80 protein-coding genes and 2 tRNA genes (2 of these 82 only partly in view) are annotated in these 115,343 nt (G+C 70.1%); 43 read left to right on the forward strand and 39 right to left on the reverse strand.

The window, feature by feature from the left end:
• A protein-coding gene (locus OWM54_RS32605) for a DNA/RNA non-specific endonuclease (RefSeq protein WP_267699997.1) crosses the window boundary here: on the forward strand, nucleotides 1–895 show its 3' portion. 476 nt of this gene lie to the left of the window's left edge; 895 of the gene's 1,371 nt are visible here — the last part of the coding sequence; its start codon lies off the left edge, out of view; it ends in the stop codon at nucleotides 893–895.
• Nucleotides 896–910: 15 nt separating this feature from the next.
• Here OWM54_RS32605 and OWM54_RS32610 read toward each other — a convergent pair whose 3' ends face one another.
• Both OWM54_RS32610 and uvrA read right to left on the reverse strand, forming a co-directional pair.
• Nucleotides 911–1,813: a glycoside hydrolase family protein gene (locus OWM54_RS32610; RefSeq protein ID WP_267699998.1), complete on the reverse strand. Its 903-nt coding sequence runs from the start codon at nucleotides 1,811–1,813 to the stop codon at nucleotides 911–913.
• Nucleotides 1,814–1,851: 38 nt separating this feature from the next.
• The gene (gene uvrA, locus OWM54_RS32615) at nucleotides 1,852–4,395 is read right to left on the reverse strand and encodes an excinuclease ABC subunit UvrA (protein ID WP_267699999.1); all 2,544 of its coding nucleotides are present in this window, start codon (nucleotides 4,393–4,395) and stop codon (nucleotides 1,852–1,854) included.
• A gap of 537 nt (nucleotides 4,396–4,932) precedes the next feature.
• Here uvrA and OWM54_RS32620 point away from each other — a divergent pair.
• Entirely contained in the window at nucleotides 4,933–5,829 is an 897-nt protein-coding gene (locus OWM54_RS32620; protein ID WP_267700000.1) for a transcriptional regulator, read from the forward strand.
• Nucleotides 5,826–8,873: a protein kinase domain-containing protein gene (locus tag OWM54_RS32625; RefSeq protein WP_267700001.1), complete on the forward strand. Its 3,048-nt coding sequence runs from the start codon at nucleotides 5,826–5,828 to the stop codon at nucleotides 8,871–8,873. The genes OWM54_RS32620 and OWM54_RS32625 overlap by 4 nt, the downstream gene beginning before the upstream one ends.
• Before the next feature lie 134 nt (nucleotides 8,874–9,007).
• On the opposite strand, the gene OWM54_RS32630 is transcribed toward OWM54_RS32625, so the two are convergent.
• On the reverse strand, nucleotides 9,008–12,076 hold the full coding sequence (locus OWM54_RS32630; protein WP_267700002.1) for a DEAD/DEAH box helicase: 3,069 nt from the start codon (nucleotides 12,074–12,076) through the stop codon (nucleotides 9,008–9,010).
• 74 nt (nucleotides 12,077–12,150) lie between these two features.
• On the reverse strand, nucleotides 12,151–13,986 hold the full coding sequence (locus OWM54_RS32635) for a fibronectin type III domain-containing protein (protein WP_267700003.1): 1,836 nt from the start codon (nucleotides 13,984–13,986) through the stop codon (nucleotides 12,151–12,153).
• A 306-nt stretch (nucleotides 13,987–14,292) separates the two neighbouring features.
• On the opposite strand from OWM54_RS32635, the gene OWM54_RS32640 reads away from it, so the two are divergent.
• The 4 genes from OWM54_RS32640 (at nucleotide 14,293) to OWM54_RS32655 (ending at nucleotide 24,309) form a co-directional block, all read left to right on the forward strand.
• Entirely contained in the window at nucleotides 14,293–14,715 is a 423-nt protein-coding gene (locus tag OWM54_RS32640; RefSeq protein WP_141322932.1) for a YciI family protein, read from the forward strand.
• A 393-nt stretch (nucleotides 14,716–15,108) separates the two neighbouring features.
• Nucleotides 15,109–16,623, forward strand: a complete 1,515-nt coding sequence (locus tag OWM54_RS32645) for an SDR family oxidoreductase (RefSeq protein ID WP_267700004.1) — start codon at nucleotides 15,109–15,111, stop codon at nucleotides 16,621–16,623.
• 24 nt (nucleotides 16,624–16,647) lie between these two features.
• Entirely contained in the window at nucleotides 16,648–23,202 is a 6,555-nt protein-coding gene (locus OWM54_RS32650) for a type I polyketide synthase (protein ID WP_267700005.1), read from the forward strand.
• A 24-nt stretch (nucleotides 23,203–23,226) separates the two neighbouring features.
• Nucleotides 23,227–24,309 carry a fatty acid desaturase family protein gene (locus OWM54_RS32655; RefSeq protein ID WP_267700006.1) on the forward strand — a complete coding sequence of 361 codons (1,083 nt, stop codon included), beginning with the start codon at nucleotides 23,227–23,229 and terminating at the stop codon, nucleotides 24,307–24,309.
• A 9-nt stretch (nucleotides 24,310–24,318) separates the two neighbouring features.
• On the opposite strand, the gene OWM54_RS32660 is transcribed toward OWM54_RS32655, so the two are convergent.
• Nucleotides 24,319–25,014, reverse strand: a complete 696-nt coding sequence (locus tag OWM54_RS32660) for a DUF6766 family protein (RefSeq protein WP_267700007.1) — start codon at nucleotides 25,012–25,014, stop codon at nucleotides 24,319–24,321.
• A 105-nt stretch (nucleotides 25,015–25,119) separates the two neighbouring features.
• On the opposite strand from OWM54_RS32660, the gene OWM54_RS32665 reads away from it, so the two are divergent.
• Together OWM54_RS32665 and OWM54_RS32670 are read left to right on the forward strand one after the other, a co-directional pair.
• On the forward strand, nucleotides 25,120–26,193 hold the full coding sequence (locus tag OWM54_RS32665; RefSeq protein ID WP_267700008.1) for an NADH:flavin oxidoreductase: 1,074 nt from the start codon (nucleotides 25,120–25,122) through the stop codon (nucleotides 26,191–26,193).
• Between the two features lie 259 nt (nucleotides 26,194–26,452).
• Nucleotides 26,453–27,211: an outer membrane beta-barrel protein gene (locus tag OWM54_RS32670; RefSeq protein WP_267700009.1), complete on the forward strand. Its 759-nt coding sequence runs from the start codon at nucleotides 26,453–26,455 to the stop codon at nucleotides 27,209–27,211.
• A gap of 74 nt (nucleotides 27,212–27,285) precedes the next feature.
• On the opposite strand, the gene OWM54_RS32675 is transcribed toward OWM54_RS32670, so the two are convergent.
• The 3 genes from OWM54_RS32675 to OWM54_RS32685 form a co-directional block, all read right to left on the reverse strand.
• On the reverse strand, nucleotides 27,286–28,632 hold the full coding sequence (locus OWM54_RS32675; protein WP_267700010.1) for an alpha/beta hydrolase family protein: 1,347 nt from the start codon (nucleotides 28,630–28,632) through the stop codon (nucleotides 27,286–27,288).
• A gap of 232 nt (nucleotides 28,633–28,864) precedes the next feature.
• On the reverse strand, nucleotides 28,865–29,278 hold the full coding sequence (locus OWM54_RS32680) for an SDR family oxidoreductase (protein ID WP_267700011.1): 414 nt from the start codon (nucleotides 29,276–29,278) through the stop codon (nucleotides 28,865–28,867).
• 79 nt (nucleotides 29,279–29,357) lie between these two features.
• On the reverse strand, nucleotides 29,358–30,236 hold the full coding sequence (locus tag OWM54_RS32685) for an alpha/beta hydrolase family protein (RefSeq protein WP_267700012.1): 879 nt from the start codon (nucleotides 30,234–30,236) through the stop codon (nucleotides 29,358–29,360).
• Between the two features lie 250 nt (nucleotides 30,237–30,486).
• On the opposite strand from OWM54_RS32685, the gene OWM54_RS32690 reads away from it, so the two are divergent.
• Both OWM54_RS32690 and OWM54_RS32695 read left to right on the forward strand, forming a co-directional pair.
• Nucleotides 30,487–31,875, forward strand: a complete 1,389-nt coding sequence (locus OWM54_RS32690) for a hypothetical protein (RefSeq protein WP_267700013.1) — start codon at nucleotides 30,487–30,489, stop codon at nucleotides 31,873–31,875.
• Between the two features lie 172 nt (nucleotides 31,876–32,047).
• Nucleotides 32,048–32,278, forward strand: a complete 231-nt coding sequence (locus OWM54_RS32695; protein WP_267700014.1) for a hypothetical protein — start codon at nucleotides 32,048–32,050, stop codon at nucleotides 32,276–32,278.
• A 216-nt stretch (nucleotides 32,279–32,494) separates the two neighbouring features.
• On the opposite strand, the gene OWM54_RS32700 is transcribed toward OWM54_RS32695, so the two are convergent.
• From OWM54_RS32700 to OWM54_RS32730, 7 genes are all read right to left on the reverse strand, one after another.
• Entirely contained in the window at nucleotides 32,495–33,046 is a 552-nt protein-coding gene (locus OWM54_RS32700; protein ID WP_267700015.1) for a cell wall protein, read from the reverse strand.
• 673 nt (nucleotides 33,047–33,719) lie between these two features.
• Nucleotides 33,720–33,796 (reverse strand) — tRNA-Asp (locus OWM54_RS32705).
• A 7-nt stretch (nucleotides 33,797–33,803) separates the two neighbouring features.
• Nucleotides 33,804–33,875 (reverse strand) — tRNA-Val (locus tag OWM54_RS32710).
• 141 nt (nucleotides 33,876–34,016) lie between these two features.
• Nucleotides 34,017–37,322: an IPT/TIG domain-containing protein gene (locus OWM54_RS32715; protein ID WP_267700016.1), complete on the reverse strand. Its 3,306-nt coding sequence runs from the start codon at nucleotides 37,320–37,322 to the stop codon at nucleotides 34,017–34,019.
• A gap of 6 nt (nucleotides 37,323–37,328) precedes the next feature.
• Nucleotides 37,329–38,177, reverse strand: coding sequence for a sugar ABC transporter permease (locus tag OWM54_RS32720; RefSeq protein WP_141322919.1), 849 nt, complete (start codon nucleotides 38,175–38,177; stop codon nucleotides 37,329–37,331).
• Nucleotides 38,177–40,351, reverse strand: coding sequence for an extracellular solute-binding protein (locus OWM54_RS32725; RefSeq protein ID WP_267700017.1), 2,175 nt, complete (start codon nucleotides 40,349–40,351; stop codon nucleotides 38,177–38,179). Before OWM54_RS32725 ends, OWM54_RS32720 begins: the two co-directional genes overlap by 1 nt.
• Nucleotides 40,348–41,436: an ABC transporter ATP-binding protein gene (locus OWM54_RS32730; RefSeq protein WP_267700018.1), complete on the reverse strand. Its 1,089-nt coding sequence runs from the start codon at nucleotides 41,434–41,436 to the stop codon at nucleotides 40,348–40,350. Before OWM54_RS32730 ends, OWM54_RS32725 begins: the two co-directional genes overlap by 4 nt.
• Before the next feature lie 268 nt (nucleotides 41,437–41,704).
• Between OWM54_RS32730 and OWM54_RS32735 the strand changes: the two genes are divergently transcribed.
• The 9 genes from OWM54_RS32735 to OWM54_RS32775 all read left to right on the forward strand — a co-directional run bounded on the left by OWM54_RS32735 (nucleotide 41,705) and on the right by OWM54_RS32775 (nucleotide 56,519).
• Complete coding sequence (locus tag OWM54_RS32735; RefSeq protein WP_141322916.1) at nucleotides 41,705–44,113, forward strand: glycogen debranching protein; 2,409 nt, start codon at nucleotides 41,705–41,707, stop codon at nucleotides 44,111–44,113.
• A 39-nt stretch (nucleotides 44,114–44,152) separates the two neighbouring features.
• Nucleotides 44,153–45,652, forward strand: a complete 1,500-nt coding sequence (locus OWM54_RS32740) for a carbohydrate porin (protein ID WP_141322915.1) — start codon at nucleotides 44,153–44,155, stop codon at nucleotides 45,650–45,652.
• Nucleotides 45,643–48,120: an alpha-amylase family glycosyl hydrolase gene (locus OWM54_RS32745; RefSeq protein ID WP_267700019.1), complete on the forward strand. Its 2,478-nt coding sequence runs from the start codon at nucleotides 45,643–45,645 to the stop codon at nucleotides 48,118–48,120. Before OWM54_RS32740 ends, OWM54_RS32745 begins: the two co-directional genes overlap by 10 nt.
• A 13-nt stretch (nucleotides 48,121–48,133) precedes the next feature.
• On the forward strand, nucleotides 48,134–49,180 hold the full coding sequence (gene hemE, locus OWM54_RS32750; RefSeq protein ID WP_267700020.1) for a uroporphyrinogen decarboxylase: 1,047 nt from the start codon (nucleotides 48,134–48,136) through the stop codon (nucleotides 49,178–49,180).
• A 245-nt stretch (nucleotides 49,181–49,425) separates the two neighbouring features.
• Nucleotides 49,426–50,916 (forward strand): hypothetical protein, encoded by a 1,491-nt coding sequence (locus OWM54_RS32755; protein ID WP_223745335.1) that lies wholly within the window; start codon nucleotides 49,426–49,428, stop codon nucleotides 50,914–50,916.
• Nucleotides 50,917–51,119: 203 nt separating this feature from the next.
• Nucleotides 51,120–52,421 (forward strand): acetyl-CoA C-acyltransferase FadI, encoded by a 1,302-nt coding sequence (gene fadI / locus OWM54_RS32760; RefSeq protein ID WP_223781928.1) that lies wholly within the window; start codon nucleotides 51,120–51,122, stop codon nucleotides 52,419–52,421.
• Entirely contained in the window at nucleotides 52,421–54,652 is a 2,232-nt protein-coding gene (gene fadJ, locus OWM54_RS32765; protein ID WP_267700022.1) for a fatty acid oxidation complex subunit alpha FadJ, read from the forward strand. The genes fadI and fadJ overlap by 1 nt, the downstream gene beginning before the upstream one ends.
• Nucleotides 54,653–54,717: 65 nt before the next feature.
• Nucleotides 54,718–55,851: a mannosyltransferase family protein gene (locus OWM54_RS32770; RefSeq protein ID WP_267700023.1), complete on the forward strand. Its 1,134-nt coding sequence runs from the start codon at nucleotides 54,718–54,720 to the stop codon at nucleotides 55,849–55,851.
• On the forward strand, nucleotides 55,848–56,519 hold the full coding sequence (locus OWM54_RS32775; protein WP_223781930.1) for a class I SAM-dependent methyltransferase: 672 nt from the start codon (nucleotides 55,848–55,850) through the stop codon (nucleotides 56,517–56,519). The genes OWM54_RS32770 and OWM54_RS32775 overlap by 4 nt, the downstream gene beginning before the upstream one ends.
• 226 nt (nucleotides 56,520–56,745) lie before the next feature.
• On the opposite strand, the gene OWM54_RS32780 is transcribed toward OWM54_RS32775, so the two are convergent.
• Nucleotides 56,746–57,594, reverse strand: coding sequence for a ChbG/HpnK family deacetylase (locus OWM54_RS32780; RefSeq protein ID WP_267700024.1), 849 nt, complete (start codon nucleotides 57,592–57,594; stop codon nucleotides 56,746–56,748).
• 7 nt (nucleotides 57,595–57,601) lie between these two features.
• Entirely contained in the window at nucleotides 57,602–58,390 is a 789-nt protein-coding gene (locus OWM54_RS32785; protein ID WP_141322906.1) for a glycosyltransferase family 2 protein, read from the reverse strand.
• A 132-nt stretch (nucleotides 58,391–58,522) separates the two neighbouring features.
• On the opposite strand from OWM54_RS32785, the gene OWM54_RS32790 reads away from it, so the two are divergent.
• The 3 genes from OWM54_RS32790 (at nucleotide 58,523) to OWM54_RS32800 (ending at nucleotide 62,670) form a co-directional block, all read left to right on the forward strand.
• Complete coding sequence (locus OWM54_RS32790) at nucleotides 58,523–59,464, forward strand: diguanylate cyclase (RefSeq protein ID WP_223745341.1); 942 nt, start codon at nucleotides 58,523–58,525, stop codon at nucleotides 59,462–59,464.
• A 168-nt stretch (nucleotides 59,465–59,632) separates the two neighbouring features.
• Nucleotides 59,633–61,213, forward strand: coding sequence for an ATP-binding protein (locus OWM54_RS32795; protein ID WP_141322904.1), 1,581 nt, complete (start codon nucleotides 59,633–59,635; stop codon nucleotides 61,211–61,213).
• On the forward strand, nucleotides 61,210–62,670 hold the full coding sequence (locus OWM54_RS32800) for a sigma-54-dependent transcriptional regulator (protein WP_141322903.1): 1,461 nt from the start codon (nucleotides 61,210–61,212) through the stop codon (nucleotides 62,668–62,670). The genes OWM54_RS32795 and OWM54_RS32800 overlap by 4 nt, the downstream gene beginning before the upstream one ends.
• A 78-nt stretch (nucleotides 62,671–62,748) precedes the next feature.
• Here OWM54_RS32800 and OWM54_RS32805 read toward each other — a convergent pair whose 3' ends face one another.
• Nucleotides 62,749–64,083, reverse strand: coding sequence for a replication-associated recombination protein A (locus tag OWM54_RS32805; RefSeq protein WP_267700025.1), 1,335 nt, complete (start codon nucleotides 64,081–64,083; stop codon nucleotides 62,749–62,751).
• A gap of 118 nt (nucleotides 64,084–64,201) precedes the next feature.
• Here OWM54_RS32805 and OWM54_RS32810 point away from each other — a divergent pair, with 118 nt between their 5' ends.
• Nucleotides 64,202–65,047 carry an NAD(+)/NADH kinase gene (locus tag OWM54_RS32810; RefSeq protein WP_223745343.1) on the forward strand — a complete coding sequence of 282 codons (846 nt, stop codon included), beginning with the start codon at nucleotides 64,202–64,204 and terminating at the stop codon, nucleotides 65,045–65,047.
• Between the two features lie 10 nt (nucleotides 65,048–65,057).
• Complete coding sequence (locus OWM54_RS32815) at nucleotides 65,058–65,831, forward strand: YdcF family protein (protein ID WP_267700027.1); 774 nt, start codon at nucleotides 65,058–65,060, stop codon at nucleotides 65,829–65,831.
• Nucleotides 65,832–65,833: 2 nt separating this feature from the next.
• Here OWM54_RS32815 and OWM54_RS32820 read toward each other — a convergent pair whose 3' ends face one another.
• Together OWM54_RS32820 and OWM54_RS32825 are read right to left on the reverse strand one after the other, a co-directional pair.
• On the reverse strand, nucleotides 65,834–66,916 hold the full coding sequence (locus tag OWM54_RS32820) for a 2-oxoglutarate and iron-dependent oxygenase domain-containing protein (protein WP_267700028.1): 1,083 nt from the start codon (nucleotides 66,914–66,916) through the stop codon (nucleotides 65,834–65,836).
• 203 nt (nucleotides 66,917–67,119) lie between these two features.
• On the reverse strand, nucleotides 67,120–68,733 hold the full coding sequence (locus OWM54_RS32825) for a bifunctional metallophosphatase/5'-nucleotidase (protein WP_267700029.1): 1,614 nt from the start codon (nucleotides 68,731–68,733) through the stop codon (nucleotides 67,120–67,122).
• A 244-nt stretch (nucleotides 68,734–68,977) separates the two neighbouring features.
• Here OWM54_RS32825 and OWM54_RS32830 point away from each other — a divergent pair, with 244 nt between their 5' ends.
• Nucleotides 68,978–70,873: an alpha-amylase family glycosyl hydrolase gene (locus OWM54_RS32830; RefSeq protein ID WP_267700030.1), complete on the forward strand. Its 1,896-nt coding sequence runs from the start codon at nucleotides 68,978–68,980 to the stop codon at nucleotides 70,871–70,873.
• A gap of 52 nt (nucleotides 70,874–70,925) precedes the next feature.
• Here OWM54_RS32830 and OWM54_RS32835 read toward each other — a convergent pair whose 3' ends face one another.
• The 7 genes from OWM54_RS32835 to OWM54_RS32865 all read right to left on the reverse strand — a co-directional run bounded on the left by OWM54_RS32835 (nucleotide 70,926) and on the right by OWM54_RS32865 (nucleotide 76,803).
• Complete coding sequence (locus OWM54_RS32835; protein WP_141322894.1) at nucleotides 70,926–71,672, reverse strand: MBL fold metallo-hydrolase; 747 nt, start codon at nucleotides 71,670–71,672, stop codon at nucleotides 70,926–70,928.
• Complete coding sequence (gene coaD / locus OWM54_RS32840) at nucleotides 71,669–72,166, reverse strand: pantetheine-phosphate adenylyltransferase (RefSeq protein WP_223745349.1); 498 nt, start codon at nucleotides 72,164–72,166, stop codon at nucleotides 71,669–71,671. Before coaD ends, OWM54_RS32835 begins: the two co-directional genes overlap by 4 nt.
• Nucleotides 72,163–73,479, reverse strand: a complete 1,317-nt coding sequence (locus tag OWM54_RS32845) for an MFS transporter (RefSeq protein ID WP_267700031.1) — start codon at nucleotides 73,477–73,479, stop codon at nucleotides 72,163–72,165. The genes coaD and OWM54_RS32845 overlap by 4 nt, the downstream gene beginning before the upstream one ends.
• A 166-nt stretch (nucleotides 73,480–73,645) precedes the next feature.
• Nucleotides 73,646–74,242: a TetR/AcrR family transcriptional regulator gene (locus OWM54_RS32850; protein ID WP_223745351.1), complete on the reverse strand. Its 597-nt coding sequence runs from the start codon at nucleotides 74,240–74,242 to the stop codon at nucleotides 73,646–73,648.
• A gap of 82 nt (nucleotides 74,243–74,324) precedes the next feature.
• Entirely contained in the window at nucleotides 74,325–75,161 is an 837-nt protein-coding gene (locus OWM54_RS32855; RefSeq protein WP_267700032.1) for an alpha/beta fold hydrolase, read from the reverse strand.
• 104 nt (nucleotides 75,162–75,265) lie between these two features.
• A complete protein-coding gene (locus tag OWM54_RS32860) occupies nucleotides 75,266–75,820 on the reverse strand; it encodes an adenine phosphoribosyltransferase (RefSeq protein WP_267700033.1) in 555 nt (184 codons plus the stop codon).
• A complete protein-coding gene (locus OWM54_RS32865) occupies nucleotides 75,817–76,803 on the reverse strand; it encodes a 2-hydroxyacid dehydrogenase (protein ID WP_267700034.1) in 987 nt (328 codons plus the stop codon). Before OWM54_RS32865 ends, OWM54_RS32860 begins: the two co-directional genes overlap by 4 nt.
• A 134-nt stretch (nucleotides 76,804–76,937) precedes the next feature.
• Here OWM54_RS32865 and OWM54_RS32870 point away from each other — a divergent pair, with 134 nt between their 5' ends.
• The 4 genes from OWM54_RS32870 (at nucleotide 76,938) to OWM54_RS32885 (ending at nucleotide 84,084) form a co-directional block, all read left to right on the forward strand.
• A complete protein-coding gene (locus tag OWM54_RS32870; RefSeq protein ID WP_267700035.1) occupies nucleotides 76,938–80,210 on the forward strand; it encodes an SNF2-related protein in 3,273 nt (1,090 codons plus the stop codon).
• A 145-nt stretch (nucleotides 80,211–80,355) separates the two neighbouring features.
• Nucleotides 80,356–82,095: a DNA repair protein RecN gene (gene recN, locus OWM54_RS32875; RefSeq protein ID WP_267700036.1), complete on the forward strand. Its 1,740-nt coding sequence runs from the start codon at nucleotides 80,356–80,358 to the stop codon at nucleotides 82,093–82,095.
• Between the two features lie 60 nt (nucleotides 82,096–82,155).
• Nucleotides 82,156–82,953 (forward strand): Stp1/IreP family PP2C-type Ser/Thr phosphatase, encoded by a 798-nt coding sequence (locus OWM54_RS32880; protein ID WP_046715334.1) that lies wholly within the window; start codon nucleotides 82,156–82,158, stop codon nucleotides 82,951–82,953.
• Nucleotides 82,954–83,172: 219 nt separating this feature from the next.
• Nucleotides 83,173–84,084: a M23 family metallopeptidase gene (locus OWM54_RS32885; RefSeq protein WP_141322888.1), complete on the forward strand. Its 912-nt coding sequence runs from the start codon at nucleotides 83,173–83,175 to the stop codon at nucleotides 84,082–84,084.
• A 364-nt stretch (nucleotides 84,085–84,448) separates the two neighbouring features.
• Here OWM54_RS32885 and OWM54_RS32890 read toward each other — a convergent pair whose 3' ends face one another.
• Together OWM54_RS32890 and rlmM are read right to left on the reverse strand one after the other, a co-directional pair.
• Entirely contained in the window at nucleotides 84,449–85,156 is a 708-nt protein-coding gene (locus tag OWM54_RS32890) for a GGDEF domain-containing protein (protein WP_267700037.1), read from the reverse strand.
• 57 nt (nucleotides 85,157–85,213) lie between these two features.
• Nucleotides 85,214–86,236, reverse strand: a complete 1,023-nt coding sequence (rlmM, locus tag OWM54_RS32895; RefSeq protein ID WP_223781944.1) for a 23S rRNA (cytidine(2498)-2'-O)-methyltransferase RlmM — start codon at nucleotides 86,234–86,236, stop codon at nucleotides 85,214–85,216.
• A gap of 343 nt (nucleotides 86,237–86,579) precedes the next feature.
• Here rlmM and secA point away from each other — a divergent pair, with 343 nt between their 5' ends.
• The 6 genes from secA (at nucleotide 86,580) to OWM54_RS32925 (ending at nucleotide 94,125) form a co-directional block, all read left to right on the forward strand.
• Nucleotides 86,580–89,429, forward strand: a complete 2,850-nt coding sequence (gene secA / locus OWM54_RS32900; protein WP_267700038.1) for a preprotein translocase subunit SecA — start codon at nucleotides 86,580–86,582, stop codon at nucleotides 89,427–89,429.
• A gap of 366 nt (nucleotides 89,430–89,795) precedes the next feature.
• Nucleotides 89,796–90,773 carry a 30S ribosomal protein S2 gene (gene rpsB / locus OWM54_RS32905; protein ID WP_370640295.1) on the forward strand — a complete coding sequence of 326 codons (978 nt, stop codon included), beginning with the start codon at nucleotides 89,796–89,798 and terminating at the stop codon, nucleotides 90,771–90,773.
• A 159-nt stretch (nucleotides 90,774–90,932) separates the two neighbouring features.
• Nucleotides 90,933–91,586 carry a translation elongation factor Ts gene (gene tsf, locus OWM54_RS32910; protein ID WP_267700039.1) on the forward strand — a complete coding sequence of 218 codons (654 nt, stop codon included), beginning with the start codon at nucleotides 90,933–90,935 and terminating at the stop codon, nucleotides 91,584–91,586.
• Between the two features lie 215 nt (nucleotides 91,587–91,801).
• Nucleotides 91,802–92,554 carry a UMP kinase gene (gene pyrH, locus OWM54_RS32915; RefSeq protein ID WP_223745362.1) on the forward strand — a complete coding sequence of 251 codons (753 nt, stop codon included), beginning with the start codon at nucleotides 91,802–91,804 and terminating at the stop codon, nucleotides 92,552–92,554.
• 45 nt (nucleotides 92,555–92,599) lie between these two features.
• Nucleotides 92,600–93,157, forward strand: a complete 558-nt coding sequence (gene frr, locus OWM54_RS32920) for a ribosome recycling factor (RefSeq protein ID WP_141328206.1) — start codon at nucleotides 92,600–92,602, stop codon at nucleotides 93,155–93,157.
• Complete coding sequence (locus OWM54_RS32925; RefSeq protein WP_267700040.1) at nucleotides 93,157–94,125, forward strand: diguanylate cyclase; 969 nt, start codon at nucleotides 93,157–93,159, stop codon at nucleotides 94,123–94,125. The genes frr and OWM54_RS32925 overlap by 1 nt, the downstream gene beginning before the upstream one ends.
• On the opposite strand, the gene cyaY is transcribed toward OWM54_RS32925, so the two are convergent.
• Both cyaY and OWM54_RS32935 read right to left on the reverse strand, forming a co-directional pair.
• Nucleotides 94,113–94,445 carry an iron donor protein CyaY gene (gene cyaY, locus OWM54_RS32930; protein WP_223745364.1) on the reverse strand — a complete coding sequence of 111 codons (333 nt, stop codon included), beginning with the start codon at nucleotides 94,443–94,445 and terminating at the stop codon, nucleotides 94,113–94,115. The genes OWM54_RS32925 and cyaY overlap by 13 nt on opposite strands.
• A gap of 16 nt (nucleotides 94,446–94,461) precedes the next feature.
• Entirely contained in the window at nucleotides 94,462–94,956 is a 495-nt protein-coding gene (locus OWM54_RS32935) for a SixA phosphatase family protein (RefSeq protein WP_141328200.1), read from the reverse strand.
• A gap of 195 nt (nucleotides 94,957–95,151) precedes the next feature.
• Between OWM54_RS32935 and OWM54_RS32940 the strand changes: the two genes are divergently transcribed.
• On the forward strand, nucleotides 95,152–95,823 hold the full coding sequence (locus OWM54_RS32940; RefSeq protein ID WP_223745365.1) for a hypothetical protein: 672 nt from the start codon (nucleotides 95,152–95,154) through the stop codon (nucleotides 95,821–95,823).
• A 16-nt stretch (nucleotides 95,824–95,839) separates the two neighbouring features.
• On the opposite strand, the gene OWM54_RS32945 is transcribed toward OWM54_RS32940, so the two are convergent.
• The 4 genes from OWM54_RS32945 to OWM54_RS32960 form a co-directional block, all read right to left on the reverse strand.
• A complete protein-coding gene (locus OWM54_RS32945; RefSeq protein WP_267700041.1) occupies nucleotides 95,840–99,619 on the reverse strand; it encodes an FAD-dependent oxidoreductase in 3,780 nt (1,259 codons plus the stop codon).
• A 406-nt stretch (nucleotides 99,620–100,025) separates the two neighbouring features.
• Nucleotides 100,026–100,856 (reverse strand): glycosyltransferase, encoded by an 831-nt coding sequence (locus OWM54_RS32950; RefSeq protein WP_141328194.1) that lies wholly within the window; start codon nucleotides 100,854–100,856, stop codon nucleotides 100,026–100,028.
• Between the two features lie 410 nt (nucleotides 100,857–101,266).
• Nucleotides 101,267–102,103, reverse strand: a complete 837-nt coding sequence (locus OWM54_RS32955) for a hypothetical protein (protein WP_267700042.1) — start codon at nucleotides 102,101–102,103, stop codon at nucleotides 101,267–101,269.
• The gene (locus OWM54_RS32960) at nucleotides 102,100–104,334 is read right to left on the reverse strand and encodes a glycosyltransferase family 4 protein (protein ID WP_223745369.1); all 2,235 of its coding nucleotides are present in this window, start codon (nucleotides 104,332–104,334) and stop codon (nucleotides 102,100–102,102) included. Before OWM54_RS32960 ends, OWM54_RS32955 begins: the two co-directional genes overlap by 4 nt.
• 29 nt (nucleotides 104,335–104,363) lie before the next feature.
• Between OWM54_RS32960 and OWM54_RS32965 the strand changes: the two genes are divergently transcribed.
• The 3 genes from OWM54_RS32965 (at nucleotide 104,364) to OWM54_RS32975 (ending at nucleotide 106,824) form a co-directional block, all read left to right on the forward strand.
• On the forward strand, nucleotides 104,364–105,467 hold the full coding sequence (locus OWM54_RS32965) for a glycosyltransferase family 4 protein (protein ID WP_267700043.1): 1,104 nt from the start codon (nucleotides 104,364–104,366) through the stop codon (nucleotides 105,465–105,467).
• 69 nt (nucleotides 105,468–105,536) lie between these two features.
• On the forward strand, nucleotides 105,537–106,064 hold the full coding sequence (locus OWM54_RS32970; RefSeq protein ID WP_223745371.1) for a hypothetical protein: 528 nt from the start codon (nucleotides 105,537–105,539) through the stop codon (nucleotides 106,062–106,064).
• 34 nt (nucleotides 106,065–106,098) lie between these two features.
• Nucleotides 106,099–106,824 (forward strand): hypothetical protein, encoded by a 726-nt coding sequence (locus tag OWM54_RS32975; RefSeq protein WP_223745372.1) that lies wholly within the window; start codon nucleotides 106,099–106,101, stop codon nucleotides 106,822–106,824.
• Here the strand turns inward: OWM54_RS32975 and OWM54_RS32980 are convergent.
• The 3 genes from OWM54_RS32980 to gmd all read right to left on the reverse strand — a co-directional run bounded on the left by OWM54_RS32980 (nucleotide 106,821) and on the right by gmd (nucleotide 109,315).
• Nucleotides 106,821–107,330, reverse strand: a complete 510-nt coding sequence (locus tag OWM54_RS32980; protein ID WP_223745373.1) for an NADAR family protein — start codon at nucleotides 107,328–107,330, stop codon at nucleotides 106,821–106,823. The two genes, OWM54_RS32975 and OWM54_RS32980, sit on opposite strands and share 4 nt — an antisense overlap.
• Nucleotides 107,331–107,407: 77 nt before the next feature.
• The gene (locus OWM54_RS32985; protein WP_223745374.1) at nucleotides 107,408–108,340 is read right to left on the reverse strand and encodes a GDP-mannose 4,6-dehydratase; all 933 of its coding nucleotides are present in this window, start codon (nucleotides 108,338–108,340) and stop codon (nucleotides 107,408–107,410) included.
• Nucleotides 108,341–109,315: a GDP-mannose 4,6-dehydratase gene (gene gmd, locus OWM54_RS32990; RefSeq protein WP_223745375.1), complete on the reverse strand. Its 975-nt coding sequence runs from the start codon at nucleotides 109,313–109,315 to the stop codon at nucleotides 108,341–108,343.
• Nucleotides 109,316–109,454: 139 nt separating this feature from the next.
• Here gmd and OWM54_RS32995 point away from each other — a divergent pair, with 139 nt between their 5' ends.
• From OWM54_RS32995 to OWM54_RS33005, 3 genes are all read left to right on the forward strand, one after another.
• On the forward strand, nucleotides 109,455–110,744 hold the full coding sequence (locus tag OWM54_RS32995; protein ID WP_267700044.1) for a myxosortase-dependent phytase-like phosphatase: 1,290 nt from the start codon (nucleotides 109,455–109,457) through the stop codon (nucleotides 110,742–110,744).
• A gap of 46 nt (nucleotides 110,745–110,790) precedes the next feature.
• Complete coding sequence (locus OWM54_RS33000) at nucleotides 110,791–112,584, forward strand: bifunctional metallophosphatase/5'-nucleotidase (RefSeq protein WP_267700045.1); 1,794 nt, start codon at nucleotides 110,791–110,793, stop codon at nucleotides 112,582–112,584.
• Nucleotides 112,585–112,808: 224 nt separating this feature from the next.
• Complete coding sequence (locus tag OWM54_RS33005) at nucleotides 112,809–113,201, forward strand: hypothetical protein (protein ID WP_267700046.1); 393 nt, start codon at nucleotides 112,809–112,811, stop codon at nucleotides 113,199–113,201.
• Nucleotides 113,202–113,316: 115 nt separating this feature from the next.
• Here OWM54_RS33005 and OWM54_RS33010 read toward each other — a convergent pair whose 3' ends face one another.
• Nucleotides 113,317–115,343, reverse strand: partial view of an Hsp70 family protein gene (locus OWM54_RS33010; RefSeq protein ID WP_267700047.1) — the 3' portion only. 751 nt of this gene lie beyond the right edge of the window; the window shows 2,027 of its 2,778 coding nt (coding positions 752–2,778); the start codon falls outside the window, past its right edge; the stop codon is at nucleotides 113,317–113,319.

Genomic DNA, 115,343 nt, shown 5'->3' on the forward strand with positions numbered 1-115,343 from the left:
CCAGAAGTCCAAGGCCAACCAGGTGGACGGCACGAAGTGGGTGCCCGACCAGCAGATGGCCGCCTTCCAGAGCCGCGTCGCGGAGGCCGCCGGTGAGGTGGACCCGCTGCGTCCCAAGGGAGGCGCGGGCAAGGGCCTGGAGATGGTGAAGCAGTACTCGCGGCTGATGCTGGACGAGGGCAAGAACCTGCCCACCTTCGTCAGCCACATGCTCTCCGCCGCGGACATCCACGAGACGCCCGTGGAGGTGAACCGCAACAAGAGCACCTTCGTGCGCGACCCGTCGCTGCCGCTCACCGGCATCACCGACTCGGACTACAACAACACCGGCTTCGACCGTGGGCACATGAAGCCCGCGGAGGATTCGCCCACGCAGGAGGCGATGAACGAAAGCCACCAGATGACCAACATCGCGCCCCAGTACGGCAACCACAACCAGCAGGTGTGGCGCACGCTGGAGAAGGCCATCCACGGCCTGGTGGAAGAGACGGGCGGCAAGGCCTACATCGTGACGGGCAACCTGTTCCTGGACGACAAGGGCAAGCCCCTGCCGAAGGACCAGGTGGAGACCACGGGCGCGAAGGACCGGAAGATCGCCGTCCCCACGCACAACTTCAAGACGGTGCTGCTGGAGCTGCCCAACGGCAACCTGACGATGTTCGCGTACATGGTGCCGAACCTGAAGGACGGCCCCTCGAAGAAGGAAGCCATCGTCCCGCTGCTGGAGGACGCGCGCGTGCCGGTGGACCGCATCGAGCAACTGCTCGGTCAGGACCTGTACGCCCAGCTCCCCAAGGGCATCCAGAACCAGCTGGAGAAGGACTCGAAGGCCCCCGGCGCGTTCCAGCTCGAGGGCAGCCAGTACGAGTCCATGACGCTGCTGACGCAGCGCTGAGCCTCCAGCACCCGCTCACTGCGCGGGCAGCGAGAGGTAGTGCTGGCCCAGCTCGTTGAGCACGCCGTTGGGGCCCAGCAGGCTCGCGAAGCAGGGGTCGTTCGTCCAGCGGCCGGTGAACCAGGCGTAGCGGAACACGTCCGCGCGCCGCTCGCACACGGCGACCATCTCCGTCATCTGCGCCTTCTGCTTCGCCACGGAGTCGATCTGCGCGCCGTCCCGCTGCTGGTGGCAGTTGGCGAACTCGGTGACCCAGAACGGCTTGCCGTACTTCGTCAGCCGGTTGAGCTGCCCGTCGAGCCCGTAGTCGTACCAGTGGAACGCCAGGTAATCGATGCGGGGCTCCCGGTTGCCGTTCTCCGCGCGATACGCGGCGTAGAAGGCATCCAGCCACACCACCGGGTCCGAGTAGCCGGCGAGCGTCCCCCAGTTCATCCCCGGGCCCACCAGCTTCACGCCGGTGTTGGCGGCGACGCTCTCGTAGCGGGGCCACAGCCGCGCCGCGGCCTGCGGCGACATGTTGGCCTGGTCCGTCAGGTTGGGCTCGTTGAGCAGGAGCAGGTACTGGATGTGGGCATTGGCGCGCAGCATCTGCTCGATGCGCGCGGCGTCGAAGTTCCCGTTCCACAGCATGGGGATGAAGTCCATCCCGTAGCGGGTACGGAAGTCGGTGGGGACGTTGGCGTGCGGCTGAGGGCTCCAGTTGTACCACCAGCTCACGCCCGGGGAGACCGCGGCCAGGTCCTCGGGCGTGGCCAGGTCGAAGGCGAGGCCTCGCTTGACGCTCTTGGTGAGCGGCGGCTGCTGTGTGCCCGCGTCCGTCTCCGTGGAGGGCCGGCCCGGCTTGACGGGGTCGGCCGGGTCGCAGCCCAGCAGCAGGACGAACGCGATGCAGAACGGCGCGAGCCAGCGTCTCATGAACCGTCACCTCCGCCCGTCAGGGCGCTTGGGGACGGTCATCCTAGTGTGAGGAACGGCGCCGTGCGGCTCGTCGATGAACGGGCGAGCTTCGTGGGAGGGCCCGCCGCGACGATGCTCCCACCCTCGTCTCCCGCCCCCGGCCCCATGTCGATGACCCAGTCGCTGGCGGAGACGACGCGCATGTCGTGCTCCACCAGGATGACGGTGTTGCCCGCGTCGACCAGGCCCTCCAGCTGCGTCATCAGCTTGTCCACGTCCGCCGGGTGCAGGCCCGTGGTGGGCTCGTCCAGGACGTAGAGCGTGTGCCCTCGCTGCGGCCGCTGCAGCTCGGTGGCCAGCTTGATGCGCTGGGCCTCGCCGCCGGACAGCTCCGTGGCTGGCTGTCCCAGGCGCAGGTACCCCAGGCCCACCTCGCGCAGCACGCCGAGCGCGCGGGCCACGTGGGGCTCCTCGGTGAAGAAGGCGTGCGCCGCGTCCACCGTCATGCCCAGCACCTCGGCGATGTTCTTGCCGCGGTAGCGGATCTCCAAGGTCTTCGCGTTGTAGCGGGCGCCGTGGCAGGTGGGGCAGGGCGCATAGACGCTGGGCAGGAACAACAGCTCCACGCTCACGAAGCCCTCGCCCTCGCACGTCTCGCAGCGGCCCTTGGCCACGTTGAAGGAGAAGCGGCCCGCGTCGTACTTGCGCGAGCGCGCGGCGGGCGTGGCGGCGAAGAGCTTGCGGACGTGGTCGAACAGGCCCGTGTACGTGGCCAGGTTGGAGCGCGGCGTGCGGCCGATGGGCTTCTGGTCCACGCGCACCATCCGGTGCAGCCCCTCCATCCCCTCGACGATGCGGCCGCCCGTGGTCTTCACCTCGGAGCGCTCCAGGGGCTCGCCCTCCTCGTCCTCCTCGGGTGGCGCGTGGCCCAGGTGCGTGGCGACCAGCTCCACCAGCACCTGGCTCACCAGGCTCGACTTGCCGGAGCCGGAGATGCCCGTCACGGTGGTGAAGACGCCCAGCGGGAAGTCGACGTCCAGCCCGTGCAGGTTGTTGCGCGACACGTCCTTCAGCCGCAGCCAGCCCTTGGGGGCGCGGGGCGCGTGCGTGCGCGTGGTCTGCTCGCCGAAGAGGTAGCGCCGCGTCTGGGAGCCCTGCACCTCCTGGAGCCCGTCCAGCGGGCCGCTGTAGAGGATTTCGCCGCCCTGCTCGCCAGCGGCGGGGCCCACGTCCACCACCCAGTCCGCGTGGCGGATGACGTCCACCTCGTGCTCCACCACGAACAGCGAGTTGCCCGAGCCCTTCAGCGAGTCCAATGCGCGCAGCAGGGCCTGGGTGTCCGCCGGATGCAGGCCCGCGGAGGGCTCGTCCAGCACGTAGACCACGCCGAACAGGTTGGAGCGCACCTGGGTGGCCAGCCGCAGCCGCTGGAGCTCACCGGGTGAGAGCGTGGGGGTGGCGCGCTCCAGCGACAGGTAGCCCAGCCCCAGCTCCATCAGGACGTGCAGGCGCTCCACCAGGTCCTTCGCGATGCGCTCGGTGACGAGCGCCTTCTCGGGGTGCTCGCGCGTGAGCTTCTTCAGGCCCTGGGCGGTGCCGTCGGAGAAGGGGCGCAGGAGCGCGTCGACGCGCTTGAGCGGCAGGCGGGACAGCTCGCCGTAGTCCAGGCCCGCGAAGGTGACGGACAGGGACTCGGGACGCAGCCGCTTGCCGTGGCAGACGCGGCACTCGCCGCTCTCCATGTACTGGGACACGCGCTTCTTGATGAGCGGGCTCTGCGTCGTGGCGAAGGCCTGGAGCACGTAGCGCCGCGCGCTGCTGAAGGTCCCCATGTAGCTGGGGGGTGACTTGCGCTTGAGGGCCTGGCGCGTCTCGGCCGGCGTGAAGCCCGCATAGACGGGGACGGTGGGCTGCTCGTCCGTGAAGAGGATCCAGTCGCGGTCCTTCTTGGGGAGCTCGCGCCAGGGGCGGTCCACGTCGTAGCCGAGCGTCACCAGGATGTCGCGCAGGTTCTGCCCGTGCCACGCGGGAGGCCAGCCGGCGATGGCCCGCTCGCGGATGGTGAGTGAGTCGTCGGGGACGAGCGAGCGCTCCGTGACTTCGTACACGCGGCCCAGGCCATGGCAGTTCGGACAGGCGCCCGCGGGCGTGTTGGGGGAGAACGCGTCCGAGTCCAGGTGGGGTTGGCCCGCCGGGTACGTGCCGGCGCGCGAGTACAGGAGGCGCAGTGAGTTCGACAGGGTCGTCACGCTGCCCACGGACGAGCGCGTCGTCGGCGCTCCCCGGTGTTGCTGGAGGGCCACCGCGGGAGGGAGGCCCTCGATGGCGTCCACTTCCGGGATGCCCGCCTGGTCGATGAGCCTGCGGGCGTACGGGGCCACGGACTCGAAGTAGCGTCGCTGGGCTTCCGCGTAGAGCGTGCCGAAGGCGAGCGAGGACTTGCCCGAGCCGGAGACGCCGGTGAAGACCACCAGGGCGTCGCGTGGCATCTCCACGTCCACGTTCTTGAGGTTGTGCTCCCGGGCGCCACGGACGCGGACGAAGCCTGTCGGGCGGTCGCTGGGCGTGCCTGCATGGGAGGGACGGCGGGGTCGGCTCATGAAGTGGGCTCCTGCCGGGGGTCCTACCGAATCTGATGTCGGGAGGGAGCAACGAACAGCGGGGGAGCGACGAAGCCTCGTGAGATGGCCCCGGGTGCGTGAGGCTCACTGGAGACGGGCGGCCCTGCGAGCGGGTTGTCAGACGGGGCGGTCCAGGTGGGCCACACCTCAGGCGGTGCATGAGGCCCGTTGGACGGGTGCCCCCCGAGGGGGCACCAGACGGAGGCGAAGACCCGAGTGGTGGCTCGGAGCGAAGCATCTCCTGAGGTGTTGCTCGTGGGGACTCACGTCTGGGGCCCGGCTCGCCTTCCTGCCGTCTTCGGAGTCGCGAGGCGCTTCTCCTGGAGTGTGGGTCGTTTCGTCCGTGGGACGCGAGCGGGGCTCAGCCCCGCGGAGAAAGACGCCACGTTCGAAGGCCCTGGGCCTCCGTGGTATTTTTCGGTGGCGTGGACCCCGGTTCATCCTTCGTGCGCGAGGTCTGAATGCGCGAGGCCCTGGCTCCGTCGACTTGCGGCTTTGATGACAGGAGTGCTTGGAATGCATGGGGCTGACTCCGAGCCGTTCGATGCGGTGCTGCGGTCCGCTGGCGAGCTGTCCGCCGCACGGCTTCGCGAATCACCAGGAGCCCGGGAGGCCGTGGCGCGCGCTGTCTCCGAGGCCACGGCCCTCGGTGTTGCCGCCCCGGAGTCACGTTCCTTCGCGCGACATCTCGGTGCGCTGCTCGCGCGCGCCGCGGACCCGAGGCTCACGCTGGAGCGACTGCACAGCCGGGACCTCGCGCTCGCGCTCGCGTGCGCGGAGGGCGTGCCCGCGGCCCGTGCGCTGCTGGAGCAGGAGGTCTTCCGCGAGCTGCACGTCCCCTTGTCGCGCATCCATCCCTCGCCCATGTTCGTGGATGAGGTGCTTCAGGTGCTGCGCGCCAACCTCCTGATGCCACGCACGGATGCGCCTTCACGGCTGCTCGGCTACGCGGGCTCGGGACCGTTGCTGCACTGGGTGAGCATCTCCGCGGTGCGCCTCGCGCTGCGGATGCGCAAGGCGCTCGGAGACGAATCGCTGGTCGATGCCGAGGTGCTCGCCGCGCATCCCGCGCCTGGAGGCCTGGAGCTGGGCTTCGTCCGCGAGGAGGCCCGAGGGCACGTGCGCGCGGCCTTCGTCCGGGCGGTGGCGTCGCTGGATGACGAGGACCGCGAGCTGCTGCGCCTGCACTTCGTCGAGCGGTTGTCACTCGAGCGAATGGGCGCGTTGTTCGGCCTGCACAAGTCCACGCTCTCCCGCCGGCTCTCCGCGGTGCAGTCCCTGTTGGAGAAGCGCACGCGACGCGCGCTCACCGAGCGCCTGTCGCTGCCCGAGCCGGAGGTGGACAGCCTGATGCGCGCCATCCAAGGCCGGTTGGATTTGAGCCTCTCGGGCCTGCTGGAGGCGAGGCCGTGAGCTGTCCCGACGAGAACACGCTCTCCGATTACGCGAGGGGTGAGCTGGTCCCCGAGCGCACGACGCGCGTCCGCGAGCATGTCGCGGGGTGCTCGGAGTGTCGGAGCGTGCTCGCCGCGCTGAGTGGCCTGCAGACGCCTGCCCCATGGGTCGGAACGGGCGCGCGCGTGGGGCGCTACGTGGTGCTGGGGCTCCTGGGGGAGGGCGGCATGGGCCGCGTCCATGCGGCCTACGACCCGGAGCTGGACCGCAAGGTCGCACTCAAGCTGCTGAACCTCACGAGGCTCGGGGAGGGCTCTCTCGGGCAGGCACGTCAGCGACTGGAGCGCGAGGCCCGCACGATGGCCCGGCTGTCGCACCCCCACGTGGCCCACCTGCACGACGTCGGTGAGTTCCAGGGGCAGCTCTTCCTGGTGATGGAGCTGGTCGAGGGCGGCACGCTGCGCCAATGGCTCGCGGGGAAGACGCGCACGCGCCGGGAGATTCTCGATCGCTTCGTCCAGGCCGCGGATGGGCTCGCGGCCACGCATGCGCTGGGCATCACCCACCGCGACTTCAAGCCCGACAACGTCCTGCTCACGCGTGACGCGCAGGTGCGCATCACCGACTTCGGTCTGTCCAACGCGGCCGCGCAGGAGTCCTCTCGGGCGGAAGGCCCCGCCGTCACCGGCGGCGAGGCGCTCACCCTCACGGGCGTGTTCCTGGGGACCCCCGGGTATGCCTCGCCGGAGCAGCTCCGCGGCGAGCGCGGGGATGCGCGCTCGGACCAGTTCTCCTTCTGCGTCGCGCTCTATGAGGCGCTCAACGGACAGCGCCCCTTCGAGGGCAACACGCGCGACGAGCTGCTGGCGTCCATGCGGCGCATGGAGGTGCGTCCCGAGAAACGCGGGCTGCCCTCGTGGCTCGTGGCCGTGGTCCGACGAGGGCTCTCGGTGGACCCGGCGCGACGCTTCGAGTCCATGGAGGTCCTCCGCGCACACCTCTCGCGCGAGGTCGGCGCCTGGAAGCGCAGCGCCGCCGTGGCCGTGCTCGCGGGTGGACTGGTGGGCCTGGGGTTCCTCGTGTTGGGGCCGTCCTCGAAGGCCTCCAGCGAGGTCTGTCATGGCAGCGAGCGGCACCTCGTGGGCGTCTGGGACGTGCCCGTGCGCGAGTCGGTGCATCAGGCCTTCCTGCGGACGGGGGACGCCTCGGCGGAGGCCTCGTTCCAGGCCGTGGCCTCTTCGCTGGACCGGTGGACCCGCGACTGGACACACGCGCATCAAACCGCGTGCGAGGCGACGCGGGTCTTCGGCGAGCAGTCGGAGGCGGCGCTGGGATTGCGGATGACGTGTCTGGACCAGCGCCTGGACGAGCTGTCGCGCTTGACGGTGGCGCTCCAGGGCGCGGACGCGCGGACGGTGGAGCGAGGCTTCGGACTCGGGACGTCGCTTGGCGGCGTGGTCCACTGCGCGGACGTGCGCACGTTGCAGGAGGCGGTCTCCCTTCCGCCGGACCCGAAGGCTCGCGCGGAGGTGGACGCGGTACGTGTGGAGCTGGCGCGCGCGAACGCGGAGCTGCTCGCGGGCCACACGCCCGAGGCGCTCAAGATTGCACTGCCTGCGCGGGAGCGCGCGCTCGCGACGCGTCACCGGCCGCTTGAAGCGGAGGCACATCAACTCTGTGCGTTCCTGCAGGAGGACGCGGGGGCGTTCGACGAGGCCCGGAAGTCCCTGGCCCAGGGCTCGCTGGCGGCCGAGGCGGGGCGACACCTGGGCGTGCTCGGGCGGGTGCTCAAGTCCCAGGCGTGGTTGCACGGGTACAGCCTGGGGCGCACGCCAGAGGCCTGGCCCTACTTCCATCGCGCGAGGGCCGTGGCGGAGTCCCTGAGGGACGCCGAACTGGATGCGCTGCTGGACCACGTGCAGGCGGAGCTGCTGGAGCAGGAGGGGCGCTTCGCGGAGGCCGAGCCGCTGCTGCGCGCCTCGCTGGAGGCCGCCAGCGCGAAGGGGCGGACGCATGCGCACGCGGAGCTGAGCGGACGGCTGGGCATGCTCGCCCGGAAACAGGGGCGCTTCATGGAGGCGAGGCACTGGCAACAGGAGTCGGTGCGGCTCCACGAGGCGTACTTCGGACCGACGCACCGGGACACCGGACGCGCCCTGGTGAACCTGGGCGGGACGCTGGCGATGCTGGGGGAGCTGTCCCAGGCGGAGGTCGTCCTCCACCGCGCGCTCGACATCCTTCGTCACACGTTGGGGGATGCGAACCTCTCGGTGGCCCGGGCCTGGTCGAACCTGGCGCTCGTCCATTTCGAATGGGGGCACGGCGCCCAGGCACGCGAGGCCGCGGAGGAGAGCTGGTCGGTGGCGCAGAAGAGCGTGGCCGCCGACAGCCCGGTGTTGATGGGCCTGGCGTCGAACCGGCTCGGGGTCCTGGGCGAGCAGGGCGAGCGCGCGCGGGAGCTCACCCACGCGCGAGGCGTCCTGGCGCACCGGGAGCGGGTCTACGGTGCCGCTCATCCGGAGGTGGCCCTGGACCTCCACGAGGTGGGCCGGCTGCTGCGGCTGTTGGGGCGCCAGGAGGAAGCGCGAGGTGTCCATGCGCGAGGTGTCGCGCTCCAGCAGCCGCTCGTCGCGAAGGGCGAGGTGGACGCAACGGGGCTGCGAGCCCTCGCGGACGCGCTCCTCTTCCTGGGGCAGGTGGACGAGGCGAAGCGTCACGTGGAGCAGGCACTCGTGGGCATGGAGAAGGACCTGGGGCCTTCGTCATCCGAGCGCATCGAGGCGCTGCTCCTCCTGGGAGACGTCCAGCTCGCGCGAGGCCAGCCCGCGGAGGCACTCCCTCCGCTGCGCACGGCGCTGGCCTCGCTCACGCAGCGCCAGGTGGTCTCCGCGCGAGTGCCCAGGGTGCGTCGTCGCCTGGCGCGGGCGCTGCGGCTGACGGGAGCGACTGAGGAGGGCTGCGAGCAGGCGAGGCGCGCGTGGGAGGAGCTGGGCGCCTGGAGCAAGGCCTACGCCCTGGAGACGCGCGAGGCGCGGGCCGAACTGGGACTCTGTCGAGAGTAGCGGTCGCGCTCCCAAGAACCGGTCGCACCGCCAGGTCGAGTCCCAGGGTGCGGTCGACCGCCTTCGTGAGCGACGCGGCAGATTCTTCCGCGCCAGTGCGTCGCGAGCCTCGAGCGGAGCCGAGGCCCACCACCTCAGTCGAGCAGCTGCATCAGGTCCGCGCGGGTGATGGCGGCGCCGCCACCCGAGGCGCCTCCCAGCGCGGACTCGAAGAGCGCGCGCTTCTTGTCCTGGAGCGTGAGGATCTTCTCCTCCACCGTGCCCTGGGACACCAGCCGGTACACCATGACGGGCCGCTGCTGGCCGATGCGATGCGCGCGGTCCGCGGCCTGGTTCTCCACGGAGGGGTTCCACCACGGGTCCACCAGGAACACGTGGTCCGCCGCCGTCAGGTTCAAGCCCGTGGCGCCCGCCTTGAGGGAGATGAGCATCACCGGCGGGCCCTTCGGGTCCTGGAAGGCGTCCGCCACCGCGCCTCGGTTGGACGTGCCGCCGTCCAGGCGGATGAAGCCGATGTCCGCCTCCCGCAGCGCCGGCTCGATGAGGTCCAGCATCGACGTCCACTGCGAGAAGACGAGCGCCTTGTGCCCGTCCTCCACCGCCGTGGCGAGCGCCTCCACCAGCGCCTGGACCTTCGACGACGACTTCGCGTGCTGACCCGGGACGAGCGCCGGATGGCACGCGGCCTGCCGCAAGCGCAGCAGCGCCTCCAGCGCCTTGAGCACGCTGCCGCCGGCCTCCAGCTGCGACACCACCTCTTCCCGAGTGGCCGAGTACACCGCGTCATAGACGGCGCGCTCGTGCTCGCTCAGGGTGACGTGGCGGACGGACTCGGTGCGCGGCGGCAGCTCCGGCGCCACGTCCCGCTTGAGCCTGCGCAGCACGAAGGGCCGGATGCGCGCGCGAAGCCGCTCGGCCGCGCCCTTGAGGTTGTCCGAGACGGGCCGCGCCCAGCGCTCCTCGAAGTCCTTGCGCCCCCCGAGCAGGCCCCGGTTGGTGAAGTGCATCAGGCTCCACAGCTCCTCGAGCCGGTTCTCGATGGGCGTGCCGCTGAGCGCGAGCCGGAAGTTCGACTCCAGCTCGTACGCCGCGCGCGCCACCTGGCTGTCGGGGTTCTTGATGGCCTGCGCCTCGTCGAGCACCACCATGTCCCACGTCTTCGCGCCCAGCACCTCCGCGTCCAGCCGCAGCAGCGCATACGTGGTGAGCGTCACGTCGGCCGTCTCGTCCAGGGAGCGGCCGGGGCCGTGGTACACGGACACCTTCAGCGACGGCCGGAAGCGCCGCACCTCCGCGTGCCAGTTGGGCAGCACGCTGGTGGGCGCCACGACGAGCGTGCCCTTCCCAATCATGCAGAGGGTCTGCAGCGTCTTGCCCAGACCCATGTCGTCCGCGAGCACGCCGCCCAGTCCCGCCTGCCGCAGGAAGGTGAGCCAGCTCACGCCGTGCAATTGGTACGGGCGCAGCTTCGCGGTGAGGTCCTGGGGAAGGTGGGGCTCGGGCAGCTTCTCGAAGCCCTTCACCAGCGGCGCCAGCTTCTCCAGGCCGGGCGGGGGCGGGTGCTCCAGCGCCTCGCACAGGTCCGTGAGCTGGGGGATGGCGTGGTTGGCGATGCGGCCATTCGAGTCGCGCGCCGCCAGCAGGTCCGTCACGCGCTGCCCATGCGACTTCAGCCACTGGGTGGGCAGGGGCGCCCAGCCTCCGCCCTCCAGCGGCACCAGGCCCAGGCCCTCTTCGTAGGCCTTCATCACCGCGGCCGCGTCCACCATGCGCGGCGCGTCCGGGCCCGCGCCCTCCACCTCGAAGTTGAACGAGACGCCGACGCTCGGCGCGCCCACCTCCGTGGTGCCCGTCTGCACGCCGAGCACGGGCTTGAGCTTCACGTCCGGGCTGACGAAGCGCGCCGCGTCGCCGGTGAGCCCGCCGCGCCAGCGCCGCAGCTTGTCGGCGAGCTGCACGGCCTCCTTGCCCTGCACCGCCACGCGCCGGCCGGGGACCATGTTCAACTCGTCGCGCAGGCCGTGGATGAGCTTCTGCTCGGCGCCCTCGTCGCGCACGGGCACCGCGCCGCTCAGGTACACCATGCGCCCGTTGTCGATGCGCACCGTGGGCGGCGAGCCGTACACGAGCGTGGGCAACACGGAGAGCCCGCCCTCGAGCGGGTCCAGCTCCAGGGAGATTCTCGGCTTGAGCGTGCGGTCGATGGCCGGCAGCCGCTTGCTCGTCACGTCCACGGGCAGGCGCCTGGCCAGCTCCGGCAGCACCTTGCCGGTGAGCTCGCCCATCTGGTCCGGCGAGAAGGCGCGCTCCTGCGGCAGCTTCTCCAGCCGCGAACCGGAGAGGGACTGCTCGCCGAGCCGGAACAGCACGCCGCCGCCTACCGCGATGCCGGGGCTGATGACCTCGGTGACGCGCGGGTCCCTGTCCACCTTCATCACGGTCTGCTCGCCCCGGTCCTCCACCGTGACGCGGGGCAGGAGCAGCTCGCTGGAGACGGACATCAACATCCCGTCGAAGAGGATGGTGCGCGCGGGCTCCAGCGCTCGCAGCAGCGCATCCAGTCGCTCCGGCGGGAGCGCGCCGCGCGTGGGCCTGGCGAGCAGCGCGTCCACCACGCGGTCGCACGGCTCCACCTGGATGCGCGCGGCCTCCACGGGGTTCGTCAGCAGCGAGGACAGGCTGCGCGCCAGCAGCCGCGCGGTGTTGTCCGGACGGACCACCAGCCGCTCCAGCTGGAGGCCCCCGTCCACGCGCTTGAAGCGGTACACCAGCCGCTCCGGCTTGGCCGTCGCTCCAGGCCGCGCACCGGGCGCTGGGGCCGTCGTGGGACGAGCGGGCGCGGCGGGCGCCGAGGGCCGCGCGGACGCCATGGGTCGCGCGGGCGCGGCGGGACGTGCGGGAGCCGCGGGACGGGGCGGAGCGCCCTTCTGCGCGGCGTGGTGGAGGAAGAGGGCGGCGGCGACCACGTGCTCGCACGGGTCATGCTTCCCCCGGCAGTCGCACTCCCAGATTTCGTCCTCGGGATAGAGGACCGTCGTCACGGGGGCGGGGCGGCCGGTGGCGCGCACGCGCAGCACCGTCTCCTCCTCGCCGACGGACTGCACCGAGACGGCGCCGGCGCGGGCCAGGCCCATGCCGGCGGACCAGGTCTCCGGGCGCGCTTCCTCCTGGATGGTTTCGAGCAGGTCGGCGGTCGCGGACATACGGGGACCGCCTCCCTAGCGCCGCGGCGGACCCGGCGCAATCCTCGCCTGCGCCGGGTCCGTGGGAGACGGGCCTACGGGTAGGTGTCCAGGTACGCGCGGTGGCTGTTGGAGAACTCGAAGTTGGTGAACTGGTCCCAGTTGATGGACCAGGTCATCAGGCCCTTGAAGCCGGGGTAGCCCGCGGGGTTTCGCAGCACGTAGGTGCCGCCGAAGGACTGGCCCTTGAGCAGGTAGTCGAGCGCCTTGTGCACGTTGGCCGGCGTGGTGTACCCGCCGCCCGCCGCCTGCGGTGACGACGGCAGTCCGATGAGCACCTGGTCCGCGCGCAGTCCCGGGAACATCGCGCTGGTGTTGCCGCCCACGGGGAAGCCCTGAATCATCATCTCCGCCATGGCCACGTGGAAGTCCGGCGTGCTCTGCGCGTAGGCCCGGCCGTCGAGCGCCATGACGGTGCCGGTGTTGTAGTGCTGCACGTGCAGGTACGTCAGCCTGTCCCTCAGCGCGTGGATGACCGGCAGGTACGCGCCCCAGGGGCCGCCGTACGCGGACATGCCGCCCTGCACGTAGGCCGTCTCGGGCGCCATGGTGAGGATGAAGCCCGTGCCGTTCTGGTTGAGCAGCTGGCGCGTGGCCTGGATGATGTTGACGATGCGCGGCGTCGTCGGGTTGCGGAAGTCGGTGTCCCCGCCGTTGAGCGACAGCGAGCTGCCCTCCAGGTCCAGGTCCAACCCGTCGAAGCCGTACGTGGTGATGAGGTTCTGCATCGTGGTGACGAAGTTCTGCCGCGCGGTGGCGTCGTCCAGGTGCACCGTGCCGTTCGCCCCGCCGATGGAGATGAGCACCTTGCGGCCCTGGCTCTTGAGCAGCGCGATGTCCGCCTTGAAGTCCGCGACGCTCGAGTTGTACGGCGTGAAGGCCATGTTGCCGGAGCCCGCGCCGCCCACGGGCTCGGCGAAGGCGACCTGGATGACGTTGAACTTCGCGGAGATGTCGCGAAGGCGGATGTTCGTCGAGCCGTTGTCGAAGTTGTGCCAGTAGCCCACGATGAGCTTGTTGCCCGTGGGCTGCGTGCCCGTCGTCGTCGCGGACACGCTGTTGCTCGCCGCCGAGCGGTTGCCCGCAGCGTCGCGCGCCTTCGCGGTGAAGGTGTAGGTCGTGTTCGCGTTGAGGCCCGTCACCGTGACGCTGGTGGCGCCCGTGGTGGTGGCCGAGGCGCTGCCGCCGCCGTTGACGAAGACCTCGTAGCCGGTGACGGCCACGTTGTCCGTGGACGCGCTCCAGCTCAGCGACACGCTGCTGTTGCTCACGCCCGTGGAGCGCAGGCTGCCGGGCGTGGACGGCGGCACGGTGTCGACCGGCGGGCGAGGAGAGGTCGTCACGCTGTGCGCGCTGCTCGCGGCCGAGCGGTTGCCCGCGGCGTCGCGGGCCTTCACGGTGAAGGTGTACGTGGTGTTCTCCGCGAGGCCCGTCACCGTGACGCTGGTGGCGCCCGACGTGGTGGCCGACGCGGCCGTGCCTCCGTTGGTGAAGACCTCGTAGCCGGTGACGCCCACGTTGTCCGTGGACGTGCCCCAGGACAGCGACACGCTCTCATGGGTCTTCGCCGTGGACGTGAGCGAAGGTGGGGCCGAGGGCGCCTGGGTGTCCGGCGGTGGATTCCCCGTACGCTCCAGCCAGAGGGCGGGAACGTTCGGCGGCTCCCAGCCGACGAGCGACGTGTGGGACTGCCGGCAGTCGTAGCCCTTGCCGGAATAGGAGACGATGTCGCCCACCGTGTACGGCGTGTTGGGCGCCCATGCGCCCCGGTCCGCCGCCAGCACGTGCGCGGGGAGCAGGAGGCACAGCAGGGTGGTGAGGGCCACGAAGGCGGTGAGGCCCGCCCGGTGGAGGAGACCTGGAAGCTGCATGGCATCTGCCTTTCAGCTGGGGGAAGAGGCGCCCGGAGGCACCCCCTGGCAGAGAGAGGTGGCTCCCATTTTTCGGGTCAAACCTCGATTCCGGCTTCCGGCGACCCGCGCGCCGCCCCGCCCGCGCGGACGCCCATTTCCGTCCCTATTTTCGGAAGAAGGTCCTAAGAGGCGAGTCATTCCAGGGGGTTGGCGGCGGTCCTCAAAATAAATCGAGGCCGTGTCGATCTCCCGTGCGCCGGTTCGACGAAGCAATGAAGCCGGAGCGCAACCGGCGCGGAACCTCGGAACGACAAGGAGCACGCAATGCGATTCATGGTGATTGTGAAGGCGGACAAGAACTCGGAAGCCGGAGTGATGCCGGACGAGAAGCTGATGACCGAGATGGGGAAGTACAACGAGGAGCTGGTGAAGGCCGGGGTGCTGCTCGCCGGCGAGGGGCTCCACCCCAGCTCGAAGGGCGTGCGCGTTCGCTTCAACGGCACCTCACGCACGGTGATTGACGGGCCCTTCGCGGAGACGAAGGAGCTGGTGGCCGGCTTCTGGCTCTTCCAGGTGAAGTCCAAGGAGGAGGCCATCGAGTGGGTGAAGCGCTGCCCGAACCCGATGCTGGGCGAGTCCGAGATCGAAATCCGCCAGGTCTTCGAGATGGAGGACTTCGGCGAGGCGATGACGCCGGAGCTGCGGGCCCAGGAAGAGCGGTTGCGTGAGGCGACCGCCAAGAATTGAGCGCCTCGCCCCACCACCACACCCCAAGGCACGGGGCCCCGGGAACCTCGCGGGCCCGTGCAAGTCTTTTTTGTCGCCCGCACGGCCACTTGACGATGGCTGTGTTTCAGTGTGTCTGGATTGTCCATGAGGCCATGTATGGCCATGGACGAGCGAACGCTCGCTTGAGAGCGCATGCGTGGGTTCACCCGCATGCCCCTCGCGGGCGCGGCCCGCATTGCGGGAAGAAACCCGGGTAGCGTCAATTCATTCCCATGCACGGACACCACGAACGTCCGTTCATGGTTGTCATTGTTTCACGCTCCGTGGGTCCGGACACGCAATGTCAGACCCCTCATGCACAACGCACGTGTCTCATTCATCCATGCGTTGTCAGAATCGTGAGGGTTCAGCATGTCTCCGTCATCCCCGCAGGGCATTCCTTCTTCCGCTCAGGTCCTGGAGCGGATTCGTCAGTGCGCGGCGTCCGTCACGCGGTATCCGCTCGACATCCTCACGGCGGAGGCCTCGCTCGAGGACGAGCTGGGCATCGACTCGGTGAAGCTCGCGGAGATCGCCGCCGTCGTGGCGCGCGAGTTCAACCTCTCCGCGGACCGGCTGCCCAGGGGCGCGAAGGCGCGCACGCTCGGGGCCATCGCGGAGGGCGTCGCCTCGTTGCTCGCGGAGTCCGCGCCCGTCGTGGCGCCTCCCGTCGCAGCGGAGGCGACGCCCAGGGCGTCGGTCGCGGCGCGCGTCCAGGCGGCCGCCACGCCGCGGCCCGTGGGGGGCGCGTCGGTGGACCTGGAGTCGAAGGTCCGCGCCGTGTTCGCGCGGGTGACGCGCTATCCGGAGGAGCTGCTGACGCTCGACGCCGACCTGGAGGACGAGCTGGGCATCGACTCCGTCAAGCAGGCGGAGGTGGTGGCCGTGCTCATCAAGGAGCTCGGCTGGGAGGTGGCGCCCAGGCCGTCCCAGCGCCTGCGCACCCTCTCCGCCATCTGCGAGGCCATCCGCTCCCAGCAGGGCGCGGCGGCGGTGACGAGTCCTCCCGTGGAGCAGGCGCCCGGGCGGGTCGCACCGCCGTCCAGGCGTCAGCCGCCGCTGCCGTTCGAGGGCAAGGTCGCGCTCGTCACGGGCTCGGGGAAGGGCATCGGCAAGGTCATCGCCATGCGCCTGGCCGGCGCGGGGGCCACGGTGGTGGTCAACTCGTTCCACTCGCGGGACGACGGGGAGCGGACCGCGCAGGAGATCCTCGCGGCGGGTGGCAAGGCGCTGCACCTGTGGGGCTCCGTCGCGCACGAGGAGCATCTGGAGCGGCTGTTCTCCGCCATCGGCGAGCGGCTCGGCGGGCTGGACTTCCTGGTGTGCAACGCGTCCAACGGGCTCATCGGTCCGTTCGACCGGATTGCGCCCCGGGACTGGGACAAGGCGTTCCGCACCTGCGTCACCGGGACGTACGAGTGCGCCATGCGGGCCCGTCCATTGATGGCGCGGCGCGGGGGCGGGGCCATCGTCACGATGTCGACGTCCATGTCCCAGCGGTACATGCACGACCTGGGGTGCCAGGGCGTGGTGAAGGCCGCGGTCGAGTCGCTCACCCGGTATCTGGCGGCGGAGCTGGCCCCCGAGGGCATCCGCACCAACTGCGTGTCCGCGGGCCCGGTGCACGGCGAGCTGCTGGGGATGTTCCCGGATGCGCCCGGGCGGGTGGCGCGCTGGGAGGCCGCGACGCCGGGAGGACAGCTCTGCACCGCGGACGACGTGGCGGACGTGACGGAGCTCTTGCTGGGCTCCAGGACGCAGCGGGTGAACGGCGCGGTCTGGGTCGTGGACGGTGGGCTCTCCGGAACGGTGGATGGCCTGCTGCCCTCAAGGCCCGCGCGAACCCTCGGACACGATGACCGGGCGCAGCTCGCCCTGGACGCCTGAACCCTTTCGCTCGGGAGACCTGCCATGGGTTACTTCGCCGTCCCGTACGTCATCCACTTCGATGACACGATGGCCTACGGGAGCCATCACTTCCTCACCAACTTCAAGTTCCAGTGCGCGGGCCGTGAGCACCTGCTCTTCAGCCCGCACTTCTTCGAGGTGCCGGAGTTCCGGCGCGACTTCGACCGGGTGCTCCTGCTCACCTACGAGGGGTACTCGCGCAACCTCTCGCCCGCGAACCTGGGGGACAGCCTCGTGGTGCTGACCACGTTCGAGGAGCGGGGCGAGGTCGGCGTGCGCTTCTGCTTCCGGACGCTGAAGCGGGACGGGACGCCCGTGGCGTGCGGCTACCAGACGGTCCTCTGCGCGGACAGGGCCACCGGCGCCCTGTGCGCCTTCCCGGATTCGTTCCGCCCCTGCTTCGAGTCGCTGTCGAACATGTTCGAGCCCGCGTCCGCGCAGAGCTTCCGCGAGCGCGTGCTCAAGGGCGGCTCCGCCATCCAGGAGCTGTTCTCCGAGCCGGTGCGTGCGCTGGCCCGGCGTCTGCTGGAGGACCCGGCCTCGCTGGGGACCTCCAGGCTGGTCGACGTCGATGCCCTGGTGGCGAGCGCTCCGGTCGCGGTGGAGCCGGCGCGGAGCCCCACGCTCCAGTTGCCGACGGGGGCCACCGCGTTCCTCTTCGCGGGGCAGGGGTCCTTCGAGCCGGAGTTGTTCGCGCGGCTCAAGTCCCTGCAGCCCGAGCTCCGCGACGAGCTCATGTCCGTCGTGGACGTGGCCCGAGGACACGGGTTCGACGTGCGCCCGTTGGTGGAGGCGCGGGACGCGGCCGAGGTGCGTCACGCACTGGAGCAGGAGCCGCGGCTCGACCAGCTCGGCATCTTCCTGTCCGGTGTGCTCGGCGCGCGGTGGTTGATGCGCGAGGGCACGGCGCCGGACGTCTTCGTCGGGCACAGCTTCGGGGAGATTGCCGCGATGACGGCGGCGGGGGCGATGGACCTGCGCTCCGGCGCGGAGGTCGTGTGCCTGCGGGTCCTAGCGCTCGAGACGGTGCCGGAGGACCTGGGGACACTCGCCGCCGTGGCACTGGGCGAGGCGGACACGGCGCGTGCGCTGGTCGAGAGTGGCGTCACGGGGGTGACGGTGGCGGGGCGCAACCACGCCAAGCAGACGGTGGTGGCGGGGGCCCGTTGGGAGCTGGAGCGACTCCGAGCCCACCTGGAGCAGCGAGGGCAGGGCTTCACCTTCGTGTCGAGCCGGTACCCCTTCCATCATCCAGGCCTCCGGCCCGCGGCGGAGGCGTTTCGGGTCGCGCTGTCGCGGGTCGAGATGAAGACGCCGCAGGGACTCATCTACTCGCCCATCGAGCGGCGCGTGTACGCGGGAGCTCCGGGCGAGCTGGCGGAGGCGCTGGCGGCGCACCTGCTCAAGCCGTTCGACTTCCTCGGCGCGGTGGAGCGGCTGTCGAGCGCGGGGTGCACGCGCTTCCTGGACTGCGGCACGGACGGACGGCTGGCGCGCATCGTCCAGCGCATCCCGGTTCCGACGGGGCCGCTCGACGTGCGCGCCATCTCCGCGCTGCTGCCGCCTCGCTCCGAGCCGGTGGCGTCGGCTCCCGTGAAGAGCGAGCCGCCGAAGGCGGATGCGACCATTGCCATCGTGTCGCTCGGCTGCATGTTGCCGGGAGGCGCGAAGGACCCCGAATCCTTCTGGCGCAACATCCGGCAGGGCATCAGTGGAATCGTGGACCCTGGGGCCCGCGAGCCGTCGCTGGTGACGGACTTCATCGGGCCGGTGGGCACGCCGGACCGGGCCTACACGTTGCTCACGGGAGCCGTGCGTGACGAGGACCTGGTGGCGCCGGAGGGGGCGGACCCGGAGCGCTTCCGGCGATATGTCCGCGAGCAGAAGCTGCTGGCCATCGCGCTGGCCCAGTCGATGGAGGGCCTCGGGGCGCATGCTCCGGAGCGCATCCAGTGTCTGCTCGGCTCCACGGCGGAGGGCTCCTCCGAGTACGACGCCGCGCTGAGTCTGGAGGCGGGCGAGGCGCTGCTGCGCGCGAAGGGGATGCATGGCGCGGACGTGGCCCTGCTGTCTCGGGCCGCGCGCGAGGTGATGGGCGTCGAGGCCCGCTCGTCGGAGCTGGCACCGCATCCCACGCTCCAGGCGGTGGTGACGGACGTGGTGGGGCGCGGTGTCTCCACGGTGCTTCTGGATGCGGCCTGTGCGTCCTCGCTCTACGCCATCGCGTTGGGGATGAAGACGCTCCAGCGAGGGGAGGCGGACCTGGTGCTGGCGGGAGGAGTCTTCTCTCCGGGGCCTGGCAACAACTGCCTCTTCTCGCAGTTCAACGGGCTGTCGGCGACGGGGAGCAGGCCGTTCGACGCGAGCGCGGATGGCGTCATCTTCGGTGAGGGCGCGGGGGTGGTGGGGCTGATGCGCCTGTCGGATGCGCTCGCGCGGGGCCTGCCTGTTCGCGCTGTCATCCGAGGCACGGGGTTGTCGAGCGATGGCCGCAGCAGCTCCGCGAATGTCCCTCGCGTGGAGGGACAGGTGGCGGCGATGACCGCCTGTTATGCGGCGGCGGAGGTGGACCCGGCTTCCATCCAGTACCTGGAGGCGCACGGCACCGCGACGCCCGCGGGAGACGCCACCGAGCTGAAGTCGATCGGCCGGGTCTTCGCGGGCAAGCGCGCGGGCATCCAACTGGCGAGCGTGAAGGCGCTCATCGGACACGTGGGCTGGGCGGCCGGCGCCGCGTCGGTCATCAAGCTGTGCAAGGCGCTGGAGCACCGGTTGTTCCCGAGGCAGGCGAACTTCGAGCGGCCTGGCGACGCGCTGCGCGCGCTCGGCGCGGACTTCGAGGTGAGTCAGCGTGAGCAGCCCTGGCCGGAGAACGGGGCGAATCCCCGGCGGGCCGCGACGAACGGCTTCGGCTTCGGGGGGACGAACGCGCACCTGGTGCTCGAGGAGTACCGAGGCGATGCGTCGCCCGTGTCGACGCGGTCCGGGTCGATGAGCGAGCTGGTGGTCGTCGCCGCGGAGGGCGTGTACCCGGATGCGCGAGGGACGCCGCGAGTGGGCGTGCCGTCGGAGGTGGGGACGCGCTTCGAGGTCGGAGCGTTCCGTCTGCCCTCCTCGTTGAGGTTGTTGCCGGACATCGCCGAGGACATGGACCTGACGCAGGGGCTCGCGCTCACGGCGGCGAGCGCGCTCGTGGAGAAGCTGGGTGGCTTCGACGGGCTGCGCTCGGGAACGGCCATCGTGCTGGGGCTCGAGGGAAAGACGCGCAGGGGCGTGGAGGCCATCCAGAGGGTGCTGGCCGCGTCGACGCGGCGTGGGCTTCGCGAACTGGTCCTGGGGACTCCGGAGCGCGCGGCGCTGCTTCCGTTGGCGGAGGCGCTGCACGACACGGTGCTGGGGAGTGTGCGGCCGTCGGGGCCCTACACGCTCCAGGGGATGATGGCGAACGTCACGCCGGGGCGGGTGGCGGGGGCGCTGGATACGAAGGGGCCCAACTTCGTCATCGACGCGGGAGCGGCCTCGTTGGCCGAGGCGCTGAAGGCCGCGAGGGACGTGCTGGAGACGGGCTTCGAGCTGGTCCTCGTCGGGAGCGCGAACGTACTCCGACCGGGCGCAGTGGATGCGGCGAGCGCGTCGGAGGGGGTGATGTTGCTGGCGGTCACCACCGCCGAGAAGGCCGCACAGCGAGGGCTGAAGGTGATGTGCGGCTTGCGCCTGTCCTCGTCGGAGCCTGTACGAGAGGACGCCGTGACGCGACTGTCAGCGCATTCGGCGAGCGAGGGGCTCGCGGTGCTGCGCGCGGTGCAGGCGGCGAGTGAGGGACGCGCGGGGACGCTGTGCTTCCACCCGGACGCGGCGAAGGGCACGCGTCTGTCGGTGGAGCTCATCCCTCCGCAGGCACGTGTCACCGGAGCGCGAACTCATGTCATGGAGAACCCGCGCATCGAGGGGGCTCGGAATGAGGCGGCGGCCTCGACAGCGAGGACCGCGCACCCAGCCGCCGCGATGTCGACCTCCAAGGTGGGTGAGACGGTAGCGAGGGCTCAAGCCGTGAGCGCGAGAGTGGATGCGTCCGCGCCCCAGGCAGAGGCGAGTGGCTTCGACCTCCGTGCGTCCATCGGCTACCACGCCCCTGTGCTCGTCGAGCATCCAGCGCGAGTGACGCGGGCCTCGGTGCTCACGGGGCGACGGGTCCTGTTCATCGCGGGAGACGAAACCCTGGCACATGAGCTGGAGGAGCAGGCGCGCCGGCTCGGTGTGTCGGACCACCTCATCCTCTTCGCGGGCCCCGCGACGAGCACGAAGGGCAGGGTGCGCGGCATCGACCTGTCGAGCGAGGAGACCGCCGAGGCGGGACTGGAGGCCCTCGGCTTCGAGCCCCAGCTCATCCTCGCCGTCACGCGTGTCCACGGTGGCAACGCGCCCCAGGTCGTCGAGCAGACCGCCCTGCGCCACGAGGCACTCGAGCTGCTGTTCCTCGCGGCCCGTCGCTCCTACGAGAAGCTCGTCGCCGGAGAAGTCGAGCTGGCGAGTCTCTGCATGGGCGGGCTGGGACCTCGGCGTGTCCTGCATCCCGTGACGGGGCTGTTCGCGGGGATGCTCAAGTCCATCGCGAGGGAAGTCCCGGCCAGGAACGTCCGGGCCATCTCGACCACGAGCACCCTGCTGCCCGAGTCCCTGGACCAGGCGCTCCTCGAGCTGGGCTCGGAGGAGGACGAGGAAGGCCCGTCGGTCGAGGTCTGCTTCGACGGCGAGACGCGCTGCGTGCGCAGGCTGCGCCCCACCTCGTCACCGTCCTCGGGACCGGCCCTGCTCGACTCGAGCTCCGTGGTCCTGCTGACAGGCGGCGGCCGTGGCGTCACGGCGGTGCTTGCGGGCGCGCTGTTGAAGCGCTACGGCTGCACGGTGGTCCTCCTGGGCCGGAGCGACCCGGAGGCGGCGCCCGAGAGAATCCTCGTCGCGACGGACGAGCAACTCCCCGCGCTGGAGCGGGAGTTCTACACCCACGAGCTGGTCACGACGTGGGGCGTCCGGATGCCGGAGTTGCGCGCGCGCTTCGAGCGTCACCTGGCCGCCCGCGAGCTTCGCTCCACGCTCATGGGGCTCGCCCGGCTGCCAGGGCGGACCGTCTACCGCGTCGCGGACGTCACCCGGCCCCAGGACGTGGCGAAGGTCATGGACGAGCTCGTCCGCGAGTTCGGCCGACTGGACCTCGTGGTCCACGGCGCGGGCACGCAGACCTCCAAGAAGCTCAACCGCCGCCGGCTCGCGGAGCTGCGAACGAACCTGGACACCAAGCTGCTCGGGCTGCACCACCTGCACGCGGCCTGCGCCAGTCGCTTCGGACGCACGGTGCCCTTCCACGTGCTCACGTCCGCCTTCAGCTTCATCGGCAATGACGGACAGGCGGACTACGGCGCGGCGAACGAGGCGCTGGACCGGCTCTGCGCCTGGGTGGACGACGTCAACCCCCGCGCACACTGGTGCAGCGTGGGGTGGCTCGCCTGGGATGGCATCGGGATGACCCGGGGCTCCGAGTACCGGGTGCTCGGCGCCAGCCGCAAGCTCCGAGGCATCCGTGCCGAGGAGGGCGAGGCCCTGTTCCTCCAGCTCGTGGACGGCCAGCCGCGCGAGGCCATCAACGTGCAGCTCACCCAGAACGAGCGCGAGTTCTACGGCCTGCAGCTCCTCCCCGAAGGCTCCGCGAGGGCCACCGCGCCGCGCCCCGTCGTCCGCGAGGTGCGGGTCGACGCCGCGAGCGTGCCGTGCCTGGAGGACCACCTGGTGCGCGGCACCCCCACGCTCCCGGGGGCCTGGGCGTTGGACCTGATGCTCCGGGCCGCGGTGGGAGACCGGCTGCCGGAGCTGAACACCGTCACCATCGAGGACGTCCGCTTCTCACGCTTCATCCGCGTGCGGCCCGGCGGCCACCAGGCCCTGCGCGCCGAGTGCACGCCGTGGGTCGATGAACCCGGGGTGCACGGTGTGCGGGTGCGGCTGTTGGGGGACATCGTCCACGCCTCCGGCGTGGTGCTCGAGCGTGACCTCGTCTACGCGGAGGCGCGCTTCACGCTGACCCGGCAGCCACCCCAGGGCGTGCCGGGACTCGACGCGGCGGCGCCCTCGGGGCGAGGCATCCTGGTCGAGGACCCTCATTGCGCCCCGGGAGGTCCCATCGAGCTGCGCAAGATGTTCGACTGCCTGGAGGACATCCGCCTGGAGCCCGCGGCGCGCTTCGCGAAGCTCGGCCTGCCGACGCGGCGGGAGGAGGCGGGGGCCACCGTGCCCGCGCTCGTCCTGGACGCGGCGCTGCGCTTGAGCGCGATGCACGTGCACGGCGTGTCGAACGACGTCTTCGCGCCCATCCAGTTCCAGCGCGCGACGTTCGACCGGGAGCTGGTGGACGGGCGGAGCCGCGCGCCGCTCCAGCTCTCCCTCAAGGCCCTGCGCCCGCGACTGGAAGGCGACGTCCTCCAGTGCGGCACCGTCGCGGCGGTCGATGAAGCGGGGCGCCTGCGGATGCTGCTCGAGGGCGGCCTCGCGCGCCCCATGGCCTGAAACCCTTTCCACGGAATGGACCCCATGAGCTCCTCCACACCGTCGACCGTCGCCCTGCCTTTCGATGACCCCAAGCCGCTCCGCGCGGAGCTGCGCCGGGTGATGCCCGCCGAATCCTTCGAACCTCAACCCCACCGGGGTGTCATCGCGCTGGCCCTGGTGCCGGTGATGCTGGCCTCCATGTGGCTGCTCGCCTGGGGCGGGCTGCCCTGGTGGGCCTGCCTCCCGCTCTCCTTCGTGTTGGGACAGATGGTCACCACCGTGGGGCTCGCGGCCCACGAGGCGCTGCACCACGCCGTCTTCAGGAGCCGGCGCTGGGAGGATGTCATCGGCTGGGTCGGCTTCAGCCCGTTCCTCGTCACGCCGGGCAACTGGCGCGCGTGGCATGTCCAGGCACATCACAGCGCCGCGAACATCCACCAGCGAGACCCGGACATCCTCCCGCGACAGCCGGACCTCGGCACCCAGCGCTTCGCGCGGATGTTCCACGCGATTTCACCGGGCTCCGGCACCTGGCTGAGCTACGTCAGCTTCAGCCTGTTCTTCACCGCGCAGGGGCAGGCCTTCCTGTGGCACCACATCGACCAGCCCCACCTGCGCCACGTGCGCATGAACCGCGCGAAGGAGCGCATCCTCACGGTGCTCCTGGTGCTCGGCTGGGGGGCGCTGGGCTGGGCCATGGGGCCGCACGGAGCCTTCTTCGCGCTCGTGTTCCCCCTCGTCGTCGCCAACATCACGTTGATGGTCTACATCGCCACCAACCACTGGCTGCAGCCGGCGTCCGAGGAGCACGACAACCCCTTCGTGAACACCGCGAGCGTCAAGACGCACCCGGTGATGGACTGGGCCCACCTCAACTTCAGCTATCACCAGGAGCACCACATCTTCCCGGCGATGAGCCCCCGCTTCGCGCCGCTGTTGCGCAAGCGACTGCGGGAGCTGAGCCCGGAGGCCTCCACCGTCTATCCCCACGTCCAGGCGCTGCGCGCGCTGTACGCGCGCCCCGCGCTGTACTCGCCCACCGAGGCGGGGACCTGGGTGGGGCCCCACGGGACACCCACGGTGACGAGCGGCGAGCTGCGAAGCCGCCTCGAATCCTCCGCCTGACGAGGAGCGCTACTTCCCGGTCCGGGCGTGGGGCGCGTTGACGGGCTTGGACTCGGGGCTGCCCTTCTCGCGCAGCCAGATGGACAGCAGGACGAGGGCCGCGACGGAGAGGAACTCGCTCTGCCAGTTCTGGAAGGACTCGAACCAGAACCGGGAGGACACCAGGTACTGGAGCACGGTGACTGCCGCCTCACCGTGCGCCAGGGCCTCTTCGTTGCGGGCCGCGGCGCCGGTGACGGCATGCAGGCCGAAGCACACGATGAACAGCGAGAAGAGGGCGATGGACAGCGAGTGGCTGTAGAGCTTGAGCACCAGCCCTCCGCGATGGAGCGGCGCCGGGGAGCCCTCCTGGGGCTCCAAATCCTTGTCCTCCTCCTTCTTGCCGCCGTTCAGGTCCTTCGACTCACCGGAGCCCTTCTGCTTGAGGAAGGCCGCCAGGATGACGAAGGCGCCCATCTGGAAGAACTCGCTCTCCCAGTTCTCGAACGTGGCCTCCAGGAAGTCGCCCGAGCGCAGGTACTCGCCGAACCGCGCCTCGGGTTGCCCATGCTGGCGCTGCTCCTCGTTGTGATGGAGGAAGCCGGAGACGGCCTGCCCCACCCAGCACAGGAGGAACGCGGCGAGCAGGACCAGCGACAGCCCATTGTTGGACAGGAATGCGCGCGGGCCCCTCTTCGGAGACCCCGATTGAGTGGTATCCGCCATCTCCCGAAGTCTGGACACGAAATGTCGGGGTGCAGCCGCCTCGGGAAGGCGACTGTCCGCCCGCCCGGTCCCCCACCGGCTTGGAACCCTCCGGAGACACGAGACATGGCAGGACTGTTCGACCCCCTGGTGCTGCGAGAAGGCGTCGTCGCGCGCAACCGCGTCTGGCTGGCGCCGCTCACCAACAAGCAGAGCCATGCCGACGGAGCCCTCTCCGACGCGGAGCTCCACTTCCTGGAGCGTCGTGCGCAAGGTGGCTTCGGACTGGTGGAGACCTGCGCGGCGCACGTCCAGCAGGACGGGAAGGCCTGGGCCGGCGAGCTGGGCGTGCACGACGACGCGATGTTGCCGGGCCTGCGCCGGCTCGCCGAGAAGGTCCACCAGGGCGGCGCGCTGTTGTCCGCGCAGCTCTTCCACGGAGGTCTGCGCGCGGACCCCACCGTGAGCGGGCTGCCGCGCTGGAGCGCGAGCGCGCACGGCGGCGCGGACGAGTGCCGTGAGGGCACGGAAGGTGAGATTGAAGCCGTCATCGCCTCCTTCGCGAATGCGGCCCGGCGCTGCGCCCAGGCGGGCTTCGACGCGGTGGAGTTGCACGGCGCGCATGGCTATCTGCTGTCGCAATTCCTGAGCACCACCTACAACCGCCGCGCGGACCGCTGGGGTGGCTCGCTGGAGAACCGCTCGCGCCTCATCCGTCAGACCTTGGCCGCGGTGCGAAAGGCGGCCCCCTCGCTGGTGCTCGCGGTGCGCCTGTCACCCGAGGACTTCGGCCAGGCGCGCGGGTTGGACCTGGATGAGAGCCTGGAGGTCGCGCGGATGCTCACGGACGAGGGCATGGACATCCTCCACCTGTCGCTCTGGCGCGCGGGGCTCAACACCACCAAGCGCCCCCAGGAGCACGCCACGGAGCTGTTCCGCCGGGCCGTGCCCGCGCGCGTGAAGATGGTCGTCGCCGGCGCCATCTGGACGAAGGAGGACGCGGAGGCGCAGCTGTCGCGCGGCGCGGACGCGGTGGCCCTGGGCCGCTCCGCCATCGCCAACCACGACTGGCCCGAGCGCATCCATCGCGGTGCGCCCATCCACCAGCCGCCCCTCTCCGTGGACCTGCTGCGGGCCGAGGGCGTCTCCCCGGGCTTCATCGACTATCTGCGGGGCTGGAAGAACTTCGTCGCGACCTGATGCGTTGAAGCTGCATGGGCCACGACGCGGAAAAAGGGCGGTTCACTCCGGGAGTGTGCCCGCCGCGTCAAGTCTCTTGGCCGTGAAACGAAGTCTCGCGATGTGAGGCGTGTGGACTGGAAAAATGCCTGGGTCTCCTGAAACCCGGCCTTTTATGTCCCGTCCGTTTTAAATAAGTGACGCCTCCGGGCGTCTCTACACGCGTCCGACACCTCGACGGTGTGGGGCAACTCACATCACTTTTCGCGGGACCACCTTCATGACCAGCCGCACCCAGATGATGCTGTGCTCGATGTCCTTCGCTCTCATCGCCGCCCCCGCGTTCGCGCAGGATGACGCCGCGGAGGGCTACTCCGAAGAGGGTTATGTCCGCGAGGACTCGTCCGCGGGTGAGGGCAAGGGCTTCGCGCTCGGCCTGCGCGCGGGCTTCGCCGTTCCGTACGGCGACCTGGCGGGGAACCCGAACGGCGAGGGTGATGGCGCTCCGGTCGGTGACCTGGTCTCGAGCGTGATTCCGCTGGAGCTCAACGCGGGCTACTTCTTCAACAAGAACTTCTACCTGGGCGCCTTCTTCCAGTACGGCCTGGGCTCGCTCAACACCGAGGAGGTGGCTGGTGAGGAGGACCCCTGCAGCGTCGACGGCGTGAGCTGCAGCGCCAGCCAGCTGCGCTTCGGTGTCAACGCGGCCTATCACTTCGACGCGACGCCGCTGGTGGACCCCTGGGTGGGCGTGGGCATCGGCTACGAAATCCTGAACACGAAGATCTCGCTCGAGCTGCTGGGTGAGGAGCTGTCCGTCAAGACGTCCGTGAAGGGCTTCGAGTTCGTCTCCGCGCAGGGCGGCGTCGACTTCCGCATCTCGCCGAAGTTCTCGGTGGGCCCCTACATCACGGCGACGGTTGGCCAGTACTCGTCGGCGTCCCTCTCCGACGGTGAGGACGAGGAGTCGCAGGACATCGAGGAGAAGGCCATCCACGGGTGGATCAACGGCGGCGTGCGCGCGCAGTTCCGGTTCTAATCACCGCTTCGCGCCGTGGCTGTCCATGACGTCGGGCCAGGTTCGCTCCTGGCCCGACGTCGTCGTTCCAGGGCTCAGATGTATTCGTCGAACCAGTCGAACATGCGGTGATTGGCGACGGCCTGCGCGGCCTCCTGGCAGTGCAACAGGCCGGTGTCCTCCTCGGTGAAGAGCAGGTAGTCCTTGGGGCAGGTCAGCGCGTCGAAGAGCAGCTTCCCCTGGCCGCCGGAGTACGCCTCCGCGGTGCCGTCCATGACGAGCGTGCGGCAGCGGATGCGCTCGACGACGGGCCGGTTGGTGAAGGTCCTCAGCTTGAACATCAGGTCCGAGGGGGAGCTGGCGCCGTGCTTGTGCATGGCGTCGCGCATGTACCAGCGGTACAGGAACACCTGGGTCATGAGCTGGTACATGCCCGCGTCGAAGGCGGCCGGGTCGGTGTCGAGCAGCGCCATCAGCTCCGGGAAGTAGCTGTTGAAGTTGTCGAACTGCGACTGGCCCCAGTCGAGCACGCCCGGGTTGGGGATGAGCAGCTTGATGCGCCGCTCGAAGGCGGCCGCGCGCGGCACCAGGGCGCCGCCCATGCTCCAGCCGAGCAGGGCAATCCTGCGGGAGTCCACCCCGGAGATTCGCACCGCGAAGTCCACCACGGGCGTGATGACCTTCTCCCAGTCCGGGCGGAACGGCAGGTTCTGCTCGCGGATGGCCATGCCCTGGCCGGGGGCGTGGACGAGCAGGCAGTGGTAGCCACGCTCCAGCGCGGCGTCCACCACGTACTTGGACTCCTCCGGCCAGGCGTCGCGGCCCTGCTGGAAGATGAGGAGCGGCGCGGGTCCCCGCGTGCCCCGCGCCCGGAAGAGGTAGCCGGGCAGGGTGGTGTTCTCGTAGGGGATGCGCACGGGGGTGCCCGGCAGCTTCAGCAGGACGAGCGCCTTGTTGTACGCGTCCACCGCGCGGCGCCCCGTCTGCAGCACGCTCGGGTGGCTGGGCTCGGGGTGGTGGATGAGCGCGGCGCGGTAGTAGTTGGCCGCGCGCAGGTAGGCGTGGCCGGCGCTCGTCTTGTGGTGTCGGGCGAGGCTGGCCTCGGCCATGCCGCGCAGGCGGTCCGCGGTGCTCACCCACTCGGTGGGCCAGCTCCAGTCATCGCTCACGTCGATGCGCGTCGCGGTGTCCAGCACCTCGCCGATGTCCGCCTGGGCGCTGTAGGTCGCGGCCAGGAAGTGCAGCAGCTGGTTCTGCATGACGGGGTCGTCTTCCAGCAACCGCAGCTCGTACCAGGGCCGCTGGGGCTCCTCGGCCGGGGGCGTCGTGCCCGGCGTGGAGGCCGGCGCCGCCAGGACGGAAGGCGCGCGCAGCAGCGCGAGCCCGCCGGTGAGCCCCAGGCCCACGTGCAGCAGGGAACGTCGATTCAGGGTGAAACCCATGGTGTGCAATCTCCTGTGAGGGATTGCAGGCTCGAACACCGTGGCCCTTTATTTCTGTCATCACCCGGTGGAAATCACAGACATGGTTCCCGCGCGGAGAGGTGAAGACAGACGGAGGGCGGGGCGCGGGCGGCGCGAGGTGACACGTCGGCGTCGACAGGGCCCGGGCGCGCGGCTCTCGAGCACGGGAGGCCAGGGCATGGCTCGCCCGTGCCTCCCGGAGGGGATTCAATCAGCTGATTGAATCGTGCGATTGGAGGTGTCGGTTGTCAAGGTCCGCCGGCGGGCGCACCAGGGTCCACTCCACGCCCGCGCCGCGCACCAGCCGCTCGGCGGCCATCAGGCGCTCGTCCCCCATGACTTCGATGGCCTGGCTCGACAGGAGCACGATGCGGCGCACGCTCCGGGACACGGCGAGCGACACGAACTCCGCGGGGATGGGCTGCTCATGGGGCGCCATGAGGTACAGGCGCGAGGACGCTCCGAGCGCGGCCTCCCAGGTGCTCGAATCCGTCCAATCGAAGCGGGTGTCGGAGTGCCGGGAGGCGGCCCTCACGGTGTGGCCCTGGCCGCGCAGCAGCCGGGTGACTCGTCGTCCGGTGGTGCCGCTCGCGCCCAGGATGAGGATGCTCGGGGAGGAGGTCATGGCGTGAGGCATACACAGCCGCGCCTCGCCTCGGGACGCGCGAGGCGGGCGCGGAGGGATTACTCAACAGAACGCACGCTCAGGGCGTGGTGAACTGGGTCAACCAGTTCAGGTTGGGACGCAGGGACCAGGGCTGGCTGCCCGAGCGCCAGGTGGAGTCGAGCAGGAGCCCCACGCAACTGCCCGTGCGCATGTAGCAGTGGTCGGCGTTGAGGTCGCCCACCTGGCTGTCCTTGATGATGTACCAGCCGCTGCCGTTGCTCTGCAGGCAGGACGTGGCGAACGGGCAGGAGTAGCCCGTCGTGTCCGTGTTCTGCGCGCGCACCTGGGCCTCCGTCGGGCCGACGAAGACGTCCTGCTCGCCGTTGATGATGCGCAGGCGGCTGCTGGGCAGCGCGCGGTTGCCATTGGCGACGCAGGACGACAGGTTGTAGATGGAGTACTGGACGCCGGCGCCCAGGCCATACGCGGCCTGCACGCGCGAGTCGTGGTTCTTGGCGAGGATGGCCATGACGGAGCCCTGGCTGAAGCCCGCCACCACGATTCCCTTCGAGCAGTCCGCCTTGGCGCGCGAGCACAGCGTGCCCACCGCGCTGGTGGACCGGCTGCCGTCGAAGATGCAGCGCGAGCGGGCCGTCAGCGTGGAGCACGAGCCGAACGTGGCGTTGTCGTACTCGACGGTGGCCGCGACATAGCCGCGCTGCGCCATCTCCTCCACCGCCGCCAGCGCAGAGGAGTGGTCATAGTTCTCCGTGGTGCCCACCGTGTAGATGAACACCGGGTACTTGCCCGAGGCCGCGGGCTCCTGGCCGCGCAGGTTGTACGTGGAGCCGCACAGCGACGTGCCACCACCCCGGTACGTCGCCGAGAAACTGCTCAACGTCTGTGCCCCCGCGGCGGAGGACCAGGCCAGGGCCAGCAGCAATCCAAGACGGAAGCTCAGCTCGCTCTTCTTCATGACTTCTCCTCGTGGTTGTCGACAGTCATGGGAGCGCCGCGCAAGCCAGGCGCGGGCGTCCCATCCGGAATCAAAGCGGCGCATCCGGAGTCGTGTCTATCTGATTTTTCTATCTGTTCAGTTATTTCATGATTTGTTCCGCTTTGCGAAACATGGCTGGGATTGTTTCGCGAAGCGAAAGCGCGCGAGCGCGGTGGATTCCGCACCGCGAAAGGACAAGGCCTGTCGCGCGTGATAGAGGCGGCGCGCCATGTCTCCTTCGCTCTTGCTGCTGTCCCTGTTGTCGACCGTGCCCCAGGTGTCCGAGTCAACCCCGGAGGCGTCCTCGTGGCAGGCCCGTCTGTCCTTCCTGGCGAGTGACCCGAACGTGGACCGTTCGGGCTCCACGACCAGCTGGAACGCGGCGCTGGATGCGCGCTCGCCGGAGCTGACGGCGGGGCTGCGCGCGGAGGCGGAGCTGTCGTTCTTCGTGAACGCCAACAACGCGCAGGGCGTGAGCTTCGCGGACAATGGGAGCAACTTCCGGCTGCGCTACCGTCCCGCCGCCTGGGCCGCTGACGAGAGCCTGGCGCTGAGTGTCTTTCCGCTGAGCTCCACGCGGGTGTACCTGGGCTCCGTCTACCCGGTGACGTGGGGGCGGGACGTCTTTCCCTCCGGTGACAGCAGCAGCGAGCCCGCGGTGGAGCTGCGGCTCGTGCGTCAGCGCTGGGCGGCCTTCGTGGCGCTCAAGTCCGCGGAGTTGACGACGTGGGAGCTGGAGCGGGCGCGGCACTACGCGGTGCTCGCGGGCGGACGGGTCGAGCTCGCGCCCGGGCTGGGGGTGGAGCTGGAGGGGATGTACGTCGACCGGGGGGACAGTCCCGGGCTGGCCAACATGGGGCGTGAGCTGTCGGTCATCCTGCGAGGTGGCTCCGCTCGGGTGTTCTGGAGCCGGGGCGAGCCCATCGGCGACAACGTGGACCTGTCGCTCTTCCGGGGGGACCCCACCTTCTTCGAGCGGTTCTTCACGCCCTCGGCGTCCTCGACGGGGGTCTCCGCGTCGCTCTCGCTCGAGGGCAGCCTGATCTCCCAGGACCTGGAGGACGGGGACGGCGGCTTCGGCAAGCTCACCGAGACATCCCAGGCGGCGGCCCTGGATGGACGGCTGCGACTGGGGGCGTGGCGCTTCCATGCCCTGACCTGGTTCCGGACGGCGAGCTTCCTCCAGATGGATGGGCCCGGCTTCCCTCCGTTCATGGCCTTCCCGCGCGACGCGGACCCTCGCGTCGAGGTCTCCGGCTCGCTGGGCGTCGACTACCACCTGTCAGACTGGGGCCTGACGCCCGGCCTGCTGGCGCGTGTCTCCTTGCCGGCGGCGTTCAGCTCCGCCGAGGCGCTGGGGGTGGACCGGGTCTTCATCGTCCAGGGACGCAACCAGTTCCAGGTGCTGCCGGTCGGCGAGGACCGCGCCAGGGTTCTCACCCTGAAGGCCACGGCGAGATGGGACCTGGGACGCGTGGCTGGTGTCGTGGGCGAAATCTCCTACGTGAATGACCCCAACCAGACTGAGTTCCGAGACGACGTGACGGGGGTGGCGCAGCCCGTCTTCATCAAGGCGAGCGCGTGGGGTGCCACGGTGATGCTCCAGGCCCGTTTCTGACAGGCTTTCGAGCCAGGCGTGGCGCTCACGAATTCCTGATGTGCTGTGTTCTCTGAAAACGAGACACAAGAAATGGTTTCGTGGCGCAAGGAGTGGTCAGCCTTCACCCAGGTTCGCTGGCGCTCCGCGCCGTCGACATGGTCCAATGCGAAGCATGCGAAGACTCATTTGCATGCTGTGGGCGGTCCCGCTGCTGGTGCTGGCGGGATGTGGCAGTGACTCGGACTCGTGCGACGACAACACGTCGCCGGAGACCTACAAGGACGCCAGGCGGGTGACGTGTTCTGGCACGGCGGACGCGGACGTCGCCTGTTGTGGCTACCTGGGCGACGCGTGCAACTACACGCTGTGCCGCAAGAGCGTGTGCGGGGAGTGGATCGAAGAGTCCTTCTCCTGTCCCTGAGGCTGGAGCTGGGTTGATGCTCGTTTCCGGGGCCGGGCCCCCGGGGATGGGCGGTCGACCGTGTCTGTCTTGGCTGTGGTTGGGAAGTCGCCGTGGGTGTCCCCCGGGACTGTGCCCGGTGGTGTGAGGCCCCGCGCTTCCTTCGGAGCGTCTCGACTCGCGAAGCGAGGGACGCATTCCTCCGGGTGAGCACGGGGCCTTCGTGCATCCGTGCGATTAATTGCGACGCTTGTTCGCCAGGAACTCCTCGGCCCAGCGCTTCACCGTGTCCGCCGCGTCGCCGTCGGACGCGCGCAGGGCCGCGGCCAGCGTGGCCGGATTGGTGGAATCATCACCCTGGGCGGCCGTCTGGCCCTTCTTGCGAACCCAGACGCGCGGACCCGCGGGAGCGGCGGGAGCGGCCGCGGGAGTGGGCTTCTCCTCACGCGACTCCGAGCGACGGCGGCGCGACAGGATGACATCCGGCAGCGAGTGCGGCGCGGCATGCTCCACCCAGGCGGAGTGCAGCCGGCCCGTCGCGATCATCTGGCGACGCTTCTGGTAGTGCGCGGAGCAGTAGCCGAGCGTGCGGACCGGTTGGCGACAGCCGATGACGGCGCAGGCGACGGGCTGCTCGACGACGGCCTCGACCTTGGGAGGAAGCTGGGGCGCGACGGGGGCCTTGGGGGCCGCGCGCGGCGTGGTGATGGGTGGCCCGCTCATGCGCTCGGACAGGCGGCGCAGCGAGGCCACCAGCGAGGCGAACGACTCCTGCACGGCGCCCTGCACGATGGACTGGAAGGCCTCATCCAGGGACGGCGTCGCCGAGGGAGCGCCGCGCGCGGGCTGAGAGCGGGTGTTTCGGGGGGAGGGGGAAACGCGACGGGCTCTAGGCATGTCGTGGCTGGCGTAGCACGGCTCAGGTGGTTCGACTATACGTGAATGTTCACCGCTCACTGGCGGGCACTCCGGGCGAGCCGTCGAGCTGACTTCACGCTGCTCGAGCGTGCTGAGCACTGCAGTCGAAGCGCCGTCACGGTACACGCGGGTATCGATGTAACGCGGACGCTCGCGTTTCAATGCCTATGCAGTGGCGACGTCGCTGTCCCGATTGACGGCGAACACCGAGGCCACGGCCACTGTCGGCGGCTGCGCGCCACACTCGTCCCGTGGCTGCATGGGCAGCCTCCATGGTGGTCGGGCAGGCCGCGGGCCTCCGGTCGAACGTGGGAACCGTGATGCGCCTGGGGCTGGACTGGGTTGCCGTGAGCGTGCAGCTCGTCGCGGGAGTCCACCAGCCCGCGAGCCATCGTGGAGCCGCTGGGCGGTTCGTCGTCGAGCTGCTCCGCCACCACATCCGAGCCGCGCAGCCATCGACGCGGTTGGAGCGGAGTGCGTCGCGATGTCGGGAGCCCGAAAAGGTGAAGGCCCCCAAGCCACTAGGACTTGGGGGCCTTCTTTTTGGCGAGGAGTACGGGACTTGAACCCGTGGCCTCCGGCGTGACAGGCCGGCGTTCTAACCAACTGAACTAACTCCCCACAACTATGGGCGGAACAGGGATTGAACCTGTGACCCTCGCCTTGTAAGGGCGACGCTCTGCCGCTGAGCTATCCGCCCGAGGGCGTGTTCCGCGTTGCGACGGGGGGGCTTTTATAAAGGGCTCCCTCCACTGTCAAGCATACGTTTCGAAGGCCCTGATCATTCCGTCACCGACCGCGCGGAGCGTGAAATCGCCCGTGCGGTCGGTGAGTCATCCGCCTAGGGGGCGGGCTCGACGTCGACGGTGCCCAGGTCCTCGGGGGCCACGCCGTTGCTCGAGCCGCCTGGGACGCCGTCCGGCTGCCAGTCCCCGTAGCAGTAGGGGCCGGTGGCCACGCGGAAGCGCCACACGTAGCCGTGGTTCAGCGCCGCGTTGGCCGGGAGGTCGGCCTTGTACTCGTCGTCACCGCCTTGGTCGTTGTTCACCGTGCCGGCGACCCAGGTCCAGGCGGTGCTCACGCCCGGGTCCTGGTCCTTGGGGCCATGGCCCAGCTCCGCCGTCAGGGTGGTGGCCGGGGGCGGGGCGTTGGTGACGCCGTCCTCGTAGATGAACCCGTACATGGTCCGGTTGCCCGACAGGTCGCTGAGCTTCCGGGGCCACTGCAGGCGGCAGTAGTCGATGCCGGAGTGGTTGCCCACGGTGAGGGCGTGCTGCTGGCCCTGGCTGTAGCCACCCACGTCGCTGCCGTCCTTGTCGCAGTACGTCCAGGCCGAGCCGTCCGTGCTGTAGCGCAGGCTGACCGCCCGGGCCGTGGTGTAGGCCGGCCGCAGCTCCGCGGTGAATTCGTCCGTGTCGGCCTCGCCCTCGGCCTCCCGCGCGTAGGTTGCGGGCTTCCAGGTGAAGGAGGCGGGGGTGGTGGACGCGTCCAAGTCCGCGTTGCCCAGGCCCACCTGCACCTGGAGCCCCGTGCCCGCCCCCGCGCCGCCGGTAACGCCCGCGAGGCGCACCCGGCCCGTCACGGTGACGGCGTCGCCGCTGCCCACCGTCGTCCCGCTCACGCTCTGCAGCCGGCAGAAGTCCGCCGCCGCCGGCGCCTGCACCGTCAGCGTGCCGGCCTGCTCGAGCGAGAAGCCGTTGCCCAGCCCGTCCGCGTCGCAGTAGCGGTACGCGCCGCCATTCACATTGAAGCGGATGGCGAACTTGTAGCGGCCCACCGTGCCCGGGTTGGGCAGCGCGGCCTTCCACTCGTCGTTGTTTCCGTTCCCGGACTCACGGTTGAAGCTCGTCCCCGTGGTGGTCCACTGCCAGCTCGCCGCCGTCGGCTCGTCCGTCTCCGGGCCGTAGCCGACCTCGCCCTGGATGCCCGCGCCGCCGCCCGTGCCCGGGGTGACGCCCTCCATGTAGACCTGGGCGTAGATGTCGATGGGCGCCTGGCCCACCTGGTACACCTCGTTGGGGGGAGGCTCGTTGGACTCGCCGCCCAGCTTGCACCAGCCCACGGAGATGTCCTGCGCCGCGCTCACGGTGAGCGTGCCCGTCTTCGCCGGGTCGAAGCCCGTGGCCCCGCCGCTGTTGCCGTCCGAGTCGCACAGCAGGTACGCGCCGTCGTTCACCTTGAAGCGGTAGGCGAAGCGATAGCTGCCCTCGGCGCCCGGGTTGGGCAGCGTGGTCTCGAACTGGTCGTTGTTGCCGGACTCGTCCTTGTAGGCGGCCGTCGTCGTCCAGTTCCACTGCGCGGACGTGGCCGGGTTCTCTCCGGCGGGGCCCCAGCCCAGCTGCCCCACGATTCCCGCGCCGGCGCCCGCGCCCTGCGTCACGCCCTGCACGAACACCTGCGCCAGCACCTTGCGGGTGCCCGCGGCGCCCGACGCGTACGTCACCGTCTCCGGGGTCTGATTGTCCGCCGGGCCCAGCTTGCAGAAGCCGATGACCTTGGGCACCACCACCTCGCCGGTGACGGTGAGCTGGCCCAGCTTGTCCAGCTCGAACTCCTGGCCGCCGTCATCCACGCCGTTGCCGTCGCACACGCGCACCGGGCCGCCGTTGCCGCTGAAGCGCACCGCGTAGCGGTACTCGCCGTTGGTGCCCGGGTTGGGCAGCGTGGCCTTCCACTCGTCGTTGACCTGGAAGTTGTCCTTGTTGAACGCGAGCGCCGTGGACCAGTTCCACAGCTGCGAGGTGCGCGGGTCCTCGCCCGCCGGCCCCCAGCCGAGCTGACCGGACAGGCCCGGGCCCGCGCCCACCTTGTCCGTCACCCCCGCCATGTAGACCTGCGCGTAGACGGTCTTGAAGCCCGACGTCTGCGTGGTCTGGTAGTTGATGACCTCCGGGTCCTTCTGGTCCTCGCCAATCTTGCACCAGCCCACCGGCGGCTTCGGCGCCTCGTTGCCCACGGTGAGCGTGCCCAGCTTGGCCAGGCTGAACGTCAGCTCGCCCTCGGTGCTGTCGTTGACGCCGTCCGCGTCACACACGCGCCAAGCGTTCTCGCTGATGCTGAAGCGGAAGGCGAGCTTGTACTGGCCCTCGGTGCCGGGGTTGGGCAGCTCCGCCTCCCACTCGTCGTTGTTGCCGTGCTCGGCCTTGTAGACGGCCGGAATCCACGTCCACGCCGCGGAGTCGCGCGGGTCGGTGTCCACCGGGCCGTAGCCCAGCTGCGCCACCAGCCCCGAGCCCGCGCCGGCGCCCTGGGTGATGCCCGCCGCGTACACCTGGCCCTGCACCTTGAGCAGCGTGGTGTCCGTGGGGCGGTAGAACAGCTCCGGGTTGGCGCGGTTCCCGTCCGGGCCCAGCTTGCAGTAGTCCACGCGCGGCCGGGAGATGAACACCCGGCGCAGCATGTTCTCCGCCACGCCGTTGGCCATGCCGTCGCCGTCCGCCATCACCCACGTGGTGCCGCCGTCGATGGAGAAGCGAATCGTGATGACCCACTCGCGGCTCTCCCCGCCGATGGCCGGCTGGAGCAGCACGTTGCCCTTGTAGATGTCCGCCTCGCCGCTGTCGGAGTCGCCCTCGTACGTGGCCTCCTCCCAGGTGTAGCTGTCCTGCTGGAGCAGCGCGGAGTCCGCGGGCGCGAAGCCCACCTGCGCGCGCACCCCGCCGCCCTGGCCCACGCCGCGCGTCAGGCCCGCCACCGTGATCGCGCCGCGCACCAGCACGCCCACCGGCTGGCCGCCGCTGACCGCCTCCGTGTTGCCGTTGATGACCTCCGCCTGGTCGATGTTCCTGCCCGGCGGGCCCTCGTAGGTGAAGCCCTTCACCAGCACGCCGTAGGCGCCGTCGGGGTTCACCACCCGCACGTCCACCTGTGCGGTGGTCGCCGTGGGCGAGTAGCCATAGATGCGGAACGCGTTGACCACCACCACGCGCAGGGCTTCCTGCTCGCCGAGGTAGAGCTTCGCGCCGTCCTTGAAGCCGGACCCGTAGACATTGATGAGCGTGTTGCCCGCGATGGGACCGCCCGAGGGGGTGATTTCCCTCACGGTGGGCGCGGTCTGCTCGGAGGGCTGGTTGCCCTCCTTGTCATCACCACAGGCCACGGCGAGCAACGGCAACACGAGAAGAAGGGACCGCAGACAACGGGACATCGGCCATCACCCCTTGACGCCGCCAGCGGTCAACCCGCCGACGAGGTGCTTCTGGAGAGCGAAGAACAACGCCATGACCGGCGCGGACACCACGAGCGCGCAGGCGGCGAACTTGCCCCACTCCACCTTGTACTCGCCCACGTACCGCTGGAGGGCGACGGGCAGGGTGAAGCGGGTCGGGTCGTTTATCAGCGTGGCGGCGAGGACGAACTCGTTCCACGCCGTCATGAAGGAGAACAGCGCCGTCACGGCCAGCGCGGGGCGGGCCAGCGGCAGCACCACACGGAGGAACACCTGGAGGGGCGAGGCCCCGTCCATCACCGCCGCTTCCTCCAGCTCGCGCGGCAGCGTGTCGAAATAGCCCTTCAACATCCAGATGCAGAAGGGCAGGGCGGTGGTGGCGTACACCAGCACCAGCCCGGTGAGGCTGTCGAGCAGCCGCAGCTTCTGCAGGATGCTGTAGATGGGCACCAGCATCAGCGTCGCCGGGAACATCTGGGTGATGAGCAGCGCCTGCATGCCGCCCTCCTTCCCCGGGAAGCGGAAGCGCGACAGCGCGTACGCCGCCGTCACCGCCAGCGTCAGCCCCACCACCGTCGTCGCGCCGGACACGATGATGCTGGAGAGCACCTGCCGGCCGAACACCCACCGGCCCTGCACGTCCGTGCTCAGGAGCACCTCCCGGAAGTGGTCGAACGTCACCGCGTCCGGGAAGGGGTTGGCCGTGAGCGACAGGCCGTCCGACGGGGACAGCGCCATCTTCACCACCCAGAGGACCGGGTAGAGCGTCACCATGCACATCAGGCTCAGCCCGGCGTGGATGAAGGCCATCTTCAGGCCCGAGGGCTTCTTCATCACGCCGCCTCCTCGGTGCGCATCAGCCGCTTGGTGAAGACCGACCAGCCCAGGAGCACCACGAAGATGAGCACCGAGTACGCGGCGGCGAAGCCGTACTGCTCGTTGCGCTGGAAGGCCCAGCGGAACGCCTCGGAGACCAGGATGTCGGTGGCGCCGCCCGGCTCGCCTCCGGACACCAGGTAGATGATGTTGAACATGTTGAACGTCCACACGCTGCCCAGGATGACCGCTGGCAGCATGGCGGGCTTGAGCAGGGGCAGGGTGATGTGCCGGAACTGCGTCCAGCGGCTGGCCCCGTCCACCTCCGCGGCCTCGTAGAGCTCCGGGGGAATCGACTGCAGCGCGCCCAGCGCCACCACCATCATGAACGGGAAGCCCAGCCACGTGTTGGTGGCCACGTTGGCCGCGAATGCGGTGGAGAAGCGCGTGAACCAGCTCACCGGCTCCAGCCCCAGCGCCACGAGCAGCCCGTTGATGGCCCCGAACTGTTGGTGGAACATGCCCTTCCACATCAGCGCGGTGATGTAGTTGGGCACCGCCCACGGGATGATGAGCAGCACCCGATACACGCCGCGCAGCTTGAGCAGCGGGTCCTTGAGCAGGAGCGCCAGCCCCAGGCCGATGCTCACGTGCAGCACCACGTTCATCGCCGCCCACAGCAGCGTCACCACCAGCGTGAAGTAGAACGAGAGCGGCTCGGTGATGCTGTAGCCACGGCTGGCCAGGATGTCGACGAAGTTGGCCAGGCCCACGAAGGTGTACTGCCCCGCGTCGTGGTGGAACAGCGACAGCCCCAGGCCCACCGAGAAGGGGATGAACACCAGCACCAGCAGGCCCACCGCCGCGGGCGCCACGTACCTCGCCGCGCGGGCCACGTCCGGGTAGCGCTGGCGGAAGGTCATCCCCGGTGCGGGCCGGCGCAGCACCCACGCGGTGCCGCCCAGCGCCATGACGCCCGCGAGCCCCAGCCAGGGCACGGGGTTGGCCTCGGGGGGACGCTCGCGGTGCAGCGCGCGGTAGCGGCGGTCCGCCAGCGCGCCCGCGTCCTCGGGCTGGGCGCCGCCCTGGAGCACCGCGCGCAGGGTGAGCTTCATCGGCTCCCACACCCGGGCCATCTCCAGCGTGTTGGGCATGGGCGTGGCGTTCACCGCCGCCTCGCGGAACGAGGAGATGAGCGTGTCGTCCTTCACCGCCTGGAGCTGGTACGCCTGCACGTCCGCCGGGATCTGCCGGCCCACCGTGGTGCGCACCCGAGACGCCTCGCCCAGCGACAGGAAGCGCGCCAGCTGGTGTGCCCGCGGCGCCTGCTCCGTGCGGGCCGAGACGAACGCGGCCTCCACGCCCAGGAAGGGACGCAGGGGCGTGCCCGTCTCGCTCACCGTGGGCAGCGCCACCACGCGGTAGGACACCGACGGGGCAATCTCACCCGCGAACCAGGGGCCGCTGATGATCATCGCCGCGCGGCCGTCGTTGAAGAGCGTCTTCACCAGCGCCCCGCTCACCTCCTGGGGCATCAGCTTCTCGTCCTGGAGCTTCTTCACGAACGCCAGCGAGCGCGCCATGCCCGGCGTGTCGAAGCTCGCCTTGCCCGCCTCGTCGAAGAGCTTGCCGTCGAATCCGAAGAGGAAGGGCGCGTGGAAGTAGAAGTCCCCGCTCTCGTACGCGAGGCCGAAGCGGCCTTCGGCGGGGTTGGACAGCGTGGGCAACAGCGCCAGCAGCTCCGCCGTCGTCGCGGGCGGCCGGGGCACGAGCTTCGTGTTGATGTAGAGCGCCAGCGACTTGAGCGACATCGGATAGCCGAACACCTGGCCATCCACCTCCAGCGCCTCCACCGTGTTGGAGAAGTAGTCCTCGCGCTGGAAGGCGCCCGCCGTGGGCGCCACCAGGTTCTGCGAGTGGAAGTTGCGCAGCCGCTCGTGGTTGAAGATGAAGACGTCCGGGCCCGCGCCATGGGGGATGGCGTTGGTCAGCTTGGCCGCGTACGCGTCATAGGGCAGGGCGAGCAGGTCCACCCGCACGCCCGTCTCCTTCGTGAAGAGGTTCGTCGCCTCCAGCAGCGCCGTCTCCTCTCCGCCCCGGTACGCGTGCCACAGCTTGAGGGGCGCCGGGCCCTCCGCCGCGTGCGCGCACCAGGCCGCCGCGAGGAGCACCAGGGCGCAGAGTCTCCTCAAGACGCCACCTCCAGCGTCTCGCGCTGGGTGGGGTGGCGCAGGGCCTTGGTGCCGTCCTCGCTGAACACATGCAGCGCGTCCGCGACCGGCGCGAGCGCCACGTTGTCCCCCACCGAGACCTGGGTGCCCTTGTCGAAGCGCGCGGCCACCGGGCCCGCCTCCGTCGTCACGAAGGCGTAACCGTCGAACCCCAGCCGCTCCACCGCGTCCACCGTCCCGGACAGCGGCCCCAGCGCCGCCACGCGCAGGTCTTGAGGCCGCAGGCCCACCAGCACCCGCTCACCGCCCTGGGGTAGATCCTGAGGGCTCAGCAGGGTGAAGCCCTTGCCCACGAGGCTTCCGCCGTCGCGCCGGGCCTCCAGGAAGTTCATCGACGGCGAGCCCAGGAAGCCCGCCACGAACCGGTTGGCCGGGCGGTTGTAGAGCTCCAGCGGCGGCCCCACCTGCTGCAACACGCCGCCGTTGAAGACGGCCACCCGGGTGGCCAGCGTCATCGCCTCCACCTGGTCGTGAGTGACGTAGATCATCGTCGCGCCCAGCCGGCGGTGCAGCCGCGCCAGCTCCCCGCGCATCTGCACGCGCAGCGCCGTGTCCAGGTTGGACAGGGGCTCGTCGAAGAGGAACACCTGGGGCCGCCGGACGATGGCGCGTCCCATGGCCACGCGCTGACGTTGACCACCCGACAGGGCCTTGGGCTTGCGCTCCAGCAGGTGCCCCAATTCCAGCATCGAGGCGACCTCCGCCACCCGCGAGTCGATCTCCGCCTGGGGGAGCTTGCGCAGCGTCAGGCCGAAGGCCAGGTTCTCGCGCACCGTCATGTGCGGGTAGAGCGCGTACGACTGGAACACCATCGCCACGTCGCGGTCTCTCGGAGGCACGTCGTTGACCCGCTTGCCGCCGATGCTCACCTCGCCCGCGTCCACCTGCTCCAGCCCCGCGATGAGCCGCAGGAGCGTCGTCTTCCCGCAGCCGGACGGGCCCACCATGACCAGGAACTCGCCCTGTCCCACCTGAAGGTCCACGCCCTTCACGATGAGGTTGGAGCCAAACGACTTCTTGATGCCGTTCAGGGTGACTTCGGACAAGACGCTCTCGGAAAAATGGGGGGAGAACGGCCGCGCACATTACCCGGAGCCTCGCGCTTTCCCCAAACCTCCCCGGTTGGGCGCAGTGCGTTATTCTCGACGGAAGTCATCCGGAAGTTTCCGGTGTCCGTACCAATGCCCGGAGGGGGACGGGGCGGGGATGGCCGCCTTGTCAGCCCTGGAAGTCGCTTGTTATGGAAGCCGGCACCTGGTTCGTCGAGGTCTACCCCACCGCATGAGCACTCCCCGCTGGTCCCTTCCGAGGGGCATGACCCTGGTCTCGCTGCTGTTCACCCTCGGGTGCAGCGAGAGCGACTACGTCCGGCTGTATCACAGCGAGGCGCGCGCCCCGAGCTACACGGTGGAGGACGTGGAGTCCCTGAAGCACATGGGCGCCACCTTCGTGGATCAGGGGGTCAACTTCGCCCTCTACTCGGAGAACGCGACGCGCATCGAGCTGCTCCTGTTCGACGACCCGGAGGTGAACTCGCCCTCGCGCACCTATCCGCTCACCCGCTACGGGGACGTGTGGAACGTCTACGTGGAGGGCGTGGGCCTGGGCCAGCACTACGGCTTCCGGGCCTGGGGTCCCAACTGGGAGTTCGACCCGCGCTGGTTCCCCGGCTCCATCCACGGCTTCCGCGCGGACGCGGACGTGTATGGCAACCGCTTCAACCCGAACAAGCTGCTGACGGACCCGTACTCGAAGGCGCTGCACCGCGACCATGACTGGAGCAAGGGCAGCACCGCCAGCGGCCCGGCGCGCAACGAGGTGACGTACGCGGCCTCCGCCAAGAGCGTGCTGGTGCAGAGCGGCTACCAGTGGGGCGAGCTGGAGCGGCAGTACCGCGCCAACCGCGAGGACGAGCAGTGGGCGGGCCACAAGTGGCAGGACCTCATCGTCTACGAGGTCCACGCCAAGGGCTTCACCGCGGACCCCGCAAGTGGCGTGCGCTTCCCGGGCACCTACCGGGGCATGGGCGAGAAGGCCGACTACTTCAAGGATTTGGGCATCACCGCCGTGGAGCTGCTCCCCATCCACGAGAAGCCGCTGGATGGCGGCTACTGGGGCTACCAGACCATCAACTTCTTCGCGCCGGAGGTCTCCTACGCCGCGCACAAGCTGCCCCACCAGGTCATCGACGAGTTCAAGTGGATGGTGGAGGAGCTGCACAAGCGCGACATCGAGGTCATCGTCGACGTCGTCTACAACCACACCGGCGAGGGCGGGCTGTGGCGCGAGAAGCTGGAGTCCGACGACGTGCTGCCCGGTGAGCCGCTGGACTCGCTGGACCCGGCGGAGGTCGCGGGCCTGTACTCATTCCGCGGCATCGACAACCAGGCGTACTACGGGCTCAACGGCGACCGGCGCACGTACTGGAACAACACGGGCGTGGGCAACCAGACGCGGCCCAACCACCGCCCCATGCGCAAGCTCATCATCGACAGCCTGCGCTTCTACGTCGAAGAGCTGCACGTGGACGGCTTCCGCTTCGACCTGGCGCCCATCCTCGGCGAGAGAGATCAGGACTACAACCGCTGGGACGACCCGAAGAACACGGTGCTGCAGGAGATCATCGACGACCCGGTGCTCCAGAAGTACAACACCCGCATCATCGCGGAGCCCTGGAGCGCGGGCGGCTGGTACTGCATGCCGATGGGCGAGTTCCCCAACTCGCTCACCCAGCCGGGCAACGGCTGGTACGAGTGGAACGGCCGCTTCCGCGACTGGTGGCGCGCGTTCATCAACCGCGACGACTGGAAGCTCAACTCCAACGAGGGCTCGCTGTGCGGGCGCCCCGGCTCCGCGGACGGCGCGTTCCTGATGTACGGCAGCAAGGAGTGGTACGTGCGCAACGGGCGCAGGCCGTACCACTCGATGAACTTCATCACCGTGCACGACGGCTTCACGCTCTACGACCTGTTCGCCTACGAGGTGAAGCAGAACAAGTGCGGCCCGCTGAACCCGGTGTGCTGTGACACGCCCAACAGCCCCTTCTGCGACAAGGTCAGCGGCGAGGACCACAACCGCTCTCGCAACTGGGGCCCCATCGGCGACGCGCGCGCGGAGAGCATGCGCCGGCAGATGATGCGCAACGCCTTCATGGCGATGATGGTCAGCCACGGCACGCCGATGATTCTCGGAGGCGACGAGTGGATGCGCACGCAGCTGGGCAACAACAACGCCTACTCCACGCGCGCGGACAACCCCTTCAACTGGTACCAGTGGGGCGCGTACCTCGCGCGCGACGAGCGCCACCGGATGTACGAGTTCGTCAAGGCCGCCATCCGCCTGCGCAAGGAGCACGCCTACGCCTTCGCGCCGCCCGACTACGAGAAGGGCTCGCCGCTGGTGTGGAAGAGCGCACAGAACAGCGAGGAGGTGGGCTGGGACACCAAGCAGCTGATGATGCACTACCCGGACACGACGCACGGCCCGGAGCTGGTGGTGCTCATCAACATGGAGCCGCGCGCGGTGGAGTTCACCCTGCCGCCCGGGCGTCAGTGGAAGCGGCTCATCGACACGCAGGCGTACTTCGACAGCCCCGAGTACCTGTCCGCCACGGGCCTGGACCCGAGGGCCACGGGCAACTCGTGGCTGGACGCGCCGTCCCCGGTGACGGGGGCGACCTACGGGGTGCCGGAGCGGACCATCGTCGTCCTGCGCGCGGAGTAGGGGCAGGCAGGCGAGGTGCGCTATAAGCGGGGCCCGTCCATGCGAGTCCTGCCAGCGCGCCTCGGCGCCCTCCTGTTGCTCCTCATCCCGCTCGTCACCCTGGCCGACGCCACGAGGGACCGCTTCGGCGCCGCGGGCTACTTCCGCATCATGACCCGCCCGGACTTCTCGGGCGGCTCCGGCCAGCTGGGCTACTACTGGCTCTACGGCCGGCTCCTCAACGAGAGCCCCTACGGTGAGCTCAACCTGCGCCTGGACGTGCTCCAGGCCGCGCCGGGCTCCGACGAGGTCTGGGCGGAGGTGCACTCGCGCTTCTCCGGCACCTCGTTCCGTTCCGCGGACCCGGGCAATGGCTCGTTCCTCAACTTCCGCGCCGACTACCTCTTCGTGCGCGCGGGCAACATCCTGCTGGACCGCGTGACGTGGCAGCTGGGCACGCTCGAGGACCGCTGGAATGACTTGCACATCTACGACCAGCGCCCGGCGACGCTGCTCTGGGACACGGTGGGCCTGTCCGGCACGTACCAGGGCGACCGCTACGACGTGCTGCTCGCGGTGGGTGACAGCGGCTACACGCTGCGGCCCCAGAAGTACAACACGGTGCTCACCGGCGCCGCGTCCTTCCGCTACCGGCTGATTCCCGGACACCTGGAGGTCGGCCTGCGCGGCCAGCTGGGCTACGAGCCCAAGGTGCGGGGCAACCGCAACGCGCTCTACCGCTCGGAGTACGTCAACTACGAGGACTACGTGCGCCGGGAGGTGGTGCAGCGCTACTTCGAGGCCAACCCGGGCCTGGAGGACTACCTGGTGCCGGACCTGGCGCCCCGCAGCGCGCTGTCCTACCGCGCCATCGGCTACGTGGGCTTCGGCGGGCTGGGGCCGCTCATCTGGGACAACCTCTACCTCACGTTCGAGAAGAAGCACCCGGACCAGGCGTACACGGAGCGCTACCGCAATCGCGACTGGACGGTATTCATCGCGGACCAGACCGACGAGCGCTACGAGGCGTCGCTCGGCAACGAGGCGTACATCAAGCTCATCCCCGACAAGCTCGAGGCGCTGTGGGGCGTGTGGCTGGGCTACGCCTACAACAACGACAACGCCATCAAGCCGGGCGACGACGACCGCATCATCGCGTCCACGGTGGTGCGGCTGCAGTACTTCCTCACCGAGCGCGTGCACCTCCTGATGGAGACGAGCATCGCGCGCGAGAAGAGCCAGAACGGCAACGCGTACCGCAACCACGTGGACTCGGTGTTCACCAGCACGCGCGGCATCCCCGACGCGCGCGGCCTGGAGTTCGGCGACAGCGACACGCGCGACACGTGGCAGGGCAAGGTGGGCGTGGTGCTCAACCCCACCGGCCGCGGCATCTACGCGCGCCCCAGCCTGCGGCTGCTGTACGGCTTGCAGTACTCGTCGCAGCACGCGGCGTTCGGCAACTCGTTCGTGGACAGCCTGAACCAGTACAACCAGTACGTCGGCCCCGAGCGCCACTGGCACTCGGTGGTCGCCATCGAGGCCGAAGGATGGTTCTGAGACAGCGGTGGTTGTGGTCCCTGGTCCTCGCGCTGGTGGCCTCGGGCTGCCTGAAGCGGCAGGGGCCTCCGGTGCTGGCGCCGGAAGGGACGGTGGTGGCGGTGGCGTACATCCGCGACGACGCGCGGCGCGGCGCGGTGGCCAACGTGCCCGAGGGTGTGCGTCAGCGCGTGGCGGAGGTGCTGGCCAAGAGAAACCTCCAGGCGCGCGAGGTTCCCTACGACGAGTACGCCGCCGAGTTCGCGAAGGTGACGGACACGCAGCGCCGCTTCGCCATGCTCAAGGCCCGCGCCGGGGACGCGCCGCTGCTGCTCCTGGTGGAGACGCGGGTGACGTTCTTCGGGCAGGTGGGCGGGCGCTTCTCGTGGGACGTGTACGTGAAGACCACGGCCAACCGCGCCACGTCCGCGCTGGAGGCCACGAGCGACTCGGCGGACTACGGCGCCGCGCTCCAGTTCGACCAGCAGCGCGAGGACGACGCGCAGCTGGAGGTGGCCCGGCAGATTTCGGGACAGGCGGGCGCGCTGTTCGACTCGTTCCTCGCCTCGCCCATGCTGGTGCCGTCCACCGACGGTGGTCCGGGGCTGGTGCCCGGCCTGTCGGCGCCGGCCGGAGAGGGCATCGAGCCGGGCACGAGCACGCCCACCGAGCCGCCTCCTCCGCCCAAGCCCGCGCCCCAGCCGTACCGGGGCCAGTGGACGCCGCCGGAAGGCGACGCCATCTACTTCGTGATGGTGGACCGCTTCGCCAACGGGGACGTGACGAACGACGGGGTGGTGGATGCGAAGGACGCGCAGGCCTTTCACGGCGGAGACCTGCGTGGCGTCATCGACCGACTGGACGGGCTCAAGGCGCTCGGTGTCCGCACGGTGTGGCTTTCACCCGTCTTCCAGATGCGGACCGACAAGTTCTACGGGTACGGCGCCTTCCACGGCTACTGGGTGGAGGACTTCGGCCGGGTGGAGCCGCGCTTCGGTGACGAGGCCCTGCTGAAGGAGCTGTCCGCGGAGCTTCGCCGCCGCGACATGCGGCTGGTGCTGGACGTGGTGCTCAACCACGTGGGGCCGGAGACGCGGCTCACGCGCGAGCAGCCGACGTGGTTCCACGGGCTGGGGCCCATCGAGAACTGGAACGACTCGCGCGAGCTGGTGATGCGCGACGTGCACGGGCTGCCGGACCTGGCGGTGGAGCAGGAGGAGGTCTACCAGCACCTGCTCTCGCACTCGCTGAAGTGGGTGGATACGGTGAAGCCCGCGGGCTTCCGGCTGGACGCCGTCAAGCACCTGCCCATGGACTTCTGGGCCCGCTACAACGATGACCTGCGCGCGCACGCGGGCAAGGACTTCCTGCTGCTGGGCGAGCTGCTCGACGGCGACCCGGTGCTGCTGGCGCGGGTGATGAAGGAGGGCCGCTTCGGGACGATGTTCGACTTCCCGCTGGCCTTCGCGCTGGTGGATGTCTTCTGCCGGGGGCGCTCTCCTTCGCACCTGGGCGCCATCCTGTTCAACGACCGGTTCCAGCCTTCTCCCCAGTCGCTGGTGACGCTCCTGGACAACCACGACCTGCCCCGGGTGATGAGCGAGTGTGGCGGGGATGTGGAGAAGGTGAAGCGGGCGCTCGCGGTGCAGCTTACGGCGCGCGGCGTGCCGGCGCTGACGTATGGCATCGAAGAGGGGCTCACTGGCGCGAAGGAGCCGGAGAACCGGGGCGACATGCGCTTCACCGCGGACCATCCGCTGCGCGCGTGGATTGCCCGGTTGTTGGAAGCGCGTCGAGGCAGTGAGGCCCTCCAGCGTGGCGAGACGATGGTGCTCGCCGCCCGGGAGGACTTCTTCGCCTACGTCCGCGTGACGCCGGATGACGCGTTCTTCGTCGGCATCAACTCCGGGACCGAGCGGCGTGTCGCGTTCCTGCCCTCGGGGCTCGGGGATGGGCACGGCATCGAGCCGCTGACGGGAAAGCGCTCCATGCTGGGGCGGCTCGCGGAGTCGGCCTATTGGCACGTCGAGGTGAAGCCGGGCGAGGTGTCGCTGGTGCGGCTCAAGGCGGCCACGCCGGGCGGCCACGCGGCGCTGGTGGAGATGGCTCGGACCGGGTGGAAGGGGGAGGGGCCTCGACGCACCGTGGTGCTCCAGACGGGAGACGCGGCGGTGAGGGTGGTGGGCGGAGGCCCGGAGCTGGGAGGCTGGAAGCCCGAGCGCTCGCTGCGCCCGGAAGCCGGCGCCGTCACTCTGTCGCTGCCCGAGGGCGGGGTCTTCGAGTACAAGCTCGTGCGAGAGGACGGCCCGGGGAAGTTCTCCTGGGAGGGCGGCCCCAACCGCCTGCTTTTCGTCCCGGAGCTGAAGACGGAGGAGGGCCCCGTGCAGGTGCCCGTGGCGTGGGAGCAGCGCTCCGTGAAGGGGCCGCCTTTCCTCCGCTTCTGTCCGCCGTTGTTGGCGATGTCGACCTCCAAGCTGTGCACCGACTGACCGAGAGCCCGAAGTGAACGACCGACTCCTCCGCGCCGCGCGCCGCCAGCCCACCGACACCACGCCCGTGTGGCTCATGCGCCAGGCGGGCCGCTACCTGCCCGAGTACCGGGCCATCCGCGGCAACATCGCCTTCCTGGACCTGTGCAAGCACCCGGACCTGGCCGCCGAAGTCACCGTGCAGCCGGTGACGCGGCTGGGCGTGGACGCGGCCATCATCTTCTCCGACATCCTCATCCCCGTGGAGGCCATGGGCATCCACCTGGAGCTGGGGGACAAGGGGCCGCACTTCCCGAACCCCGTGCGCACCGCGGCGGACATCGACAAGCTGGGCGTGCCGGACCCCGTGGAGGGCACGGGCTTCGTGGCGGAGGCCATCCGCCGCACGCGCAAGGCGCTCAACGACTCGGTGCCCGTCATCGGCTTCGCGGGCGCGCCCTTCACGCTGGCCGCGTACATGGTGGAGGGCGGCGGCTCCAAGAGCTACATCCTCATCAAGCGGCTGATGTTCGAGCAGCCGGAGCTGGCGCACCGCCTGTTCGGCAAGCTCACCGACACGCTCATCCCTTACCTCAAGATGCAGGTCGAGGCGGGGGCGAGCATCGTTCAAATCTTCGACTCGTGGGGCGGCGAGCTGTCGCCGTGGGACTACGAGCGCTTCTGTCTGCCGTACCTGACGCGCATGGTGTCCGAGCTGAAGGCCACGGGCGTGCCCGTCATCGTCTTCGGCGTGGGCATGTCCACGCACCTGTCCCTGCTCAAGAGCACGGGCGCGGACGTGGTGGGCCTGGACTGGACGCTGCCCATGGACGAGGGCCGCAAGGTGCTGGGCCCGGACGTCGCGGTGCAGGGCAACCTGGACCCCTTGCACCTGTTCCTGCCGCGCGAGGAGCTGGAGGGCCGCGTGAAGGACATCCTCCTGCGCGCGGGCCCCACGGGGCACATCTTCAACCTGGGCCACGGCATCCTCCCGCCCACGGACCCCGAGGCCGCGAAGTTCGCCGTCGAGGCCGTGCACCGCCTGGGCACGGCGCTGCGTCAGGGCACGCTCAAACCGTAGCGGTTTCCCGCATGTCGACGTGGCTCCTCCACGCGCGCGGGCGTAACCGGACACGCCACAGTCCGCTCGGACTGTGGCGTGGAATGTCTCGCCGCGAGGTCCTCGAGCGGCGCGTCATCCTCTGACGGACGGGAGGGCATGGCGGTTGCTCAGTGGCCGGCCGCGGCGCGCCCTTCCTTCTTCTCGACCTGGAGTTCTCCGACGTGGCCTGGCGCGGCCGAACCCGCCACACCCCGAGGAGCTCCATGTCTTCGCCTCATCCCCGAGTCCACTTCAGCACCGTCTTCAGCATGCTCGCCCTCCTGGCTGTCACCTGGGGCGGCGCCGCGCGCGCGCAGACCTTCACCCACGGCATCGCGGACAACTTCGCCGCGCCGACCGAGGCGGTGTCGCCCAGCACGGGCATGCTCAACTACATCGCCGCGAACTACACCTATCCCGGCTCGCGTCCGTTCGACGACATGAGCATCGACCGGTGGTTCGCCACCACCTTCACCAACCTGCGCCGGCTGGGCCCCATCTGTGGCGCCACGCTGCGCATGGTGGTGCGCAACGGTGACACCAACGACTCCATGGGCCTGCTCTTCATGGGCCCCGCGGGCACGCAGCTGGCCACGGGCTGGGGCGCGTCGCTGGCGAGCCTGGGCATCCCGCTCTACGGCTCCGGCACCGTCTCGCTGAACCTGGCCGCGCTGCCCGGCGGCGTGAACCTCATCCCCACCCTCAACGCGCAGGGCTTCGTGGACGTCTTCGCCCAGGATGACTCGGCGGTGGACTTCGTCACGCTCGTCGTCACGCAGTGCCGCGTGGACGTGTACTCGAAGGACAACGGCGGCGACTTCGGCAACACGCCGACGGTGGACCCCATCTGGGTGAGCCCGGACATCCGCGTGTGCCAGAACGCCGGCTGCGTGGGCCACCAGAACCCGGAGTTCGGCCAGACGAACTACGTCTACGTCACGCTGCGCAACAACGGCCCGCTCGTGCCCGTGGGCAACACGGCCAGCGGCACGCTGCACGTCTACTACACGGGCTCGGGTGGCGCGGCGCTGTGGCCCATGGACTGGGCGCCCATCGGCTCCATCTCCGTGGCGGGCATCGCCCCGGGCGCCAACGTGGAGGTGATGGTGCCGTGGAACGGCGTGCCCGCGCCGGGCCACTACTGCCTGCTGACGCGCTGGGTGTCCTCGCAGGACCCGATGACGCTGGTGGAGGCGACCAACTCCAACACGCTCAACAACACGCGCTGGAACAACAACCTGGCGTGGAAGAACGTCAACGTCGTCAACCTGTCGCCCTTCGCGCCCGTGCGTGACTTCGACTTCCGCGTGCGCAACCTGCTGCGCGACAGGCCCAGCCTGGCGCACCTGGAGATCCGCAACGGCGACGTGGATCTGCCGTCCTTCCTGGAGCGTGGACAGGTGCTCGTCACGCTGCCCTCCGAGCTGTGGGACCGCTGGGGCCACGAGGGCCAGGGCTTCGAGGTGGTGGGCGAGCAGACCGTGCGCATCGTCAATCCGCAGGGCGCCCGGCTGGACGGCCTGTGGCTGGACCCGGACGGCGCGCACCACGTCAACGTGCGCTTCGTCTCGCAGGGCACCGCCGTGGAGCAGGGCCGCTTCGCCGTCGAGGTGGTGCAGCACTCGGCCAGCCCCGAGCAGCCCGACAAGGTCGAGGAGGCGGGCGGTGTCCGCTTCGACATCGTCCTGGGACCGCAGGCCGACGGAAAGAAGTAGCGAAGGCGTGTCCCTCGCGTGAGTGAGGGACGACCGAAGCACACGGGGCGGAGGCCTCACCCCCTCCGCCCCGTGGCTCCCTCGCTGGAGGAGGGAGCGCGCCAAGTGCTCGCGGATTGACTCTTGAATCAACAGAGGGTTGACGCGCCGCATCAGCGCTCATTAGAAGTGCCCCACTCGACGTCCAGGAGGGTGAGGCACACATGGCAAGCCAGAAGCGCAACAGTCACCGGAGGGTGGCCATCGTCCGGGGGCTGCGGACGCCGTTCGTGAAGGCGGGCACGGTGTTCTCCGGGCTCACCGCGCTGGACCTGGGACGGATGGTGGTCCAGGAGCTGGTGCAGCGCTCGGACCTGGACCCGAACGTCATCGACCAGCTCGTCTTCGGGCAGGTGATTCCGACGCTGACGGGGCCGTCCATCGCGCGCGAGGTGGTCATCGCGGCGGGGCTGCCGCTCAAGATTGAAGCGGCCACGGTGACGCGCGCGTGCGCGACGTCCATCCAGGCGCTGACGACGGCGGGCAACGCGATTGCGCTGGGCTACTCGGACGTGGCCATCGCCGGGGGCACCGAGGCGATGTCGGACCCGCCGGTGTTCACCAGCCGGCCCCTGGCGCACGCGCTGGCGGCGGCGTCCAAGGGGCGCTCGCTGGGCGAGAAGCTCAAGCCCTTCCAGAAGCTCAAGGCGCAAGATTTGGTGCCCGTGCCGCCCGCCATCGCCGAGTACTCCACGGGCCTGTCCATGGGGGAGAGCGCGGAGAAGATGGCGAAGGAGAACGGCATCTCCCGCGAGGAGCAGGACCGCATCGCGCTCTCGTCGCACAAGAACGCGGCGGCGGCGTGGAAGGACGGCCGCTTCGACGACGAGGTGATGCACGTGTCGGTGCCGCCGAAGTACGAGCAGACGGCCACGCGCGACAACATCATCCGCGAGGACACCAGCCTGGAGGCGCTGGGCAAGCTCAAGCCGGTGTTCGACCGGAAGTACGGCACGGTGACGGCGGGCAACGCGTCGCCGCTGACGGACGGCGCGGCGGCGCTGTTGCTCATGAGCGAGGAGCGGGCGCGGGAGCTGGGCTACGAGCCCCTGGGCTACCTGCGCTCGTACGCGTACGCGGCCACGGACCCGGGCGACCAGCTGTTGCAGGGGCCGGTGTACGCGGTGCCCACGGCGCTGGCGCGCGCGGGGCTGAAGCTGTCGGACATCGACCTCGTCGAGATGCACGAGGCGTTCGCCGCGCAGGTGGCGAGCAACCTCCAGGCGCTGGCGTCGAAGAGCTTCGCGAAGAAGGCGGGCTGGGCGGAGCCGGTGGGGGAGGTGGACCGCGAGCGGCTGAACGTGACGGGGGGCTCCATCGCCATCGGTCATCCCTTCGGGGCGACGGGGGCGCGCATCGTCACGCAGGCCCTCAACGAGCTGAAGCGTCGGAACAAGAACACGGTGATGTGCACCGTCTGCGCCGCCGGCGGCCTGGGCGCCGTGGTGGTCCTGGAGCGTGCGTGATGGCCATCCAACTCGAAGAGCTTCAGGCGAAGCAGGGCTTCTCCCTCCAGGTCGAGGACGGCGTCGCCGTCGTCACGTTCGACCTGCCGGACTCCGCCGTGAACACGCTGAGCCCGGAGGTGGGCGCGGCGTTCTCCCGGCTGCTGGACGAGGCGGAGCGCGAGGCCGACGTGAAGGCCCTGGTGTTCATCTCCGGCAAGAAGGACAGCTTCGTCGCCGGGGCGAAGATTGACTACCTCCAGACGCTGAAGACGGCAGAGGAGGCCACCGCGATGAGCCAGCAGGGGCAGGCGGGGTTCGACCGGCTGGAGGCCTTCCCCAAGCCTGTCGTGGCTGCCATCCACGGCGCGTGTCTGGGCGGCGGGCTGGAGTGGGCGCTGGCGTGCCACTACCGCATCGCCACGGACAGCCCGAAGACGACGCTCGGCCTGCCGGAGGTGCAGCTGGGCCTGCTTCCGGGCGCGGGCGGGACGCAGCGGCTGCCCGCGCTCATCGGCGCGCAGGCGGCGCTGGACCTCATCCTCACGGGCAAGAACGTGAAGCCGGCGAAGGCTCGCAAGCTGGGCATCGTCGACGAGGTGGTGCCGGTGCCCATCCTGCGCGCCATCGCGGTGCAGCGCGCGAGGGAGCTGGCGGCGGGCACGCTCAAGCCGGTGCGCGCGCACGGCCAGGGCCTGAAGTCAGTGGGGCAGAAGAAGGGGCTCGCGGGCTTCTTCCAGGGGCTGGCGAACAAGGAGCTGTGGGCGGAGGTGGCGCTCGAGGACAATCCGCTGGGGCGCAAGGTCCTGTTCGATGCGGCCCGGAAGCAGCTGCTCAAGAAGACGCGCGGCAAGTACCCCGCTCCGGAGAAGGCCCTGCGGGTGGTGCGCACGGGCCTGGAGTCCGGGCGCGAGGCGGGGCTCGCGGCCGAGGCGAAGGCGTTCGGCGAGCTGGTGATGTCGGACGTCTCCAAGCGGCTGGTGGAGGTGTTCTTCGCGACGACGGCGCTGAAGAAGGAGAACGGCACGTCGGACGCGAGCGTGAAGCCGCGCGAGGTGAAGAAGGTTGCGGTGCTGGGCGGCGGGCTGATGGGCGGCGGCATCGCCTACGTGGCCGGCGTGCTGCAGGGCGCGCAGGTGCGGGTGAAGGACAAGGACGACGCGGGGGTGGCGCGCGCGCTCAAGCAGGTGCAGGGCATCCTGGATGAGCGCGTGAAGAAGCGCTCGCTCACCTGGCGCGAGGCGGCGGCGAAGCAGGCGCGAATCACCGCGGGCACCGACTACAGCGGCTTCAAGTCGGCGGACCTGGTCATCGAGGCGGTGTTCGAGGACCTGAAGCTCAAGCACCGCATCCTCGCGGAGGTGGAGGCCGTCACCGGGCCCGACGCCATCTTCGCGTCCAACACCTCCAGCATCCCGATTACCGAGCTGGCCAAGGGCAGCAAGCGGCCCGCCCAGGTCATCGGCATGCATTACTTCAGCCCGGTCAACAAGATGCCGCTCTTGGAGATCATCACCCACGCGGGCACGGCGGACCAGGTGACGGCCACGTGCGTGGAGGTGGGGCGCAAGCAGGGCAAGACGGTCATCGTCGTCAACGACGGGCCGGGCTTCTACACCTCGCGCATCCTCGCGCCGTACCTGAACGAGGCGGCGTACCTGCTGGCCGAGGGCGCGGACATCGCCGCCCTGGACAAGGCGCTGGTGGAGTTCGGCTTCCCGGTGGGACCGATGACGCTGCTGGACGAGGTGGGCATCGACGTGGCCCACAAGGTCAGCCCCATGATGGAGGCGGCCTTCGGCAAGCGCATGGCCGCGCCCAAGTCGCTGGACGGCGTGGTGGCCGACGGCCGGCTGGGCCGCAAGAGCCAGAAGGGCTTCTACCTCTACGAGAACGGAAAGAAGAAGGAGGTGGACCCCACCGTCTACGGCCTGTTGCCGCACGGCAAGGAGCGCAAGGGCTTCGACGCCTCGGAGATGGCGGAGCGGCTGGTGCTGCAGATGGTGAACGAGGCCATCCGGTGCCTGGGCGAGGGCATCCTCCGCAGCGCGCGCGACGGCGACGTGGGGGCCATCTTCGGCCTGGGCTTCCCGCCGTTCCTCGGCGGTCCGTTCCACTACGCGGACGCGCGGGGGCTCTCGGAGGTGCTGCGCAAGCTGGAGCACTACCAGGACAAGCTGGGTGAGCGCTTCACGCCCGCGCCGCTCCTGGTGGAGATGGTCAAGGAAGGCAAGACGTTCTACCCGCGCTGAGGCGTGGGTTCCCGCCGCTCCGGTGCTTGACCGGGGCGGCGTTCTGGGACCAGCCTGCCGGCCGAATGGCCCGCTCCGCGTCTCGCACCATCGCCCTGGTCGTCCTGGTCGCCGTCCTGCTCTGCAGCGCCGCCGCCGCGGCCGGGGCGTGGCGCTACTTCCACAAGAATCCGCAGAACCCCGTCGTGCGGCTCGACGAGTACGTCACCATGGGCTGGGTGGCGTGGGATTCGAGCTGGTACATGCGCATCGCGCAGGACGGCTACCAGTACACGCCGGGCGAGCAGAGCTCGGTGGCCTTCTTCCCGCTCTACCCGCTGCTCATCCGCGCGGTGGAGACCCTGGGGCCCAACGTCTATCAGGCGGGGGTGCTCATCACGCTGTTGTGTGGCCCGCTGGCGCTGGTGATGTTCACGCGCTGGGCCAGGCTGCTCGCGGACGAGGACACCGCGCTCAAGGCGGGCCTCTTGATGGCGATGTACCCGTTCACGATGTACTTCTACGGGGCCATGTATTCGGACGCGCTGTTCGTCCTGCTGGTGGTGACGTCCTTCGTGCTCCTGGAGAAGGGGCACCTGGGGCCGGCGGTGCTGGTGGCGGCGGTGGCCACGGCGGCACGGCCCGTGGCGCCCGCGGTGGTGCTGGGACTCCTGGTTCGCAGGCTCGAGTGGAAGCACGCGCGGGGCGAGAAGTGGACCGCGGTGGACTTCCTGCCGGTGCTCTCGGGGGTGGGGTTCGGCTGCTACATGCTCTACCTGTGGCACCAGTTCGGAGACCCGTTCGCCTTCGTGAAGGTGCAGGGCGCGGCAGGGTGGGCGCAGACGCCGGGGTGGAGGACGTGGCTGAAGGTGTCGTGGTTCGAGCACGTGGTGCTCCACCCCACGGACAAGCGCGAGGCGTTCCGGCTGGCGGCGCACGCGTTCTTCACGCTCCTGGCGCTCGCGCTGGTGTGGCCCACGCGCAAGCTGCTCGGGTGGGGTTACGCCGTCTACGTGCTGGCCATCGTCGGGCTGCCCGCGTGGTCCACGAAGGACTTCATGGGGATGGGGCGGTATCTGCTGTCGTCGTTCCCCGTGTTCCTGACGGGGGCGATGCTCTTGCGTGAGCGGCCGCGCGTGCTCCAGGGGGCGCTGGCGGTGGGCGCGGTGTCGTTGCTCGTGTTGTCGTGGGCGTTCGGCGCGGACTACTACATCTCATGAGCACGCTCCTCGACGAGGCCCTCGCGTTGTACTCCCGGCTGCCAGCGGCCGAGCGGTTCCATGTGCATGCGCGTGCGTCCTCGGCGCCGCTGCTCGCGGTGGTGGAGCGCATGCCCGCCGGTGGCACGGTGGCGGACATCGGCTGTGGACACGGGTTGTTGTCCGCGCTCTTGGCGCTGTCGGACCCGAAGCGCGAGGTGCACGCGGTGGATCCGGACCCGCGCAAGGTGGGGTGGGCGCGCGAGGCGCTCGCGGGGCTGCCGCGGGTGAAGCTCGCGGAGGGGACGTTGGAGGAGGTGCTGGCGCCCGCGCTGCCGGGGACGTGCGAGGCGGCGGTGGTGTGCGACGTGCTCTACCTGTTGCCCGAGGAGAAGTGGCCCGGCTTCCTGCGCACGGCGCGCGGGCTGCTGCGCCCTGGCGGGCGCTTGTTGTTGAAGGAGGTGGAGGGGGATGGCTCCTGGAAGCACCGCAAGGCGCTGGCGCAGGAGTGGGTGATGGTGTCGCTCCTGGGGCGCACGAAGGCGAGCGGAGGAATGGTGCTCAAGCCTCGCTCGGCGATGCGAGCGCTCTTGGAGGACGCGGGCTTCACGGTGCGCGAGGTGGTGGACCTGGGACGTGGCTACACCACACCGCACGTGCTCTACGTCGCGGAGGCGAGTGCTCCGTAGTCGCTGGGGCCTCACGGTGCGCGAGGTGGTGGCGTCGGGCGCCACTACGTCCTGTGGGCGCTACGTCCGCGGAGGCGGAGTCCCCTCGGCGGGCACAGGGGCGAGGTGAATACGCCGAGCCGTAGAGCGCCATCGCACCGAGGCGCGCGTTGCTCATGCGAGGTGGCTGCAACGCGCGCAACCATGCGCAGCGGAGGCGCGGGGCATCCACGCCATCGCACGTGCTCTACGTCGCGGAAGCGAGCGTCCCGTAGGAGTGGAGCTGGATGCCTCGCTCGGCGAGCCGCGCCTTCACGCGGGCACTCGTGAGCGCCTCCAGCTCCGCCTGCCAGCCGTAGGTCCACGCCGGGTCCTCGGGCACCTGCGGTGTGCCCTCGCCAGGGTGACAGCCCACCTCGAAGTCTCCCGCCGGCATCGCGTCCAGCACCGCCAGCAGCGCGGCCTCATCCAACCGGCCCGCCTCGAACACGCCGCCCGCGCTCACCCTACGCACGCCGTGCCGAGCCCGGGGCGCCGTGCGCGCCAGCACCGTGAGCAGCGTCGTCTTCAGCGCGGGGCCCGGCGTGCGCAGCCACCGCGCGCGGGGCAGGGCGTCCGGCCAGCGCACGGGGAGCCGCTCCCGCGCGGCCATCGCCTCGACCATCGGCCGGATGCCGGGCAGCAGGTGCAGGTGCTGGTGTCCATCCAGGTGGTCCACCACCACGCCCAGCTCCCGCGCGCGCCGAAGCTGCGACTCCAGCTCCAGCTCCACCTCCGCGCGCCGCACCTTGCCCGTCAGCCACGCCTTCGCGAACTCCGCCCAGCTCGCACGCAGCCTCCCGTCAGGCGCCACCGTGGGGACCCGGTGGGAGCCCGCCGCGGGCTCCAGTCGCGTCGACAGCGCCAGGTGCAACCCCACCGCGAGCCCTTGCCCGCGCGCACGCGCCGCGGCCTCGGGCGCGGTCGGCCCCATGGCGAGCAGCGTGGCGCTGGTGACGATTCCCTCGCGGTTCGCGCGGAGGATGCCCGCGTCCAGGGACGGGTGCAGCCCCAGGTCATCCGCGTTGACGATGAGGCGCCGGGGCGGCGTGCTCACGGACGACTCAGCCCCGCGCCGAGCGGCTGTTCGCGGTGCGCAGCGGCTGCACCGACGGCGGCAGGCGCACCGGCTGCGACGGCGGCGCGGGCGTGCGCGTCTCCGGGTAGAGCTTCACCAGCTCCTTCACCATCTTCACGATGACCGACGGCGAGGCCAGCGTGGACACGCCACGCGTGCGCGGGAAGTAGTCCACGCCCATCTGGAACACGCGGAAGCCCTTGCGGATGGCCTTCACCACCAGCTCCGCGTCGATGAACGAGCCCTGGCTCTTCAGCTCCATCGACTCCAGCACCCGCCGGTGCATCACCTTGAAGCTGAAGTTGACGTCCTTGATCTGGATGTCGAACAGCGCCCGGATGAGCATGTTGTAGACGAACGAGTACACGATGCGCTTGGGGCCCTCGCTCGTGCGGTCGAACCGGAAGGCGCAGATCATGTCCGCCTCCAGGTAGTCCATCAGGTGCAGCGAGCGCTCCAGCTCCCGCAGGTCCCACGGCAGGTCGATGTCCGAGTAGACGACGATGTCCTTGGTCGACGCCGCCAGCCCCGTGCGCATCGCCCCACCCAGCTTCAGGTTCACCGGATGGTTGATGACCCGCAGCTGCGGAATCCGCTTCGCCATCCCTTCCGCAATCTCCTGCGTGCGGTCCGTCGACGCGTCGTTGACCACGATGATCTCGAAGTCGTCCGTCAGCTGCGGCAGCGCCTCCAGCGCCCGACTCACCGCCCGCTCCACGTAGTCCTCCTCGTTCCATGCGGGGAGGAAGAGGCTGATGCTGGGGTACTTGGCCACGACGGACCTCGATGCTCGGAGAAGGGGATTCCGGGCGGCTCGGTAGCAAGGCCCGGGTCCTAAATCAATCAGGGGGCTCCCACTCGCGAACACCCCTGTGCTACCGTGGAATCACCATTTTACGGGGACACTGTGACCTCTAGGCCTCATACCCTGCTGGTGGTGGATGAAGCGGAGTCAACCCTGGCCCGCCTCGCGAGGGCCCTCGGTCCGGAGGACTACTGCCTCCGTCTGATTTCCCCGGGCCCGGAGGTGGGCCGGCTGGCGAGGGAGGTGGACCTGGTGGTGTGGGTGGGCGGAAGACAGGTCACCGGTGACTGGCTCGACAAGCTGCTGGGCCAGGAGGGCCCGCCAGGTCCTCCGGTGATGGTTCTGACCCCCCGGGAACCTCGCGAGTCTTGGCTGGAGGCGCTCACCCGCGGCGCCGAGGTCATGTTCGACCCATGGGACGTGGAAGAATTACGGGCGCGGGTGGCCCGGTGCCTGACGGTCCACGCCCGATTTTCGCAACTATCCAACCAGGTGGGTGAGCTGCAGCGGCTGTCCTCGACGGACGGGCTGACGGGGGTCCACAACCACCGCCACTTCCAGGAGCGGCTGCGCGAGGAGTTCCGCCGGGCCCAGCGCTACGACGACCCGCTGTCGCTCATCCTCATGGACCTGGACCACTTCAAGCAGGTCAACGACAGGCATGGCCACACCACGGGGGACGGCGTCCTGAGAGAGGTGGCGGCGGCCCTCCAGCAGAGCGTGCGGGAGACGGACCTGGTGGCCCGCTACGGAGGAGAGGAGTTCGCCGTCCTGTTGCCCCGGACCCACCTGACGGGCGCGCTCACCGTGGCGGAGCGTGTGCGCAAGGATTTGGCGACCTTGCAGGTGGGGCCCCAGGGCTCGCTCCGGGTGACGGCATCGCTGGGCCTCTCCAGCTTCCCCCACCGCACCGTCCTCAGCCCCGAGCAGCTGCTGCTCACCGCCGACGAGGCCCTCTACCGGGCCAAGGCGGAGGGCAGGGACAGGGTCTGTCTCCACTCTCAAATGCCCCTGTTGCCGCCCAATCCCTCGCAGGGCGAGTGACCTGGGTCAAAGACCCTGGGGTGGTATTGACCCACAAGGGTGGGGGGAGTCTAGGATGACCCCACTCCTCGATTGTCGGGGAGTCGAATCATCCCGTGATTCCATGGGTTTGCGGCGCCCCACCGGCTGGCAGACACATTGCAAATGTCATGGGACGGAAAGAATCCCATGGGCCCCCTCGCCGCACAGATCACTCAGACGGAAGCAGCGCCGCGCGGGCGGCTGCTGCTCGTGGACGACGAGGAGAACATCCTCAAGTCCATCCGGCGGGTGCTGCGCCGGGGGGACTGGGACATCGAGACGGCGACGGACGCGGAGCAGGCGCTGCGCACGGTGGAGGCGTTCCGCCCCGAGGTCGTCATCTCCGACTTCCGGATGCCGGGCATGAACGGGGTGGAGTTCCTCACCCGGGTGAAGCAGCAGGAGCCGCGCGCCCAGCGCATCATGCTCACCGGCCAGGCGGACCAGCAGGCGATTGAGGAGGCCATCAACCGCTCGGAGATCTTCCGCTTCATCTCCAAGCCCTGGAACGACAGCCACCTGGTGCTGACGGTCAAGAGCGCGTTCGAGCAGTACGCGCTGCAGGCGGAGAACGAGCGGCTGTACCGGGTGACGACGGCGCAGAACGCGGAGCTGAAGCTGCTCAACGCGGACCTGGAGGAGCGCGTCGCCCAGCGCACGCGGATGCTCAGCCAGGCCAAGCGCGAGTGGGAGCTGTCGTTCGACTGCATGGAGACGCCGCTGTGCGTGGTGCGCGGGCGCGACTTCGCGGTGCGGCGGGCGAACCTGGCGTACGCGCACGTGGCGGGGCGCTCCATCGAGCAGATTCCGTCCGACATGGCCTGCTACCGGTATCTCTTCGGTCGCAACGAGCCGTGCACGGGCTGCCCGCTGCCGGCGGCGATGGAGAGCGGCAAGGGCGCGCGCGGAGAGGTGCAGCAGGGGGGCAGGACGTACGTGGTGGCCGCCTACCCCATGGCGGGGGACGAGCGGGTGGTGTGCACCTATCGCGACGTCACCGAGGAGCAGGCGATGACGCGCCGGCTCATCGAGACGGAGAAGATGGCGGCGGTGGGGCAGCTGGCGGGGGGCGTGGCGCATGAAATCAACAATCCGCTGGGGGGCATCCTGGCCTTCGCCCAGCTCATGTCCCGCGACGCGGGCCGCAGCGACGCGGACCTGGAGTCCCTGGGGCTGATTGAAGAGAGCGCGCTGCGGTGCAAGCGCATCGTCGAGAGCCTGCTGAAGTTCAGCCGACACAGCCGCGTGGAGGACCGGCGGCTGTTCGACTTGTCGCGGTGCGTGGAGGACGCGGCGGTGCTCTTCCGGGCGCAGCTGAAGACGACGCCGCGCGCGGAGCTGTCGCTCGATTTGAAGGACGGGCTTCCGAAGGTTTATGGCGACCCGGGCACGCTCGCGCAGGTGGTGTTGAACCTGCTGCAGAACGGCCTGCAGGCGCTTCCAGAGCGTGTAGGCCAGCTCAAGCTGGAGACGGGCCGTGAGGGTGACCGCTGCTTCTTCGCGGTGACCGACACGGGGTGCGGCATCGAGGAGAAGCACCTGCCGCGCATCTTCGAGCCCTCCTTCACCACCAAACCCCCCGGTGAAGGCACCGGGCTGGGCCTGTCCATCGCGTACCGCATCGTCCAGGACCACGGGGGCAGCTTCCACGTCGACACCCAGGTGGGCGCCGGCTCCCGTTTCACCGTCTTCCTGCCCATTCCCCTGCAGCTCGAGAGGTTGCCGTGAACCAAGTCAAGCGCGCCAAAGTCCTCGTCGTGGATGACGATTCGGTCGTCCTCAAGGCCGTGACGCAGATTCTCCAGCGCGAGGGCCACCCGGTGGTGGCCATTGATGACGCGGTGGAAGGTCTGACGGCGGCCAAGGACCCGACCATCGACGTCGTCGTCCTGGACATCAAGATGCCGAACCTGTCCGGCATGGACCTGCTCCGCGGCATCAAGGCCGAGCGTCCGGACGTGGAGGTCATCATGATGACGGCCTTCGCCACCGTGGAGACGGCGGTGGAGGCGGTGAAGGCGGGCGCGTACGACTACCTCACCAAGCCGTTCGAGAACATCGACGAGGTGAGCCTCACGGTGGCCAAGGCGGCCGAGCGCAAGGCGCTCAAGGACCGCACCCGCGCGCTGGAAGAGGCGCTCACCGTGCGCAGCCAGTTCGAGGACCTCATCGGCCAGTCGCCGCAGATGCGCTCGGTGTTCAAGCTGGTGGAGACGGTGAGCCACTCCACGGCCACGGTGCTCATCCAGGGTGAGAGCGGCACGGGCAAGGAGCTGGTGGCGCGCGCCATCCACTACCGCAGCTCGCGCAAGGACAAGCCGTTCGTCGCCGTCAACTGCTCGGCGCTGACGGAGACGCTGCTGGAGAGCGAGCTGTTCGGCCACGTGAAGGGCAGCTTCACGGGCGCCACGGGCAACAAGAAGGGCCTGTTCGAGGCGGCCGACGGCGGCACCATCTTCCTGGACGAGATTGGCGACGTGCCGCCGGCGACCCAGGTGCGTCTGCTCCGCGTCCTCCAGGAGGGCGAGGTCAAGCGGGTGGGCGCCAACGAGCCGGTGAAGGTGGACGTGCGCGTCATCGCGGCCACGCACGTGGACCTGTCGCGGGCGAAGGAGCAGGGCAAGTTCCGCGAGGACCTGTTCTACCGGCTCAACGTCATCACCATCGACCTGCCGCCGCTGCGGGACCGTCCGCAGGACGTGCCGCTGCTGGCGCACCACTTCCTGAAGCTGTACGCGTCCAAGGCGGACAAGAAGGTGACGGGCATCTCCCCGCGCGCGATGGAGGCCCTGACCTGCAACCGTTGGACGGGCAACGTGCGCGAGCTGGAGAACGTCATCGAGCGCGCGGTGGTGCTGACGGGCAATGACGTCATCGACGTGGAGGACCTGCCGCCCGGCTTCCAGTCGGCGCCTCAGGCCGACTCGGCGGTGGAGGTGTTCAGCCTGGCGCACCTGCCGTACGCGCAGGCCAAGCGCCTGGCGATGCGGGCGTTCGAGCGGCGCTACCTGTCGGCGCTCCTGGAGAAGAACAACCAGAACGTCTCCAGCGCGGCGCGCGCCGCGGGCGTGGACCGCTCCAACTTCCGCCGGCTGCTCAAGCAGTACGAGGTGGCGGGCCGCTCCATGAAGCCGCGCGTCCTCAAGGACGACGAGGGCGCTGAGCCGCTCGAGGCCGCGTCGTAGTCACGACGGGACGAACTGGATGAACTCCTGGCGCTGGTGAGGGACTCCCTCACCGGCGCCTGTTCGTTACGAAAGGCCTCACCCTTCGTCTTCGCCCGGCTCACGCGCACGCTCCGCGAGCTGGCGCTGGATGTCCTCGTACCGCTCGGCCAGCCGCGCCTCCTCGCCGTTGCGAGTCGGCGTGTAGAAGCTCCGTGAGCGCAGCTCGTCGGGCAGGTAGTCCTCGGGGACGTAGTTGCCCTCGAAGTTGTGCGGGTACTTGTAGCCGCCGCCGTAGCCCAGCGACTTCATCAGCTTCGTGGGCGCGTTGCGCAGGTGCATCGGCACGGGCAGCGCGCCCTCCTTCGTCACGGCCTCACGCGCGGACGTGTACGCCGTCAGCACCGCGTTCGACTTGGGCGCCAGCGCCAGGTACGTGACGGCCTGCGTGAGCGGCAGCGTGCCCTCCGGCAGGCCCACCAACTGGAACGCCCTCAGCGCGTCCACCGCCACGCTCAGCGCGCGCGGGTCCGCGTTGCCGATGTCCTCCGACGCGAAGATGACCATGCGCCGGAACAGGAAGATGGGGTCCTCGCCCGCCTCCAACATCCGCGCCATCCAGTACAGCGCCCCATCCACGTCACTGCCGCGCATCGATTTGATGAAGGCGCTGATGACGTTGTAGTGCTCCTCGCCGCCCTTGTCGTACAGCAGCGTCTTCTGCTGGAGCGCCTCCTCCGCGGCCTTTCGGTCCACGTGTGCCCCCGCATGCGCCGCGGCCACCTCCAGCCCCGTCAGCGCCTTGCGCGCATCCCCGCCCGCCGACGCCGCCAGGAACTCCAGCGCGTCGTCGTCCGCCGTCACCCGTCCTCCCAACCCGCGCGTGTCCGAGAGCGCCCGACGCAGGAGCGCCACCAGCTCCTCGTCCTCCAACCCGCGCAGCGTGACGACCCGACAGCGAGACAGCAGCGCCGCGTTCACCTCGAACGAGGGGTTCTCCGTCGTGGCGCCGATGAGCGTCACCGTGCCCTTCTCCACGTGGGGCAGCAGCGCGTCCTGCTGCGCCTTGTTGAAGCGGTGGATTTCGTCGATGAACAGGAACGTCCGCTGGCGATGCAGGTTCCAGCGCTCCTGCGCCCGCGCCACCGTCTCGCGGATGTCCTTCACCCCCGCGAGCACCGCCGACACCGAATCGAACGCGGCGCCCGTCGAGCGCGCCACCAGCCAGGCGAGCGTCGTCTTGCCCGTGCCGGGAGGCCCCCAGAGGATGAGGCTCGGGACCTGGTCCGCCTCCAGCGCCCGACGCAGGAACCGGCCCTCGCCCGTGAGGTGCTCCTGACCGACGAACTCATCCAGGGCGCGCGGCCGCATGCGCTCGGCGAGGGGCGCCCGGCGGGCCTGCTCCTTCTGTCCCGCGTGTTCGAAGAGGTCCATGGACCCCTCAAAGCTAGCGCCCCGGAGGCGGGCACGCCGGGGCGTCTGTCCGGTGGGCGGGGCCTTCGACAATTCAGGGGAGCGCCCGGGCGCCTGGCTGGATTATGAAGCAGGCTGCGTGCAGACCCTCGTCATCGTCGCGAAGAAGGACAACCCCGAGGCGGTGGCCCTGGCGTCCCGCATCCGCGAGACCTACCCGCACCTTACCATCCTGGGAGACCGCTCCCTGGCCCACGAGCTGGGCTGGCCCCGGGTGGAGGACCGCGAGCTGGCGGCGCGCGCGGACCTCACGGTGGTGCTCGGCGGGGACGGCACCCTCATCTACGCGGCGCGGCTGCTCGGCGGACGCGGGGTGCCCATCCTCGGCGTCAACCTGGGCAGCCTGGGCTTCATGACGGAGGTCCCCGTCGAGGAGCTGTTCACCACGCTGGAGGAAGTGCTCGCGGGCCGCTTCCAGGTGGACTCCCGCATGAAGCTCACCTGCCGGCTGATTCGCGGCGGACGCGTGCTCATCGAGGACGAAATCCTCAACGACGTGGTCATCAACAAGGGCGCGCTGGCGCGCATCGCCGACCACGAGACCTCCATCGATGGCGTGCCCATCACCACGTACAAGGCGGACGGCGTCATCCTCGCCACGCCCACGGGCTCCACCGCGTACTCGCTGTCCGCCGGCGGCCCCATCGTCCATCCGTCCGTGGACTGCACGGTGCTCTCGCCCATCTGCTCGCACGCGCTCACCCAGCGCTCCATCGTCGTGCCCGCCGACCGCACCATCCGCATCACCCTGCGCAGCGAGACGGCCGACACGTACCTGACGCTGGACGGACAGACGGGCCACGGCCTGCAGGGCGGTGACTGCATCGAGGTGGTGCGCTCGGCCAACCGGGTCAACCTGGTGCGCAACCCGCGCGTGGCCTACTTCTCCATCCTCCGGCAGAAGCTCCACTGGGGCGAGCGCTGACGGACGCTCCGTGTTCCTGTTCCTCTCGAAGGTGCTGGACCTGTTCCTGGCGCCGCTCACCTGGGCGCTGCTGCTCATCCTCGTGAGCCGGCTGCCCCGGCTGCGCCCCGCGCTCGCCCGAGGGCTCCTCGTCGCGGGGCTCGGGGTGCTCTACGTCTTCTCCACCGAGGCGATGTCCACGCTCTTGACGTACCAGGTGGAGGAGGGGGCCCACGACACGTTCCAGCCCGGCGAGCCCTACGACGCCGTCATCGTCCTGGGTGGAGGACTGGACCCCTCCGCGATGGAGCGCTCGGGGCGGCTCGAGTTCAACGCCGCGCCGGAGCGCATCCTCCGGGGCTATGACTTGATGCGCGAGGGACACGCCCGCTTCGTGCTCATCTCCGGCGGCTCGCTGGACCCGCGCCCCACGGCGGTGGTGGAGGCGGACGTGCTCTCGCGCATGCTCCAGGACTGGGGCATCCCCGCCGAGCGCATCGTCACCGAGGGCCAGAGCCGCAACACGCGCGAGAACGCGGTGGAGTCCGCGCGCATCATCCAGGAGCGCGGCTGGAAGCGGCTGCTGCTGGTGACGAGCGCGGCCCACATGCCCCGGGCGCAGGGGTGCTTCGCCGCGGTGGGCCTGCGCCCGGACACGCTGCCGGTGGACGCGAGGATGCCGGCCTTCCGCATGGGCCGGCTCGGGTGGCTGCCCCGCGCCGGAGCGCTGTCGCAGAGCACGGACGTGCTCCGGGAGCTCGCGGGGCGCGTCGTCTACCGGCTCCGGGGTTGGACTTCGCCCTGACGTCAGCCCGCGGCGAGTCGTCGAGGCACCTCTTCCACGGGGGCGGTGCGCTGGACGGCCTCCTCCCGCAGCCACGCGAGCGTCGTCAGCCGGTCCTCGTCGAGGATGCGCTGGGTGGTGACGCGGTCCGGGTAGCAGCGCATGAACATGTGCGTGAAGTGCGTGCCGTAGTGGATGAACTCGTCGCGCGTGGGGTCCTTCAGCGGGCGGACGCAGGCCTCGAAGTGGGGCTCGTGGAAGTACGCCATCGCGAAGCGCTCGCGTGAGGCGAGCACCACCTTGTGCGGCGTCGACAGCAGATAGCCCCGCGTGAGGAACTGCAGGATGTCTCCGGGGAACACCGTCAGCACGTCGGGGACGGGCTTCACGAAGGTCCACGGCTCGTCGTGCTCGTACATGCCCGCGGAGCTCTCGCCCTGCAGCCAGTTGCGCTTGCGCGGCTCGCCCTCGACGGGCGGGCGGACCCACAGGCCGCCCACGTCGTCCTGCGCGGCGATGACGAGCATGCCGTAGTCCGTGTGCGCGCCGATGCCTCGCGTCGTTGCGGGAGAGCGTGCGGGAAAGCGCAGCACGCGCATGTGATGCCAGCCGTCCTTCGTCAGCGCGGTGAGCGCGTCGATGTCCAGGCCCAGTCCCAGCGCGGTGAGCCGCAGGAGCCGCTCGCCCGCGGAGCCGAGCTCCTCGGTGTGCGCCGTCATGCCCAGCCGATAGGCCTCGTCCGGCCAGGGCGCCGGGCCATGGCAGGGCCAGCCGGAGTGCACGCGCGCGTCGGTGAGGGGCACGTCCTTGCAGACGGTGAAGACCTCCGAGTAGTCGGCCTCGCCCGCGGTCAGCTCCTCGCCGGAGGCGACGTAGCCCGAGTACGTCGAGTCACTCACGCAGCGCTGCTTCTCCTCCAGCGGCTGACGGAAGAAGCGCCGGCTCAGCTCGAAGGCGTCACGGGCCTTGTCCGCCTGCGCGGGGCTCATGCGAATCTGGAAGATGCCGTCGCGTCGCCAGGCGCGAATCATCGCGAGCCCGAGCGCGACATCGGTTTCACTTCCACTCACGACGTGCGGCAAACGGAATGTCTCCAACTCGGCCATGGGCGCTCCCGGGTGGGGGTGGGCTGGGGGCGCTCCCGGAAACAAGCTGGCCGAGTCGGAAGATGCGGCGGGGGCGCTCCGCCGGCGCGCGAGTGGAGCAATCCCTCGCGTTCATCGCCAGACACGGGGCCAAATCCACCCAGGTTTCGGGCGGTCAGATTGTCGGGAAGTGGATGTGTGGGCGCGCGAATTCCGCCCAGGGTTTATTTCAGGGGAGGCGCGGGGCGGCGCGCATCGCGTGAGAGCGTCGCGCCATCCAGCCGGATGATGCGGCCCTCGGCCTTCGCGCGCGGCGCGGGCTTGCCCGAGTGCAGCGCCTGCGCGAGCAGGTCCAGCGGCGTGCGCCCGTCCTTCATCGCGGGCGTGGAGGGCAGCCCCTTGAGCATGTCGTAGCCGTCCTTGCCGCTGGTGAGGAAGCTCAGCGTGGCGAGCCGGTACGTGGCCGCGTCGTCGAGCGGCTTGCCGTTCACCTTCACGTCGACGACGCGCGAGCCCGGCGGCTTGCGTGCGTCGAAGGTGAAGCGCATGCCGGAGACCTGGAGGAAGCGGCCGGGGCGCGCGTCCTCGCGGCTCAGGCTGACGCCGTTCTCCAGCGCGGCGCGCAGCGTGGCGCCGGGAATCTCCACCACCACCAGCTCGTCGGTGTAGGGCATCAGCGCGTGCAGGTCCCTGCGCGTGAGCGTGCCGGCGGGGAGGATGGTGTCGGCGCGCAGCGCGCCCCCGTTGACGAAGGCCACCTCGGCGCCGGCCGCCTCGCGGAAGATGTCCGCGACGAGCGAGCCCAGGTTCGTCTCGCGCGAGCGCACCTGCGTGCCGCGGGCGTCGAGCGCCACGGGCGTCCTGCCCACCGGCTCCGCGAGCCTGGCGAACAGCGCCTCATAGGGCTTCATGGCCGCGTTGAACTCCGCGTCCTCGGGCACCTTCTTCGTGACGGGCAGCCGCGCCCAGGACACCTTGCGCACCTTGCCCGTGGCCGTGTCCACGTCCAGCGTGAGCCGGCCCAGCTCCAGCGCGTCCGCGGGCACCTTGAAGATGGGCGTGCCGGTGGTGCGGTCATTCGCGCCCACGTGGTCATGCCCGCCCAGGAGGGCGTCGACCTTCACGCACCTCGCCAGCTGCCGGTCCTGCGCCAGCTCCAGGTGCGTCAGGCCCACCACCACCTGCGCCCCGTCCTCGCGCAGCTTCGCCACCGCCTCCCGCGCCGCCTGGCAGAAGTCGGTGAACAGCGTGTCGGGCCCCGCCTTCGTCGAAGTCTTCGTCTCCGGCAGCACCACGCCGAACAGGCCCACGCGCACGCCACCCAGCTCCCGCACCTCGTACGCCTTGACGCCCTCGAACAGCGCGCCCGTCTTCCCGTCGACGACGTTGGCGCCCAGCCAGGTGAAGCGCGACTGGCGGATGCGCTCCTTCAGCACGTCGTCACCGAAGTCGAACTCGTGGTTGCCCAGCACCGCCGCGTCCAGCCCGAGCGCGTTCCACGCGTCCACCATGTGCCGGCCCTTGAGCGCCTTGCCGTCCACCTCCAGCAACGACTCCACCGACGGGGACAGCGTGTCGCCGCCCAGGAGCGTCAGCACGTGCGGGGCAGGCGACTCGCTCAGCACCCGCTTGCGCAGCGTGGCCACCCGCGCCAGGCCCCCCCGGCCCCCGTGCTCCTGCTGGGGCTGCACCTGGTACACGTCCGCCAGGTGGAGCAACGTCAGGCGCGTGGTGCCCGCGGGCGCCGCGCCCTGGCCGAGGCCCGGGGCCAGCGTCAGCAGCAGCGCGAGCGGCAGGAGCAGGGCCCCACGTCGGGCCAGCGCTGTCGTCGTCGTCATCGCGAGTCGTTCTCCAGGGGCGCCCGCACGGCGCCGGGCTCGCCGGAGTAGCGCACTCACGCGACGAACGCGAGCACACCCGCCTTCACCTCAGGCCCCTGAGTCACCACCATCCCAGGACAGCCAGGAAAACCGCCGCAGTGTGTCATGGGTGAAAGTTACAGAAATCTGATGAAGCCGGTTTGCCCGTACTTCACTGCGATTGCTAGGACCCGCCCTGAACAACCCTAGGGAGGTCGTCACCATGCGACACAACACATGGAGCGCGCTGCTGTTGGCCGGCTTGTTGGGCTGCGGCGAGAGCGCGCTCGAGAATCAACAGCGCTCCGGTGAGGAGACAGCGGAGGTCGTTCAGCGGCTCGGCCCCTCGGGGCGACCGGGCATGGGCGCCACCATCTACTCGGGGGGCGTGACGTTCCGGACGTGGGCGCCGCTGGCGCAGAAGGTCTTCGTCGCGGGCGACTTCAGCGGCTGGGGCTGGATTGAGCTGGGCGGCGAGGGCAACGGCAACTTCTCTGGCGACGTGGCGGGCGCGGTGAAGGGCCAGAAGTACAAGTTCGTCACGCGCAACGCCTGGGGTAGCGACGCGTGGCGCGCGGACCCTCGGGCGGCGTGGCAGGAGAACTCCACGGGCGCGAGCATCATCTACGACCACGGCGAGTACTGGTGGAACGCGCAGCAGTTCAGCACGCCGGGCTTCAACGAGATGGTCATCTACGAGATGCACGTGGGCACCTTCCACGACTCGCCGGGCTGGGGGCCGGGCAACTGGAACAGCGCCATCGCGAAGCTCGGCTACCTGCAGGACCTGGGCATCAACATGGTGAAGGTGATGCCGGCGTACGAGTTCGCCGGCGACTTCTCCTGGGGCTACAACGTGGCCTTCCCGTTCGCGCCGGAGAGCGCCTACGGCTCGCCCAACGACATGAAGCGCTTCGTGGACGAGGCGCACATGCGCGGCATCGGCGTCATCTTCGACGTGGTGCACAACCACTGGGGGCCGAGTGATCTGCCCATGTGGTGCTTCAGCGGCAACTGCCTGAACAACGGCGGCGAGTACTTCTTCGATGACGGTCGCAAGGTGACGCCGTGGGGCAACACCCGCCCGGACTACGGCCGCGCCGAGGTGCGCGCCTACATCCGCGACTCGATGATGAACCTGCTCGACAACTTCCGGGGCGATGGCCTGCGCTGGGACGCCACCAAGTACATGCGCACGATTGATGGCACGGGTGACATCCCGTCGGCGTGGCAGGTGTTCCGCTCCGTCAACAACGAAATCAACGCGCGAAGCGGCTACAAGATCTCCATCGCCGAGGACTTCGGTGGCGGTAACTCCATCACCGACAACGCGAGTGGCGACTTCGCGGGAGGCGCGGGGTTCGACGCGCAGTGGTCCGCGGAGTTCGTGCACCCCATCCGCGCGGCGGTCATCGAGCAGAACGACGCCAACCGGAACATGGGCGCGGTGGCGGCCGCGATTGGCCAGAGCTTCAGTGGCCGGACGCACGCGCGCATCATCTACTCGGAGAGCCACGACGAGGTGGCCAACGGCCACAGCCGCGTGCCGGAGGAGATCTGGCCGGGCAACGCGGGGAGCTGGGCGTCCAAGAAGCGCTCCACGCTGGCCGCGGGCATCACCATGACGTCGCCGGGCATCCCGATGATCTTCCAGGGGCAGGAGATTCTGGAGAACGGCTTCTTCTCCGACCAGGACCCGGTGGACTGGCAGAAGCTCACCGACTTCGGTGGCATCCACAACCTCTACCGCGACCTCATCCGCCTGCGCCGCAACTGGAACAACAACACGCGCGGCCTGCGCGGGGGTGGCCTCAACGTCCACCACATCAACAACACCAACAAGGTGATTGCCTACCACCGGTGGGAGAACGGTGGCCCGGGCGACGACGTCATCGTCGTGGCCAACTTCAGCAGCACCACGTTCAACAGCTACAACATCGGCTTCCCGCGCACCGGCACCTGGTACCTGCGCTTCAACAGCGACTGGAACGGGTACTCGGGTGACTTCGGCAACACCCCGTCGGCGAACACCACGGCATACAGTGGCGGCAAGGACGGCATGGGCAACAACGCGTCCTTCGCGATTGGTCCCTACTCGCTGCTCATCTTCTCGCAGTAACGCTTGAGGAACGTCCCGGGCGCCCGGAGTCAGGCGGGCGCCCGGAGGCTCCTCACACGGTGTAGCGGCGGCCCTGCTGGAGCGGCTCGATGACGCTCGCGGCCGTGTCGAAGTCGTCCGGGTAGTGGATGAGGCGCATGCGGGCGCGCAGTCCCTCCGGCAGCGCGGCGAGCTTCTCGTAGGGCGTGTGCACGCCGTAGTTCGTCTCGTGGATGACCAGGTCCGCGCGCGACAGCCAGTCGATGAGGCCCTCGTCGAAGGCGGTGTCCGCGCTGTAGCCCAGGCACCGGCCTCCGGCGTGGATGCGCAGCGCGGTGGTGGGCACGTGGTGGTACGTCATCCGCGCCTCGATGAGGAAGGGCCCGTGGCGCACGGCCGACTCGGTGGAGAGGGGCGTGTGCTCGAAGTAGTCCTCGAAGTGCTTGGGGTTGGGGGCCTCGCCGCGCTTCTCGATGAGGCACTCCATGCCCGCAGCCAGGTGGCCCTCCCACAGGCGCTCGGCGACGTCCGGGTGCGCGAGCAGCTCCAGCTTCTTTCGCAGGATGAAGAAGGAGAAGTAGCCCAGGCCCTCCAGGCCCGAGGAGTGGTCCGCGTGCAGGTGGGTGAGGGCCACGGCGCTGACGCGGTCCACGTCCAGCGGGACGCCGGACGTCAGTGACGCCTCGCGCATCATCTTCCGGATGGGGTGGGGACAGTCGATGAGGAGGACCTGGTCGTCGACCTCCACGGCCAGGCACGAGGAGTAGTGGAGCGCGGAGAAGGCGTCACCGACACCCAGGGGGATGAAAGTCATGCTCATGGCTGGCTCCGGTGGGACGGGTGGAGACGCTCGCGCAGCTTCGCCGCGACGGCGGGAGGACAGAAGTCGGAAACGTCCTCGCCCCGGAGCACGCGCGCCTTGAGGCCGCTGCTGCTCACCTCGGCGAGGTGTGCTTCCGCGGGGAGGAAGAGGGTGGCGAGCTCGGGCGCGAGCACGCGGTTGTTGTGCGCGAGCTCCGTCTCGAACTGGGCGTCGGTCGCGCCCCGGACGCCGCGGAGCAGGACGCTGGCGCCGATAGCCCGCGCGTAGTCGACGATGAGCCCCTCGGTCCACGCCACGGTGACGTTGGGGTGGGGGGCCACGGCCTCGCGCACCAGGGCAACGCGCTCGTCGGGGGACAGGAGCGTGTTCTTCGCGGGGTTGATGGCGACGATGACGACGACGTGGCCGAACAGTCGCGCGGCCTGGCGGACGACGGACAGGTGCCCGGCGGTGACGGGGTCGAAGCTGCCTGCGTAGACGGCGATGGTCATGGCGACACCTCGGGTGTTCCGGGCGTGAGCGCTTGTGACTTCGGGAAGGCGATGGTGACGAAGAGGGTGCCCGCGACGCAGAGGGCCGCGGCCAGGAGGAAGTGGCCCGTGTAGCCGAGGGCCTGTGCGCTGAAGCCGCTGAGGGCCGCAGCGGCGCCGGTGGCGAGCACGACGAGCGAGGCCTGCACGGTGTAGTCGGTGGCGGCGTGGTCGGGACGGCAGACGTCCATCATCGCGGTGAAGACGGCGGCGGTGGCCATGCCGCTGGCCACATGCTCCACGGCGCAGACGGCGGTGAGCCAGGGCAGGCCCGACACGGTGCCGCTGGAGACGAGCGCGTACAGGAGCACGGCGGTGGCCTGGATGGCGCCGAACAGGAGCAGGGCCCGCTTGCGTCCGAGCTTCACCACGAGGCTGCCGCCGAGGAGCGCGCCCACCAGGCCCGCGGTGAAGCCCACGATTCCGAGCAACCACGCGATGTCCGTGAGCGTCAGGCCCCGGTCCACGAGGAAGGTGCGCAGCATTCCCGTGGCCAGCGCTTCACCGGCCTTGTAGACGACGAGCAGGGCGAGCCACGTCCCCGCGCCCGGGCGCCGCACCCACCAGCCGAGGCCCAGGCTCACGCGGGGCGGGGGCTCGGAGGGAGGCTCGCGGTAGAGGGCCACGGGGATGGTGGCGACGAGCAGCATGAGGCCGAGGGCCACGAGGGTGGGGCGCCAGCCCGCGGCATCGAAGACCGCGAGCATCACGCCGCCGCCCAGGATCATGCCCACGCGGTAGGCGGCCACCTGCACGCCGTTGCCCCAGCCGCGCTCGGAAGGGGAGAGCAGCGTCACCGCGAGTCCATCGGTCGCCACGTCCTGCGTGGCCGCGAGCAGGTTGACGCCGAGCACCGCGGCGAACAGGACCTGCGTGCTCACGGTGGTGTCGGGCAGCGCGAGCGAGAGCAGCAGGCCCGCGCTCAGGCACTGGAGCGGGAGGATGTAGCCGCGCCTGAGGCCCCAGCGCGCCGAGCCGTGCCGGTCCATGTACGGCGCCCACAGGAACTTCAGCGCCCATGGGAGCGCGAGCAGGTGCGACAGGCCGATGGCGGGCAGCGACAGGCCCTGGTGGCGCAGCAGCACCGGGAGCGCCTGGGTGAAGAAGCCGAAGGGCAGGCCCTGCGAGAGGTAGAGGCTCGACAGGAGCCCGAGCTTCGTCACCGTGCCCAGGTCGGGGCTCGCGACGAGGCTCGCTCCAGGGAGCATCGTCGAAGGGGTGAGCGTGTCTTCGCGTTGTCCGCGCCCGCTGGGCGGGGTTGGGAGGGCGCTCATGCGGGCCTCCGCGCGGACATGGCATCGCGCGACGTCGTGTCGCGGCAGCCTGTCGCCGCGATGCGCCGAGCGAGGGCCGCGACGGGCGTGGGCCCCGTGGCATGGGCGGCGTCGCATCGCGCGGTGCCGGGCTCTTGGCCACCGGTCCAGTGTGGGAGGAGCGGGCTCATGCCTCCTCTCCATCCAGCACACCCGCGGCCATGCGCTTCACGGTGTTCGCGGCCGTGCCCGCGGGCACCAGGCCCGGCGCGCTCGCCGACAGCACGAAGTAGCCCTGCACCGCCGCGAAGAGTCCCGCCGCCAGGGCCCGCGCCTTGCGCTTGCCCACGCTCGCCGCGACCAGCGACTCCAACTGCTCCAGGTCCGCGCGCACCACCTGCTCATAGGCCGCGCGGACCTCGGGCTGACGGATGGCCTCCGCGCTGATGGTGACCCAGCCCGCGACCGCGCTCGTGTCCGCGTCGGGCCCCAGCGAGAGGAACGCGTCCACGAACGCGTCCACGCGGCCCCGGGTGTCCTCGGGCGCGAGCTTCGCGAGCTTCGCGGCCACCCGCGCACGGCCCCGCGCCGCGAGCTGCTCCACCAGGACGAGCAGAATCTCCTGCTTGTCGCTGAAGTGGTAGTGCACCAGCCCCGGGCTCAGCCCCGCCGCCTTCGCGATTTCGTTGACCGAGGCCCGCTCGTAGCCCCGCTCGGACATCACGCGCAAAAGGCCGGCGACGATTTGCTGGCGGCGCTCCTCGGTGTTGGACGGACGGGGCATGGTGGCCTTGTTTGTTGGTTGTGTGACCAACTTATAAACAGGCGAGCGGAAGTCGTCAACCCGTCCTCGGGATGGAGTGGGCTCACCGTGGGGTGGAGAGGTCCCCCGTCTGGACCGCGGTGTGTCGCCCCGAGACGAGGGCCTGGATTCCCGTCGCCACCAGCGCCGGCACCTCCAGCGAGGGCAGGTGGCTGACGGCGGGGAGCTTCATGACGTGGAACCATGGGTGCCGCACTGCGAAGGCCACCTGCGTCTCCAGGTAGTCGTGCGCGTCCGGTTGCGCGTACAGGTGCAACGTGGGCGTGGGCGGATTCAGTCCCGCGAGCGCGCGCAGGGGCGAGCCCTCCCGGGCATAGGCCGCCGCGATTTCGCGCGCCGCGCGGGCCCACATCTCCTCGGAGAACTCGAGCATGTCCTCGTGGATGACGCGCAGCACGTCCTCGTGCTCCACGCCGCGCGTCCACTCCTTGAACAGCGCGTCGCGCGTGCGTCCCCAGCGCTCCGACATGAGGCCGCGCAGCGTCGCGAGGAAGGGCGGTGGCGGCTCGGTGACAATCCAGTCCAGCAGGACGAGCTGGGGAACCCGCTCCGCGCCCAGCTCCCGGCGCAGCTCCAGTCCGAAGAAGCCCGCGTGGGACACCGTCACCGGCACCACCTGCTTCACGCCGCTGTCCTCCACCACGGCCTTCAGGTCCTCGAGCACCGCGCCGCTGTCGAAGTCGCCCTCGCCTTGCTCGGAGTCGCCGTGGCCCCGCAGGTCGACACAGAGGACGCGGTGTCGCGCGGAGCAAAGGGGGACCAGGGGCGCGAAGACCTCCCGGCGCGTGCACCAGCCGGGGATGAAGAGCAGCGTGGGCTCGCCCTCGCCGACGTCGTCGTAGCGGATGCGGGCATCGCCGGTGGAGCGCACCTCAGGCATGTCTCCCCCTGTGGAACGAGGCTTCTCGTCAGAGGGTGGACACCTGAACGGAGCGTCGCAGCAGGCGAGCGGGGAAGGGGCGGGGGCCCGGGTCGGCCCTTGCCTCAGAACGTCAGCAGGCTCGTCACGGGCGTCGGCGCCAGGCGTTTGCCACCGTCGAGGAAGCCCAGGTGGATGAGGAAGCTGAAGCCGACCAGCTCTCCACCCAGCCGCTTCACGAGCCGCCCCGTGGCCTCCGCCGTGCCGCCCGTGGCGAGGACGTCATCCACCACCAGCACGCGCTCACCCGGGGCCAGGGCGTCCTCGTGTATCTCCAGGCCGTCCGCGCCGTACTCCAGCGAGTAGCGCTCGACGACGGAGCGATAGGGCAGCTTGCCCGGCTTGCGCGCGGGGACGAAGCCCGCGCCCAGCGCGAGGGCCATGGGCGCGCCCAGCAGGAAGCCCCGCGCCTCGACGCCCACCACCTTGGAGATGTGCTGTCCCCGGAAGGGCGCGGACAGGGCGTTGATGACGCGGCCGAACAGCCTCGGGTCGGCCAGCACGGGGGTGATGTCCTTGAAGACGATGCCGGGCTTGGGGAAGTCCGGCACGTCGCGCAGACGGGCCTTCAGGTCATCGACGAGGGTGGTGTCGGCGAGGCTCGCGGCGGGCAGGGTCATGGGAAGAGCTCGGGGTTGACGCAGTGAGGAGGCCGCTGTCCGTCCAGCGCGGCCAACAGGTTGTCCACCGCCATGGAGGCCATGCGCCCCCGGGTGGCGTGCGTGGCGCTGGCGATGTGGGGCGCCAGCAGGACGTTGGGCAGGCCCAGCAGCGGACTGTCCTGGGGCAGCGGCTCGGGGTCCGTCACGTCCAGGGCCGCGCCGCCCAGGCGGCCCTCGCGCAGGGCCTCGACGAGCGCGTCCGGGTCCACCACGCCGCCACGCGCGGTGTTGACGAGCAGCGCCCCGGGCTTCATCGCCGCCAGCTCCGCGCGCCCCACCCAGTGCCGCGTCTGGGGCGTCAGCGGCACGTGCAGGGTGAGGATGTCCGCTTCGGAGAGCAGCGTGGCCTTGTCCACCCGCCGGGCCCCCGTCTCCCGCTCCAGCGCGGGCCTGGGGTCGCGGCCCACATAGAGGATGCGCATCCCGAAGCCCCTCGCGCGCCGGGCCACCGCCGAGCCGATGGCCCCGGGGCCGACGATGCCCAGCGTGGCGCCGTACACGTCCGTCCCCAACAGGAGGGTGGGGCTCCAGGTGCGCCAGTGTCCGGCCCGGACATGGGCGTCCGCCTCCGCCACGCGCCGGGCGAGGCCCAGAATCAGCGCGAAGGCGAAGTCCGCGGACGTCTCCGTGAGGGCGCCGGGGGTGTTACCCACCACCACCCGCCGTTGCGTACAGGCCGGTACATCGATGTTGTCGTAGCCGACGGCCACGTTGCTGACCGCCCGCAGGCCCGGGGCCTGGGCAAGCAGGCGAGCGTCCACCTGGTCCGTCAGCAGGGTGACGAGCCCCTCGGAGCGTGCCGCCTCGGCGAGCAGGGTGTCACGGGAGGGGGGCAGCTGCTGGGGCCAGACGTGGAGGTCCACGAGCCTGCCCAGTCGCCCGAGGGCCTCCCCGGGGAGCTGGCGGGTCACGAAGACACGGGGGCGGACGGTCCGAGCCATGGCGAACGTTGATGCTCTCATAGCCTGATGCCGGTGGCTGCTTCCGCTGGCGGACTCATCCACATTTCCCGCGAGCGGGAGCCCCCTTGCTGTGCTAGTGGCAGGGGTTCCCCGGCGCTAGGAGCCTGGGGCCTGTGCCAGCCGTGCAATCCACCGCCGACATCCGAGACGCCCTCCCTCCTCAGGACACCCAGTGGCTCAGGGCCCTGAAGGCCGAAGTCCAACCCACCATCTTCAAGAAGGGCCGGGAGGTGGCGGAGTCACGCCGCGTCTTCGGGCTCCAGCGCGAAGGGGACCACATCCGCGCGCAGGTCGCCGGTTCCACCGGCGAGCGCTATGAAGTCGTGATTGCGCTGGGGGACGGCAAGGCCACGTCCACCTGCACCTGTCAGTCGTGGAACGCGGATGGCCCCCACTGCAAGCACGTCGTCGCCGCGGCGCTCATCTATGCCGCGCGCTTCCGTCCTCCGCCTCGCCCGCAGCCGGTGGCGCCCCAGCCCGTGGAGCAGCAGCCACAGGCCACCGCGTCCGGCGCCAGCAACGAGGTGGTGGACAACGAGGCCCCCATCGAGCCGGACTCGCCTCCGGTGGACGCCGCGAACCTGCCGGCGCTCGCCAAGGTGGAGAGCTGGCTGGGCCTGTCCTCGCAGCCGGACTACGAGTTCTTCTACCGGCTGACGGCGGCGAACACGAACGCCGGTACCCGTCAGTGGGTGGTGGACGTGCGTCGTCAGGACGCGCAGACCAAGGGCCCCATCCACGTCAAGCGCACGCTGCAGACGGGCGGGCGGCTGTCCCCGGCCGACGAGCGCGTCTTCATGGCGCTCTCCCGCCACGAGCACCGCTACGACTCGCGCCTGGTGCTCTCCGACGAGGACCTGAGCGAGGTGATGGACATCCTGCGCCAGCGCCGGGTCATCTACCGGGGCACCGCGCTCATCAACACGGAGACGCCCGTGCGCCCGCAGATCCGGCTGGAGTCCCGGCCGGACGGCGCCACGGCGCGCATTGAGCTGCTGTTCCCGGACGGGGGCAGCTTCTCGCTCAAGGACGTCATCATCCTGTCGGGGCGGCGCACCTGGGTCATCCAGGCGCAGAACCTCCACCCGGTGGAGCCGGACTTCCCGCCGCGCCTTTTGCGCAAGTGGCTGCTCGAGCCCAACATGTCCTTCCCCTCGGGACAGCTGGACCGGGTGCTGACCTTCTTCGCCGCGCACCTGCCGCGCTTCCGCATGTCGCTGAAGGCGGACGACATCGAGGTCGACGAGGCGGTCGAGCCGCACTTCGTGCTGACGCTCGAGGGCAACCCGGAGAAGGTGAAGGTGCAGCTGGCCGCGCGCTACGGGCAGACCACGGCGCCGGTGTCCCCCACGGCCACGCACCTGGGCTACGCCAGCGGCGTGGGCGGGGACAGCCGCAAGCTGTACCGCCGCCGCGAGGACCTGGAGCGCGCCGCGGGCAAGCAGTTGCTCGATTTGGGCCTGCGCTTCGAGCCGCAGTCGCAGGCGTTCGACGCGACGGGTGACGTGGCGCTGGAGTTCTGGGCGCGGGGCCTGGCGTCCTTGCCGGCGGAGTGGGAGCGCTTCGGCGTGCAGGCGCCCAAGGTGCGGCTGCGTCCCAAGCTCAAGCCGCGCATCCGCGTGGGCATGAGCGGCGTGCAGTGGTTCGACCTGGACGCGGAGTTCGTCACCGACGACCAGGCGGTGGACCTGGGCGCGGTGCGCATGTGGCTGGACTCGGGGCGGCGCTTCGTGCCGCTCAAGGACGGCACCTTCGCGGAGGCGGACGCCGTCGAACTGAAGCGCGTGGCGGACCTCCTGGAGGAGGCGGGCGCCATGCCGGGCCGCTCGCGCACGCGGCTGCCGCTGCACCAGGCGGTGGCGTTGGACCTGCTCGCGGACCTGGGGGAGTTCACCGAGGTGGAGGCGAAGGCGCGCCAGGCGATGCTGGAGCTGCGCGAGACGGCGGGCGTGCCGAAGGTGGCGGTGCCCGACGGGCTGCAGGCGACGCTGCGTCACTACCAGGAGGCGGGCCTGTCCTGGCTCTGGTTCCTGCGCCGCCACGGCCTGTCCGGCATCCTCGCGGACGACATGGGTCTGGGAAAGACGGTCCAGTCGCTCAGCCTCTTGCAGAAGATGGCCAACGAGGAGGGCCGCAAGCCGTCGCTCGTGGTGGCGCCCACCAGCGTGCTCGCCAACTGGGAGCGCGAGGCGGAGCGCTTCACGCCGGGCCTCAAGGCCATGGTGTGGCACGGGCAGGACCGCAAGGAGCGCGCCGAGGACCTGAAGGGCATGGACCTGGTGCTCACGTCCTACGCGCTGGTGCGACGCGACTTGGACCAGCTGTCCCAGGTGGGCTTCCGCTTCGTCATCCTGGACGAGGCGCAGAACATCAAGAACGCGGACAGCGCCACGGCGCAGGCGTGCAAGTCGCTGCCGAGCGACACGCGCCTGGCGCTCACCGGTACGCCGCTGGAGAACCGGCTGTCGGAGCTGTGGAGCATCTTCGACTTCCTGATGCCGGGCTTCTTGGGCAGCGCGGACAGCTTCGGAGACCGCTACGAGCAGCCCATCCAGGTGGCCAACGACGCGTCGGCCCGGGACAGGCTGCGCCGCCGCATCCAGCCCTTCATCCTGCGCCGCTTGAAGACGGAGGTGGCCAAGGACCTGCCGCCGAAGACGGAGAGCGTCGCGTGGTGCGAGATGGAGCCCGGCCAGGCCGCGCTCTACCGGGAGGTGATGGAGGAGAGCAAACGCAAGGTCAGCGAGAGCATCGAGAAGGTCGGCTTCAAGCGCAGCCGCGTGTCGATTCTGGCCGCGCTGATGCGCCTGCGGCAGGTGTGTTGTGATCCACGCCTGCTCAAGCTGCCTCCCGGGACGCTCTTGCCGCCCAGCGCGAAGGTGGAGCGCTTCCTGGAGCTGGTGGAGGACCTGGTGGCGGAAGGTCACCGCGCCCTGGTGTTCAGCCAGTTCACGGAGATGCTGGAGCTGCTCAAGCAGGAGGCGGACAAGAAGGGTCTGCGCTACCTCTACCTGGACGGTCGCACCAAGGACCGCATGGGCAAGGTGGACGAGTACAACCGCCCGGACGGACCGCCCCTGTTCTTCATCTCGCTGAAGGCGGGCGGCACCGGCCTCAACCTCACGGCGGCCGACTACGTCATCCACTTCGACCCGTGGTGGAACCCCGCCGTCGAGGACCAGGCCACGGACCGTACGCACCGCATCGGCCAGACGCGCGCGGTCATCAGCTACAAGCTGATTACCCGCGGCACGGTGGAGGAGAAGATCCTCTCCCTGCAGCGTCGCAAGCGCGACCTCGCCGCCGGCGTCCTCGGTGGGGAGGGCGACGAGATGGCCCGCACGCTCACCGAGCAGGACATCCAGGAGCTCTTCACCGAGACCTGAGTCGGAACAAAGGGTTGGGGCTCCAACGGGCCCCGCCCTCACCCGCCCGCCGTCCGTCCGGTTGGGCTGAATGCCTGTGCAGTGTCAGGGGGACCTGTTAGGGTGTTCAGTGCCAGAGCCGTCGTACGGACATTGGAGGGCGCGCGTGCTGCTGGGTCTGCGGATTTCGAACGTGGCGGTGATCGAGGAGGTGGAGGTGGCGTTCGGAGCCGGCCTCACCGTCCTCACGGGTGAGACAGGTGCGGGCAAGTCCATCCTCGTGGATTCATTGGGCTTGCTGCTGGGAGGGCGGGCGGACGCGGATGTCATCCGCGCCGGCTGCGAGGAGGCGTCCGTGGAGGGCGTCTTCGCGCGGACGCCAGTCCTGGGCACACGCCTGGAGGAGCTGGGTCTGCCGGACCTCGGGGACGAGGTGCTGGTGCGCCGGGTGCTGGGGCGCACCGGGAGGGGCAAGGTCTACGTCAACGGCGCGCTGGTGACGGTGGGCGTGCTCGGGAAGCTGACGCGCGGGGCGGTGGACCTCGCCGGACAGCACGAGCACGTGAGCCTCTTCGACTCCGGCCTGCACCGGGTGCTCCTGGACAGGTACGGGGAGATGGAGGCGCCGCTGGCGACCTACTTCGGGGAGTACCAGGCGCTGCGGGAGGTGGACGCGCGCATGGAGGCCCTGGGCGGGGACGAGGCGAAGGTGCGCGAGCGCGCGGAGTTCCTGCGCTTCCAGCTCGACGAAATCTCGCGCCTGGACCCGGAGGCGGGCGAGGACGTGCGGCTGGACGCCGAGCGCAAGCGCCTGTCGAGCGCGGAGAAGCTCAAGCGCCACGGGGCGGAGGCGGAGCTGCTGGTGGCCGGCGACGAGTCCTCGGCGCTGGAGACGGTGGGCCGCGCGCTGGGGCTGGTGCACGACGCGGTGAAGTGCGACGCGACGCTTGCGCCCGTGGCGCAGTCGTTGAGCACGGCGCTGTCGGAGCTGGAGGAGGCGCAGCGGCGGCTCAACCGGTACGTGGAGGGCCTGGAGTCGGACCCGTCGCGCCTGCGGGACGTGGAGGAGCGGCTGGATGGCCTGAAGCGGCTGTGCCGCAAGCACGGCGCCACGCTGGACGGCGTGCTCAAGAAGCGCGGCGAAATCGAGGCCGAGCTGGGCACGCTGGAGAACCGCCAGGAGGTGCTGGAGGAGCTGGCCTCGGAGCGCCGCAAGGTGGAGGAGCGCGCGCGCAAGGCGGCCCTGGCGCTGTCGCGGGCCCGCACGAAGAGCGCGGTGGAGTTCTCCGCGCAGGTGCGCGAGGGCCTGGGGCACCTGGCCATGGGCAAGGCGGCCTTCGAGGTGCGCGTGACGCCTGGAGAGGTGCTGCGTCCGGACGGCCTGGACGACGTGGAGTTCTTCTTCAGCGCCAACCCCGGCGAGCCCGCCCGGCCCCTGGCGAAGGTGGCCTCGGGCGGCGAGGCGAGCCGACTGCTGCTGGCCCTGAAGCGGGCCCTGGCGGACAGCGACGCGTGCGGCTCGTACGTGCTGGACGAGGCGGACGCGGGCGTCAGCGGCGCGATTGCCGACGTCGTCGGGCGGATGATCAAGGAGGTGAGCGGCCACCGTCAGGTGCTCTGCATCACCCACCTGCCGCAGGTGGCGGCCTACGCGGACGCGCACCTGCTCATCCGCAAGGCGGTGAAGGGCGAGCGGACCGTCTCCCAGGTGACGGTCCTGGCGGCGGGCAGCGAACGGACGCGGGAGCTGGCCCGGATGATGTCCGGCGTGGAGGTGACGCGTGAGGCGCTGGGGGCGGCGGAGGCCCTGGTGCGCTCGGCCCACCGTTCCCTGGGGGCGCCCAGGACCCGCCGGGAGTCCGGACCCGAGGGGGGACCCCGGGGACGCCTCAGGCGGACGGCTTGACGCGCTGCAAGGTCATCCGTGTCCTTGCCCCATCCTTGGGTCTCACATAGCATCCTTGGTGTGTCCAACACCGCAGGGCAGACCGCGGCCTCCCGCCTCAAAGTCGTTTCCGCTGGCCTGACGGACGTCGGGCGGAAGCGTAACCACAACGAGGACAGCTTCCTCATCGACGATGAGCTCCAGCTCTACGTCGTGGCGGACGGCATGGGCGGTCACGCGGGAGGTGGTACCGCGTCGCGCATCGCCGTCGAGACCATCGACAAGGAGCTGCGCCGGGCACGGGAAGGAAAGGACAACCCCTTCCTCTCCGTGCCTCACCTCCAGGACTCACCGATTCCGGAGGCGCTGCGCACCGCCGTGGAGAAGGCGTGTCTGGCCATCTACACGGCGGCGCAGGAGGACCCACGCCTGTCCGGCATGGGCACCACCGTCATCTCCCTGGTGGTCCGCGAGGAGCACGCCTTCTTCGCGCACGTGGGAGACAGCCGCGCCTACCTCATCCGGGGCGACCTCATCCAGCAGATCTCCGAGGACCACTCGCTGGTCAACGAGCAGATCAAGGCCGGGATGATCACGCCGGAGGAGGCCAAGCACTCCCGCTACAAGAACATCATCACCCGCTCCGTCGGCTTCGAGGAGGAGGTGCAGGTGGACGTCATGGGCCTCGTGTCGGAGCCCAACGACGTGTTCCTGCTGTGTTCGGACGGGTTGGCCAACATGCTCGAGGACAAGGAGATCCACGAGGTGGTGGCCCAGGCGAAGTCCTTCGAGGACATCCCCAAGCGCCTCATCGACTTCGCCAACGAGCGCGGCGGCGACGACAACATCACCGTCATCCTGGTGCGGGTCGCCGCCTGACGGCGACTCACGAAGTGGTGGCCGGCAAACACCTCGTCAGGTCACTGTTGACCTTGACACTCTTGGAAGCTGAATGGTAGCTGCCCAAACGTTTCCAATCCTGACAGACGCCGTCAGGTGACGGAGCTGGAGGGGTGTGGCGGTGGGGGGAGGTGTTGAGCGCCGGGGAGCGACTTAGCTTCTGGCGCCGGATGTCCCACGCAAGCAGGGAGCTGTCCCGTGGCGAAAAAGTCCTTCACGTTGATGGTGATCCCGGACCACGACGCGCCGGTGAAGCGGTACACCATCCAGCGCTCGTTCCTCATGCAGGTGGGGATGGGGCTGATGTTGGTCGTGGGACTGGGCGCGGGCGCGAGCATCCACTACTTCCAGGTCGCCGCGGATGCCTCGGAGAACCGCATCCTCCGGGATGAGAACCTGACGTTGCGCTCTCAGCTGAAGTCGGTGCGTGAGCGCATCGAGCACATCGGTTCGACGCTGGACCGGGTGGAGCGTTTCGACCAGAAGCTGCGCGCGATGACGCTGTTGTCGGACCCGCAGCGCAACCTGGCGATGGGCCCCACGGAGCCGGAAGCGCGGGTGCCGACGACGGACACCCAGTTCACCCAGCTGACGACGACGGAGACGCCCAAGCTGCTGATGGGCCGGCTGGACAAGCTGAGCGCGGAGGCCACCCGGCAGGAGCAGAGCCTCCAGGAGCTGCAGGCGTACTTCCAGGACCAGAAGTCGCTGCTCGCGTCCACGCCGTCGGTGTGGCCGGCGCGCGGTTGGGTGACGAGCGACTTCGGTCAGCGCGTGGACCCGTACACGGCGGACCGGGTGATGCACTCGGGCCTCGACATCGCGGCCCCGCACGGCAAGGAAGTGTACGCGCCGTCGGACGGCACGGTGGTGTTCGCGGGCCTGGAGGGTGGCTACGGCAACGTCATCGTCGTGGACCACGGCTACGGCATCAAGACGCGCTATGGCCACCTGGCGAAGATGCTGGTGAAGGCCGGTGACCGGGTGAAGCGCGGCGCGCTCATCGCCGCGGTCGGCAACACGGGCCGCTCCACCGGACCGCACCTGCACTACGAGGTCCGCGTCAATGGCATCCCGCAGAACCCGCGCAAGTTCATCCTCGAGGAGTAGGCCGAGGCGCGCAGGGCCCCGGGCGGCTTGTTCGGGGCAGGTGGTTTGGGAGCACGTGACACGCGCGGGACGCCGGACCCTGGCAGGTCTGCCCCGGTGACAGGTGCTCCGAAGCGCGGTCCTTGGAAGGCGGGCTTACGAGAGTCCCCATGAGACCGCGAAGCCCGGTGGAGGCACCGGGCCGCTCCTTCCTCCAGATTCGACTCGGAGCCCGTGTGCCGGATGGGAATGCGGCGCCAGAAGCGACGCGTCCGTCCCGTGAGCGGCAGGTGGCCTCTCTGGGGATGGACGCGTCCAGACGAGTTCGACTCCGAGGCCGTGCTCCCGATGTGCGGCGTGGCGCCGCAGCGACGCGTCCCTCCCGTCAGAGGAACGTCGCCTGCCCGGGGATGGAGGCGTCCAGGCGCAGCCGGCGACGCTGGAGCCCCTCGGCCCTGCCGCTGCGCTGCATGACGTGCGCGCGCTCCAGCTCGGCCCAGATGAGGGGCCCGAGCACCTGCCAGTGAGAGGGCGCGTCCACCGTCACCTCCAGCAGGCTCACCGTCCACTCCGGCACCTCGGCGTCGGGCGTACCTTCGGGCAGCACGCGACGTACGTCCTGGACCAGTCGCTCGTGGGTGGGGCCCGCGAGGTCCTCCTTCACGGTGAGCTGCGAGGTGGGGACGAGGAGCGCCGCGAAGGCATCCGGGTGCAGGCGAATCACCTTGGCGCCCGGGTACTGCGCACCGAGCGACTCCACGGTGGTGCGCAGAATCGCGTCACCGACGCCGAAGCCGAAGCGCGCGTTGTGCGAAATCATGCCTTTCACGTCGGCGATGACGGCCCCCACGCGCCAGCCGTCGTGGTGGGCGTGGGTGGACAAGTCATACTCTTCCTTCAGGAGACTGCCCTGGGTGAGGGCGGGCACCTGGAGCGCGCCCGTCTTCGCGTCGGGGTGGCCGCGCCGGGCCTGCTCGGCCTGGAGCAGCGCCTCGACGGCGGCCTGCACGGGGGCCTGGGGCGAGCGGGTCAGCACCCAGGGGTACAGGGCGATGAGGGCGGTGGCGGTGGCGTCGTCGAGCGGATAGGGCATCTCACGCGCTTCTCTAGCGCGTCACGCGCCCGCGCGCAGGCGCTTCCCGCCCGACTGTCAGCGAAGCCGGTGGGCCGTCACCGTGACCTCGTCCCGGTCATGGTAGAGCTGGCGGACGGTGAGGCCCTCCCAGCCGCCCTCCTCGACGAGCGTGTGCCGCACGCGCACGAGCACGGGGTTCTTGTCCTTCATGGGCAGCTTGATGTTGGCCACCAGATGGCTGGCCCAACCCCGGCGCCCCCACTTGGCGAGCAGCTGCGCCACCTCCAGCGGGCGCCAGGCCATGTCGCAGAAGAGCCAGTCGGCGGGCTCCTCGGGCGCGTAGGCGAAGGCGCTCTCCTGCACGTGCTTCACCCGGCCATGGGACGCCAGCTCAGGCATCAGCTTCGCGGGGTCCACCGCCACCACCCGCGCGCCCCGGGACACCAGTCGCTGCGTCCACCCACCTGGCGCCGCGCCCAGGTCCACGCAGACGTCGCCGCGCCCGGGCTCGAAGGCCAGCCCGTCCAGCGCCTCCTCCAGCTTCATGGCCGCCCGGGAGGGGGACTCGACCTCGCGGCGCATGCGCCGGCGTCCACCCGGGGCCAGCGACAAGGCCTCCCGCGCGAAGACGCTGCCCACCACCGTCACACCATCCGGGGCGACGCAGAGCGAGACGAGCCGCGCGCCCGCCTCCTTCGCCCGGGCCCCATCCTCGAGCAGCCGCTCCGAGGGGAGCCGCGCCTTCACCGCCGCCTCCAGCGCCTCCGCCGTCGTCGCCAGGGGATTGCCCCGAGGGCTGTCGGGCGTGAAGGACTGGAGAAGCCACGGCCCCGTCCCAGGCAGGGCGCCGATGGACCGGGCCGCCGCCTCCGCCAGGACCTCGGGCGCGCCAGGGGGCAGGGAGGCGACCACCTGGTAGCCCGCCCGCGCGAAGGCCGGAGGAGGGCTCGGGCTCCGCTCGCTCTCCACCAGGGCATCTCCGAGCAGCCGGGGCGCCGCTCCCGCCCAGGCGAGCTCCTCGAAGAGGTGCGACTCGAAGCCCGCCCGGCACGTCCACAGCCAGCGCCCGGCCACCGGCGGCTGCGTCTGTGCGGGCATGGAGGGAATCCGCGCCCTCGGTGGGGCGGGGGGCGGCGTGGGGCGCGCTGGGGCGGCCTGGGCCTTGGGAGGGGCGGCCTTCCTGGAGGGCGGAGGGCCGGGGCGGCGCGCGGGGGGCTTGGAGGAAGCGCCCCGGACAGGCCGGCGGCGGTGATTTCGTGAAGGGGACATTGCGTGGGCTCGGTTCCGCTTTACTCTGAACCGATGCGCGCTGGGCAACCGGCCGAGAGGAAGTTTACGGAGGCGCGCGTGGTTTCCCACCAGCCCTCCCTTACATCTCCAGGGATTTCCCTTCACTCGCCGCCGTCCTTCGAGGATTCTCCGGCCGCGAGAGAGTCAACGAATGATCGAATGGACGCTGAAGAAGCTCATCGGGACCAAGAATGAGCGCGAGCTCAAGAAGGCCCGCGAGAAGGTCATCCGCATCAACGAGCTGGAAAGCCGGATGCGGGCCCTCAAGGACGAGGACTTTCCTGCCGAGACGGCTCGGCTGAAGCAGGAGATCCAGAACGGACGGCCGCTCGACAGCATGCTGTTCGAAGCCTTCGCGCTCATCCGCGAGGGCTCGCGCCGGGTCATCGGCCAGCGCCACTACGACGTGCAGCTCATCGGCGGCATGTTCCTCCACGAGGGGTGCATCGCGGAGATGCGCACCGGTGAAGGCAAGACGCTGACGGCCACGTTGCCCAGCTACCTCAACGCCCTGTCCGGGCGCGGGGTGCACGTGGTGACGGTGAACGACTACCTCGCCCGCCGCGACGCGGAGTGGATGGGGCGGGTCTACAAGTTCATGGGCATGACGACCGGCTGCGTGCTCCACGAGCTGTCCGACAAGCAGCGCCAGGAGGCGTACCGCTCGGACATCACGTACGGGCAGAACAACGAGTTCGGCTTCGACTACCTGCGCGACAACATGAAGTTCCGCTTGCAGGACTACGTCCAGCGCGAGCTGAACTACGCCATCGTCGACGAGGTGGACTCCATCCTCATCGACGAGGCCCGCACGCCGCTCATCATCTCCGGTCCCACCGAGGACAGCACGGACAAGTACTACCGGGTGGACCAGGTCATCCCCGGCCTCGTCCCGGACCAGGACTTCACCCTGGACGAGAAGCACCGCTCCGTGTCGCTGACGGACGACGGCATCGACAAGCTCCAGAAGCGCCTGGGCGTCTCCAACCTGTACGACCCGGGGGAGATTGAGACGCTCCACCACGTCGAGCAGGGCCTGCGCGCGCACACGCTCTACAAGCGCGACAAGGACTACGTGGTGAAGGACGGCGAGGTCGTCATCGTCGACGAGTTCACCGGCCGCCAGATGCCGGGCCGCCGCTGGTCCGACGGCCTCCACCAGGCGATCGAGGCCAAGGAGGGCGTGAAGATCGAGAACGAGAACCAGACGCTGGCGACCGTCTCGTTCCAGAACTACTTCCGCATGTACTCCAAGCTGTCCGGCATGACGGGCACCGCGGACACGGAGGCGGAGGAGTTCGCGAAGATCTACAGCCTGGACGTGCGCGTCATCCCCACCAACCGCGCCAACATCCGCAAGGACCAGCAGGACGTGGTCTACAAGACGGAGCGCGAGAAGTTCGAGGCGGTGGCCGCGCAGATTGAAGAGCTGCACAAGGTGGGGCAGCCGGTGCTGGTGGGCACGGTCTCCATCGCGAAGAGCGAGGTGGTGTCCAACTTCCTGAAGAAGCGGGGCGTCCCCCACAACGTGCTCAACGCCAAGCAGCACCAGCGCGAGGCGGACATCGTTGCGCAGGCGGGTCGCAAGGGCGCGGTCACCATCTCCACCAACATGGCCGGCCGCGGCACGGACATCCTCCTGGGCGGCAACGCGGAGGTGCTGGCGAAGGCGGCCGTGGGCCCCCCGCCGGAGGCCCCTCCGCCCGTGGCCCCGCAGGCCCCCGTCGAGGGCGCGGTCGCCCAGCCGGACCCGCAGGCCGCGTATCAGCAGGCCCTGGCCGAGTGGGAGCAGAAGCTCGCCGACACCCAGGCGCAGCTGGAGGCGGAGACCAAGAAGGAGCGCGAGGAGGTGATGGCGGCCGGCGGCCTGTTCATCATCGGCACCGAGCGTCACGAGTCGCGCCGCGTGGACAACCAGCTGCGTGGCCGCGCCGGTCGTCAGGGTGACCCGGGTGGCAGCCGGTTCTTCCTCTCCCTCGAGGATGACCTGATGCGCATCTTCGGCTCCGAGCGCATCCAGGGGCTGATGGAGCGGCTGGGCATGGAGGAGGGCGAGGTCATCGAGCACATCTGGCTCACCCGCGCCATCGAGGGGGCCCAGAAGCGCGTCGAGGGACACAACTTCGACATCCGCAAGAACCTGCTCGAGTACGACGACGTGATGAACCAGCAGCGGCGCACCATCTACAAGCTGCGTCGTCAGGTGCTGGCCGCGGGCGCGGGCCTGCCGCTCGTCGAGTTCACCGAGGACCCCAAGACGCGGGTGAAGAGCCGCTCCGAGCGGATGGTGAGCTGGGCGGACTTCAAGGAGATGGTGCTGGACGCGGTGGAGGACGTCATCGTCTCCACGGTGGACACGTACGCGCCGACGAAGAGCTCGGACGGGTGGGACCTGGACTCCCTCACCAGGACGGTGAAGGAGACGTTCGACCTGGACATGAACTTCGACAACGTCGGCAACCGCGACGAGCTCCAGGACCACATCTACCGGGCGGCGGAGAAGGTCTTCCGCCAGCGCGACGAGGAGTTCGGCGAGAACTTCCTGCGCTTCCTCCAGTACAACTACCTGGCGACCATCGACCGGCTCTGGAAGGAGCACCTGCTGGGCATGGACCACCTGCGCCAGGGCATCGGCCTGCGTGGGTACGGCCAGAAGGACCCGAAGCAGGAGTACAAGCGCGAGGGCTACCAGGGCTTCATCCAGACCCTGGCCTCCATCAAGGCGCAGTTCGTCTCCCAGCTCATGCGCGTGCAGCCGCGCTCGGCCACCAGCGCCGAGGAAGAGGCCGTCCGCATCCAGCGGCAGCTGGCCCAGCAGCAGCGCAAGGCGGTGGAGGGGCGGGGCACCGCGGAGGGCAAGCTGGACGAGGCCTCCGTCGCCCAGGCGGCCCGTCCTCCGGCGGCCCAGCAGGGCCCCCGCGTGGGCCGCAATGATCCCTGCCCCTGTGGCAGCGGCCGCAAGTACAAGAAGTGCCACGGCGCGGCGGAGGCCAACGTCTAGGCCGCCTGTCGCTCCCACGGTGTCCCACGCGCCGGCGCGGCGCCGCCCCGAGGTCCGGGCGGTGGTCCGCGCCGGTGGTGTCTTGGAGGGCGCAATGACGCCTGGAGGGCGGGGGAGGGGGCATTCCGCCCGCTTCCCGGCACGGCCGGTGAGGCGAAGCTTGCGCCGCCCGGAAGGGTTCTGTTAAGGACGCCCCGCCTCGTAGTCTGGGGTGGGGGTATCTACCCCGAGTCGTACCCACTTCACACACGCCCGTGCCGGTCGCCGGTGCAACCGTGGGTGAGCCCCTCCGGAAGGAGCGGCCCTCTCCCGGATGTCACGGCCGGAGCTTCGCATCGGGTGTGGCGGATGAACCGGAGAAACAACATGTCGATCGACACGCAGGAAACGCAGAACCAGCAGCAGGCCATGGCCGCCGCCGGCGGCATCACGATGCGGCAGCTCCTGGAGGCCGGCGTCCACTTCGGCCACCAGACCAAGCGCTGGAACCCGAAGATGAAGCCGTACATCTTCGGTGCCCGCAACGGCATCTACATCATCGACCTCCAGAAGACCGTCACCATGGCCCGCTCGGCCTTCCGCTTCGTGGCGGACGTGACGGCCCGCGGTGGCTCGGTGCTCTTCGTCGGCACCAAGAAGCAGGCGCAGGACGTCATCCGCGAGGAGGCCTCGCGCGCCGGTCAGTTCTTCGTCACCAGCCGCTGGCTGGGTGGCACGCTGACCAACTTCAAGACCATCAAGCAGGGCATCGACCGGCTCAAGACGCTGGAGAAGATGGCCGAGGACGGCACCTTCGAGCGCCTGCCCAAGAAGGAAGTCGCGTCGCTGGAGCGCGAGCGCGAGAAGCTCGAGAAGAACCTGGGCGGCGTGAAGGAGATGTCCAAGCTGCCCCGCTGCGTCTTCATCATCGACCCGAAGAAGGAGCACATCGCCATCCACGAGGCGACCCGCCTGGGCATCCCCGTGATAGGCCTGGTCGACACGAACTGCGATCCGGACGGCATCGACTTCGTGATTCCCGGCAACGACGACGCCATCCGCTCCATCAAGCTCTTCACGTCGAAGATCGCCGAGGCCTGCATCGAGGGCGCGGCCCGCTACCGTGCCTCGGGCGCGGCGGAGCGCGACGAGCAGGAGGAGCGCGAGGGCCGTGACGACCGCCGTGAGCGTGATGACCGCCGTGGCCCGCGCCGCAATGACCGCGGCGGCGACCGCCGTGGTGGCGACCGTGACCGTGGCGGCGAGCGCCGTGGCCCCCTCGTCGAGATGAAGGGCGCGCCGGCCGTCGCCGAGCAGCCCGCGACCGAGGGCGGCGAGGCCGCGGGCGAGACGGCGGCGGAGTAATCCCCCCGTTTCACTCCAGTGTCTTCGTGGCGGCCGGGTGGCGGAGCAGAACGCCTGTCACCCGGCCGTCCGTGTTTCCCGTCGTACGCCGTACCCCTTGAACATCAATGCTCCGCCCGGCGCATGGCGCCCACGTGGTGGCGGAGGCAGGAGAAGAACATGGCCGAAGTGACCGCCCAGATGGTGAAGGACCTCCGCGAGCGGACCGGCGCGGGCCTGATGGACTGCAAGAAGGCGCTGGCCGAGTCCGGCGGCGACTTCACGAAGGCCGAGGAGTGGCTGCGCAAGAAGGGCATCTCCCGCGCCGCCGGCAAGGAAGGCCGCGTCGCCGCCGAAGGTCTGGTGGGCACCTACGTGCACGGCGGTCGCATCGGCGTGCTGGTGGAGGTCAACTGTGAGACCGACTTCGTCGCGCGCAACCCGGACTTCCAGGACCTGGTGAAGGAGGTGGCCATGCAGATCGCCGCCGCCAACCCCAAGTTCGTCCGCCGCGAGGAAGTGCCCTCCGAGAACCTCGAGAAGGAGCGCGAGATCGAGCGCGAGCTGCTCAAGCAGCAGGGCAAGCCCGAGGCGATGCTCGAGAAGATCCTCGTCGGGAAGATGGAGAAGTACTACACGCAGGTCTGCCTCGTGGACCAGCTGTGGGTGAAGGACGACAAGAAGAAGGTCGGCGACATGATCACCGAGCGCGCCGCGAAGATTGGCGAGAAGGTCTCCGTGCGCCGCTTCGTCCGCTTCGAGGTGGGTGAGGGCATCGAGAAGAAGAAGGACGACCTCGCCGCCGAAGTGGCCAAGACGCTGGGCCAGGGCTGATTCCCCAGGGCCTCGCTGCGAGGTCCTCCCAGGCAGGCCCCGAGGGCCGCGACCCTTCCGACTCCCTGCTGGGGAGCCGGGGGACGCGGCCCTCCTCTTTTCGGGCCCCGGGAGGGCTTCCCAGGGCGCCCGGGGCGTTGGCCGTGGACGGTGTGGCCGCCTTGTCCGACTCGGGCGTTGATATGCCGCAATCCGGGGGATAGAAGCGGACGCGCATGTCCTCCGACACGACCCAACCGCTCCGATACAAGCGCATTCTCCTCAAGCTCTCGGGCGAGGCCCTGATGGGAGAGGGGAAGTACGGCATCCACCCACCCACACTCAGCGCCATCGCCGATGAGGTCATCGAGCTGGCGCAAGCGGGCGTGGAGGTGGCCCTGGTGATTGGCGGAGGCAACATCTTCCGCGGCGTCGCCGGGGCGACGGAGGGCATGGACCGGGCCAGCGCGGACTACATGGGCATGCTGGCCACGTGCATCAACTCCATGGCCATGCAGGACGCGCTGGAGAAGAAGGGTCTGCACACGCGCGTGCTGTCCGCCATCAAGATGGAGCAGATCGCCGAGCCCTACATCCGCCGGCGCGCGGTGCGCCACCTGGAGAAGGGCCGCGTGGTGATTTTCGCCGCGGGCACGGGCAACCCGTACTTCACCACGGACACGGCCGCGTCGCTGCGCGCCATGGAAATCAACGCCCAGGTCATTCTCAAGGCGACCAAGGTGGACGGCATCTACAGCGCGGACCCGAAGAAGGACCCCACCGCGCGCCGCTACCGCTCGCTGACGTACATGGATGTGTTGAAGCAGAACCTCAATGTGATGGACTCCACGGCCATCTCGCTGTGCATGGACAACAAGCTGCCCATCATCGTCTTCGACCTCACCGTGCCGGGGAACATCCGCCGCGCGGTGCTGGGCGGCGGTGAGATTGGTACCGTCGTGGGCGGCAGTGAGACGGTCTGGGCCTGACGTCACGCACTCATCCCGATTCCAGAGTTCAAGGAGAACACGCAAATGAGCGACGACCTCGTCAAAGAGCTGAAGGAGCGCATCAACAAGACGCTCGAGGACCTCAAGCGCGAGCTGACCAAGGTGCGCACCGGGCGCGCCAACATCGCCATCCTCGACAACGTCCGCGTGGACTACTACGGCACGCCCACGCCCCTGTCCGGCGTGGCCAGCGTCAACGCCCCGGAGCCCCGGCTCATCACCATCAAGCCGTGGGAGAAGAGCGTCCTGAAGGACATCGAGAAGGCCCTGCGTGAGGCCAACCTCGGCATCAACCCCATGAACGACGGGGAGATGATCCGCCTGCCCTTCCCGCCGCTCACCGAGGAGCGCCGCAAGGAGATCGCCAAGCAGGTGAAGACCAAGGGTGAGGACCACAAGGTCGCCATCCGCAACATCCGCCGCGACACGAACGAAGTCCTCAAGACGCAGCTGAAGGACAAGAAGATCACCGAGGACGACCAGAAGCGAATCACGGAGAAGGTCCAGAAGGAGACCGACGACGGCGTCAAGCAGGTCGACTCCATCGTCCAGGCGAAGGAGAAGGAGGTCATGTCGGTCTGATGGCCTTCGTGCTCCTGGCCGAGCCCGCCGCTCCGGTGGCGGGTGTGTTGCGCCGGTACCTCGAGGGCGCCGGCCACGAGGTGGCGTGGGTGGCCAGCGTCGACGAGGCGCTGCGCGCCGCCCGGGAGCGTCCGCCCTCCGTGCTCCTGGCCTCCGGCACGGGAGCGCTGGACGGCGAGGCGCTGTGCCGGGGCGTGCGCGCCCAGGGCCTCACGGCGCCCGTGCTGCTCATGTACCCGCCGGACGAGGAGCACGCCGACGAGCGCGCCCTGCAGTCGGGCGCGGACGGCAGCCTGGTGGGCCCCCTCAAGCGCGCCACGGTGCTGACGTGCGTGTCGCTGCTGGTGCAGCGCGAGGAGGCCCGGCGCGCGCCCCAGGCCGCTCCGGCGCCCGTGACTCCGGCGCCGGTGGAGCCTCCAGCGCCGCGCGCGCCGCAGGTCCCCGTGGGGGCGACGTCCGCGGACTTCGAGTTCCTCAAGCGGCTGATGTTCATGGAGGTGAAGCGCAGCCGCCGCTACCGCTACCCCATCGCCCTGCTGATGGTGGAGCTGGACCGCTTCCAGGAGCGGGCCTCATCGCTGGCGCCGGCCGCGCGCAAGGGCGCCCTGGCGGAGACGCTGGGCCTGCTGGTGGCGGGGGTGCGCGACATCGACGTGGCGGTGCCCTTCGCGGACAGCCGCTTCGTCGTCTTCCTGCCGCACACGCCCCGTTCGGGAGCCCGGGTGGTGGCCGAGCGCCTGCGCGAGAAGCTCAAGGGCGTCACCTCGCTGCCCGCGGGCACGGCCTCGGTGGGGGTCTCCGTGTCGGAGCCTCCGGCGGGCAAGGGCGCGGGGCCGGGCGCTCCCGTCCAGCAGATCAGCTTCGGCGGGATGCTGAAGGACGCGGGAGACGCGCTGCGACGCGCGCAGGCGGCGGGAGGCGACTGGGTGGAGGTGGCCAGCGACGCCAGCCGGAATCAGGACGGGTAGACGAAGTCCACGTCGCTGATGTGGTGCACCACGTCGGCGACGAACCGGAACAGCTCCAGGCCCCGGCCCTTGTCGTCCAGCCAGGTGCCGGTGGCCTCGTCGTGGCTGAAGTGGATACCCTGGCCCTGACCCGCCACCCAGATCTGCTTCACGGCGCGCTGGGTGTTGACGATGCACTTCTCCCGGGAGCGGGCCGTCAGGGTGAGCATGTCACCGGTGCTCTCGGCTTCCAGCACGTCCGGGTCGATGGCGTCCGCCGCGGCGAGCATCCGCTTGAACACGGCGGCGACGAGCTGGTTGTAGCGTGCTTCGTCCATCATGGCCGACCGGGGGCCCTCACTGGATGACGTCGAGGACCGGGTGGCCGGGGGCCGCGTAGAACAGGAGCTTGTACTGCGCGTTCTCACCCTCGGCACGCTCCAGGGCGATGACAGTGCCCGGGTTGACGGGCTTGGGGAACGACTGCATCCCCAGCAGGTGGGCGGCCAGCGCGCCCATGGTCGGCTGGTGGCCGACGAGGACCAGGTTCTCGCCCTCGTGCTCCTTGATGAGCGAGTCCACCGTGCCCACGGGCATGTCCGGCAGCAGGCTCTTGTGCACCTGCAGCAGCCCCTCGTACTTCATCGCCATCGAGAGGATCTGCGCCGTCTGCACCGTGCGAACCAGCGAGCTGGTCAGGATGAGGCTGATGGGCCCCATGCGCTCGGACAACGATGCGAAGTGTGCCGCCGTGTTCGCTCGCGCCTTCGCCGTGAGCCAGCGTGCTTCATCGCCGAGACCCTCGGGGATCTCCGCGTCCGCATCGCCGTGCCTAACCAGGAAAATCCTCAAAGTCCCTCCACCGGAGCAACCGGACCGCGGTTCGTACACGACCGCCGCCGGGTTGGTCAAAGGTAATGCGGCGATTGTTCAGTGGCCTGAACAACCTTCAACGTGACAGACAGGAGGGGGCCGCCCTCCTCCGCACGCGTCCGCGCAGCATACACGCGGGGGCTGACGAGCCGTCTCTTCAGGGAAGGAGTCCGGATGCGCAAGGCGCTGTGGGTCCTGGCGGGGGCGCTGGCCCTCTCGGGATGTAAGAAGGATGGGGCCGCGGGTAGCGAGGCACCCGGGGTGGAGGATGCGGGCGCCGCCGGGCTGGACGCCCTGGAGGCGGCCGAGGTCGGCGCGGCCTATGTCGTGACGCCCGAGAAGCTGACGGCCTACGTGGCCTACCAGCGGCGGATGCTGGAGGTGTACGGCTCGCAGGTGAAGGGGCTGCAGGGGCTGGGGGTGCTGGTGGACGCGGGCACGCCGGAGGCGATGGCGGAGGTGCGCGCGGGCCTCAAGGTGGTGGAGGCCAAGGCCAAGGCGGAGGCGGAGGCCCGGGCGTCCGCGGGGCTGAGCGTGGCGGACATCAACGGGCTGGCCCAGGTGGTGACGGCCGTCATCGGTCAGCGGCAACTGGGGCGCACGCTCCAGTACGAGGACGAGCTGCGCAAGCTGGAGGAGCTCCAGCAGAAGCTGCCGCCGGAGCAGCGCGAGGAGCTGGCCGCGCAGGTGTCCTCCATGCGCCGCCAGGTGGAGTCCTTCCAGAAGCTCACCGACGTGCGCCGCGAGTACGGCGACGCCAACGTGGACGTGGTGCTCACGCGCGAGGACGAGCTGATGAAGAACTACCAGGAGATGCTGCGCGTCTTCACCGGCACACGACGGTGAAGACGCGCGAGGCCCCTCACACGCGCTTGAGGTGCGGGGCCTTCTTGAGCAACTGCGCCAGGTACAGGTCGGCGACCTTCTCCATCACCGTGTTGCCGCGCAGCCGCTGGTTCAGGTTGACGAAGTCGACCTGGTCCAGGCGCTGGTCCTGGTTGTAGCAGGAGAAGACCCACGTCTCCTTGCCGGTGCGCGGGTCCACGTGCCGCTGGAGGCACTGGGCGCAGATCTCCTTCATCATGCACTGCATCGGCGAGTTGATGGAGCCGATGGCCTCGTGGTCCGGCTTCAGGTACGGCTGGAGCACGCCGTGGCGGGCCTCGGCGACCGCGCGCATCATCCGGTCCGAGCCGATGGCGATGATGCGGTCCACCTCCGAGAGCGGGATGAGCGAGGGCGCGGCGAGCTTGCCCTCGGCGTAGGCCAGCATGGCCTGCACCACGTTGCCTCGGAAGGCCGAGTCCTGCGGGCGCCGGGGCTCGATCGTCTCCCCGGTGTCCACGGACCACACAATCTGGTCCGTGCCCGCCTCGATTTCGTCCTGCTTGAAGGAGTCCGACTTGAGCCGGTAGCCGGCGAAGTAGACGACGCGGCAGCCCGCGGCCTTGAGCGAGCGGGCGATGGAGAAGAGCACCGCGTTGCCCAGGCCGCCGCCCACGAGCACCACCGTCTCGTTGTGGCCAATCTCCGTGGGCGCGCCCGTGGGGCCCATCAGCACCACGCTCTCGCCCGGGGTGAGCGCGGAGCACAGGCGCGAGGACGAGCCCATCTCCAGCACGATGGTGCCCATCAGCCCCTTCTCCTTGTCCACCCACGCGCCGGTGAGGGCCAGGCCCTCCATGGTGAGGCGCATGCCGTCCACCACGGGCGCGTTCCGCTCGAAGTTCTGGAGCCGGTAGAACTGGCCGGGCTGGAAGTGGCTGGCCGCGTAGGGCGCCTTCACCACCACCTCCACGATGGTCGGGGTAAGGCGCTTGACGGCGACGATGGTGGCGTTGAACGCGGCGTCCAGCTTCGCGAAGTGCGCGGCGCGCTGCTCGTCACGGCGGGCCTGGGCCACCTCGTCGTCGAAGTCGAGCGCGGCCACCTCCTTCGCGTACAGGCGGGCCACCTCACCGTAGCCGTCCTTCGCGCTGGCCATGGCCTTCACCACGTTGCCCGCGTAGGTGGGGTGGTTGTCGCCGTAGAAGGAGATGAAGTGGCCGTCCTTCGCGTACGACGTGAAGAAGCCCACCTTGGCGTCCAGGTCCTCGCTGGCCTCCACGCGCTCGAGCGTGAAGCCGTCCGCCGTCTCCACCAGGGAGTGGCCCTGGAAGTAGTCGCCGCCCTCGTCGAGCTGGAAGGTGCCCGGGTACTCGCGCTCGTAGGTGACGTTGGGCGAGGTGCCGGCGGCCACGCACACCGTGCGCGCGGGCAGCTCGAAGAACTGGCCGCTGCCCTTGAGCTTGCCGTCGACGGTCACCATGCGCTCGAAGCGCAGCGCGCGCACCGCGCCCGTCGCGTCCGGAATGGCCTCCACGGGGCTCATCCGCTCGATGAAGCGGATGCCCTCCTCCAGCGCCTTCGTCACCTCCTCGTGGTTGAGGCGGTAGGCGGGGGACTCGGTGAGGCTGCGGCGGTAGGCCAGGCTGACGCCGCCCCAGGCGCGCACCAGCTTGATGAAGTCGGGCGTGCCGCCCTCGGCCTTCGCGCGCTCACGCTCGGCGCGCACCGCGCGGCCGTGCTCGAGGAAGGTCTGGTAGGTGGCGCGCTCCTCGGCGTCCAGCCGCGCGAAGACGGCCTCCTCGCCCAGCTCCGCGGCGAGCTTCTCGTGGCGCGCGAGCGCCTTCTCCACCTGCACCGGGTAGTACGCCATCAGCTCCGTGGCGGTGTCGACGCCGGTGAGGCCGCCGCCGATGACGATGGCGGGCAGCTGCACCTGGAGGTTGGCCAGCGAGTCCTTCTTGAAGGCGCCGGTGAGCTGCAGCGCCATGAGGAAGTCGCTCGCCTTGCGGATGCCCCGGATGAGGTTGTTCTTCATCCCGATGATGGTGGGGCGCCCGGCGCCGGCGGCGATGGCGACGTGGTCGAAGCCCAGCTCCCACGCGTCCTCGATGGTGAGCGTGCCACCGAAGCGCACGCCGCCGTGGATGCGGAAGCCCTCGCGCCGGGCCAGCGTCAGGTGAATGAGCGTGAGGAAGTTCTTGTCCCAGCGCACGGTGATTCCGTACTCGGACACGCCGCCGAAGCCCTCGAGCACGCGCTCGTCCAGCTCGCGCGTCAGCGAGCGCCAGTCGCGGATGGGCGTGAGCGCGTGGCCGTTGCGGCCCACCAACTCGTCGGAGAACGGTTCGATCTTGAGGCCGTCCACGCCCGTGACGCCGAAGCCCTCGTTGAGCAGGTAGTGCGACAGCGTGTAGCCGGCGGGGCCCAGGCCCACGACCATGACGTTGCGGCCCACGTAGGGCAGCGCGTACGGCCGGCGCACGTTGAGCGGGTTCCAGCGCGTGAGCAGGCCGTAGATTTCGAAGCCCCAGGGCAGGTCCAGCACGTCCGTCAGCGCGGCCGTCTCCGCCAGGGGGATGTTCACCGGCTCCTGCTTCTGGAAGATGCAGGCCTTCATGCAGTCGTTGCAGATGCGGTGGCCGGTGCCCGGGCACATCGGGTTGTCCAGCGTCACCATGGCCAGCGCCGCCAGCGAGTTGCCCTCGCGCTTGAGCAGGTGGGCCTCGGAGATGCGCTCGTCCAGGGGACAGCCCGTGAGGGGGATGCCCAGGGGGTTCTTCTTGTAGCTGTGACCCTCGGCGACCTTGTCCTTGGCGGGGAAGCCCGTGGAGCAGGAGTCCTTCTGGCGCTCGTGGCAGAGCACGCAGTAGTCCACCTCGTTCATCACGTCGCGCTGGGTGCCCCGGCGGTCGGTGAGCTTGAAGCCGTCGCGGTGGCGCAGGTGGTGCTCCAGGCCCTCGGTGGCCTCGGGCAGCTCGGCGTCCGGACGCTGCAGGTGCACCAGCTGGTCGAACACCAGCGGCTTGGGCACGCGGTGGGTGGGCCACGTGTGGAACTGGTCCTTGGTCTCCGGGTGCAGCGCGCGCGCGTACGTCCAGCGGTCCGCCAGCGACAGCAGGGCGCGCACGGCCTGCAGCTCCGCGGCGTCATCGCCTTGCGTGACGAGGCTGGAGCCGAACGCCTCGCGGCCCTCCGGGGTCGCCACGAGCGCTGCGCGCAGGGCCGTCCAGCGCTCGCGCAGGGCAGGGGCCTTCTCCTGCTGCTCGGCGGGGAGGTTGCCGGAGAACAGGCGCTCGAGCTCCATCAGGCTGAGGACGGACTCGGCGAGCCCTCGCTCGAAGTCGCCGGTGGAGAGCGCCTCCGGGAAGCCCAGCTGGAGCATCCGCCGCATGCGGCCGTCCAGCGAGGGGAACTCGGCCAGCGTCGGGCGGTCCGGGGCGCCCTTCTTGAAGACGCGGCGCGTGATGAACTCGCGCTTGAAGTCGAAGAGGGGCAGCTCCCCCTTGAGGTGGCCCATCAGCCTGTCGAGCTCGGACTCGACGCGGAAGAGCCGGGCCACGAAGCGCGACATGTGGCGGGCCACGCGCACCAGCAGGTCGGACTCGGCGGGGCCGGTGAGGCTCTTGCCCTGGGACTTGCGATAGGCGTCGAACGCCTGGAACAGCTCCGGCTCGTCCTCGGCGAGCCGTGCGTCGAAGCTCTGGGCCAGCCGGCGCAGGCCGCGCGGGCGGTAGAGGTCCTCGAAGGTGAAGCCCGGCAGGCCCAGTTGGAGGGAGGGGCCAGGGTCATTGGGCAGGTCGGTCAGGGCGCGCATATCACTGAAGGTGTAGGAGGAACCCGGAGCAACGGCTCGCGTGCGGGGCCTATTTCGCGGTGAGCCGCCCGGAAAGCAAGCGGCCTCGCGACGCCGCGTGAAACCGGGCGATGGGAGCAAGTGGCTTCCCTGGGGTTGTAACGCGAAGGGCGGACATCAGCCGCCCTCCATCTGCTGGCCTCCGGGACAGGTCGGGGCCGTCGGCAGGATGCGCCAGGGCTTGAGCGGCCCGCACCGGGACGCTCGTGGGTTGGAATGAGGCCAATGGGTTGGCCCGACGAGGGGCGGGTGACTCGGACGGCCCGCTGGTCGCTCGCCCTTCGGGAGAGGGTGCTCCGTACCCCTCCGACATGTCGCCCTGGGGAGGGCGTATCGCACCCGGGGCCCGGCCATTCCGCTGCGGCTGTCACCGGGTATCAGTGGGGGGCAGGTTCGCGGGGAGTGGTTCGCGCGAGCCCGGAGCGGGGAGGGTGAGGTGGTCCAGTCGGCGGCGGAGCTTGAACAGCCCCCAGAACATGCGGGCCGCGTCGAGCCCGGGGATGACCTTGGAGCCGCCGAAGTCCTCCCAGTCGATGGGGACCTCCAGGCAGCGGGCGCCCTGGCGCTTGAGGAGGGCGAGCAGCTCCACGTCGAGCAGCCAGCGCTCCTCGCGCAGCACGTCGAGGAGCGGGTGCAGCACGCGGGCGCGGATGAGCTTCACGCCACATTGCGTGTCGTAGAAGTGCAGGCCGAAGTTCATGTCCGTCAGCGTGGCGAAGATGCGGCCCTGCAGGTGCCGGCCCAGGTTTCGCACCACGCGGCGGCCGGCCATGAGGATGCGTGAGCCGGCGAGGACATCCACGGCCTGGGCTTCGGGGGCGTCGGACAGGCGGACCAGTCGGAAGAGCTCGTCCGCGCTGATGGCGCCGTCCGCGTCCAGGAACGCGAGCCAGGTGGAGTCAGTGGAGGCATGGCGCCAGCCGAGCCGGATGGCGGAGCCCTTGCCGCCATTGCGAGGCGCGGCGACGTAGGTGAAGCGGTGGTGCGAGCCCGCGGCGGAGAGCCGGGCCTGGGCCTGCTCGACGCTGGCTCGCTGAAGGGTGGCGTGCTCGGGCGCGCTGCCGTCGTCGACGACGAGGAACTCCACCCGTGGCGTCGGCTGCCCAAGGGCGACGTGGGTGAGCGACGCCACGAAGCGAGGCAGGCGCTGCCCCTCGTTGTACGCGGGGATGACGACGCTGATGGACGGAGCTCCCACGCGCCGGTTTGAGCACGGTGGGGCAGGGGCGTCAACGCGAGGGGGGCGGGCGTGTGGGCCGGTACTTCAGGAGGCCCTCCGGACTCCGTGCTTGGGCGAAGCGGGAATCGCAACGGGGTTGCTGTATCGCTCATGGCCTCCGGACGGGCCGTCGCGCGACGCCGATGGAGGCTCCTCGCCCGGTGAGCGAGGTGCACCAGGTTGGCGCGGATGCTGCTTCGAGTCACTCGAGGCGCGCCGTGGCTCCACAGCACCGCGGGGAGTGGCGGGGCCTGGCGCCGCGCTGTGTCCTGGCGGCGCCGCTTGGACCGGAGGGCTCGGCGCGCTCTGGGAGCCGCCAGGAGCGCGGTGACCTCGCATGGGGCGGCGAGGCTTCGCGCTGCCCCAGGAATCCCATGGAGCGAGGTGCTCTATCGGCGTCGCTTGGGGCGACGGGACTTCGCGCCATCCTTGGGGCGGGCCGACTTGTCGGTCGGTGGCGTCTGCTCCTTCGCCGACGTCACGGTCTCCGTCCTGGTGGTGCGAGGCTTGGGCAGTACCTCCGCGGCATCGCGCGGCGTGCTCCGTGCGCCATGCCCGTCCTGCGACGACGTCGCCTCACGACCCTGTTTCGCTTCGTGACTCCGCGAGGTCGAAGTCCCCTTCTGCTGCATGACCTTGTCCGCGCCCGGCCCCGCGTCGGTGTGCGCCGTTCCGGCGGCGCGCGGAGGCCGTGGAGCAGGCGGCTCGACGCTCGTCGGCGCGTGTGACCCCTGTCTCTCCGTCCTGGACGTGCTCCTCGTCAGCGAGGGGCGTGCCGCCGTTTCCGGAGTACCCGACGTCACTGGGCCTCGCGACTCCTCGACCGGGGGGCTCGCCTGTCGCGCGCGCAGTTGCTCCACCTCGCGGCGCAGTCGGAGGACCTCCGCGGAGAGCTGGGCGTACGAGTCACGCACGTGCCCGTTGAACACGCGCTGCCGTCCCAGGGCCTCGTTGATGAACACCTGGCACGACTTGCGGAACGCCCACTTCGCCACCACGACGAGCTGCCCCACGCCGCCCCGGTGCGTCTGCAGCGGCAGCGCGCGTGTCGCGTCGGCGTTCTCCTCGAGCGCGTGCAGGTTGAACGTCAGCGGCTCCAGCCGGGGCTCCACGCCCTCGGCGGGCACCTCCACCGGCTCGGAGGTGGGCAGCCCGCGCGTTCGCAGGCGCTCCTCGATGCGGGCCAGCAGCTCCCGCGCGGGAATGTCGCGTCCCAGCAGCTTCATCGGTGCTTCTCCTCGAGGATGCGTTGCAGCTCGTCCCGGTAGGTGGCCACCACCTGCGGCCATCCCTGCTTCTTCACGTACGCCAGCCCCTTCGCCCCCAGCGCCTTGCGCGCCTCGCCCACCTCGCGCAGCCCCTGGATGAACGACGCCAGGTCCGTATAGGCGCGCCCCGCGCCGCTGCGCTCCACCTGTCCCACCAGCACGTCCGAGCGCCCGTTCACCAATACCGGCGTGCCTTGCGCGAACGCCTCCAGCGTCAGGAGCGACAGGCTCTCGTAGCGCGACGGCACCACCACCGCCAGCGCTCCGGCCAGCGCGTCGTGCTTGTCCTGCTCGGGGATGCGCCCCAGATAGCGCACGCCATCGCCCTCCAGGGACATGTGCGCGTCCCCCGCGAGCACCAGGTCCGGCGCGTCCGCGTACCGGTGCTTCAAGGCCTGATGGAACTCGAGCAGCTCGGGGACACCCTTGCCCGGCTCCTGACGGCCCACATACAGGAGGTAGTCGCGGTGCACGCCGTGCTTCTGTCGGAAGCGCGCTCCGTCCGCCGAGGGCCGCTCCACGCCCACGCCCACCACGCGTGTCCTCGCGTGGTTCGGGAAGTACTTCTCGATGATGGTCAGCTCCTCCGGCGTCAGGCACAGCAGCGCGCGGGGAAGCTCGAAGACGTCGCGGTACGCATCGAAGCGGATGGGCGCCTCGTCATGCGTGGTGGGCACGAGCAGCGAGCGGTCCGCCACCAGCGGCATGCCCCACACCGTGGGCGCATACAGGTACGTGAAGAACAGGTAGCCGTCATACGCGTCGCGCGTGGAGGCCAGGTGGTGGAGCAGCCCTGGGGCCAGGGGGCCTTGCTCGGCCACCCACTGCTCCTCGCGCAGCCGCTCGTTGCTCTTGTCGAAGAGCTTGCGCGACAGCCCGTTGAAGCCCCGGATGTTGCGCACGCGCGTGACGGGGAAGCGCAGCACGTCCACGCCGCGCACCCGGTCCGGTCCCGCGGGGAAGTGATTCTCCCAGGACAGGTGGTTCTTCGCGCACGTGGTCAGCACCGTGAGGTCCCAGTGCGGCGTGAGCCGCTCGGCCACCTGCGCGGCCAGCATCTCCGCGCCGCCCGTCACCTCGCCGTACCGCTGCACCACCACCGCCACCCGGGGCCGCTTCGGCGCCGCCCGACGGACTCGCGGCGCCGGCAGGTAGGGCTCCAGCGCTCGGGACAGCGCGCGCTGCACCGAGGGCGCGGAGAAGTGCTCCAGCCTTCGACGCTGGCCCGCGATGACGGGCTCACGCAGGGAGAGGTCCTCGCTCAGGTCCACCGCCAGCTCCGCGAGGAAGGCGAAGCGCTTCTGGTCGAACGCGATGCCCGCGCCGCCCAGCGTCTCCGGCACCGCGGCGGCGCCGTACGCCAGCACGGGCACGTCCGACGCCATGGCCTCGATGAGCGGAACCCCGAAGCCCTCGTGCTCGCTCATCGACACGAACACGGACGCGGAGCGGTACGCGGCCACCAGCTCCGCGTGGCTCAGCCGCCCCAGGAAGCTCACCCCGCTCAGCCCCTTGGCCTGCTTCTCGAGCGAGCGGAAGTAGCGGCTGCCCGGCTCATAGCCGCCGACCATCAACAGCCGCGCCTGGGGCCGCAGCCGCAATACCTCGCGGTGCAGGGCGATGAGGTCCTCGAAGCGCTTGTGCGGCATCACCCGGCTGACACCGAGCAGCACCGGCCCCGGGCCCGCCAGCCTGCTCAGGAGCTTCGCGTCGGCGCGGTCGGGCCCGAAGCGCTCCGGCTCGATGAGCAACGGCACCGTGTGGACGTTGCGATAGCCCGCGACGCGCAGCTCCGCGGCGTTGTAGTCCGACACGCCGATGGCCACGTCCACGAAGGGCGCCATGGCGGCCAGCTGCGCACGTCCGGCGAGCAGCGCGTTCTCCAGCGACAGGCCCGTGTAGAAGCGCGCGGGGCTGATGTTGTGGAAGACGAGCCCCTTGCGACAGGGCAGGTGCATCAGGCGACTGCTCAGCGGCGAGGCGATGCCGTGGTGGTACAGCACCAGGTCATCCGGCGCCGGCTTCAGCTCGGAGGCGGGGCTCGCCAGCCCTTCCAGGCCCGCGCCCACCTCGTCGGCGTACAGGCCGCCCCATACGCCCAGTCGGCGCAGGAGGAGCTGGAGGTGCAGCGCGGCCTGCCCGGTGGCGTCGCCGGGCACGAAGCTCGCTATCAACTGGTGGATCGCCATGCGCGCCCTGCCTATCACACGGCCGTGCTATGAGGCGCCCCGTGTCCATCGGCTCCATCGCTTTCGACGCCACGCTCTGGGATGAGCCCACCACCGGCATCGGCCTGTACACCCGCTGTCTCGCTGGCGCGCTCGAGGCCCGAGGCGTCTCGCTGGAGAAGCTGGGCGCGCGCGACTCCGGCGACCATCCGAGGGGCAACGGCGGCCGCACCGCCTGGACGCTCGCCCGGCTGCCCAAGCTGCTCGAGCGTTCGCGGCCCGCGCTCTACCACGCGCTGGGCAACTTCAACCTGCCCCTGACGCGCGTGCCCGGCACCGCCTACGTGCTCACGGTGCTGGACCTGATTCCGCTCATCATGCCGGACACCGTGTCCGCGAAGTTCCGGTGGCAGTTCCGGCTGTGGTTGTCGCGCAGCCTGCTGCTGGCGGACCAGGTGCTGTGCATCAGCGCGCGCACGCGCGATGACCTGCTGGAGCGCTTCCCCGAGGTCGCCTCGCGCGCGGTGGTGGTCCCCATCGGCGTGGACCACGTGAACGCGCCCGTGCTGGACGCGACCAGCGCGGACTACCTGCGCTCGCTCGCGCTGCCCAGGGACTACGTGCTCTACGCGGGCTCGCTCGATGTCCGCAAGAACGTGAACCTGGTGCTGGATGCGATGGAGCGGCTGCGCGCGCAGGGGCGGCCCGCGTCGCTCGTGCTCGCGGGGCAGAGCTGGTTCGGCTCCGGCCGCGTGGAGTCCCGCATCGCGCGGCTGCGCGCGGAAGGGCACGACATCCGTCCGCTCGGCTATCAGGCCGAGCCCGTGTTCTACGAGCTGATGCGGCGCGCGGCGCTGTTCGTCTTCCCCTCGCGCTACGAGGGCTTCGGCCTGCCTCCGTTGGAGGCGATGCGGTTGGGCACCCCCGCCATCGTCTCGACGGCGGGCTCGCTGCCGGAGGTCTGCGGCGACGCGGCGCTGGCGGTGCGCCCGGACGACGCGGAGGGGCTCGCCGAGTCCATCCACCGGCTCCTGCGCTCCCCCGAGGAGCGGCGGGCCTTCGCGGAGCGGGGCCGCGCGCGGGCCGCGGAGTTCACCTGGAAACGGACGGCCGAGGGGACGCTGGCGGCCTACGAGGCCGCGCTCCGACGCTGAGGCTCGCAAGCGTGTGTCGGGTCGGCGGGCAATCGGGCTCCGCCGAGGAGTCGTGACGGGAGGATGCGGATGCGGAAGCTCATGTGGAGTGGCCTCGTGTTGAGCGGTCTTCTCATCGGCTGTGCGAGCAAGTCCACGCGGCAGGAGCCCGCGGAGCCGGCGGTGCCCCAGGACGCGGTGGCCATTCCGGAGACGGAGACGCCCGCGGAAGAGGGGGCGTCCCCGGCGAATCGGACCGACGCCACGCCGCTCGTGGTGAAGGCGGACCCTCAGCCCCAGGACCCCATCAACATCGAGAACGCGAAGCTCGAAGGCAACGTGCTGACGCTCAACGTCGCGCACGGGGGCGGCTGCGCCGAGCACACGTACGAGCTGGCCTGGGACGGGCAGCTCCAGTCGAAGGCCGGGGCCACGCCGGTGGCGAACCTGGTCCTGATTCACGATGGCCATGGGGACCGCTGCAAGGCCATGAAGTTCGCCGAGCTCCGCTTCGACGTGAGCCCCATCGCCCAGGCGCAGTCCGGCCAGAGCAACACGCGCGGCACGGTGGACCTGTCGCTGCTCGGCGTGTCCGCGCCCGTGCCGTACTCGTTCTGAGCGGGAGCGCCGGCCTGATGCGCGTGGACGCGACATGAAGCTCACCGAGGCCCTGGCGCTGTTGGAGCGCTGCTTCGGCGGCGTGGCGGAAGGCGCGCCCCGGCTCGTCGAGGCCGAGGACGCGCGCTTCGTCGAGCGTCCGAGCGCGGTGTGGCTGGAGTATCGCTGGTACGTGTCCCAGCGCGGCCTCGCCGAGGTGTTCCTCAAGTCGGAGCGGGTGCCCGTCGAGGTCCGCGCCGACGCGGAGGCCACGGTGATTCGGGTGCACCTGCTTGGCGTCGCGGACGGGCTGGCGGAGCGCGCGGCGGGGCTGCTCGTGGGCGGGCGGCCCGCGCCCGAGCGCCTCATGGGTCTGTTCGACGACGACGGCCTGCGCCGCGAGTGTGTCGCGTTCGCGCGCACGAGCGTCACGGTGGAGCACTGGGACACGCCGGGCCCGCGCAAGCTGCTGGACGAGGCCCGCTTCCACGCGCTCGCGGAGCGACTGAGGGACACCGCTTCGACACCGGAGGAGCGACACGAGTCGGTGCAGCGTCTCGCCGACGAGCGCAGCCCTCGCGTGGTGGAGGAACTGCTCGGACTGCTCTCGCGTCAGCCCTCGTTGATGGCGCTGCGCGTGTTGTCCGAGTGGGGCGAGGCGCGCGCCAGGGCTCCGTTGAGAGCGGCCCTGGACGCGGTGCGCTCCGACAATCCCGCGGACCTGTGGACCCTCACCGCCCTGGACAGGCGGCTGGAGGCCTGGGCCCATGTGGAGCGCTAGCGAGCCACCACACCCTGCGCGATGAGGTCATCCCTCAGGCGCGTCAGCACCTTGCCCAGCAGGTTCAGCCCACGCCACTGGGACGGGTCCATGATGCGCGCGTCATCCATGCCGAGCCCCACGCCCCAGATGCGGTCCATGGGACTGGCCTCCACCAGCTCCGTGCCCTGGCTCGCGAGCAGCACCTCCAGCAGCGCGGCATTCTGCGTGAACTTCGCGCGGTTGCCCTCGTAGATGATGCGCTCGCGCTCCTTCACCCACGTCTCCTCCACGAAGCCGCGCACCTTGCGGCCCAGCGCCTTCTGCGACTTGGGAGACGCGGACGCCATGATGCGCGCGAGCATCTCTTCATCCGCGAAGAGGCGCGCCTTGCCCGCCATCATGTACTGCTCCATGCAGTTGTAGCGGGCCCCCTCCACCAGGAACTCACAGGGATGCCACTGCGAGAACGGGGACTCCTGGGTCCAGAAGAAGGTGAACCTGTCCTGCCGCCGCGTGCCTGCCATGCCGAGCCTCCTGGTTCGTGTTGGTTTTACACCAACGACCAGGGGCCCGGCATCCTGACAGGCGTCTCGGGGAGGACTCAGGCGCGCTGGGCGCCGGGCACCTTGGGACCGAGCACGTCGCGCAGCGCGTCCGTCACGGTCAGCTTGGGCGCCCAACCCAGCGCGCGCAGCTTGTCGGGCGAGCCGACGAGGCTGGGGATGTCGGAGGGGCGCAGGCGCGCCGGATCCAACTCGATGCGCGCGTCCACGCCGGCCAGCAGGAGCATCTCCTCCAGCAGGCTGCGGATGGTGCGGCCCTCGCCGGAGCAGATGTTGTACGCCTGCCCGGGCTCGCCCTTGTCGAGCAGCAGCCGGTAGGCCTCCACCACGTCACGCACGTGCGAGAAGTCCCGCACCGCGTCCAGGTTGCCCGTGCGCAGCACCGGGTCCACCGTGCCCAGGCCGATGGCGCGAATCTGCGAGGCGAACGAGGGCACCACGAAGGTCGGGTCCTGCCCCGCGCCCAGGTGGTTGAAGGGCCGGGCCATCATCACCTCCAGCCCGTAGCTGCGGTGGAACTGCACGCCGGCCAGCTCCGCCGCGGACTTGGAGGCCGCGTAGGGGCTCAGCGGAACGGCGGGCGTGCTCTCGGGGGCGCGCGTGCCCTCCGGCACCGGGCCGTACACCTCGCCTGAGCCCACGAGCACCACGCGCGTCTTCGGCGCGTTCTCGCGCAGCGCCGTCAGGAGGTTCACCACCCCCATCGTGTTCACCGCGAACACGCGCGAGGGGTTGTGGTGGCTCTTGGCCACCGAGCTGAAGCCGGCCAGGTGGATGACGCCTTCGGGCCGGGCCTCGGCGACGGCCGCCTTCACGGCGGCCTCGTTGGCCACGTCGAAATGCAGGGCGCTGCTGCTCACACCCTCGCCGCGGGGCCCGTGGGCCTCCACCACCTCATCGCCGCAGGCGCGCAACAGCGCGCACAGATGCCTGCCGACGAACCCATCCGCTCCCGTGACGAGAATGCGCATCTACCGCTGCCCCGCCTTCACGCGCTCCAGGTCCGCGTCCACCATCATCTCCACCAACTGCTTGAAGCGCACCTTGGGCTCCCAGCCCAGCTCCTTCTTGGCCTTGGCCGGGTCACCGATGAGCAGGTCCACCTCGGCCGGGCGCACGAAGGCCGGGTCGATGAAGACGTGCTTCTGCCAGTCCAGGCCCACGCGCGCGAAGGCAATCTCCACCAGCTCCCGCACCGTGTGCGTCTCGTTGGTGGCCACCACGTAGTCGGCCGGCTTCTCCTGCTGGAGCATCAGCCACATGGCCTCCACGTAGTCACCCGCGAAGCCCCAGTCGCGCTTGGCGTCCAGGTTGCCCATGGGCAGCTTCTCCTGGAGGCCGTGCTTGATGCGCGCCACGTTGTACGTGACCTTGCGCGTGACGAACTCCAGGCCCCGGCGCGGCGACTCGTGGTTGAAGAGGATGCCGCTGACCGCGAACAGGCCGAACGACTCGCGGTAGTTCACGGTGATGTGGTGGCCGTACGCCTTGGCCACGCCGTACGGGCTGCGCGGGTAGAAGGGCGTGTCCTCCGTCTGCGGCACCTCCAGCACCTTGCCGAACATCTCGCTCGAGGACGCCTGGTAGAAGCGCACCTGCGGGCGCGTGTGGCGGATGGCCTCCAGCATCTTCGTCACGCCCAGCGCGGTGAACTCACCGGTGAGCACCGGCTGGTTCCAACTGGTGGGTACGAACGACTGCGCCGCCAGGTTGTAGACCTCGTCCGGCTTGACCAGGTTCAGCAGCGCCGCGAGCGAGAACTGGTCCAGCAGGTCACCCTGGTGGAGCTGGATCTTCCCGTGCAGGTGCTGGATGCGCTCGAACTTCTCCTCGGAGGAGCGGCGCACCATTCCGTGCACCTCGTAGCCCTTCGAAAGGAGCAGCTCCGCCAGATAGCTGCCGTCCTGCCCCGTGATGCCCGTAATGAGTGCGCGCTTGGTCGCCATGGTCTTTTCGCTGTTGGCTGGAAGACGCACTTTGTACTCGACACGGTTGGCTGGAGCCAACCGTTCCCGAAGCCTTCGCACTTGAAAGGCATCCTCCGCGTGCGAAGTTACGGCGGACCCACCTGCCTGGAGCCCGGTCATGCGTCACCCTCTCATCCTCGCCCTGGCGGCGTTCCTCAGCGGAGCGGCCGCCTTCGCCCAGCCCGTGCGGGTGTCCCCTGTCCGTCAGACGACCCCGGACCCCGGGGCCAGCGGGGCGAACCTGCGCGACGTCGCCATCTGGGTGGGCAGCGCGGACGGGGGCGCCGACAGCCTGCTCTTGACGGCGTATGACAATGCCAACTCCGGACTCTTCACCTTCGGGTTGAATGGTCAACAGGTGGAGTCGGACTTCGATGGGCCCACGCTGGGCATCTCCCTGCGTGACGGCTTCCGTCTGGGCAACGACACCCTGTCGCTCGCGGTGACGGCGAACAGCGTCAACGGGTTGTCGGCCTACCGGGTGGATGGGCGGCGGGCGACGAACAAGGTGGAGCGCATCAACGTGGCGCCGCTCGTCAACAACAGCACGCAGTTCAACAGCGTGGCGCTCTATCGCAGCCCCTCCTCCGGTCGGTTCTATGTGTTCGCGGGCAACCCGTCCGGTTCGCTCCTGCAGTTCGAGTTGTCCGGTGAGGACGGTGGGATGTCGGCCACGCTGGCGCGCGACGCGCTGGATGTGGGCGGCGCCATCACCGGGCTCGTGGCGGACGAGGAGCTGGGCTACGTGTACGTGGTCCAGTCCGGCGTGGCCATCTGGCGCTACAACGCGGAGCCCAACGGGGGGACCAGCCGCACCGAGGTGGCCTCGCTGACGGGCACGGGCCGCAACCTGTCGGGCTCCGTCAGCCGGCTCGCGCTCTACCGTGGCGCCAACGCGCAGGGCTACCTGCTGGCGGCGGACACGACCTCCAACTCGTTCGGCGTGCTGGACCGCCGCACGTACGCGTTCCTGGGCTCGTTCCAGATGGTGGCGGGGGATGGCGGCATCGGCGCGGTGGAGTCGCCGTTCGCGCTGGCCGTGTCCGCGCAGCCGGTGGGTCCCGAGTTCCTCGATGGCCTGTTCGTCGCGCAGGACTCCGACAACAGCAACCAGCAGAACCTGAAGCTGGTGGGTTGGGACAAGGTGGCGCAGGCCTTCACGCCGCCCTTGCGCATCGACACGCGTCCCTCGCAGGGGGACGGCGGCACGGATGGCGGCTCCGACGCGGGCTCGGACGGCGGTGGAGGTGGGGGCGGTGGGCCCGGGCCGGGCATCCCGGGAGGGGGGGGCTTCCCCGAGGCGGACGACGGGTCGGGTTGCTCGTGCGCCACCGCGTCGGTGCCTGGCAGCGTGGTGCTCGGGCTGCTGGCCCTGGGCCTGTCGGTGCGACGTCGCCGCGAGCGCTGAAGCGCGGTTGAATCACGGCGCGCGGCGGGGTGAAGTGCGGACGCTCATGCGTTCACCGCGTCCCTTCCTCGTCGCGCTCGCGACCTGTGCCGCCGCCTGCGCCGGCACGCCCGCCACCCCGACGCCCGCCGCGTCCCCGGCCGAGCCCGTGCGGCTCACCCTGGTGGGCCTCAACGACTTCCATGGCAACGTGGAGCCGCACCGCACGCGGCTCTCCGACGGGCGCGTGGTGGAGGAGGGCGGCGCGGCCACCCTCGCCGCATACGTCGCCCGACTGCGCGCGGACAATCCGGGCGGCGTGCTGCTGCTGGATGGTGGCGACCTCTTCCAGGGGACGCTGGCCTCCAACCTCACCGAGGGCGCCGTGGTGGTGGACGTCTACAACCACCTGGGCTTCACGGCGGCGGCCATCGGCAACCACGAGTTCGACTACGGCCCGGTGGGCGCCTCGCCCATGGCGCTGACTCCGGGAGAGGATCCGCTCGGCGCGCTGAAGGCCCGGGTGAAGCAGGCGCGCTTCCCCATGCTGTCCGCCAATCTCCGCGACGCGGCCACGGGCAGGACGCCCGCGTGGCTCGGCAACGACGGCACGCACCTGCTCACCGTGAAGGGCGTGCGCGTGGGCGTGCTGGGGCTCACCACGGAGTCCACGCCGAGCGTCACCAACCCCGCCAACGTCGGCTCACTGCGCTTTCTGCCCCTGGCGTCCTCGGCGCTGGAGGCGTCGCGCTCCCTGCGCGCGCGCGGCGCCGACGTGGTGGTGGCGGTGGCGCACGCGGGCGGGCACTGCCCGGACCTGTCGAACCCGCGCGACACGTCGAGCTGCGAGCGCGGCGACGCGGAGATTGTCGACATGCTGGCCGCGCTGCCACCGGGCACGCTGGACGCGGTGGTCGCGGGGCACACGCACCAGGTGATGGGCCACTTCATCCAGGGCGTGCCCGTCATCGAGACGACGGGGCTGGCGCGCTCGGTGGGCGTGGTGGAGCTGTTCGTCGACCCCGTCCGCCGACGCGTGGAGCCGTCGCTCACCCGCATCCAGGCGGCGATTCCCCTGTGCTCGCAGGTGGACGCGGTCCATGGGGACTGTGATGGCCGGCGGCTGCGCGAGCGCGCCGAGGTGACGCTGGTGCCGTCGAGGTTCCTGGGCGCCGAGGTGCGCCCGGATTCGGACGTGGAGGCGCTGCTCGCGCCCACGCTGGCGCAGGTGGACGCGGCGCAGCGGCGGCAAGCGGGTGTGTCCTGTGCGTCGCCGCTGGCCCGGGGCTTCACGGAGGAGGGGGCGCTGGGCAACGTCGTCGCGGACGCGCTGCGCGAGGCGGTGGGCGCGGACGCCGCGGTGATGAACCCCGGTGGCATCCGCGCGGACCTGCCGGGTGGGGTGCTGTCCTTCGGCCACGTCTACCAGGCGCTGCCCTTCGACAACACGGTGGCGGTGCTGACGCTCACCGGCGCGGAGCTGGAGCTCCTCTTGAAGCTGGCGCACGGCGTGGACCGGGGCGCGGTGTTCGCGGTGTCCGGGCTGGAGCTGACGCTGGCGCGCTGCCTGGGGCCGGGGCGGCTCCTGTCCGTCACGCTGGAGGGCGGAAAACCCCTGGTCGCCGAGAAGCGCTACCGGGTGGCGGTGCCGGACTTCCTCGCGCGGGGTGGGGACGGGGTGGAGGGCGTGACGCGGCCGCTGCCTCCCGAGCGCGCGGAGCTGGCCCCGTTCCAGGGAATGGACCTGCGCGAGGCGTTGATCGCCTACGGCCGCTCCCATGGGGGTGTCCTGCCCACGCCCGCTCTGGGGCGGGTGCGCTACAGCGGTGTCGCGGAGGCGTGTCCCACCGCCTCGCGTTGAGGGAGCCAGGGCTGAAAATTCGCCCGGGGGTTGATCCGCTGGGAGTGAACGGGGCCGTCCAACCCTTGGAAACTTCGATGAAAACGCTCCCGGGCCGAATTTTCGGCCTGGGATCAGTTTTCAACGGAGGGAAGGCACCTTACTCTATGGCTCGCGAGTGCCCGTGCCGAGGTGGCCCCATCAGGGACTGCGTGCGAGGGCCCCCGAGAGCGGGAGGGACTGACATGCTCTACAAAGTGACCCCGATGATGACGCCTCCGCCGGAGAAGGCGAAGCCGCGTGAACCGGGGCAGCCGCAGCCGCGCAAGCGGCGCAAGTCCGCCGTCTACGACGCGGATGGTCACGAGGTCCTCATCTCGTTGATGTGCATCAAGTGCCGTACGCTGAAGCCGCTGGCCCAGTTCGGGCTGCGGAAGATGGCGGACGGTGCCATCCGGAACCAGCCCTGGTGCCGCACATGCCGCTCGGGCGCGGGGACCAAGAAGCCCAAGGCGGGCAAGGGCGAGGCCGCCGCGCCTTCGGAGCCGACGCCGGTGCTCCAGGTCGTCGAGCGTGCCGCGCCCAAGGAGGTCGACGAGCCCGCCTCGTCCGACGTGCTCCCGGACATCCGGGGCTGATCGCCCCGTCGAGGCTCCAGCGAGGACTCCCACGAGGTCGCGTGCCCCGCACCGACCCGTGAGGGAGTCCTTTCGGCTCGCACGGGGCTCGGTGCCCGTGGAGCCACCTCGCCGCTCAGGACAGTCGGAGTCCCGCGGGCAGCGTGTCGCCGAGCGCGCGCGCCTCGTCCGCCGCCTCCAGCGCGACGACTTCACGCACCATGCGCACCCACGTCTCGGAAGCCTTGGCTGCGACGAGCGCCTGGGCCGCGCGCTCGCGCAAGCCCGGGTCCACGTCCCGCGTCCTGTCTCCGGTGAGCCGCGCGAGCTGCGCCGCCGCGAACGGCGCACCGTCGATCTTGCGCAGGTCCAGCTCCAGCAGGAGCGTCAGCCACGCCTCGGCCGTCTCCACGTCCACGACCTTGTGGCTGCTGCCGTAGAGCGGCACCCGCGCGCCCAGCCGTCCCAGGGACCACGCCCACGGGCCACCGGACTTCGCCTCGGCCTGCAGCCGCTCGGCGATCCACCGGCCCACCTCCGCCTTGTCCCCGGGCGACAGGTGCTCCAGCGAGGCGGCCGTGCGCACCATCTCCTCCAACCCCTCGGGCTGGATGCCCTTGAGCTTCCCAGCGGCGGGCGCGTTCGGGGGCACCTTCCGCGACAGGTGCGGCTGCAGGTACGCGTAGAGCTTCTGCTGCTGCGCCTCCGTCAGCCCACCGGCGATGCGCCGCCACATCACCCAGAACTCCGTCCACACCGCCTTGTCCGTGTGGTGCTGCACCAGCGCGTCGAACAGGCTGAAGGTCTGCTCCGCGCGCCAGCCGTCCAGCGGATACCCGAAGCCCGGGCGCAGCGTGAAGCCCGTGAGGCTGTAGAAGACGCGCTCGTGGTCCTCGGTGCGTCGTCGCTTGCTCGCGCCCGCGTACAGCGTGCTCCACATCTCGCGCAGCACCGGCACCCGCCACGTCTCGCGCGGTCCCAGCGCCTTCTCCAACGTCCGCCCCAACTGCTTCACGTCCTTGGGCCCCAACGGCAGCGGCTTGTTCCCGTAGACGCGCTCGATGTTGTCCTTGGCCTCCACGAAGCGCGCGGGCATGGACTCGGTGACGGTCAGCTCGTGCGAGCCCCCCGTGCCGCGCAGCTCGAACTCCAACCTCCAGCGCTCGTCCGCGACGTCGGAGACGCAGTACAGCTCCAGCGTGCCAATCTCCGTCAGCGCCGCCTGCAGGTGTACCGGCACCTCCGCCACCTTGCCCGCCGCGCCCTTGAGCAGCGTGTGGATGGGCGGCAGCGGCTTCAGGTCCTCCGCCAGTGGCACCAAATCCCCGGGCTTGTCGATGCGGTCGCTCGTCGTCGAGTAGAGCTGGAACTGCACGGGCCTGCCGAGGGTGAGCGTGAAGGGGCGCTCGCCCAGGTCCACCTTCTGTCCCTCCTCGAAGCCGCGAGGGATGAGGCACAGGGCGGGCTGCTCCGCGCTGTCCGCGGGACGCTGCAACCCCACGTAGTACGCGCGCGCCGCGCCACCGCCGATGCGCAGGCCATGCCCACGCCGCACCAGCCCGTAGTACGCCGCGCCCCGCGCCACCGCGAGCTCCAGGGACTCGTGGCGCAACAGCGAGATGCGCGGCGCATCCGGCCACCACCCCGAGACGGCCTCCACCAGCCGCTCCGAAATCCAGGGCGAGTTGAAGACGCCGCCGTTGAGCAGGATGGCGTCGGGGCGGGGGAGGGCGCCTTCGAAAGCAGGCGTCTCGCCCAGCGCCGCGAAGCCCGCCGCCGCGTGCTGCGCGAGGAACGCCGCCAGGTGCCGCGTCACCGCCGCGTCCTGCACGTACGGCAGGCCCAACTCCTGGAGCGCCATGCGCGCGGCCCGGCGAGGCCGCTCCGTGGGCGGCGTGCGCGGGAAGAACCCATCCAGCACCAGCGCGTGGGCCTCCTCGCGAGACAGCTCCGAGGACAGCGTTCCACCCAACAGCCGGCTGCCCTCGCCCACCAGCGACACGCCGTACTTCTCCGGAGGCGCCTTGCCGAGCAGCGCCTCCTTCGCGGTGCGCGCGGCCTGGATGGCCTGCGTCCACTGCGTGGCGGACAACCGCCGCCCGTCCGAAAAGAGCTTCTCCTCCACGCGCCGGGCCAGCGCCGCGTCCATGTTGTCGCCACCCA

This window comes from Myxococcus sp. MISCRS1, from assembly GCF_026626605.1.
GTDB classification, from domain to species: Bacteria; Myxococcota; Myxococcia; order Myxococcales; family Myxococcaceae; genus Myxococcus; species Myxococcus fulvus.

Coding starts and splice junctions, on each gene's coding strand:
- secA (WP_267700038.1), top strand. CDS start 86,580: ATGATCGAATGGACGCTGAAGAAGCTCATCGGGACCAAGAATGAGCGC.
- OWM54_RS32925 (WP_267700040.1), top strand. CDS start 93,157: ATGGCCTTCGTGCTCCTGGCCGAGCCCGCCGCTCCGGTGGCGGGTGTG.
- OWM54_RS32655 (WP_267700006.1), top strand. CDS start 23,227: ATGAGCTCCTCCACACCGTCGACCGTCGCCCTGCCTTTCGATGACCCC.
- OWM54_RS32995 (WP_267700044.1), top strand. CDS start 109,455: ATGCGTCACCCTCTCATCCTCGCCCTGGCGGCGTTCCTCAGCGGAGCG.
- OWM54_RS32720 (WP_141322919.1), bottom strand. CDS start 38,177: ATGAAGAAGCCCTCGGGCCTGAAGATGGCCTTCATCCACGCCGGGCTG.
- OWM54_RS32610 (WP_267699998.1), bottom strand. CDS start 1,813: ATGAGACGCTGGCTCGCGCCGTTCTGCATCGCGTTCGTCCTGCTGCTG.
- uvrA (WP_267699999.1), bottom strand. CDS start 4,395: ATGAGCCGACCCCGCCGTCCCTCCCATGCAGGCACGCCCAGCGACCGC.
- fadJ (WP_267700022.1), top strand. CDS start 52,421: ATGGCCATCCAACTCGAAGAGCTTCAGGCGAAGCAGGGCTTCTCCCTC.
- OWM54_RS32640 (WP_141322932.1), top strand. CDS start 14,293: ATGCGATTCATGGTGATTGTGAAGGCGGACAAGAACTCGGAAGCCGGA.
- OWM54_RS32685 (WP_267700012.1), bottom strand. CDS start 30,236: ATGAAGAAGAGCGAGCTGAGCTTCCGTCTTGGATTGCTGCTGGCCCTG.
- frr (WP_141328206.1), top strand. CDS start 92,600: ATGAGCGACGACCTCGTCAAAGAGCTGAAGGAGCGCATCAACAAGACG.
- OWM54_RS32635 (WP_267700003.1), bottom strand. CDS start 13,986: ATGCAGCTTCCAGGTCTCCTCCACCGGGCGGGCCTCACCGCCTTCGTG.
- OWM54_RS32985 (WP_223745374.1), bottom strand. CDS start 108,340: ATGCGCATTCTCGTCACGGGAGCGGATGGGTTCGTCGGCAGGCATCTG.
- OWM54_RS32680 (WP_267700011.1), bottom strand. CDS start 29,278: ATGACCTCCTCCCCGAGCATCCTCATCCTGGGCGCGAGCGGCACCACC.
- OWM54_RS32850 (WP_223745351.1), bottom strand. CDS start 74,242: ATGCCCCGTCCGTCCAACACCGAGGAGCGCCGCCAGCAAATCGTCGCC.
- OWM54_RS32650 (WP_267700005.1), top strand. CDS start 16,648: ATGGGTTACTTCGCCGTCCCGTACGTCATCCACTTCGATGACACGATG.
- OWM54_RS32740 (WP_141322915.1), top strand. CDS start 44,153: ATGCGAGTCCTGCCAGCGCGCCTCGGCGCCCTCCTGTTGCTCCTCATC.
- tsf (WP_267700039.1), top strand. CDS start 90,933: ATGGCCGAAGTGACCGCCCAGATGGTGAAGGACCTCCGCGAGCGGACC.
- OWM54_RS33000 (WP_267700045.1), top strand. CDS start 110,791: ATGCGTTCACCGCGTCCCTTCCTCGTCGCGCTCGCGACCTGTGCCGCC.
- OWM54_RS32645 (WP_267700004.1), top strand. CDS start 15,109: ATGTCTCCGTCATCCCCGCAGGGCATTCCTTCTTCCGCTCAGGTCCTG.
- fadI (WP_223781928.1), top strand. CDS start 51,120: ATGGCAAGCCAGAAGCGCAACAGTCACCGGAGGGTGGCCATCGTCCGG.
- OWM54_RS32775 (WP_223781930.1), top strand. CDS start 55,848: ATGAGCACGCTCCTCGACGAGGCCCTCGCGTTGTACTCCCGGCTGCCA.
- OWM54_RS32690 (WP_267700013.1), top strand. CDS start 30,487: ATGTCTCCTTCGCTCTTGCTGCTGTCCCTGTTGTCGACCGTGCCCCAG.
- OWM54_RS32675 (WP_267700010.1), bottom strand. CDS start 28,632: ATGGGTTTCACCCTGAATCGACGTTCCCTGCTGCACGTGGGCCTGGGG.
- OWM54_RS32770 (WP_267700023.1), top strand. CDS start 54,718: ATGGCCCGCTCCGCGTCTCGCACCATCGCCCTGGTCGTCCTGGTCGCC.
- OWM54_RS32945 (WP_267700041.1), bottom strand. CDS start 99,619: ATGCGCGCCCTGACCGACCTGCCCAATGACCCTGGCCCCTCCCTCCAA.
- OWM54_RS32970 (WP_223745371.1), top strand. CDS start 105,537: ATGCGGAAGCTCATGTGGAGTGGCCTCGTGTTGAGCGGTCTTCTCATC.
- rlmM (WP_223781944.1), bottom strand. CDS start 86,236: ATGCCCGCACAGACGCAGCCGCCGGTGGCCGGGCGCTGGCTGTGGACG.
- OWM54_RS32660 (WP_267700007.1), bottom strand. CDS start 25,014: ATGGCGGATACCACTCAATCGGGGTCTCCGAAGAGGGGCCCGCGCGCA.
- OWM54_RS32755 (WP_223745335.1), top strand. CDS start 49,426: ATGTCTTCGCCTCATCCCCGAGTCCACTTCAGCACCGTCTTCAGCATG.
- OWM54_RS32630 (WP_267700002.1), bottom strand. CDS start 12,076: ATGTCCGCGACCGCCGACCTGCTCGAAACCATCCAGGAGGAAGCGCGC.
- OWM54_RS32830 (WP_267700030.1), top strand. CDS start 68,978: ATGCGACACAACACATGGAGCGCGCTGCTGTTGGCCGGCTTGTTGGGC.
- cyaY (WP_223745364.1), bottom strand. CDS start 94,445: ATGATGGACGAAGCACGCTACAACCAGCTCGTCGCCGCCGTGTTCAAG.
- OWM54_RS32975 (WP_223745372.1), top strand. CDS start 106,099: ATGAAGCTCACCGAGGCCCTGGCGCTGTTGGAGCGCTGCTTCGGCGGC.
- OWM54_RS32805 (WP_267700025.1), bottom strand. CDS start 64,083: ATGGACCTCTTCGAACACGCGGGACAGAAGGAGCAGGCCCGCCGGGCG.
- OWM54_RS32890 (WP_267700037.1), bottom strand. CDS start 85,156: ATGCCCTATCCGCTCGACGACGCCACCGCCACCGCCCTCATCGCCCTG.
- OWM54_RS32835 (WP_141322894.1), bottom strand. CDS start 71,672: ATGAGCATGACTTTCATCCCCCTGGGTGTCGGTGACGCCTTCTCCGCG.
- OWM54_RS32940 (WP_223745365.1), top strand. CDS start 95,152: ATGCGCAAGGCGCTGTGGGTCCTGGCGGGGGCGCTGGCCCTCTCGGGA.
- OWM54_RS32695 (WP_267700014.1), top strand. CDS start 32,048: ATGCTGTGGGCGGTCCCGCTGCTGGTGCTGGCGGGATGTGGCAGTGAC.
- OWM54_RS32825 (WP_267700029.1), bottom strand. CDS start 68,733: ATGACGACGACGACAGCGCTGGCCCGACGTGGGGCCCTGCTCCTGCCG.
- pyrH (WP_223745362.1), top strand. CDS start 91,802: ATGTCCTCCGACACGACCCAACCGCTCCGATACAAGCGCATTCTCCTC.
- OWM54_RS32845 (WP_267700031.1), bottom strand. CDS start 73,479: ATGAGCGCCCTCCCAACCCCGCCCAGCGGGCGCGGACAACGCGAAGAC.
- OWM54_RS32855 (WP_267700032.1), bottom strand. CDS start 75,161: ATGCCTGAGGTGCGCTCCACCGGCGATGCCCGCATCCGCTACGACGAC.
- OWM54_RS32960 (WP_223745369.1), bottom strand. CDS start 104,334: ATGGCGATCCACCAGTTGATAGCGAGCTTCGTGCCCGGCGACGCCACC.
- OWM54_RS32620 (WP_267700000.1), top strand. CDS start 4,933: ATGCATGGGGCTGACTCCGAGCCGTTCGATGCGGTGCTGCGGTCCGCT.
- gmd (WP_223745375.1), bottom strand. CDS start 109,315: ATGGCGACCAAGCGCGCACTCATTACGGGCATCACGGGGCAGGACGGC.
- OWM54_RS32735 (WP_141322916.1), top strand. CDS start 41,705: ATGACCCTGGTCTCGCTGCTGTTCACCCTCGGGTGCAGCGAGAGCGAC.
- OWM54_RS32860 (WP_267700033.1), bottom strand. CDS start 75,820: ATGACCCTGCCCGCCGCGAGCCTCGCCGACACCACCCTCGTCGATGAC.
- OWM54_RS32965 (WP_267700043.1), top strand. CDS start 104,364: ATGAGGCGCCCCGTGTCCATCGGCTCCATCGCTTTCGACGCCACGCTC.
- OWM54_RS32715 (WP_267700016.1), bottom strand. CDS start 37,322: ATGTCCCGTTGTCTGCGGTCCCTTCTTCTCGTGTTGCCGTTGCTCGCC.
- coaD (WP_223745349.1), bottom strand. CDS start 72,166: ATGACCATCGCCGTCTACGCAGGCAGCTTCGACCCCGTCACCGCCGGG.
- OWM54_RS33005 (WP_267700046.1), top strand. CDS start 112,809: ATGCTCTACAAAGTGACCCCGATGATGACGCCTCCGCCGGAGAAGGCG.
- OWM54_RS32865 (WP_267700034.1), bottom strand. CDS start 76,803: ATGGCTCGGACCGTCCGCCCCCGTGTCTTCGTGACCCGCCAGCTCCCC.
- OWM54_RS32820 (WP_267700028.1), bottom strand. CDS start 66,916: ATGGCCGAGTTGGAGACATTCCGTTTGCCGCACGTCGTGAGTGGAAGT.
- OWM54_RS32955 (WP_267700042.1), bottom strand. CDS start 102,103: ATGAAGCTGCTGGGACGCGACATTCCCGCGCGGGAGCTGCTGGCCCGC.
- OWM54_RS32745 (WP_267700019.1), top strand. CDS start 45,643: ATGGTTCTGAGACAGCGGTGGTTGTGGTCCCTGGTCCTCGCGCTGGTG.
- OWM54_RS32980 (WP_223745373.1), bottom strand. CDS start 107,330: ATGGCAGGCACGCGGCGGCAGGACAGGTTCACCTTCTTCTGGACCCAG.
- OWM54_RS32665 (WP_267700008.1), top strand. CDS start 25,120: ATGGCAGGACTGTTCGACCCCCTGGTGCTGCGAGAAGGCGTCGTCGCG.
- OWM54_RS32670 (WP_267700009.1), top strand. CDS start 26,453: ATGACCAGCCGCACCCAGATGATGCTGTGCTCGATGTCCTTCGCTCTC.
- rpsB (WP_370640295.1), top strand. CDS start 89,796: ATGTCGATCGACACGCAGGAAACGCAGAACCAGCAGCAGGCCATGGCC.
- OWM54_RS32795 (WP_141322904.1), top strand. CDS start 59,633: ATGGGCCCCCTCGCCGCACAGATCACTCAGACGGAAGCAGCGCCGCGC.